We start from the raw sequence: 88793 nt of genomic DNA on the forward strand, positions 1-88793 counted from the left end.
TGCTGGCGTTCGAGAATTTCGGCAAGGTGTGGGCGACCGACGCGGTCGAGCATCTGAAGCTGGAGCCCGAGGTGATCGCCGCGCCGTGGGGCGAATGGCCGGACACCTCGATGGTCGATCCCGCGAAGGATCTCGTGTTTCCGTGGAACGGGACGACGTCGGGCGTATGCGCGCCAAACGCGGACTTCATCGCGGACGACCGGGAGGGGCTGGTGATCTGCGACGCGACCTCGGCGGCCTTCGCAATGCCGTTGCCGTGGGGCAGGCTGGATGTGGTGACGTTCAGCTTCCAGAAGGCGCTGGGCGGAGAGGCGGGCCTGGGCGTCGCCGCCCTGTCGCCGCGCGCAGTCGAGCGGCTGGATCGCTATGCGCCGCCGCGGCCTGTGCCGAAGGTGCTGCGCCTGCGCGACGCCAGGGGCTTCGACCGGATGCTGGCGTCGGGGTCGATGATCAACACCTTTTCGGTCTGGACGATCGAGGACTGGATCGATGGCGTCGAATGGGGGCTGTCGGTCGGGGGGCTGGACGTCCTGATCGCGCGGACGCGGGCCAATGCGGCCGTTCTGGACGAATGGGTCCGGCGGACGGACTGGATCGACTATCTGGCCGGGAACCCGGCGATCCGGTCGACGACGTCGGTGTGTCTGAAGATCGTCGATCCGCGCGTGACGGCCATGGCCGAAGAGGTGCGGCAGGCGCTGGTCACGCGGATGAAGGCGCTGGTCGAAGGCGAGGGCGCGGCGTTTGATATCGAGAGCCACCGGAATGCCCCCGCCGGCCTGCGCATCTGGTGCGGCTGCACCGTCGATATGGCGGATATCGAGGCGCTGACGCCCTGGCTGGACTGGGCTTTCGAGACGGCGCTGGCGGAATAATCGTCCGACGGCGGGACACCCGCCGATTCCCCGGCTATAGGCTGCGCCCGCATTCCGAAATCCCGGACAGCGGAGAACAGTCTTGGCGAACGTCGCGGTGGTCGGCGCCCAATGGGGCGACGAGGGCAAGGGCAAGATCGTCGACTGGCTGTCGAACCGGGCCGATATGGTCGTGCGGTTCCAGGGCGGGCACAACGCCGGCCATACGCTGGTCGTGGACGGCAAGGTCTACAAGCTGGCGCTGCTGCCCTCGGGCGTGGTGCAGGGCAAGCCCTCGATCATCGGCAATGGCGTGGTGGTCGATCCCTGGCATCTGGTCGGCGAGATCGGGAAGATCGAGGCGCAGGGGATCAAGATCAGTCCCGAGGTGCTGATCGTGGCCGACAACGCCTGTCTGATTCTGCCCATCCATCCAGCGCTGGACGTGGCGCGCGAGGTGGCGGCGAGCGCGCCGGGCGCGCGGATCGGCACCACGGGACGCGGCATCGGCCCGGCCTATGAGGACAAGGTGGGGCGGCGCGCGATCCGCGTCTGCGACCTGGCCAATGTCGACGACCTGAAGGTCAAGATCGACCGCCTGCGCTCCCACCATGATCCGCTGCGGGCCGGGCTGGGGCTCGAGCCGATCGATCCGGAGGCGCTGCTGTCGCAGTTGCTGGAGATCGCGCCCAAGATCCTGCCCTATGTGCAGCCGGCCTGGCGGGTGCTGGATCAGGCGCGGCGGGACGGGAAACGGGTGCTGTTCGAGGGCGCGCAAGGGGCCTTCCTGGACGTGGACCACGGCACCTATCCCTATGTGACCAGCTCCAACACCGTAGCCGGACAGGCCGCGGCGGGATCGGGCATCGGCCCGCGCGGAGTCGGATACGTGCTGGGGATCGTGAAGGCCTACACCACGCGGGTCGGCGAAGGCCCGTTTGCCTGTGAGCTGAACGATGAGGTCGGGACCCATCTGGCGACCGTGGGGCGTGAGGTCGGGGTCAATACCGGGCGGGCCCGGCGTTGCGGCTGGTTCGACGCGGTTCTGGTGAGGCAGTCAGTGGCGATCAACGGCATCGACGGGATCGCCCTGACCAAGCTGGACGTGCTGGACGGACTGAAGACGCTGAAGATCTGCACCGGCTACCGGATCGACGGACAGGTGCTGGACTATCTGCCGTCCAGTCTGAAGGCGCAGGCCGCGGCCGAGCCGGTGTTCGAGGAAATGGATGGCTGGAGCGAGAGCACGGCCGGCGCGCGCAGCTTCCGCGACCTTAACGCCAATGCGGTCAAATACGTCCGCCGGATCGAAGAGTTGATCGGGGCGCCGGTGGCCCTGTTATCTACCAGCCCCGAGCGGGACGACACCATCATGATGCACGATCCGTTTCGGGGCTAGGCGACCCTAGGGGCGGAGTTCCGGAAACCCAGCGTTCAACGGGCCTTAACCCGGCTCAGCTAAGCATGAACGTCCGGAGTGGAGGTTCGCGCCTTGTTTGCTGTCGATCGTCGCGTGCTGGCGAAGCTGGAGCCCGTGGTCAAACGGGTGCTGATCGTCGACCCGAATCCTCACGCCGCACGCCTGCTGACCGACATCATGAAGGGGTTGGGCGCGCGCGACATCGTGGTTCAGCCGGACGAGAAGCGGGCGTTGATGGCGGCGGCGGAGCAGGAGCCCGGCATCGTCTTCACCGAGCGCACTGGCGAGGGGCTGGACGGCGAGTCTCTGGCGAAAGCGCTGCGGCGCTCGGACATGAACTGCCGCCGCGCGCCTATCATCATGATCACGGCCGATGCGACCGCGCGCACGATCCTGGGCGCGCGGGATTCCGGCGTGCATGAATTCCTGCGCAAGCCTTTCACCAGCGCTGATCTATTCAAACGTGTCGAGAACGTCGCGCTGAAGCCACGCGACTGGGTTGAGGCTGTGGGTTACGTCGGTCCCGACCGGCGTCGGTTCAACTCAGGCGAATTCTCCGGCGCCAGAAAGCGCAAGGCCGATCGGTCGGCGTCGGGCGCGGCTGGACACGTAGAGGCCAAGGACCAGGCGATGCGCATACTGGGTTCGGCCCTGGACCAGTTCGACAGCGACCCCATGCAGGCGGTGCGGGCCATCCGCGAGCAGGCGGCGACGCTTAAGATGCTGGCCATGAAGGTGTCAGACTCGCGCCTTGCCGTCGCGGTGGGGGCCCTGGAAGTGTCTATGGCGGGGGGGCCGCCGACAAAGGCGACGCTGGCGGCCCCGATCGGAACCCTGCTGGCCATGCACCAACCCGAACCTGCGGCCAAGGCGGGCTGACGTCGTCAGTTCAGCAGGCCCGCAAACGCGTCCGCGACCCGGGGCCAGGCCGCGGAGGTCGGGTCGATGACCTCGAAATGCCCGGCACCCTCCAGCACGATGGATCGGGCGGGATCGCCGCGGGAGGCCGCCGCCGCGGCGTAGTCCTGGCCGAAGCGGGGCGGCACGATCGGATCCAGCGCCCCCGAGATCACCACCTGACGATCACCCAGCGGAAGCAGGGCAGGCGGGGAGGTGTCGTCGAAGACGTCGCGACCGCCGGGCTGCTGGATCCCGACAAGGCCGTCGATGGTCGAGGGACCACCGCAGGCGTCGGGGCCCGTCTGTCTGTAGGCGTCGAGGTCGGCGATTCCTGCGAGAGACACGACGCCCCGGATCAGCAGGGGATCAGCGGTGCGTAGAGGGCTTTCGACGGGCAGGCGATCGCGCGCGGCCGCCCAGAGGGCCAGATGACCGCCAGCGGAATGGCCCGAGACGGCGACGCGGCGCAGGTCGAGGCTGTGTTGCTCGGCCAGGGTCCGCAGATGGTCGAGGCCCATGGCGATGTCCCCGAAGGTACCCGGATAGCCGCCGCCGGGATGGCCGATGCGGCGATATTCCATGTTCCAGACGGCATATCCCCGGTCGCGCAGGTCAGCGGCCATATAGTCCATCAGCTCCAGGCCCGGCAGGTCGGCGCGCCAACAGCCGCCGTGAATCAGGACGATGACGGGATGGCGGCCCCGTCCACGCGGCAACCACAGCTCGCCGAACTGGAGCGCGTCGGGGCCATAGGCAATGCGCTGATCGGCGGCGACGCGGGGCCGGGCAAGAAGTTGGCTGAAGGTGATCGGGGTGCGGGTCTCAACGGGAGCGATGAGCGTCGGCGAAGGGGCGCAGGCGGTCAGCGCCAGCAGGCCTGCCAGGGCGGCGGTCATCAGACGCATCGGGCGGTCCTGTCGAAGTCGCCGTTTCACCGGCGTGGCGGGTCACTGTAAAGAGCAGGAGCCGTCCGGCAACCGGAGCAGAGAATGACCACGCGACAGGACTGTCTCGACCGGGACGCCGCCGATCCCCTGGGCGTGGTGCGGGAACGGTTCAGCCTGCCGGACGGGGTTATCTATCTGGACGGCAATTCGCTCGGAGCCTTGCCAGTCGCAGCGGCGGAAGCCGTGCGAGACGTGGTGGAACGGCAGTGGGGCGGTGATCTGATCGCCAGCTGGAACAAGCACGGCTGGATCGGCCTGCCACAGAAGGTGGGGGGCAAGATCGCCCGCCTGATCGGAGCGGAGGCGGACGAGGTCATCGCGGCGGATTCCGTGTCCGTGAACCTGTTCAAGCTGGCGGCTGCGGCGGTGGGCGCGTGGGGCAGGCGGCGGGTAGTGCTGACCGAAGGCGGTGACTTTCCGACGGACCTGTACATCCTGCAGGGGCTGGCCGGGATGATGCCGGAGGTGGAGCTGAGAGTGGTCGCGCCGGGCGGAATCGAGGCGGCGCTGGACGACCGGGTGGCCGTGGTCCTGATGAGCCACGTCCACTATCGCAGCGGCGCGGTGCGCGAAATGGCGGGATTGAGCACGGCGATCCGCGCTGCGGGGGCTTTGAGCCTGTGGGATCTGAGCCATAGCGCGGGGGTGCTGGACGTCGATCTGAATCGCGACGGGGCCGATCTGGCTGCGGGCTGCGGCTACAAATACCTGAACGGCGGGCCGGGTGCGCCGGCGTATCTGTTCGTGGCGAGGCGGCATCAGGCGGCGCTGCGCAATCCGTTGTCAGGCTGGATGGGTCACGCGCGGCCGTTCGATTTCGTCGACTATTATGCGCCGGCGCCGGGCATCGACCGTTGGCTGTGCGGGACCCCGCCGATCCTTAGCCTGACCGCGCTCAACGCCGCGCTGGACGCTTTCGATGGGGTGGACATGGCGACGGTCCGGGCCAAGGCCGGGGCGCTGGGCGATCTGTTTATCGAACGGGTCGAGGCGCGATGCGCCAGCAAGGGTCTGGTGCTGGCCAGTCCGCGCGAGGCGGCGGTTCGGGGCGGGCAGGTCTCGTTCACTCATCCACAGGGGTGGGCGGTGATGCAGAACCTGATCGCGCGCAGGGTGATCGGCGATTTCCGCGCTCCGGACGTGATCCGGTTCGGGTTCGCGCCTCCGTATGTGCGGCACGTCGATGTTTGGGATGCGGTCGAGGTGCTGGGCGAAATTCTCGACACCGAAAGCTGGCGGGACGCGCGCTATCAGACTGTCGCGGCGGTGACCTGAAGGCGGGCGGCCCGGCCGGGCCGCCCGACGTCGGGATCAGGCGTCGACAAGGTTCCGTTCCTCAGCGGCGGCGCGCATGGCCTTCTGGAGTTTCTCGAAGGCGCGGACCTCGATCTGGCGGACGCGCTCGCGCGACACGCCGTACTGGCCTGCCAGCTCCTCGAGCGTGACGGGGTCGTCCTTGAGGCGGCGTTCCGTGAGGATGTGCTTCTCGCGGTCGGTCAGCTCTTCCATGGCTTCCTGAAGCAGGCCCATGCGAATCGACTTCTCCTCGCTCTCGGCGAGTTGGGTCTCCTGCGAGACCGCCGTGTCGTCGGCCAGCCAGTCCTGCCACTCGCTCTCGCCATCAGCGCGCAGCGGCGCGTTCAGCGAGGCGTCGCCGCCGAGACGGCGGTTCATGTTGGTGACTTCTTCCTCGGACACGCCCAGCTTGGTGGCGATAGCCGAGAGGTGTTCGGGACGCAGATCGCCTTCCTCGAAGGCCGAGATCTGGCTCTTGGCCTTGCGCAGGTTGAAGAATAGCTTTTTCTGCGCGGCGGTGGTGCCCATTTTGACGAGCGACCAGCTGCGCAGGATGTATTCCTGGATCGAGGCGCGAATCCACCACATGGCGTAGGTCGCCAGGCGGAAGCCCTTGTCCGGATCGAATTTCTTGACGGCCTGCATCAGGCCGACGTTACCCTCGGAGATCACCTCGCCGATCGGCAGGCCGTAGCCGCGATAGCCCATTGCGATCTTGGCCACGAGGCGAAGGTGCGAGGTGACGAGGCGGTGGGCGCTCTCGGCGTCCTGGTGCTCGGTCCAGCGTTTGGCGAGCATGAATTCTTCGTCTTTCGCAAGCATGGGGAACTTGCGGATTTCCGTCAGGTATCGCGACAGCCCCTGTTCAGGCGACATAACCGCGAGTGATCTCGCAACAGCCATTTGGTCCCTCCGACCGTGTAAACGAGCAGGTCCTTCGGAAGCGGCCACCCAATGAGCGCCGTCGCCTCACCCCTCAACCGATGAAATAGGGTCGGGTTTCCGCACTTGTCAGTGGCGGATGGTCACACGACAGCGTGACCGTTGCCCCGGCGCCACGACACCGAATGAGCGAGTGTATAACGGAGAGTGCGTCTCTAATCAAGACTGACCTCCGCTCCTACAGGGCGGCGAGGCCCTGTTCAAGCAGGCACATGTCCTCCGGCGGGGCGGTCTCGAAGCGCAGGGCCTCGCCCGTCACCGGATGGACGAAGCCCAGAACCGCCGCGTGGAGCGCCTGGCGGGCCAGGCCGGCGGCGGCGATGGCGGCGCGAACGGCGTTTGTCGGGCTGCCGGAGCCATAGACCGGGTCGCCGAGGATGGGTGCGCCTCTCGAGGCCATGTGTACGCGGATCTGGTGGGTGCGGCCAGTGTGCAGGGTGCAGGCGACGCGGGCGGCCTGTGGCTGGGCGCCGGGCCTGGCCCCCCTGTGGGTCGGCGCGCCATAGACCTGTTCGACGACATAGTCGGTGATGGCCTCGCGGCCGCCGCTGTTCAGCACGGCCATCTTCTTTCGGTCGCCGGTCGAGCGCCCGAGGTTCGAGGTGATACGGCCCCTGACAGGGTGGAGCACGCCGCGGACGAGGGCGATGTAGGTCCGTTCGATGTCGTGGGCGGCAAACAGGGCCGAGAGACCAGCGTGGGCGGCGTCGGACTTGGCCGCGACCATGACGCCCGAGGTGTGTTTGTCGAGCCGGTGGACGATGCCCGGACGGGCGACGCCCCCGATGCCCGACAGAGATGTGGCGCAGTGGTGCAGCAACGCATTGACGAGCGTGCCTGTCTCGCTGCCCGGGGCAGGATGCACCGCCATGCCGGCCGGCTTGTCGATCACGATCAGGTCGGCGTCCTCAAACAGGACGGTCAGGGGGATGTTTTCGGGCTGGGGGATGGCGGAGATGACGGCCGGCAAGGCGACGGCGTAGAGGCCGGGCAGGGCCTTGGCCGAGGCGGTCGACACGGGCTGCCCGTCGCGCGTCACGACGCCTTCGGCCAGCAGGGCCTGGACGCGGGCGCGGGACAAGGTCGGAAAGAGGTCGGACAGGGCCTTGTCGAGGCGGGCGCCGACTGTCGTGAGGCTGGCCTCCAGAACGGGTGGGAGGTCCTCGTCGGCGGCGAAATCTTCGATCAGGGGGTCGTCGGACACGGGGCGCTCCGCCACCCGGGCCGGGCGGCAGTGCGATCTAGCACGTCGGCGAGCGCGCGGGGCAACCGTGACCTTGGCCGTTCGTCAAGTTGAGTCATGGTTAAGCTTGGCCTTGGGGGAGGTAGCGATGAAATGGCTGATTGTCTCCGCCGCGGCAGGCGCCCTTCTGGGACTGGGGAGCTGCGCGACCATGAGTGCGGATCAGTGTCTGGCGGGCGACTGGGCCGGACAGGGCTTTTCCGACGGGGCGTCGGGCCTGTCGATGAGCCGGCTGAACGATCACGCCGAGGCCTGCGCCAAACATGGGGTCACCCCGGACGCGGCGTCCTACGCCGCCGGGCGCGACCGAGGGCTGGTGCGCTACTGTAGGCTGGCCCACGGCTTCCGCGCCGGTAACACGGGTTCCGGCTATGGCGGCGTGTGCCCGGCCTGGCTGGAGGCCGATTTCATGCCGGCCTACCGCGACGGCCAATCCGTGCACGGCGTGGAGCAGGCGCTGACGAACGCCCACAGCCGGGTCGCCAGTCTCGGCGCCGAGCTCGAAGAGCTGGACGACAAGATCCCCGCCAAACAGGCAGAGGCCCGCGCGTTTCCGCAGTCAGTACGGAGACTTGTGATCGTCCATAGTGGCTGGACCGATCAGTCGAGCCGCTCGATGAGGCCGGTGGTCGTCAGGCGGCGGATCAACTCCTCGGCCTGGTCATGAACGAGATCCTCGGGTGCGAACGCCTGGCCCGACAGAGCCCGCTCGATCACCGGACGGGGCGCGCGACTGAAGGTCATCTCCCCGCCGGGGATGATCAGGCGGAGCCCCCCTTCTTCATCGATCAGGCGCCAAGGGGCGGGTCGGGCGCGATACTGCCTGGCCAGTGGGCGCGAGGCGCTCTCGATCGCGCCGAGCACAGCCGGTTCCCTCGATTGGATGAACTGTTCGGTCAGCAGGTCGAGCGCCCCGTCCATCTGCGCCCGGGACGACAGTTCGGAGATGAGGGCGCGAAACCGGTCCCGCGCCGCCGTTCGGTCGAAATCACGATGTGCGAAGCCGGGCGGCAGGCCGCGGCGGAAGGCCGGATCGTTGACGCACACCTCCGACACCGCCTCCAGCACCAGGTCTGCCCAGGTGCGGACCAGCAGGCCGCAGGTGATGTGAAGCGACGCGGCGTCGCCGGACGCCGAGGCGTCGTGCATAAGGCCGCGGGGCACATAGGCGCAATCACCGGCCTTCAGGACAAAGGTGTGGCGGGGCTCGCCGACCGCGTGCCTCCCGGATTCGAACCGTTCGCCGCGATAGGGCGCCTCGACGGGGCGGTCATACAGCCGCCAGGTCTTTTCACCCTCGATCTGCAACACGAAGACATCATGGTTGTCATAGTGGGTCTGGAAACCCTGGGAACCTGGCGGGGTGAGATAGATGTTGGTCTGGACATGACATGAGAACACCCGCTCCACCGACCGGCAGAAATCAGCCAGGGCGATGTCTGACTGGTGCACCTGGTTGAGGATGATCGTGGCGCCGCGGCGATAGAGCCGTGCGACGGCCACCCGGTCGATCGCTCCAGAGTCCGCCACGAAGTCAGAACTGTCCACCGACCGGTTAGCGTCGGCCATGGCCAGCATGCCTTCGCGGAGGTCCTGCTCGGCGACCTTGCGGTCCACCGCTGCGACCGAAAGAAGGCCGCGAAACCGCTCAGGATCATTGTGGTGGGCTATAACAGGTTCGCATTCGTAGGCGTCGCGGAGAAACGACACCGCGGCGGGTCCCAGCAACCAGTTCAGGGGTCTCTCAATATGTCCCTTGCCGTCGACCGTCACGCTTGGCGGGCGATCACTTGGGGCGTCGCCCGCCGCGACCGTTTCCACTGACGTCGGTCGAGTCGGAATCGGTCAGTCCGGTTCTTCCCCGCCCGTTGCCGCTGGCGTCGCTCGAATCCGAATCCGTGAGCCCGGTACGCCCGCCGCGACCATTTCCACTGACGTCGGTCGAGTCGGAATCGGTCAGTCCGGTTCTTCCCCGCCCGTTGCCGCTGGCGTCGCTCGAATCCGAGTCCGTAATCCCGGATCGGCGCCCGCGACCGTTGCCGGAGGTGTCAGTGGAGTCGGAATCGGTCAGTCCAGTTCTTCCGCGTCCATTGCCGGCGGTGTCGCTCGAATCCGAATCCGTCAGCCCCGACTGGCGGCCGCGACCCCGGCCGACACCGTCGGTCGAATCTGAATCGGTGATCCCGGTCTGGCCTCCGCGGCCATTGCCCACGCCATCGGTGGTGTCGGAGTCGGTGATGCCGGTGCCGCGTCGCCCGTAGTTGACGGCGTCGCGGCTGTCGGAGTCCGTCCGGCCCGTATAGGATTGGGCGCTGGCGCTGCCCGTGACGGCGCCCATGGCTCCGCCTGCGACAACGGCCCCGCCGAGGATCCGGGCAAGGAATGAACGACGATCAGGTCGCTTCTGGTCAGCCACGGCCTATCCCCCAAAAACTGCGAAGAATTCGCAATAACAGCAGTTTATGAGTTCATCACGGATTGCCTTTGCTTACAAGGAATGTCGCCCTTGTCAGCCCGTCGCCCGGAGATGCGGCCGCGCGCTGGGCGTAAGTTCGCCACTCGCATAGCGTTTGGCCATTTGCGCGGTCGACAAGGGCCGGATCTTCGAGGCCTGGCCCTCGCAGCCGAACTGCAGATACCGCTCCTGACACAGTTTCCGCATTGCCTCCTTGGCGGGCTTCAGATAGGCGCGCGGGTCAAATTCGCCGGGCTTTTCGGACAGGATTTTCCGGATCGCGCCGGTCATGGCCATGCGGTTGTCGGTGTCGATGTTGATCTTGCGCACGCCGTGCTTGATGCCGCGCTGGATTTCCTCGACCGGCACGCCCCAAGTCTGGGGCATCTCGCCGCCGTAGGCGTTGATAATGTCCTGCAGGTCCTGCGGCACCGAGGACGAGCCGTGCATGACCAGATGGGTGTCGGGCAGGCGACGGTGGATTTCCTCGATCACGTTCATCGCCAGGACTTCGCCGTCCGGCTTGCGGCTGAATTTATAGGCCCCGTGGCTGGTGCCCATGGCGATGGCGAGGGCGTCGACCTGGGTCTCGCGTACGAAGTCCACAGCTTGGTCCGGATCGGTCAGCAGGGCCGAGTGATCCAGCTTGCCCTCGAAGCCGTGGCCATCCTCGGCCTCGCCCATGCCCGTCTCCAGCGAGCCCAGCACGCCCAGCTCGCCCTCGACCGAGACGCCGCAGGAGTGGGCCATCTGGACGACGCGGCGAGTGACGTCGACGTTGTATTCATAGCTGGCGGGGGTCTTGGCGTCTTCTTCCAGCGAGCCGTCCATCATCACTGACGTAAAGCCGTACTGGATGGCGGTGGCGCAGGTCGCGGGGCCGTTGCCGTGATCCTGGTGCATGCAGACCGGGATGTGGGGGTACAGTTCGGCCAGGGCGTCGATCAACTTGGCCAGCACGATGTCGTTGGCGTAGCTGCGCGCGCCGCGGCTGGCCTGGATGATGACCGGGGCGTTGACGGCCTCGGCGGCCTCCATGATGGCCAGGCCCTGTTCCATGTTGTTGATGTTGTAGGCGGGCAGGCCATAGCCGTTTTCGGCCGCGTGATCGAGAAGCTGTCGCAGCGTGATGCGCGCCATGGGGGGTCTCCTGAGCCCGTGAGTTTGGCGGGAGGTTTAGCCTCGGACGGCCCTCAAGTCACGCAATGTTACAGCTGGACGGGCGCGCGCCACGACCCGTGGCGCCCCGGTCACGGGGCCTGCAGCGCCTCGACGCCCGGCAAGGGCTTGCCCTCCATCCACTCGAGGAAGGCGCCGCCGGCGGTGGAGACGAAGGTCATGTCGTCAGCCACGCCCGCATGGTGCAGGGCCGCGACCGTGTCGCCGCCGCCGGCCACGGCGACCAGCGCCCCCGATGTCGTCAGCTGCGCCGCCGCCTGGGCCGCCTTGACCGTCGCCGTGTCGAAGGGGGGAACCTCGAATACGCCGAGGGGGCCATTCCAGATCAGGGTGCGCGACAGGGCCATGCCCTTGACCAGCTTCTCGACCGTGAGGGGCCCGGCGTCGAGAATCTTCTCGTCGTCGCCGATCTCCTCGCGGACGAGGACGGTGCGGGTCTCGACGCCCGGCTTGACCTCCTTCGCCACCACCACATCGATGGGAAGCAGGATTTCGCAGCCTCGCGCCTCGGCCTCGGCAAGGATGGCGCGGGCCGTGTCGGCCATGTCCTTCTCGGCCAGCGAGCCGCCGATATCGATCCCCTGGGCATACAGGAAGGTGTTGGCCATGCCGCCGCCGATGGCGAGCCGGTCCAGCCGACCGACCAGGTTCTTCAGCAGGTCCAGCTTGGTCGAGACCTTGGCCCCGCCGACGATGCCGATGACCGGCTTCTGCGGCGTGCCGAGGGCGGCGTCGAGGGCGTCGAGCTCGCGGCGCATGGACTCGCCGGCATAGGCGGGCAGCAGCCGGGCCAGACCCTCGGTCGAGGCGTGGGCGCGGTGGGCGGCGGAGAAGGCGTCATTGACATAGACGTCGCCGAGCTCGGCCAGCTGTTTCGCGAAGGCGGGGTCATTGGCCTCCTCGCCCGGATGGAAGCGGACGTTTTCCAGCAGGACCACGCCGCCGATATCGACGTCGGCGATCATGGCCTTCGCCTCATCGCCCACGCAGTCGGACGCGAACCGGACCGGGGCGCCGAGCAGGTGCTCGAGGTCGTCGACCACGGGCTGCAGACTCATCGACGGCGTGACCTTGCCCTTGGGCCGGTCGAAATGAGCCAGCAGAACGACCTTCGCCCCGGCGTCGCGCAGCCGGTTGATGGTCGGCAGGGCGACGCGCAACCGGGTGTCCTCGGTGACCCTGCCGTCCTCCATCGGGACGTTGAAGTCGACGCGGACGAGGGCGGTCTTGCCGGCGAGGGCGGGGGCGTCGTCGAGGGTGCGGAAGGTCATAAGCTCCGCCCTATATCAGCTTGCTCATTACCAGCGCCGTGTCGGCCATCCGCGTCGCGAAGCCCCACTCGTTGTCGTACCAGGTCAGGACGCGCGCCAGCTTGCCGTCGACGACCTGCGTCTGGGGCAGGGCGGCGGTGGACGAGGCGGCGATGTGGTTCAGGTCGGTGGAGACCAGCGGCTCGATCGTCGTCGCCAGCACGCCCTTCATCGGGCCGTCGGCGGCGGCCTGGATCGCGGCGTTGATTTCCTCGACGGTGACCTCGCGGCCGGCCACGACCTTGAGGTCCACCACCGAGACGTTCGGCGTCGGCACGCGGATCGAGGAGCCGTCCAGCTTGCCCTTGAGCTCCGGCAGGACGAGGCCGAGGGCCTTGGCGGCGCCGGTCGAGGTCGGGATCATCGACAGGGCGGCGGCGCGGCCCCGGTACAGATCCTTGTGCATCGTATCCAGCGTCGGCTGGTCGCCGGTGTAGGCGTGGATGGTGGTCATATAGCCGCGCTCGATGCCGAACAGATCGTGCAGCACCTTGGCCACCGGAGCCAGGGCGTTGGTGGTGCACGAGCCGTTGGAGACGATGATGTCCTCGGCGGTCAGGACGTCATGATTGACCTTGTAGACGATGGTCTTGTCGGCGCCGTCGCAGGGAGCCGAGACCAGCACGCGCCTGGCGCCGGCGGTCAGATGGGCCGAGGCCTTCTCTTTCGTCGTGAACAGGCCGGTGCATTCGAAGGCGATGTCGACGTTCAGTTCCTTGTGCGGAAGCCTGGACGGATCGCGTTCGGCGGTGACCTTGATCTTGCCGAGGCCGACGTCGATCCAGTCCGCGCCGGTCTCGACCGTGCCAGGGAACCGGCCGTGCACCGAATCGTAGCGCAGCAGATGGGCGTTGGTCTCGACCGGGCCCAGATCGTTGATCGCCACCACCTCGATGTCGCGACGGCCGTGCTCGACGATCGAGCGGAGGACGAGGCGGCCGATGCGGCCGAAACCATTGATGGCGACGCGGACGGTCATAGGGCGGGCTCCTTGGAAGCGATGTTCAGGGTTGGCGCTTCAATGGAACCGGCGGGCGCGAGGATCAACCCCGCGCCCGTAACAAGGCGTGATGAACTGTAACGCTGGCCGTCAGTCGCGGGTCACGAGGGGCAGGGTCAGCCGGGCGACAAGTCCGCCGCCGTCCCGGTTCGCCAGCACCACGTCGCCGCCGTGGGCGCGCGCCGCCTGGCGGGCGACGGTCAGGCCGAGGCCGGCCCCGCCGGTCTCGCGGCTGCGCGAGCGTTCGGCGCGATGGAAGGGCTCGAACACGGCCTCGAGTTCGTCGCCGGGCAGGCCGGGGCCGTCGTCCTCGATCAGGACCACGGCGTGGCCGTCCTCGGCGAAGGCCTTCACGCGGGCCGCGCCGCCGTATTTGACGGCGTTGGCGATCAGATTCCCCAACGCCCGGCGCAGGGCGGCGGGGTCGGCCTCGACCGGCAGTTCGCCGCCGCCGTCGAAAGTCACCGCGCCGCCGGTCTCGGAGAACCCGTCCGCGCAATCGGCGGCCAGGGCATCCAGATCGAAGGCTTCGCGTCGCTCGGGCGTCGCCTCGCCGCGCACATAGGCCATGGCCTGGGCGATCAGGGCGTCCATCTCCTCGATGTCGGCGGCCATGCGGTCGCGCACAACGTCGGGGGCCTGTTCGGCCCGGAAGCGCAGCCGGGTCAGGGGGGTGCGCAGGTCGTGGGCGATGGCGGCGACCGTCTGGGTCCGGCGACGCATATGGTCGCGCAGGGACGCCTGCATGTCGTTGAAGGCGTGGATGGCGGTGCGCACTTCCGAAGGGCCCGATGGCGTCAGCGGCTCGGCGTCCGGGTCAGCGCCCAACCGTTCGGCGGCGTCAGCGAAGACGCGGATCGGTCGGGTCAGCCTGCGCGCCATGATCCAGACCAGAGGCGCGAGCAGCAGCATGGAGATCGCCAGCGCCAGCAGCAGCCGCTGTTGCCATGGCGAAAGCAGGCCTCGGGGCGCCTCGACGGTGGCCCAGTCTCCATCAGGCTGACGCACTGAGGCCGCGAACGGTGCGAAGGTCAGCCGGTCGGTGCGAACGGTGAACTGATGCGTCTCGCGGTCGATGACAAAGGCCCCGCTCTCCATGTCGACCGGCCCCGGGTGTCGCATGCGCAAATGGGCCCGGACCTCGGAGCCGTGACGCATGACCAATGTCTCTTCGGACGACCGGGGCGGCGCCTGAACGACAACACGGGGCGCCGAACCGGGTGTCGCGCGCGAGGCATCCAACGCTGCCTTCTTCGGGGCGGCGTCGGGGCGCACGAGCACGAAATCCACCCGGTCGCCGGCAGGCGCGCCGTCTTCTGGTCGCGGTCCGCGCCGCCGCCGGGGGCCGTGATCAACCGTGACCCGCACCGTCTCCGGTTCCACGCCGAGCCGCTGGGCCAGCCCGGCCCGAATCGCCAGGGCCATGGGGTCCATTTCGATGTCGATCTCCGGCCCTGGCGGCCGATCGACGATACGGCGGCGCAGGGCGCGGCCGTCGGCGGTCTCGGCCGGTTCACCCTTCAGGGCATCGGCCGCAGCCTCGATGCTGAAGCCGGCAGGCCGCGGCTCGGGTGCGAGGACCACGACGCCAAAGGCCACAGCCTGGGACATGACCACCGCCAGCACCGCCAGCGCCGCCACCTGGACCAGTACCGGAAAGGACGAAGGCCGTCTCACGCCGCGCCCCGGATCGAACCGTTTTGCCGCTCCACCCGAACGTCGAACATATAGCCCTCGCCGCGCAGCGTTTGTATCATTTGAAGGCCGGAGCCGTCGTTGAGCTTCTTCCTGAGGCGGCTGATCTGCACGTCCATGGCGCGGTCGAAGACGTCGGCGTCGGCGCCCCGGGCACGCTCCAGCAGCTGGTCGCGCGTCAGGACCCGCCCCGGCCGTTCGGCGAAGGCGCGCAGAAGGGCGAACTCGCCCGCGGACAGGGCGACGAAGCGACCGTCCGGCCGGATCAGTTCGCGGCGCAACAGGTCCAGTCGCCAACCGGCGAAGGTCAGGGCGGGGCCGTTGGCGACCGCATCCTCGCGCGGGCGGCGCAACACCGCGCGGACGCGGGCCAGCAGTTCGCGGGGATTGCACGGCTTGGCCAGATAGTCGTCGGCCCCTAGCTCCAGACCGATGATCCGGTCGGTGTCCTCGCCCACGGCCGACAGCATGACGATTGGCGGCCCCTTGCCGGCCAGGCGGCGGCACACCGACAGCCCGTCCTCGCCCGGCATCATCAGATCCAGCACAATCAGGTCGGGCGGCTGCTGCGCCACGGCGCGATCCATCTCGGCGGCCGAGGCGGCGCCGACGGCGTCATAGCCGTGCAGGACCAGATAGTCGCACAGCACCTCGCGGATGCCGGGATCGTCGTCGACGACGAGAATACGGGGGGCGTCGGCTTGCATGGCGGCCATTGTGGCGAACCCGATGCTCGCCGTCATTTCAGCGATGAAACAATCGACGGGCCTGCTGAAACACTACGGCAAGCGGGCCGTGGTCGAACAGAGGCCGTACAACCACGGGAGCCGACCGCTCATGCTGACCCTGATCGCCCTTTCCGCCGTCCTTATGCAGCAGACGCCGGCGCCGCCTGCACCGCCCGGGGGCCACGCCCGCTTCATGGCCATGGTCGCCGACGGTCCCGGGGCCCTCGACAAGGACGGCGACGGCCAGATCACGCGGGAAGAGTTCTCCGCGCCGATGACCGACCATTTCGCCCGCATGGACGCCAACAGCGACGGACGCCTGTCGACCGAGGAACTGACGGCCGGCCACGCCGCCATGGGCGGCGGCGACCACGACGTCAGGATCATGCGCGGTCCGGGCGGACACGGCGGGCCGGGCGTGCGGCATTTCGAAATGCGCCGCCCGCATCCCGGCGGTGAGGCCGGCGCCCATGCCGAGCATGCCGGGCACGGTGAGGAGCGGACCATGGTCTTCGTCGGCGGCGAGCCCGGCGCGGGCGGTGAACGTCAGATCGTCATCCACGGCGGTCCCGGCGGTCACGCCATGATGGTGGGCGCCCATGCCGAAGGCGGCCCGGGCGAGCGGATCGAGATCCGGCGCGTGGGCGGACCCGGCGGCGAGAACGATCTGGACACCGACGATGACGGCCGGATCAGCGAGGCTGAGTTCAGCGCCCCGCTGCGCGAAGCCTTCGGCCGGATGGACGCCGATCGCTCGGGCTTCATCGAGGCGGGCGAACGCGGCTCCGGCAACAGCGAGGTGTTCGTCCACCGCGTCGAGACGCCTTCCGGGGGCGAAGACTGATCGCGCCTGTGACTTCGTGACTTGAAAGGCGATCGAGGCGCCCTCTAATGGCGTCATGATCTTGCGCCGCCTTCTTCACATCCTGTCCGCATCGGCGGCGATGAGCCTGGCGCTCATCGCCGCTCCTGTGTTTGCGGCTGATCCGGAAGCGGCGACAGCGCCACCAGCCGTGACCGTCGTGCCGGACCCTGAGCGAGCGCGGATGAACCAGAGGGTTTTCGACCGCGTCTGGAGCGAGGTGCGCAGCCAGTATTACGATCCCGACCTGCATGGGGTGGACTGGAACGCCGCGCGCCGGACCTGGCGGCCGGTCGCGCTGACGGCGCCGGACGACCGGACCCTGTACCGCGCGCTCGGCGACATGCTCGATTTGCTCGACGACGATCACGCCGGGGCCGCACCGCCTGCCGTGGCCCGCCGTCAGGACTCGCTTCGTCAGCGTCGGGCCGCCATCGGTGTTTCCCTGCGGCCCGAACCCTCGGGCGACGCCTGGCTGATCGAACAGGTCCGGCCGGGTTCACCCGCCGCCGAGGCCGGCGTGGCCGTGGGCTGGAGGCTGATCACAGGCCAGGGCGCCCGGTGGACCCCGGAGCAGGACATCGCTGAGGGACGGTCCGTCACCCTGTCGCTGATCGACGGCGCCGGGGATGCGCGGCCCTTGACCCTGACCCCCCGCATGATGGAGCCAACGCCGGCCTTCGTCGCCGACCGTTCGCGGCCGGGGGTGCTGGTGTTGACCGTGGACAGCTTCGAGCTTGGGCTGGGCCGCTGGATGGGCGAGCAGCTGGAAAACCTGCCGGTGGAAACCGATGTCGTCATCGATCTGCGCGGCAATCCCGGCGGGCGGCTGGCCGAAGCTGATGCGGTGCTCAGCTGCTTCCTGCCGCGCGACCGGCTGTGGGCGGCCCGCACCGGCCGCTCGGGGCGGCGCGTCGAGCTGCGGACCGGTGGAGGATGCGGTGATCTGGACCAGCCGGTCGGGAATGACGTGGCTGTCCTCGTCGACGCCAACAGCCGCAGCGCCGCCGAACTGACTCCCGCCGCCCTGCAGGAAGCGCGGCGCGCGGTCGTGGTCGGGGCGCCGACGGCGGGCGCGGTGCTGATCTCGCAGGAAACGCGTTTGCCGGACGGCGGACGGTTGAGCCTGAGCCGCGCCGACTTCATCACCTCCGGCGGGGTCCGGCTGGAAAAGCGGGGCGTGACGCCCGACGTGGCCGCCCCCCTGACGCTGGAAGACCGGCGCGCCGGGCACGATCCAGGACTCGACGCCGCCGTGGCGGCGCTGGCCGCGCCGCGCGCGGAGCCGGCGATGGCGCTCCAGGCTGCGCCGGCGCTTTAGCCGGGGACCACGCGAACTCTCGAAGCCGCCTCGCGCGCCCGTTCGCGGGCCTGTTCCACGGTTTCGCCCCGCGCCGTGGCCACCCCCATCCGACGGCTGACATAGCTCTCGGGCTTGCCGAACAGCCGCAGGTCGGCGGTCGGCACGGACAGGGCCTCGGCCACCCCCTCATAGGCGACGCCGACGGCGTCCATGCCGCCATAGATGACCGCGCTGGCGCCGATGTCGCGCTGGCTGACGTCGACGGGCAGGCCGAGGATGGCGCGGGCGTGCAGGGCGAATTCGGATTGTGTCTGGGTGGCCAGGGTCACCAGGCCGGTGTCGTGCGGGCGCGGCGATACTTCCGAGAACCAGACCTGGTCGCCCTTCACGAACAACTCGACGCCAAATACCCCAAGGCCGCCCAGAGCATCCGTCAGCCTGCGGGCGATGTCCTGCGCCGAGGCGAGGGCGGCGGGGGTCATGGCCTGCGGCTGCCAGCTCTCGACATAGTCGCCCTTGACCTGCCGATGACCGATGGGCGCGCAGAAGTCGGTGCGCACTGCGCCGTCACGCAGCGAGCGGACGGTCAGCAGGGTGATCTCGAAATCGAAATTGATCCGGCCCTCGACGATCACCGTCGCCGTCTCCACCCGCCCGCTGGATTGCGCATAGGCCCAGGCGTTGGCGGCGTCCTCAAGCGCCTCGATCATCGACTGGCCCTTGCCCGAGGACGACATCACCGGCTTGATGAAGACTGGCAGGCCGATCTTGTGCGCGGCCTCGGCCAGTTCGGCGGCCGATGTGGCGAAGGCGTAGGCGCTGGTCGGCAGACCCAGCTCCTCGGCCGCCAGCCGGCGGATGCCCTCGCGGTTCATGGTCAGCTGCGTCGCACGCGCGGTCGGGATGACCACGGCGTGCCCGGCGGCCTCGATCTCCGCCAGCACATCGGTGGCGATGGCCTCGATCTCGGGCACGATGATGTGGGGCATTTCCGCAGCGATGACGCCGGCGAGGATATGCGGATCCGTCATCGGAATGACGTGGCTGCGGTGCGCGACCTGCATGGCCGGGGCGTTCGGATAGCGGTCGACCGCTATCACCTCGGCGCCGAGTCGCTGCAGCTCGATGGCCACCTCCTTGCCCAGCTCCCCCGCGCCGAGGAGCATGACGCGCACGGCGCTGTCGGAAAGGGGGGTGCCGAGTTTCATGGGTCAGTCTCTGGTGGAGGCGGGTTCGATCAGGTCCCAGGCGTTGCCGTACAAATCCTCAAACACCGCCACCACGCCATAGGGCTCATGGCGTGGCGTCTCGCGGAACGTGACGCCGGCGACCGACCACGCCGCATAGTCTCGGGCGAGGTCGTCGGTCTCGAGAAACAGCCAGACCCGGCCGCCGGCCTGATCGCCGACGCGGGCGACCTGCGCATCGGTCGTGGCTTTCGCCAGAAGCAGCGAGGTATCCCCGCCTTTCGGCGTCACCCGCACCCAGCGCTTGCCGCCGCCCATGACCGTGTCCTCGCTCAGGTCGAAACCCAGCTTGCCGACATAGAAGGCGATGGCCTCGTCATAGTCCCGGACGAGGAGGGAGACGGCGCCGAGCCGGGCCATGGCCTAGAGGCGCGCCTTCGCCGCCGCGACCACGGCCGCCGTGGTGATCCCGAACTTCTCGTACAGAACCTCGGCCGGGGCAGAAGCTCCAAAGCCGGTCATGCCGACGAAGGCGCCGTCCTCGCCGATGAACCGCTCCCAGCCCTGCTGGATGGCGGCCTCGACGGCGACGCGGACCGTGCTGCGACCAATGACGCTGTCCTGGTATTTCTTCGGCTGCTGGAAGAAGAGCTCGAAACAGGGAACCGACACGACGCGGGTCGGCGTCCCTTCGGCTTCCAGCACGTCGGCGGCGGCCAGCGCCAGCGCCAGCTCCGTGCCCGTGCCGAACAGGGTGACCTTCGCCGCGCCCTTGGCGGCCCGGATCTCATAGGCCCCCTTCGCCGACAGGTTCTCGTCCGAGGCGACCGTACGCACGGCCGGGGTCTTCTGGCGCGACAGGGCCAGGGCCGAGGGCGCGGTCTTGTGTTCCAGGGCCGCCTGCCAGCATTCCATCGCCTCGACCGTGTCGGCGGGGCGGAAGACCAGCAGGTTGGGGATGGCGCGCAGGGCGGCCAGATGTTCGACCGGCTGGTGGGTCGGGCCGTCCTCGCCCAGCCCAATGCTGTCGTGGGTCAGGACGTGGATCGCCCGCACCCCCATCAGGGCGCCCAGCCGGATCGCCGGACGGCTGTAGTCCGAGAACACCATGAAGGTGCCGCCGTAGGGGATGACTCCGCCGTGCAGCGCCATGCCGTTCATGGCCGCGGCCATGCCAAACTCGCGGATGCCCCAGTTGACGTACCGGCCTTCATAGGTCGGCGCGTCGAAGATCGGCGTGCCCTTGACGAAGGTGTTGTTCGAGCCGGTCAGGTCGGCTGAGCCGCCAATCAGCTCGGGGATGACGGCGAACAGTTCGTCCAGCGCCGCGCCCGACGACTGGCGCGTGGCCTGGGCGGGCTGGGTTTCGACCAGTTCCGCGATCTTCGCATTCAGGGCGTCGAAGGCGCCGGCGGGCAGGTCGCCCTTCATCGCGCGGGTGAAGTCCGCCGCCTGCGATGAGGCGTTCAGCCGGGCTTCCCACGCCTTGCGTTCCTTCCCGCCGCGCTTGCCGACCTTCTTCCAGGCCCTGTCGACGATCTCCGGCAGTTCGAACGGCTCGTGCGTCCATGACAGGCCCAGCCGGGTGGCGGCGATCTCGGCGGCCCCGAGGGCTGCGCCGTGGGTCTTGTGGCTGCCTTCCATAGTGGCGGCGCCGCGGCCGATCTTCGTCTTGCAGGCAATCAGGGTCGGTCGGTCCTGACGGGTCGCCCACTGCAGCGCCGACTTGATCGCCTTCATGTCGTGGCCGTCGATCGCCTTGACCGCCCAGCCGGCGGCCTTGAAGCGCGCCTTCTGGTCGGTGGCGTCCGACAGGGACACCGCCCCGTCGATGGTGATGCTGTTGTCGTCCCACAGCACCGTCAGCTTGTTCAGCCGGTAGCGCCCGGCGAGGGCGATCGCCTCCTGCGACACGCCTTCCATCAGGCAGCCGTCGCCCGCGACGACCCAGGTGCGGTGGTCGACGAGGTCTTCTCCGAATCGCGCCGCCAGATGCCGTTCGGCCATGGCGAAGCCGACACTGTTGGCGAGGCCCTGACCTAGCGGGCCGGTGGTCGTCTCGACCCCGGGCATGTGGCCGAACTCGGGGTGACCCGCCGTCTTCGATCCCCATTGGCGGAAGTTGGACAGTTCCCCCTTCGTCGCGGCCTTGTAGCCGGTCAGGTGCAGCAGGCTGTAGATCAGCATTGAGCCGTGGCCCGCTGACAGGATGAAGCGGTCCCGGTCGGCCCAGTCGGGGCGGCTGGCGTCGAACTTCAGGAATTTGGAGAATAGCACCGTCGCCACGTCAGCCATCCCCATCGGCATGCCGGGGTGGCCGCTCTTCGCCTTCTCCACCCCGTCCATCGACAGCACCCGGATGGCGTCGGCCATCTGCTTGGGGGTGGCTTTTTCGGATACGGACTTGCTGTCGGCCACGGGCGGCACTTTCGTCGGGAGGCGGAAAAAGGGAGGCGCGCCGCTTTACCCCGACGCGTCGGCGGGTTCTATACGGATTCTGGAGGAAGTGACCCGAATGGACGCTGCATCGGCCGCCAAGGACCGGGTTGACCGCGCGCTTGCGTTGCTGGAACGCCGCCTGCTGGATCTGAAGAGCCGCGTTGTCGGGACCAGCCGTGTGCCCGACGACGATCTGTTCGCGCCAGAACCCTCGACCGAAACCGACCGCGCGCGAATCCACGAGCTGGAAGCCGCCGGCCGTGACGCCGCCGAGGTCCTTTCCCGCGCGGCCGACGCCATCCGTGACAGCTTGGCCGAACAGGAGGCCCGCTGATGGCGACGGTGACTGTCGAGATCAACGGTCGCCCCTATGCCGTCGGCTGCGCCGACGGCCAGGAAGAGCGCGTCCGTATCCTGGCCAAACAGTTCGACGGCCATGTGCGCCAGGTGGCGGGCGAGGTCGGCCATGTCGGCGACATCCGCCTGTTCCTGATGGCCGGCCTGATGCTGGCCGACGAACTGCATGAGGTCCGGCTCGGCAACCCCGGCGCATCCGCCGTGGCCGCCGCCTCGAGCGACGGCGTGGCCGAGGCGCTCAACGCTGTGGCGGCGAGGCTGGAGAAGATCGCCCAAGGACTGTGACAGCCGGCCATTGTTCCGCCCCGGCTTAGCGACTATCTTCCGCCTTGGCGGGTCCTGCTGCGGCTCTCGTCGAAGGCAACATTTCCTTGCGACCTTAATTCACTCAAAGGGAGCTGTCCCTGATCAGGCCCGTGGGCCTGGGCACACGGCGCCCACCTGGCTACCCAGGTCGAGAGGATTTAAACGCCCTTCACGGTTCTTGCGGCGCCGCCAACCTTTTTTCCTTTTGCGCTATGGCTCGCCCCGCGGGGCCTCGCTGCTTGAGCGCGGTCGGCGCGCGCGTTACGGCTGTGGGGCGTGTTCGACGCGGCCGGGCGGTTCCTTCCATGACCGACAAGCATCAGCTGCGGGCGACCATGCGGGCCACGCGCAAGCGTCTGGCCGGGCTCGATGCGGGCGCAGCCGCGCGGGCAGCCGACCAGGCCGGCGCACTGCCACCGGGGCGGATCGTCGCCGTCTATCGCGCCATTGGCTCTGAACTGGACGTCGACGCCCTGTCGCTGGCGTTGAGCCGGGCGGGCCGGGAACTGTGCCTGCCGGTGGTGGTGGAGCGGCACGCGCCAATGATCTTCCGTCGCTGGTCTCCCGGCGAACCTCTGGAGCTGGACGAGGCGGGCGTGCCGGCGCCGCTTCCGCTCGCCGAGATCGTCGATCCCGACCTGATCCTGACGCCGCTTCTGGCCTTCGACGCCCATGGCGGACGGCTGGGGCAGGGCGGGGGCTACTACGACCGGACGTTTACGGCGCGCCCGGACACCATGCGCATCGGTTTCGCCTATGCGGGCCAGGAGGTCGACGACCTGCCGGTCGAGGCCCACGACGTCCGCCTGCATGGCGTTCTGACCGAGACCGGCTATAGACCCTTCGCATGAGACTGGCTTTTTTCGGTGATGTCGTCGGCAAGTCCGGACGTGACGGCCTGAGCGATCACCTGCCGGGCCTGAAGCGCGACCTCAAACTCGACTTCGTGGTGGTCAACGCCGAGAACGCCGCGGGTGGGTTCGGCATCACCGAGAACACGGCGCGCGAGCTGTTCATGGCCGGGGCCGACTGCCTGACCCTGGGCAATCACAGCTGGGACCAGCGCGAGGCCCTGACCTATATCGTGCGCGAGCCGCGCCTGATCCGCCCCGCCAACTATCCACGCCTGATGGACGCCCCCGGCGCCGGGGCCAATCTGTTCGAGACGCAGAGCGGCAAGACCGTGCTGGTCATGAACGTACTCGGCCGCATCCACATGGACCCGATGGACTGCCCGTTCAGCGCGGTCGAGAAGGAGCTGGCCGCCTGTCCGATGGGTGCTATCGCCGACGCCATCATCGTCGACGTGCATTGCGAGGCCACGTCCGAAAAGATGGCTATGGGCCATTTCTGCGACGGCCGGGCTTCGCTGGTGGTCGGCACCCACACCCATGTTCCGACCGCCGACTGTCAGATCCTGCCCGGCGGCACGGCCTACCAGACCGACGCCGGCGGTTGCTGCGACTACGACAGCGTCATCGGCAACGAGAAGGAAGAGCCGTTGCGGCGCTTCACCACCCGGTTGTCGGGCGGGCGGTATGTTCCCGCGCATGGCCCCGCGACCATCTGCGGCGTCTATGTCGAGACAGATGACAAGACGGGTCTGGCCACGCGGGTCGAACCAATCCGGGTCGGCGGACGGTTGTCACAGGCAATTCCTATTCTGGCTTGACGAAAAAGTTTACGTGCGTAATCTAACAAGATTACAAACGTAGTCTGGAGGTCTCGCCGTGCGTTCACCCTTCTCCCGCCTGGTCGCCGGCCTCATGCTCGCGTCGATCCCGATCGCCGCAGTCGCCGCGCCCCGCATCACCATCGCCTCCGTCTTCACCGACGCCGATGAGACCATGAAGTTCCTCATGATCGCCCTCATTGCGGCTTCGCTCGCCGCGGTCATTGTGACCGGACTGAAGCTGGCGTCCGGACGGCGTCTGAACGGCGGCTCGGCCTTCATCTCCGCGCTTCGGCTGGGCGGTCCCCTGATCGGGCTGGTCGGGGCGGCCTTCATTCTGCTGATGGGGCTCATCAGCATCGCCAATTTCGGCGGACCGGTTCCGATGCCGGTGCTGGCGCCGGGCTTTGCCGAAGCCGCCCTGCTGTTCCTGCTGGGTCTGATCGCCGGCGTCGTCGGGGTGGTTTGCCACTGGATCATCGAGTCCCGCATTGACCGGGCGGTGCTGCAATCCTGAACCCCGCGCGCATATCGGTCACTGAGGCCGAGAGCGCGGTTCTCGCCGCGCTCTGGCGGCGCGGCCCGCTATCCTTCGCCTCGCTGATCGAGGAGGTGAAGGTCGCCAACGCCTGGGGCGACGCGACCATCAAGACCCTTCTGCATCGTCTGATGCAGAAGGGCGCCGTCCGCTCGCAGAAGGAGGACGGTCGCCAGCGCTATCACGCCGTCATCGACCGCCAGACCTGGGTCGAAGGCGAGGTTCAGGACCTGCTCGATCGGCTGTTCGATGGCAAGCCCGACCGCCTCGTCGCCCTGCTGGCCGACCGGCTCGACCTCTAGGCCGGATATTGGGCCGCGCCTTTCCTCTTGATTATATTTCGATGATTAGCTAACTATCGACTCATGAGCAAAGTGTTCAAGGCCCTCTCCGATCCGACCCGCCGCCGCGTGCTGGAGCTTCTGCGCGGGCGGCCGATGACGGCCGGGGAGCTCAGCGAGCATTTCCCCGTGTCGAAGCCGACGATGTCGGCCCACTTCAACGTCCTTCGTGAGGCCGATCTGGTCGACGCCTTCAAACAGGGCACGACCATCACCTACCGCCTCAAGCTGTCGGTGCTGGAGGACGCCCTGCTGGGCTTCGCCCAGACCTTCGGCTTCGGCTCCCTGAGCAACAGCACGCCGACGGACCCCGTCCCCGTCCCCGCGCCTTCGAAAGGACCCAGACCATGATCATCAAACGCTTCGGCTCCGCCATTGCGCTCGCCGTCTCCTTCCTCGCTATCGCCGCGGCCCTGCGATACGCGAGCTCGCAGGGGTTCATCGGCGAGGATGTGGCCACCCGGACGGTTCAGGTCGTGATCGGCCTGGGGCTGGCCGCCTATGCCAATGTCATGCCCAAACAGCTGGGCGGCCCCCGCAGATCAGTCGAGGCCGAGGCGCGGGCCCAGGCGGCCCAGCGCGTCGGTGGCTGGTCGATCACGCTCGCGGGTCTGGCGCACGCTGGGCTCTGGGCCTTCGCACCGCTGTCATTCGCCAACCCCGCCTCAATGGCCGTGGTCGGCGGCGCAGTGATCGTGACCCTCGGTTACGCCATCTGGTGCTTCACCGCCTGCCGCCGCGCCGGCGGGACTCCCGCTGCGCGCTGATCTCAGGCCGCCACCACCCGCGCATCGCCGCTGGCCACGGCGAGTTTCGCCCGTGTGCTCAACGTCCCGCCGCGCTCCGACACCTTGTCCAGCACCTTGAACTCGGTCTTCCAGCGCTCGGGCGTGACGTCGCAGACGACATAGCCGCGTTGGGCGTTGTTGAACTTCAGGAACGGGTTGTCGGCCAGATAACGACGGCCGTCAGCGCGCTGGTCCTGGCCATCGCCGGACGAACTGATCGAGGTGGCGACGAACTCCGAGGCGATCGGCGCGCCCTCGGGGTTGCGGCTGTCGCGGTACAGCTCCCCGGCGTAATTCTGGTGTTCGTCGCCGGTCAGCACGATGGTGTTGCCGATGCGACGCTCGCGCAGCCGGTCCAGCAACCGCTGGCGCGGGATGGAATAGCCGGCCCAGCTGTCGAGGTTGTAGCCGGGCTCGGGCCCTTCCTTGCGGTCCAGGTCCATCACCATGATCTGCTGCGCCAGAACCTTCCAGTGGGCGCGCGACTGGTCGAGGTTTCTGTACAACCAGGCCTCCTGCGCCTCGCCCAGCACCCGGGCGTTCGCGGCCGAGACTCCGGCGCAGGTCGTGGCCCAGGCGTCGTCACAGGGCTGGTCCGAGCGGTGGGACCGGGTGTCGAGGAAGTTGAGATCCAGCAGGTCGCCCCAGGCCGCGTGGCGATACAGCTGCATCTCCGCCCCGCGCGGGAACGCCGAGCGGCGCAGCGGCATATGCTCGTAGAAGGCCTGGGCCGCCGCCTGACGCCGCAGCAGGAAGACTTCGGGCGGCACCCCGTCGTCGATGTCGGAGACCCAGTTGTTGGCGATCTCGTGATCGTCCCAGGTCACGTACCACGCCGTCGCCGCGTGGCTGGCCTGCAGGTCGGTGTCCAGCTTGTACTGGGCATAGCGCCGCCGGTAGTCGTCGAGGCTGTAGGTCTCGCCGCCCAGGTGCTGGCGTGGGTTCTCGATGGTCCCGCCGGAGCCGGTGTAGGTGCGGTTGCCGCGGCCTTCGTAGATGTAGTCGCCGTAGCAGTAGACGAAGTCGAGGTCCTCGGCGGCCGCCCTGCGGTGAGCGGTGTAGAAGCCCTGCTCCCAGGCCTGGCAGCCCAGTACGCCGAACCGGGCCCGGGCCACCGCGGAGCCGGCTGCGGGCGCCGTCTTCGCGCGACCCGAAGGGGTGCGTTCGGAACCGGCGGTGAAGCGGTAGAAATAGTCGCGGCCCGGCTCCAGCCCCGCGACCTCGACATGGACCGCGTGCCCGAGTTCGGGCCGGGCGATCGCCTCGCCCCTCTGCGCCACGTTGGAAAAGCCGCGATCCGTTGCGATTTCCCACCTTACCGGCACCGGGGCCGACGGCATGCCGTGGCCGATCTCAAGCGGGCGGGGGGCGAGTCGGGTCCAGATCACGAAGCCGTCGGGGGCCGGATCGCCGGCGGCGATGCCCAGCTGGAACGGATATTCGGCGAAGACCGGATCGGCCAGCGCCTGACGGCCTGAGCCCAGGGCGACGCCCCCGGCGCCCAGCGCCAGCATCAGTCCACGGCGGGAGACGGAATCAGGCAGGCGCATACGGACCTCCGGGGCTGCGAAGGCCCTGACCTAGCCCGGAAATATGACGTGCGTCACGGGGTGGGTTGGGCGGCAGGCCTCCAGGCCCGCATCCCGGCGATCTCGCGGGTCTGCGTGTCCTTGACCAACCCCGCCATGCGACGGATTTCCGGGTCGCGCGACTGCGCCAGGGCGACGTCGGCCATGGCCACGGCGCCGCGGTGATGTTCGATCATCTTGGCGATATAGGCCTCGTCCACCGTCGCGCCGGACGCCTTGGCCATGCCTGTGTGCATCTCGGCCTCAGAGGCGGCGAAGGCCCGGTCGCCCGGCGTCGCGCCATGGCTCCCGGCGGCGTGAGGGGTCGTCGAAACAGCGCCTACCCGGACCGTCGCGGCGTGGTTTTCAGCCGAGGCGTCGCGCAGGGCCTGTTCGACAGGATCGCCTCCGCCTTCACAGGCCGACAGGGTCAGGGCGAATGCGATCAGGGCGATCGGTGCGAGGCGCATCAGGCTTTTCCTTCAATCCAGGTCGGCATCCAGCCCTCGTGCATCTCGCGCAGGTGGTCCAGCGGCAGGCGGAACAGGTCGCCGCCCGAGCCGCCCGAGGCAAAATCCCGGCCTCTGGCCCGGCCGACCACAGCGGCGCGCACACCGGCGGCCTGGGCTGCGGCGATGATCTCTGTCGCGTCGGGCACAGCGACCAGATAGCGGGCCTGGTCCTCGCCGAAGAGCAGGATGTGCGCGTGGGTGGCTGAGGTGGCGTCCAGCTCGACCCCGCAGTCCGAGGCCAGGGCGATGTCCGCCGCCGCCCCGATCAGGCCGCCGTCCGAGAGGTCATGCACGCAGGTCAGGGCGCCCGCCTCGATCTGCCCGCGCACGAAGTCGCCCGTCTTGCGTTCCAGCGCCAGATCGACGGGCGGCGGGGCGCCGTCCTCACGACCCAGCACCTCGCGCAGATAGATGGACGAGCCCAGCTCGCCGACCGTCTCGCCGATCAGGACCAGCACGTCGCCCTCGACCATGCCGCCGAAGCCGACCACCACGTCATAGTTGGTCAGCAGACCAACGGCCCCAACCGTCGGGGTGGGGGGAATGGCCGCGCCATTGGTCTCGTTGTAGAGGCTGACGTTGCCGCTCACGACGGGGAAGTCCAGCACCCGGCAGGCCTCGGCCATGCCGTCGATGGCGCGGACAATCTGGCCCATGATCTCGGGCCGCTGCGGATTGCCGAAATTGAGGTTGTCGGTGATGGCGATCGGCCGGCTGCCGACAGCGGTCAGATTGCGCCAGGCCTCGGCCACGGCCTGTTTGCCTCCTTCATACGGATCGGCCTGGACATAGCGGGGCGTGCAGTCCGAGGTCATGGCCAGACCCTTGTCGGTGCCATGCACCCGCACCACGCCAGCATCGGCGGCGGTGGCCGAGTCGTGCAGTGTGTCGGCCATGACGTGGCGGTCGTACTGCTCCCAGATCCAGCGCTTGGACGCCATGTCAGGGCAACAGACCACCTTGATCACCGCATCAACCCAGTTCTCGGGGGCCGGCACATCCGCGGGCGCCAGGCGCGTCTGCAGCTCCGGCTGAACCCACGGGCGGTCGTACAGGGGTGCGTCGTCGAACAGCGGGGCCAGCGGCACGTCGCAGACCGTCTCGCCGTGGTGCTTCAGCACCAGATGACCCGTGTCCGTGGTGATGCCGATGACGGCGGCGTCGAGGCCCCATTTCTTGAATATCCGGTGGCCGTCTTCCTCGCGGCCCGGCTTGAGCACGGCCAGCATTCGCTCCTGGCTTTCCGACAGCATCATCTCATAGGCCGTCATACCTTCTTCGCGCTGGGGCACGGCGTCCATGTTCAGCTCGATGCCGACCGCGCCCTTGCCGGCCATCTCGACCGAGGAGGACGTCAGGCCCGCCGCGCCCATGTCCTGAATGGCGGCCACGGCGCCCGAGGCCATCAGCTCCAGCGTCGCCTCGATCAGCAGCTTCTCGGCGAAGGGGTCGCCAACCTGGACGGTGGGGCGTTTCTCATCCGAATCCTCGTCGAATTCGGCCGAGGCCATGGTCGCGCCGTGGATGCCGTCGCGGCCGGTCTTCGATCCGAAATAGACCACCGACAGGCCCGGCGCCGGCGCTGCCGAATAGAAGAGGGCGTCCGCCTTGGCCACGCCCACGCACATGGCGTTGACCAGAATGTTGCCGTTGTAGCCGCGGTGGAAATTGGTTTCGCCCGCCACCGTCGGCACGCCCACGCAGTTCCCGTAGCCGCCGATACCGGAGACCACGCCCTTGACCAGCCGCTTTGTCTTCTCGTGCGAGGGATCGCCGAAGCGCAGGGCGTTCAGCAGGGCCACGGGCCGCGCGCCCATGGTGAAGACGTCGCGCATGATCCCGCCCACACCCGTCGCCGCGCCCTGATAGGGCTCGATGAAGCTGGGGTGGTTGTGGCTCTCCATCTTGAATATGCAGGCGTCGCCGTCATCGATGTCGATGACCCCGGCGTTCTCGCCCGGCCCGCAGATGACGCGCGGCCCCTTGGTCGGGAATTTGCCCAGGTGAATCTTCGACGACTTGTACGAGCAGTGCTCGGACCACATCACCGAGAAGACGCCCAGTTCGACATGGTTGGGTTCGCGGCCCAGCCGGTCGAGGACGACCTGATATTCGTTCGGGGCCAGGCCGTAGGCGGCGGCCAGTTCGGCCATGGTCTTCTGGGGAGGGCTCATGGGCGCGCCTTCTAGCCCCTGAAGGGACTCGTGTCAGCCACCACGGCAGAACATCGTGACGACTGGTCAGGCAGGTTGTCCGTCAGCCTGTCGGCCGCTCGACGCCGGGCCGCAGCCGGAAAGTCAGAACAATGGCTCCTACCAGCACGGCTACGACGGCGGCGAGGGCGACGTAGGCCAGCATGGGATTGCGCGCCTGCTCGGCCACGAAGGCGCCCAACAGGCCCCAGGCTATGGGCAGGCCATAGGCCAGGGTGCGCAGGCGCTGGGTCACGCCGAGGGCGACGGTGGTTACGGCGACGATGGCCAGGATCGCCCAGACGGTCGGCGACAGCACGCCGGGCAGGGCGTCATTGCCTGTCGCCACCGTGATCAGGTTCAGCGGCGCGGCAATGGTCAGCCAGCCGGCGAGCATGCTCAGCGGCCAGACGGTCATCCAGCGGTCGCGGTCGGCGCGGGGCAGGGCTCGGATGGCGTCGGCGTTGGCCAGCAGAGCAACCAGCAGCGCCGCCAGCGCCCCGAAAATCAGGACGATGGTCGCCATCTCCCAGTCGAAGGCCGCCGCCACAACCCACCAGCCGATGCCGAGCAAGGCGGCGACCGATGGCCAGCCCAGTCGATGGATCAGCATGCTTTCGCCCGTCTGCGGCAGCGCCTGTCGCACCGCATAGACGAGCAGCCAGAGGTAAATCACGCCCCAGATTGCGAAAGTGTAGCCCGCCACCCGCAAGGTAGCGTCGCTGTCCGCGGAGAATTCGGCGGGCGACTGGCCCCAGCCGAGCAGCACCTGGGTCTGGCCGACTGCCACGGCGAAGATGGCCGCCGCGAGGACGATCAGGCGGCGGGTCATCTGGGCGGAGGTGGGACGGACGATGGACATGGCGGCTCCCTGCGACGATCGCCTGACTACGCTTGCGCGCGACGAAGGTTCAATCCTGCGGAACCGGTTGGCGCTGGAGGCGGTTGATTCTCCGCAACAGGGAGCTCGCCATGACAGACCCCAATCGCCCGCCCCGGACCGGCTCGCCCGACGGCGGAGTCTCCGGACTTGAAAATCCCGACTCCGCCGCCCCACGCGATCCAACAGCCGGGCGCGACGCGGAGGCGTCCGGGGTCGAGAGTCCCGGCGGAGGTGGCGGCGCAGACCCTGACGGACTCGACCAGTCCGTCGGCCGTGGAGACGCCGGCCAAGGCGATGCACGGACCCGGGACGGAGTAATCTGACGCTTTCGCCTTGACGGACCCGGCTTACCCCTCTCCGATTGTCGAATGCCGACGACGGAACAGGGCCACCGCATAGACCTCGAAGCCGCAGATCGGGGGCTGGCGAACAATCCGCACGACCTGAGGGCGCTGATCGCCAAGGGCGATGCTCTCGCGGGGCTGGGCGACAGCCGGGCCGCCGCGAGCTTCTACAGCTCCGCCCTGCGCACGGCGGGCGACGGCAATGGCCTGGCGCCCGGAGTGATCGCTGACCTGCGCCGCGCCCAGGCCGCCGTTCAGGCCCAGGCCCAGCGGTTCGAGGCCCATCTGACGACCAGCCTCGCCGGCGCCGGTTTCGATGCGGCGACCTCCAGCGACCGGTTCGCCCTGTCTCTGGACCTGATGGCGGGGCGCAAGCGGCTGTACCAGCAGGAGCCGTGCTTCTACCTGTTTCCCGGTCTGCCGCAGATCCAGTTCCAGCCGCGCGAAACCCTGCCCTGGCTGGCGGGAGTCGAGGCGGCAGCGGCTGAGATTCGCTCCGAGCTGGAGGCTCTGCTGGCCGAACCCGAGTTGTTCCGCCCTTATGTCGAACCGCGCGCCGACCGACCCAACCGGGACGCCGTAGGCATGATGTCCAACGCCGACTGGAGCGCCCTGTTTCTGTGGAAGGATGGCGAGGAACAGCCCGAGATCGCCCGGCGCTGCCCTCGTACGCTGGCGGCCTTGGCCGAGGTCCCCCTGTGCCGGGTGCCCGGACGGACGCCGTCGATCCTGTTCTCGAAGCTGAAGGCCGGCGCGCGCATCCCGCCTCATCACGGCCTGATCAACACCCGGCTGATCTGCCATCTGCCCCTGATCGCGCCGCCCGGCAGCCGCTTCCGCGTCGGCAATGACACGCGCGACTGGCGCGAGGGTCAGGCCTGGGCCTTTGACGACACCATCGAGCATGAGGCCGCGAACGACAGCGGTCTGGACCGCACCATTCTGATCTTCGACGTCTGGAAGCCGGAACTGAGCGACGAGGAGCGGGCGCTGGTCTCGGCCTTGTTCCAGGCCGTGGACGGCTATGGCGCCGGCGGTCAGGCCTGGGGGGTCTAGGACTTTACCCGTGCCGGGTTTCCGACGGCGGTCGCCCCTTCGGGTACGTCCCCTGTCACTACCGATCCAGCGCCGATCACCGCGTCGTCGCCGATAGTGACCCCCGGCAGGATGATGGCTCCGCCGCCGATCCAGGCGTTCTTTCCGATGGTGACCGGCCGGCCGAACTCGATGCCTTCGGCCCGCTGGACCGGATCGCGCGGGTGGTCGGCGGTCAGGATCTGCACCCCCGGACCGATCTGCGTCTGGTCGCCGATCTCGACCTCGCAGATGTCCAGCACGACGCAGTTGAAATTCATGAAGACGCCGCGGCCCAGCCGGATGTTGTAGCCATAGTCGCAGTGGAACGGCGGGCGGATGATCGCGCCTTCGCCGACCTCGCCCATCCTCTGGCGAAGGAGATCGCGGCGCTCTGCGGGACTGGCGGCCATGGCGGCGTTGTAGCGCGCCATCCATTGTTTGGCGGCGGTCTGGTCGGCCTGAAGCTCGGGATCGCCGGGATTATACGGCAGGCCCGAGATCATTTTCTGGCGTTCGCTCATGAACATCGGTCGGCCCCCGGACTACGTCCCCGGAGATCGACTGACCCGAGGCGTCAGGTCAAGTCCGCAGACGGCCTCAGGCGGCGGCGAAGACGCTGCGGAACAGGGTCGCACCGTCGGCGGAGCCCAGTTCTTCCTCGAAAGCCCGGTCCGGGTGGGGCATCAGGCCCAGCACATTGCCGCGCGCGTTCTGCAGGCCGGCGATATCGGCGACCGAGCCGTTGGGGTTGTCGACATACCGGAACACCACCTGCCCCTCGCCCTCGATCCGGGCCAGGGTCTCGGCGTCAGCGAAATAGTTTCCGTCGCCATTGCCCTGGGTCATCACCACCTCGCGCTGGCCCTGATAGCCGGCGGTGAAACGGGTCTGGCCGTTGGCGACAGTCAGGGCGATCGGCTTGCAGACGTATTTCAGCCCCACGTTCCGCAGCAGGGCGCCCGGCAGCATTCCGGCCTCGCACAGGATCTGGAAGCCGTTGCAGATGCCGACCACGGCCACGCCGTCGTCGGCGGCCTTCTTCACCGCGTGCATGACGGGCGACTGCGCCGCCATGGCTCCGCAGCGCAGATAGTCCCCGTAGGAGAAGCCGCCCGGCAGGACGATCAGATCGAGGCCCGACGGCAGTTCCGTCTCCTGGTGCCAGACCATTTCGACCTGCTCGCCGGTCGAGCGTTCGATGGCGACCTTGCAATCGCGATCGCAATTGGAACCCGGGAAGACGATGACGGCTGCGCTCATGGCGCGGGCGTTTAGCAGGGTTTGTCGGTCATGTCAGGGTCTGGCGCCCTCGGGCGTCTCACGCCGCACCTCGGCGAGGAAATCGGTCATTACCGCGATGCGCTGCGTGGCCATGTCCCGGGCCGCGGCGGTCTTGAGGCGGGGCGGGATGTCGACGGCGAATCGCTTGATCCGCCCCAGCGCCTGATCGTAGTCCGGCCGGTCGGCGGTCGCCGCCAGCAGGCGCGCGGCGCCGAGGGCGCCAAGGAAATCCAGCGCGTCGGCGTCGTGCAGGACGACCGCTTCGGACCCCTCCGGCTCCTTGTCGTACATGTGTCCCAGAATCGCGGCGCGGACGGCCGGGAATTTCTCCATCGGGAAGCCGGCGTCGGTCAGGAAGGGTTCGGCCAGCTCGACCGAACGCACGGCATGGTCGACCCCGCGACTGGCGAACGGTTCGATACCGCCCCAGTCATGCAGGAAGGCCGCGGCGAACAGGACGTCTGCATCGACGTTCAGCCCCTCGGCCTCCGCGAGGGTCATCCCCAGCACATAGTTGCGCTCGGAGTGACGCACGCCCCAGCTCGGGTGCCGGAGGTGGGTGTTCGCCTGTTCGTACACCGTGCGCCGCCAAGGGCTGTCCAGCGGAATGCCGGCGGGCGTCGCCGCTGGGGCCGCGGTCGTCGCTGGCGCTTCCTGGGCCGCGGCCGAAGCTGTTCCGGCGAGAAGAAACGCGCCTGCCGCGACTGCCTGAATGATGTGTCTCATGTCGCCCCTCCGGTTCCGGCCGTGCTCAGCCGCGGTTCTCGTACACGCCCGCGATGGAGGCCTTCGCCAGGGTGTGGAAATGCAGGTTGAAGCCGAACACGGCTCCCGAGTTGTTCGGCGTCACGTCGAGCCGCTCCGTGTCCACGGCGAAGACGGTGAAGGTGTAGCGGTGTGGTCCATGTCCGGGCGGCGGTGCGGCGCCGCCGAAGCCCGGCTCGCCGAAATCGGTCCGGCCCTCGACAGCCCCCTTGGGCAGGCCGGCGGGCGAGGCCCCCTCGGCCAATTCGGCCACATCGGCGGGGATGTTGGCTACGGTCCAGTGCCAGAAGCCCGAGCCGGTCGGTGCGTCGGGGTCGAAACAGGTGACGGCGAAGCTCTTCGTCTCCTCGGGCGCGCCAGACCAGCTGAGCTGCGGCGAGCGGTTGCCTTTGGCGTGAACCTGGGCGTCGGGCAGGGAGCCGCCGTCGGTGAAACCCGTGGAGGTGACGGTGAAGGCCATGGAGCGCTCCTCGCTGCGGCTGGACTGACCCTAACGCACGATCGCGGTGCGCGTCGCTAGTGGGCCGATACCTTCGCCGCGGGGGTGAAGGCCGAGTCGTCGGTCAGGCCGCCCGCCAGAGCCGCAGCGAAGATCAGCACGCCGACCAGAACGAAGGCCGCGACCGAGAACTGGATCAGCCGCTTCACGCGACCTCGATGCGGTAGCTTTCGATCACGGTGTTAGCCAGCAGGGTCTCGCACATGCGTTTGACCTCGGCCGCCTTGTCTTCGACTCCGTCGCCGAGGTCGAACTCAATCATCTTGCCGACGCGGGCGTTGGACACATCGGCCCAGCCGAGGCCGTGCAGCGCGCCCTCGACAGCCTTGCCCTGAACGTCGAGCACGCCGGGCTTGAGGAAGACGTGAACCTTGACCTTGGCCATCAGTGCAGTCCCCCCTGAATCACGGTCGGCATATCCTTCATGATGCCGAGGCGGCGGGCCACCTCGGTGTAGCTTTCAATGACATTGCCCAGATCGCGGCGGAAGCGGTCCTTGTCCAGCTTCTCGCCCGTATTGGTGTCCCACAGGCGGCAGGAATCCGGACTGATCTCGTCGGCCAGCAACACGCGCGAGAAGTCGTTCTCCCACACCCGGCCGAACTCGATCTTGAAGTCGACCAGGGTGATGCCGACGGCGCCGAACATGCCCGACAGATAGTCGTTGACCCGGACCGTCATCGCCAGGATGTCGTCCAGCTCCTGGGTCGTGGCCCAGTTGAAGGCGGTGATGTGCTCTTCGGTGACCATCGGGTCGTTGAGCTCATCCTTCTTCAGATAGAATTCGATGATCGAGCGGGGCAGGGGCGTGCCCTCGTCGATGCCCAGCCGCTGGCTCATCGAACCGGCGACGATGTTGCGGCACACGACCTCCAGGGGGATGATCTCGACTTCGCGGATCAGCTGCTCGCGCAGGTTCAGCCGCTTGATGAAGTGGTTGGTCACGCCGATGCCGTTCAGGCGCGACATGATGAATTCGCTGATGCGGTTGTTGATGACGCCCTTGCCTTCCAGTTGGGCCTTCTTTTCGCCGTTGAAGGCGGTGGCGTCGTCCTTGAAATACTGGATCAGAGTGCCGGGTTCCGGTCCTTCGTAAAGGATCTTGGCCTTGCCCTCGTAAATCTTCTTGCGCTTGACGTTCATCATGGTTGGTCCGGGCGGGGCACGACGGAAACGGCTATCGCGCGACCAGATGGAGATCTGGGCGGCTCAATCCGGAATCGGGCGGGCGGGAAAAAGTCGCGGGAACCCTTAGCGGATGCGGCGCCGCGACACAAACTGACGGCGTTGCGGCAAGGTCGGTCGCCGTGGTGTGGCAACCCGGTGAGTTCCGGTTGCGTTCGGCCATGGGGCGGCTATAGACCACCTCGACCGCGGTCGTGCTTTCAGGCCGCCCAAACGGAGCCTTGCAACACCCATGACCACCTTCGACGATCGGGAAAAGGGCTTCGAGTCCAAATACGCCCTCGATCAGGAACAGGAGTTCAAGGCGGTCGCCCGGCGCAACAAGCTGCTGGGCCTCTGGGCTGCCGGGAAGATGGGGCTGAACGCCGATCGCGCCGAGGAATACGGCCGCGCCATCGTCAAGGCCGACTTCGAACAGCCCGGCGAGGAAGACGTCTATCGCAAGATCGCCCAGGACCTGGAAGGGGCCGGCCTGACTGTCTCCGAGGGCGAAATCCGCCGCAAGATGGACGAGCTGTCGTCGGTGGCGCGCGAGCAGATCCGCAACGGCGAATAGTCCGCGAACCCACGCTGAATTCAGAAAGGGCCGCCCTCTCGGGCGGCCCTTTCGTTTGCCGGGTCGGGGCCGCCCGGCGGCTCTCGGCGCGGGAGGGCGCGCTTCGAGACATGAGATGGCGCAAACAAATACTCGCCGGGGCGCCGGGCGGATGCATCGCGTCCCGCTCCAGCCCGTCAGCGGTCCTGGAGCAGTGGCTCCAGAGCAGCCCAGGCCGCCGCCTTTTCCGCCAGCGGCCGGGTATAGGCGGGGCTGGATGAGGGCAGGTCGATCAGGCGGAGCCCCGGTCGCGGCGTCAGGCTGCGCCGACCAAGCCGCGCCGCCGTCCCGCCGTTGAAGGCTACGGCCCGCAATAGCGGCAGGCTGTCGACAAGCCGGTTCAGATCGGCGGCCTCGGCGTTGCGAATGGCGGTGTCCAGACTGCCGGGTCGTTCGGCGCTGGCGATCACATCCCACAGACCCACGCCCGTCGCCTTCAGCGCTTCCAGCCGTTCGGGGTAGGGCAGGGCGACGAGATCGCCCCCGATCGCCCCGCCGACCAGCCGCCAGAAGCCGTTCTGCGGGTGGCCGTAGTACTGCCCCGCCTTCAACGAGGCGTCGCCGGGCAGGCTGCCGAGGATCAGCAGGCGCGTGCGCGCGTCGACGACGGGGTCGAAGGCGCGTTTGAGGCTCACGCTGTCCCGAACACCCGCGCGAACACCGTGCCCACGTGCTTGGTGTGATAGCCGAGGTCGAAGAGCGCCTCGAGCTGCTCCGCCGGCAGGGTCACGCGCGCGTCCGCCTTCAGGAAGTCGAGGAAACGGCCCTCGCCGCGCCAGACCTTCATGGCGTTCTCCTGCACCGCGGCATAGGCATCCTCGCGTGAGACGCCCGCCTGGGTCAGGGCGAGCATGACGCGCTGCGAATGCACGAGCCCGCCCAGCAGGTTCAGGTTCTTCTCCATATTGGCCGGATAGACGTTCAGTCGTTCGACCACGCCGGCCAGACGATGCAGGGCGAAATCGAGGTGGATGGTGGCGTCCGGACCGATGCCGCGCTCGACCGAGGAATGGCTGATGTCGCGCTCGTGCCACAGGGCGACGTTCTCCATCGCCGGTACCACCGCCGAGCGAACCAGACGGGCCAGTCCGGTCAGGTTCTCGGTCAGGATCGGGTTGCGCTTGTGCGGCATGGCCGACGAGCCCTTCTGGCCCTTGTCGAAGAACTCCTCGACTTCCAGCACCTCGGTACGCTGCAGGTGGCGAATCTCGATCGCCAGTCGCTCGACCGACGAGGCCACCACGCCCAGGGTGGCGAAGAAAGCCGCGTGGCGGTCGCGCGGGATCACCTGGGTCGAGACGGGCTCGATCGCCAGCCCCATCCTGTCGGCGACATAGGCCTCGACCGCCGGATCGACGTTGGCGAAAGTGCCGACCGCACCTGAGATGGCGCAGGTGGCGATCTCTTCCTTCGCGGTCAGCAAGCGGCGTTTCGCGCGCTGGAATTCGGCGTGATAACCGGCCAGCTTGAGGCCGAAGGTCACCGGCTCGGCGTGGATGCCGTGGCTGCGGCCGACGCAGGGCGTGAGCTTGTGCTCGCGGGCGCGCTTTTCAAGCGCCGCCAGAACGCGATCGACGCCCTCGATCAACAGGTCGGCCGACCGCGCCAGCTGGACCGCGAAACAGGTGTCCAGCACGTCCGAGGACGTCATGCCCTGGTGCAGGAAGCGGGCTTCCTCGCCGACGATCTCGGACACATGGGTCAGGAAGGCGATGACGTCGTGTTTGGTGGTGCGCTCGATCTCGTCGATGCGGTCGGCGTCGAACACCACATCCTTGCCCTTGGCCCAGATGGCGTCGGCGGCTTCGGCCGGGATCACGCCCAGTTCGGCCATCTTCGTGGCGGCATGGGCCTCGATCTCGAACCAGATCCGGTATTTGGTCTCCTGGGACCAGATGGCGACGGCGGCGGGGCGGGAATAGCGGCTGATCATGGGGGCGGGGTGTCAGGCGAGGGCGCCTTCGAGTCAAGCGCCGCTTGTGCCGGACAGCCCCGAACTGATTGGCGGGACGCCCTCAACCGCCCTATGCGTGAACCTCACCTTAGTGGAGCGCGACCATGGAATTGATCATTGGGCCCCGGCTGTATTCGACCTGGTCGTTGCGCCCGTGGCTGGTGCTGAAGCGGTGCAAGGCTGACTTCACCGTGCGCGAGATCGACATCTATTCGCCCAAGGGTCAGGCCGAACTGGAACAGGTTTCGCCGTCCCGGCTGGTGCCTCTGCTCAGGGTAGAGGGCGTGACGGTCTGGGATTCCATGGCCATCTCGGTCTGGTGCGCCGAACGCTATCCGGAGACGAGGTTGTGGCCGGCCGATCCCCATGCCCGCTGGCTGGCCCGCTCTGCGGCTTGCGAGATGCATGGCGGCTTCATGGGGCTGCGCACCGAATGCGGCATGGGTCCCGATCACACCATGGTCGGACCGGATCGTTCACCGTCGCCCACGGGAAAGGCGGTGGACCGCGACATCCGCCGTATCGTCAGCCTGTGGCGGGAGATGCGCGGCCGGTTCGGCGCCGGCGGGCCGTATCTGTTCGGCGAATGGTCCGTGCCCGACGCCTTCTTCACCCCGGTGGCGACACGGTTCCGGCATTTCCAGATCGACCTGGCCGCCTATGGCGACGACGGGACGGCGGCGGCCTATCGCGACGTGCTCCTGGCCCAGCCGGACTTCCTCGAATGGTCGGCGCAGGCGCTGTCGGACCGTTAACCGACCGGCGGAACGCGGTCTTAAGACAACGGCGGTATGTCTGAGCCTTCAGGAGCGCAGAAGCGTTCAGGGGTCCGCCGATGTCCATGCCCGCCGAACAGCCCGGAGCACGCCGTCCCAGCCTGATGGTCTATGGTCTGATGATCGTGATCGCCTGCTGCCTGCCGGCCCTGCTGCTGGTCAATATCTAGTTGGCGCTGGCCGTCGGGGCCGAGGCCACCTCGACCGGCTGCGCAGGCGCGGGCGGCGGGGCGACATAGTCCAGCGACAGCGGAATCCACGTCGCGCCCGAGGCCACGGCGTCCAGGGTGTGCAGCGGACGCCCGTTCATACGCTGGTAGATCCAGTAGGCCGCAACGACCTTTTCCACATATTCGCGGGCCTGGGGCACGTCGATCGTCTCGATCAGCAGCAGCGGATCGGCGTCCTGGCCCAGCTTGCGGACGGCCGTGACCATGGGGCCGGGCCCGGCGTTGTAGGACGCCGCTGCGCGCAGCAGGTCACCATTGATCGCCGGCAGGGCCAGCACCCGGTTCACATAGGCCTGACCCAGGCGGGCGTTGACGTCGGGCTGGAACAGCCGCTCGGGATCGTTGATGAAGGCCCGGTCGCCGGTCAGCTCGGCGGCGGTCGCGGGCATGACCTGCATCAGGCCATAGGCGCCGGCGCCTGAACGGGCGCGGGCGTTGAAGCCGGTTTCCTTGCGGGCGATGGCGTAGACCAGCGACCGCTCCACGGTGAAACCGCCGTCCGGCTCGATCACTGGTTGAGCGTAGTGGGTGGCGTCGATGCGGCGCACATCGTCGCCCGAGCCGGTGACCCTGGGACCCAGCGCGCGGCCGAGGGCGGCCCACAGTTGGCGGCCCCGGTCGGTGACGGCGGCGCGCAGGCCGGTCCGCAGCTCGTCGCGGGCATCGGCGCGGCGACCGATCTCGAAGAAGGCCACGGTGCGACGCGCGCGGGGCTCGGAGCGGATGAATTCGTCCAGCTCGTCGGCGTCGACGCCGATGGGCTCCTCGGCCTGGTAGGAGGCGCGTCGCAGGTTCCCGGCGGCATAGGGCGTCGGCCCCAGGTTCTCGACCGCCGGTTCTTCGCCCAGCTGGCGCAGGGCGATCTGGCCGTAGAAGGTCGCGGGCCAGGTTCCGGCGCGGTGCAGCAGCGGTTGAACGCGGTCCTGCTGGCCTGACCGTCCCGCCGAACGCGCGGCCCAGAAGGCGGCGCCGGAACGGCCCCAGCCGTCCTCGGTCGGATCATCCAGAACGCGTTCGAAAGCGATCTTGGCGGCGGCGAATTCGCCCAGCCGGTACTGGGCCAGGCCGACCGTCCACCAGTCACCGATCTGCTCGCCGATCGTGACAGCGCCGGTCAGGTCGTCGCGGTTCAGAGCGACCCGGGCAGCCTTCATCGGATCGGCCTCGGTGTTTCCGCCGGCGGCTTCGATGCGATTCCAGAAGCGTCCGCCACCCATCCGCGAGGGCTGCCGCGGCTCGGCCGCGCCGTCGGGGCGGCGGCGCATGGCCAGATTCCAGGCGCGTTCGGCGGCGGGGAGGTCCGAATACTCCTCCAGCCAGGCCGCCAGCTCTTCAAACGTGGCGGTATAATCGGCGTGGAACAGACGCTCGAATTCGACCTGCCCCAGCAAAACGCGATCATTGGCCCGCCGCGCCGAGGCGCGGGCGGCTTCCAGGTCGCCACGGCGCAGGGCGTCGAAGGCGGTGGTGTAGTTGAGGCGGTCCGCGGCGCTCAGGGTCGAAGGCGGGCGACGGTCACCCCCCTCGGCGTGCACGGCGCCGGCCAGGGCGCACAACGCCAAAGCCAACGTCGGCGCGAAAATCGCGCGGCGGAAAACAGATCGCACTTTAGGCGGCCCCCCTGAGAGCGGCGAGCGACCCGTCTCAACTCGGGTCAATTCGCGCTGTTCGTTCGGTCGTCAGGCCAGAAAGGCGCCACTGCCTCGGCCCAAGTCAAGATTTCACCCCTTTTTGGGGCAGTTTTGAGTCTGAAGGGTGAACGAGCTTAACCGTCCGCCTCGATCCGCGCCGCCAGCGACAGCAGATCCGCCCAGACCTCGCGCTTGGCGATGGGCTGCCGCAGCAGGAAGGCCGGGTGCAGTGTCGGCAAGGCGGGAGCGGACACCGCACCCTCCGCCAGCCGCCATTCCCGCCACTGTCCGCGCATCCGCATGATGCCCTCGTCGGTCGCCAGAACCGACTTGGCCGACGCCGCGCCGAGCAGCAGCACCGCCTTCGGCTTCAACAGGGCGAAGGCCCGTTCGACGAAGGGGGCACAGACAGCCTGTTCCGCCGCCGTCGGCGTGCGGTTGCCGGGTGGCCGCCAGAAGACGGTGTTGGTGATGAACACCCGCCCCTCAAGTCCCGCCTCGGCCAGCATCCGATCCAGCAGTTTCCCGGCCTTGCCGATGAAGGGCTGGCCGCGTTCATCTTCTTCGGCGCCGGGGCCTTCGCCGATGACCAGCACCTCAGCCTCGGGATTGCCGCGGCAAAAGACCGCCTGTTTCGCGCCCATGCCGCGCAAGGGGCAGCCCTCGAAACCCGCAATGGCGAGGCCGAGGGCATCCAGCGTGTCAGCGCCCGCCGCCAGACGCCGCGCTTCGGACAGGGCGTCGCCGGTCGCGATGATCGGCGTCACCGAGGCCGTGGCCTTGGCCACCGCCTTGACGGCCGGCGGCGGCGCGACATGCGTGCGGTCGATGGGCGCGTCCTCGAAACAGGCGTCGACCCCCGCATCGCGCCAGAAGGCGAGCAGGCTTTCGGCTTTGGCGGTGTCGAGTGAATGAGGGCTCATGGTGCTCGGCACAGGGATAGTCCTTGACCACCCTTGCGTCACCTTCCGATAAGCGGAAAACAGCAAGACCCCACTGACGACGAGGAAATCTGGCCATGGCCGACAATGCCATCGAAGGCGGTGCGACAAACGCCTGGCAGGAGGCCGTGATCGACAAACTGCCGCCCGCCGAGGCCTTGGCGGGCGTCGAGCGCGAGGTGATGGAGTACGACGTCGTCATCGTCGGCGGCGGCCCCGCGGGCCTCGCCGCCGCCATTCGGCTCAAGCAGCGGGCGGAAAAAGACGGCAAGGAAGTCACCGTCGCCGTGCTGGAAAAGAGCGCCGAAATCGGCGGCCACATCCTCTCCGGCGCCGTCATCGATCCGAAGGCGCTGAACGAACTGTTTCCTGACTGGAAGGCCCGCGGCGCGCCGCTGGAGACCCCGGTGACCGAGGACCGGTTCATGATCCTCGGGCCGATGGGTCAAGCCTCCCTGCCCATGCCCCTGCTGCCGCCGATGATGCACAACGACGGCTGCTACATCGCGTCGCTGGGCAATCTCGCCCGCTGGCTGGGCGAGCAGGCCGAGGCCCTCGGCGTCGAAGTCTATCCGGGCATGGCCGCCAGCCATGTGGTCTGGGATGAACCGACGGGCCGGGTGAAGGGCGTTGTCGCCGGCGTTTTCGGCATCGACCGCCACGGCAAGCCCACTGATGACTTCCAGCCGGGCATCGAACTGCACGGCAAATACGTCTTCATCGCCGAGGGCGTGCGCGGCTCCCTGGCCAAGACCATCATGGCTCGTCACAATCTTTGTGACGACGCCCAGCCGCAGAAATTCGGCATCGGCCTGAAAGAGCTCTGGCAGGTCCCGGCCGACAAACACCGCCCCGGCCTGGCGCAGCACACCACCGGCTGGCCGCTGGACGAGTTCACCGGCGGCGGCAGCTTCATGTACCATTTCGGCGACCGCTACGTGGCCATCGGCTACGTCGTGCACCTGAACTACAAAAATCCGCACCTGTCGCCGTTCGACGAGTTCCAGCGCTTCAAACACCATCCGGCGATCAGCGAGCATCTGGAGGGCGGGACCCGTATCTCCTACGGCGCGCGGGCGATCACGGAGGGCGGCTTCCAGTCAGTGCCGAAGCTCAGCTTCCCCGGCGGCGTCCTGATCGGCTGTTCGGCCGGCTTCGTGAACGTGCCGCGGATCAAGGGCAGCCACAACGCCATGAAGACCGGCATGCTGGCCGCCGACGCCGCCTGGGACGCGGTGCAGGCCGGGCGCGCGGGCGATCAGCTGATCGAGTACCAGACCGCCTATGAGAAGAGCTGGGTCTACAAGGAGCTGAAGCAGGTCCGGAACGCCAAACCCTATCTGTCGCGCTTCGGTACCTCGCTGGGCGGGGCGCTGGGTCTGTTCGACATGTGGTTCTCGTCCCTGTTCCGCGTGAACCTGCCGTGGACCCTGAAGCACGGCAAGACCGACGCCGCCTCGACCGAAAAGGCTTCGAAACACAAGCCGATCGCCTATCCCAAGCCGGACGGGAAGCTGTCGTTCGACAAACTGTCCTCCGTCTTCATCTCCAACACAAACCACGCCGAGGAACAGCCGGCCCATCTGAAGCTGCTGGACCCGTCGATCCCGATCCGGGTCAATCTGCCGGAATACGGCGAGCCGGCGCGTCTCTACTGCCCGGCGGGTGTCTACGAGGTTCTGTACGACGAGCAGGGGAACAATCCGCGCTTCCAGATCAACGCCCAGAACTGCGTCCACTGCAAAACCTGCGACATCAAGGACCCGTCCCAGAACATCGTCTGGACCACGCCCGAGGGCGGCGGCGGGCCGAACTATCCGAATATGTGACCCGCGCCGGGCGAGGGGCCTTGTCGCCGCCTCATAAAGCGGGAAGGTTCGCCGTCATGCGTCTTTCCCGACTGTCCCTGCTCCTGACCGCCTGCGCCCTGACCGCGCTGGCCGCCCCCGCCGTGGCGCAGGATGCGCCGATGATCATCATCGATCCGCCGCTGACCCAGCCGCCGGTCACCGTGCCTGTCTTACGTGACGAAGAACCCGGCCAGGCTATCCGACCGCCACTCGTCGGTCACGCGGAACCGGCTGCGGCCGCCCCGGTCGAACCCGAAGCCCCCCCCATTCCCGCGATCTGGGCGCCAGTGCCCGTCGATGCGACGGGACAGTCCGCCTACGGTCTCTACCTGTCCGGTCTGCTCGCCAGCCTTCGCGGCGACTACGCCGAAGGTTCCCATCTGCTGGCCCGGAGCCAGAGTCTGGTGCCGGAGCAGCCGCGCGTGGGTTTCGACGCCTTCCGTGCAAGTCTGATGGCTGGGGACCTCAACGCCATTGTCCAGACGTCTCCCGGCATCCAGCATGAACCGGAGCTTGTCGACGCGGGGCGGCTCGCCGGGGTGGTCGAGGCGGTGCAACGCGGCGATGCGCGGTCTGGACTGGCGATTCTGGAGTCAGGCGACTTTGACGAGGCGTTTGCAATGGCGGCGCGCTTTTTGCGGGCGCCGGTCGCCGCCGCGGCAAACGACTGGGACGCGGCCCTGACGCCGGTGTCGCTGGCGCCCAGCGATCCGGCCACCCTTATATTGCTGCACCAGCACGCCCGGCTGCTGGAAAGTCGCCGCCGCTATGCCGAGGCCGAGGCCGCCTTTCAGACCCTGCTTGAGGTCCCGATCGCCACCCAGCTGTTCGCGCGGGACTACGCCGACTTCCTGAAGCGGCGCGGCCGGGACGCTGACGCCCTTGCCTACTACCAGGAGGTGCTCGACGCAGTCTCGCCGGAGGGATCGAACACGTCGGCCGAAGCCCGGAATCTGGTCCGGATCCGCCCGCCGGCAGCGCCCGCCCCGACCCAACTGGCGGCCCAGGGACTCAGGTTTGCGGCCAGCTTCCTCGGTTCCAACCCCGAGGCCCGGTCGCAGGTCGTCGTCTACCTGAGGATGGCGGAGAATCTGCATCCTGATGATGAGATCGCCCTGCATCTGGGACAGACCCTCGCCGCCGGGACCCAACAGGCGGACGCGCGCGAGGCGTTCTCCCGGGTCGGGCCGGCGAACCCGCTCCGCTACGCCGAGGCCCAGGTCGGCATGGGGTTCAGCTACGCGCGCGAAGATCGCTCGGCCGAGGCGCTGGCCGCTTTCGAACGCGCGCGCGCTGTTTCGCCGGACGATCCCCAAATTCTCACATTGCTGACGGGCCAGCTGAACAGCCTTGGCCGTCATGAGGAAGCCCTCGGCGCAATCGACGATCCGAGCGCGAACGCCGCGCGGGCCCATCCGGATATCCGGGAAATCCGTGGCCTGACGCTGCAGGAACTCGGCCGTATCGAGGAAGCCGAGGCCGAGCTGTGGGCGGCCCTTCAGACCGCGCCGGACAATCCCTCCCTGCTCAATACCCTTGGCTATATGTGGGTCGATACCGGTCGCCGCGTCGATCAGGGGGCAGAGATGCTGGCCCGCGCCCACGCCGCCGAGCCCGCGAACGGCAACATCCAGGACTCGCTGGGCTGGGCCCAATTCCGGCAGGGCCAGTACGACATCGCCGTCGAGACCCTCGAGGGCGCTGTCGGCAAGGAGCCCGCCAACGCCGAGATCAACGACCACCTCGGCGACGCCTACTGGCAGGTCGGCCGGCGGCGTGAGGCCCAGTGGCAGTGGAGCCGGGTGCTGACGCTGGGTCCCGACGCCGAACGCCGCGCCGAGGTGGAGCAGAAGCTGGCCAAGGGCCTGTCGGTCGCGCCGCCGGTGTCCGCAGGCCAATCCTGAGCCATGGCCGCGATCGCCCGGCTCGCGCCCGCCAAGGTCAATCTGTTCCTGCATGTGGGACCGCTTGAGGCGGACGGCTACCACCCCTTGGCCAGCCTGGTCGCCTTCGCCGATGTCGGCGACCGCCTGACGGTCGAGCCGGAGGACCGCCTGTCGCTGGCGGTCACCGGACCCTTCGCCGGCGCGCTCGACGCCGGGGACGACAATCTGGTGCTACGGGCAGCGCGCGCGCTGGGCGCGGCGGCGGGCATCGGCGAGCCGGGACTGCGGATCACCGTCGACAAGCAACTGCCGGTGGCCGCGGGTCTTGGCGGCGGTTCGTCGGACGCCGGGGCCATGCTGAAGCTGGCGCGGGATGCGCTCGGCCTGCCGTTCGACGATGCGGCGCTGGCGGAGATCGCCGCCGGCCTCGGCGCCGACGGACCCATGTGCCTGCACGCCCGCGCCGCCTGGGCCGAGGGGCGGGGCGACGTCCTGACCTTCGAGACTGATCTCCCGCCGCTTCCGGCGCTGCTGGTCAATCCGGGCGTTCCGTCCTCGACCGGAGCCGTCTATAGCGCCTTTGACGCGGGTTCTTCCGGGCAAGCGGATCGGCCCCCGCCGCCATCCGTCCGCGACGCCGCCTCCGTTATGGACTGGCTGACGAACCAGCGGAACGATCTGCAGGCGCCTGCCGTGACCCTCGCCCCGGCGATCGGCAAGGCAATGGCGGCCATTTCGGCCCTGCCCGGCGCACGCCTGACCCGGATGACGGGGTCGGGCGCTACGGTCTTCGCCCTGTTCGATACGGCGGAGGCGGCTGAGGCCGCCGGACGAGCGCTGGCGACCCTTCACCCCGACTGGTGGGTCCGGCCGACCGTCCTGCGGTAGCCCTGATCTGGACCTTAACCGTCGGCAAACCCGTGTCTGGCAGACTGGCGGCATGGAAACGCTCTCGCCCGCACAGATCGCCGCGTTCGAAGCGGTGCTGAACAAGGTCCCGGTCGATGACCGCGCCCTGCTTCACGCCCTCAAGGACGCCGCCGCCGCCGCGGCCGCCGCCTCTGCCCCGCACTGGGATTTCGACCAGCCGGGACACCGCGCGGAAGAGGCCCTGGCCGAGGCCTTCGGCGCCGCCCTGACCGACGACCACCGCCGCGCCCTCGTCGCGCTGTGGGCGCTGGAGATGCCGGCCCGGGTTCCCGCTGCTGACATGCCCGCCGCGGTCCATGAGCTGTATCCGGAATGGATCCAGCGCCTCGCCGACTTCCTGACCGCCGCTGCCGATCCCTATGACCGCGACTTCTGGGCCAAGGACGTCCGCATCTCCCTGGTCCTCAGCGTGCCCGGCGCTCGCACCCAGATGATCGACCTCAGCTCGCCCATGGGGCCCGGACAGGTGCTGCGTCACGCCCGCGAGGGCTGGGGCTGGTCGGTGATCCCGGCCTACGCCGCCGCCCAGGCCTGGAAGCCGTGGCTGGAGGTCCATACCGAGAGCCGCGAACTGGCGGACTTCAACGAGGCCGGCTGGGACCGCGCCTGGGCCACGGCCGCCGAGATCTGCAAGCGCCGCCCGGAGATGGCCGGCATGCTGGGCTCCAGCTGGTTCTATGATCCGCCGTTGGAGCAGATCAGCCCCCGCCTCGCCTATCTGCGGCTCAACCTGCTGAAGCACGGCGCCTTCATGGTTCATCAGGGGCCGGGCGAGATTCACACCCAGCGCGCCGCGACCTCTTCCCCGACCCGCGCCGCCCTGATTGAGGCGGGCGAATACACGGCCCGTTCGTGGATCGTCGCCTTCCCCCGCGCCGCCCTGATCAAATGGGCGGATGCGCGCAAGGCCGCGATGATGAGCGAAGCGGCGTAGCGGTCAGGCGCCGGTCATCCGGCCCCACGCCACCCCCACCGGCGCGATCTCCAGTCCGGCCGCCTTCGCCGCGCGCAGCACCCGGTCGAGGTCGGCGGGCGTGCAGCCATAGTCCGTCGGCCGGTCCGAGACGTCGTGGCCATAGGCGGTCAGCCAGCCCTTCGACGCCGCCGTCTCGGCCATCAGCGCCTTGAGGTCGTAGCCGGGCAGACGGCGGCTCTCGAGGCCGATGCTCTTGATCAGCGCCCGGTCCTCGCGACCCGCATTGACGCCGTCCCGCACGCCCCGCGCCATGGCGAACCGTTCACGGACCACCCGTTTGGCGCTGACCGTCGCGTCGCCGAACGGCCAGGCGAAGGTGGTCATGCGATAGCCGTCCAGCCGTTCCGCCACCCAGGCGGCGTTGGCGGTGAGGCTGAGCCGCAGGGCCTCGGCGTCCATGCGCAGGGCGCTGGTGTGGCCGAAGGTGTGGCAGCCAACCTCATGGCCGGCGGCATGCAGGGCCTGCAGGTGCTCCACCTCGAACTGGTCGCGGTCCATATTGACCCCGCCGGCCAGGCCGCCGCAGACATAGTAGGTGGCCTTGACGCCATGTTCGGCGAGGATCGGCCCGGCCTCGGTCCAGGCGCTGGCGGGGATGTCGTCGAAGCTCAGCGAAAAGACCCCGCACGCCGGCGCGATGGTCACCGCCTCGATGTCGAGATAGCGCGCGGCCCGCCGGCGCATCTGGTCGATCTGCTTCATGGCGGCGGTCATAGCGTGGCGGCGCTTAAGGAAGCGTATGACGGGCCTTCGCCTTGCCCGCAAAGGGCCGCCCGTCTAGGGTCCGCCGCCTTCTTCCCCGGACGAAAAAGCCTGACGTGACCACCGAACCGCCGAAGTCTCCCTTGGCCTTTCAGGACCTGATCCTGACGCTCCACAAATACTGGGGCGATCAGGGCTGCGCCATCCTGCAGCCCTATGACATCGAGGTCGGGGCCGGCACCCTGCATCCGGCGACGGTGCTGCGCGCCCTCGGCCCGCGCCCGTGGAAGGCGGCCTATGTCCAGCCGTCGCGGCGGCCCGGCGACGGTCGCTATGGCGAGAATCCGAACCGGCTCCAGCACTATTACCAGTATCAGGTCATTCTGAAGCCGAACCCTGACGACCTGCAGGCCCTGTATCTGGGTTCGCTGAAGGCCATCGGCATCGATCCGAAACTGCACGACATCCGCTTTGTCGAGGACGACTGGGAGAACCCGACCGTCGGCGCCTGGGGGCTGGGCTGGGAGGTCTGGTGCGACGGGATGGAGGTGACGCAGTTCACCTATTTTCAGGGCGTAGGCGGCATCGAGGTCGACGTGGTCTCGGGCGAGCTGACCTACGGGCTGGAGCGGCTGGCCATGTACGTCCAGGGCGTCGACAACGTCTACGATCTGAAATTCACCAAGGAGGGCCTGACCTATGGCGAGGTCTTCCTCGAGAACGAGCGCCAGCAGTCGGAAGCCAATTTCCACGGCTATGACGTCGACGGGCTGAAGCGCCGGTTCGAGGACATGGTCGGCGAGGTCGGCCGCCTGCTGGCGATGAAGGGGCCGCAGGATCAGGCGCTGGTGCTGCCGGCCTATGATCAGGTGCTGAAGGCCAGCCACCTGTTCAACCTGATGGATGCCCGCGGGGCCATCGCCGTCGCCGAACGCCAGAGCTACATCGGCCGCATCCGCGATCTCTGTAAGGCCTGCGCCACCGAATGGGTGGAACAGGAAAGGGGGCGCGTCTGATGCCCCAACTCCTTCTCGAACTGTTTTCCGAAGAAATCCCGGCCCGCATGCAGGGCGGGGCGGCGCGTGATCTGGAGCGGATGGCGGCGGAGCGGCTGAAGGCGGCCGGGCTGACGTATGAGGCGCTGACCACCTTCGCCGGGCCGCGGCGGCTGACCCTGGTGGTCGAGGGGCTGCCGGCGGCGACGCCGGACCGCGAGGAAGAGGTCAAGGGCCCGCGGGCCAATGCGCCGGAACAGGCGCTGGACGGCTTCCTGAGGAAGACCGGCCTGACGAAGGACCAGCTGGTCGAACGCGAAGGGGTGTTCTTCGCCGTCATCAGCAGCAAGGGGCAGGCGACGGCCGAGCTGATCCCGGACATGGTCGACCAGATCGTGCGCGGTTTCCCGTGGCCCAAGTCGATGCGCTGGGGTTCCGGGACGCTGCGCTGGGTGCGGCCGTTGAAGCGGATCGTCGCCCTGTTCGACGGTCATGTCGTGCCGTTCGAGATCGGCGGCATCCAGAGCGGCGACCTGACCGAGGGCCACCGGTTCCTGGGCTGCGGCCGGCCTTTCGTGGTGAAGGATTTCGCCGACTATCGCGCCAAACTGGAAAGTGATTTCGTCCTGCTGGACGCCGTCGACCGGCGGCTGAAGATTCTCGAGGCGGCGCAGGGCGTCTGCGCGGCCCGGGGGCTGGCGCTGGTCGACGACGACGGCCTGCTTGACGAGGTGGTGGGGCTGGCCGAATGGCCGACGCCGATCCTTGGGGACATGGACCCGGCCTTCCTCAGCCTGCCGCCCGAGGTGGTGCGGCTGTCGATGAAGGTGCACCAGAAATATTTCGCGGTGCGCGATCCGGCGACGCACGGGCTGGCCCCGCATTTTGTGGTCGTGGCCAATGTCGAGGCGAGCGACGGCGGCAAGGCCCTGGCCGCCGGCAACAGCCGGGTGCTGTCAGCGCGTCTGGATGACGCCCGCTTCTTCTGGGACGAGGACCTGAAGACCGGCTTTGACGTCTGGTCGAAGAAGCTGGAGGGGGTGACCTTCCACGCCAAGCTGGGGACGCTGGCCGAACGGGTCGAGCGGATCGCAGCGCTGGCGCGGGAGATCGCGCCGCTGGTCGGGGCCGATCCGGATCAGGCGGAACAGGCCGCGCGTCTGTCGAAAGCCGACCTCGCTTCCGCCATGGTCGGGGAATTCCCCGAGCTTCAGGGCGTCATGGGCGGCTACTACGCCCGCGCCCTCGCTTCCCCCCTTCCCCTCGAGGGGGAAGGGGTCGGGGGATGGGGTGGAAGCACTTCGTCTCAGGACTTGGCGCGAGAGGCTTCGTCGCCCGGCGGCCAACGCCCATCCGCGCCCGCTGACCAGCAGCCTGCCTCCACCCCCTCCCAACCCTCCCCCCTCGAGGGGGAGGGCTATCGTGATGCGATAGCCGACGCCGTGCGGGACCACTACAAGCCGCAGGGGCCGGCGGACTCCGTGCCGACCGCGCCGCTGACGGTGGCCGTGGCATTGGCGGACAAGCTGGATACGCTGGTCGGGTTCTTCGCCATCGATGAGAAGCCGACGGGGTCGAAGGACCCGTTCGCGCTGCGGAGAGCGGCGCTGGGGGTGATCCGGCTGGTGCTGGAGAACGGTGCTCGGATTTCGTGGAGGTCGCTGCTTGATCAAAAGGATGCCGGTGCCCCGCCCCTTTCGATCCTGGAGCATCACATCGGTTCTTCGCTCAAGACGGTGCACGAGCCAGAAGAGACTTCTGAAGCCAAGCGTGGGCGTGTTCGGGAAGAATTGGTCGCCTTCTTCGCCGACCGCCTGAAGGTCCTCCTCCGCGATCAGGGCAAGCGGCACGATCTCGTCGACGCCGTCTTCGCGCTGGGCGACGACGACCTCGTCCGCATCGTGCGGCGGGTGGAGGCGCTGGAGGCGTTCCTCGCCACGGACGACGGGGCCAATCTGTTGGCCGGGTACAAGCGGGCGTCCAACATCCTCAAGGCCGAGGAGAAGAAGGGACCGCTGCCGACCGGCTTGGTCCGGACCGGCCTGCCGGGGCAGCCGGACGAGGAGACGACGCTGGCCTTCGCCGCCGCCGCCGCCGCGACCGCCGTGGACGCGGCGCTGGAGACCGAGGACTTCGCCGCCGCCATGACGGCGTTGGCGCGGCTGCGGGCGCCGGTGGACGCCTTCTTCGATCAGGTGATGGTGAATTCCCACGTGGAAGCGGAACGCGACAACCGGCTGAAGCTGCTGGGCCAGGTCCGCAGCGTCATGGGCCGGGTGGCGGATTTCGGGATGATCGCGGGCTGACTCCCGGCTGATGGGAGCTTGTCATCCCGGACGCCGCGAAGCGGCGATCCGGGACGCTGGTGCGCAATGACTTCTTTCTCCCGGAAGCGGCGTCAGCCGTTATCCGGGAGACAGGTCAGGACACACGGCGTGGCGGCCAACTGTCTCCCGGACAATCGCAAGGCGATTTCCGGGAGGTCCGTCAGTGAGCTCATTCCGTCCCGGCTCTCCCCCCGGCTTTTGCCGGGGTTCGGCCGGGATGACAAGCGTATCGCGTAGTGGCCGCGCTATGCCGGCAGCGAGAGTCCCTGTCGGTGGGAAAAATGCGAAAACCGCTACTCTCGCCCCTCTGAGGACATGCGCATCGGCGCGTTGCGGGTGTGTCGCCGCGCCTGGGGCGGTCGCGGCGGGGGGGCTGGATTGTCAAAGACCGGCGGCGGTCCGGGAACCGACCAAGGGTATTTTACGACGGCTGTAAGGGGCGCCAGGAAGAAATTTCGCCGGGGGGCGGGAAGGGCGGATTTCGGGGGCGAGAAGGGCGGCCTGTCCGGGGCGGGAGTCCCTGTCCGGGTCAGCGCGTAGCGAGCCCCGGCTGGTCCATGAAGGCCGCGTCCAGCCCGTATGCAGCGAACCGAGCCAGCCGGTCCCTCAACCGTCCATGTGCCGCCGGGTCGTCGCCCATCCTGTCAGCCTCGGGCAGGAAGGCGTTCTCGGCGCGGAAGGTCCAGGCGGCGACCTTGAGGCCGGCGGCGTGGGCGTCGGCGATCAAGTTCGTCGGAGCGCCGGGGAGCGGCTCGATCAGGGCCGTGTCGGCGCCGATCCAGTCGGCGTATGCGGCGATGTCGGCAAGGCCATGCGGCGCGGTCATGGCGGCATGGCTGAGGTCCGGCCGGTCGAACGGGCCGCCGGACGCGGCGACCAGTTGCAGCAGGGGCGTGGCGAGGCGCGCGCGCAGGCGTTGCAGGGGTCCGACCTCGAAACACTGGATCAGGACCGGAGCGCCGGCGCGGGTCAGGCTGCGGCGCTCTAGCGTGGCGACGAAGGCGTCCTCCATCGGCAGGCCAAGCGCAGCGAAATACGACGGGTGTTTCAGCTCGGGTGCGACGCCGACGCCCGCTGCGAGAGCGATGTCGAGGACCTTCTCGAAGGTCAGGATCGGTTTCAGTCCGTCGAAGGCGGTGTTGGCGGGACGCAGGTCAGGCAGGCGTTCGCGGGCGCGCAGGGTCTTCAGTTCGGCGAGGGTGAAGTCCTCGGTAAACCAGCCGGTGACGGGCCGGCCGTCGATGGTCTTCAGGGTGCGGCGCCCGGCGAACTCCGGGCGGGTCGCGACGTCGGTGGTCTCGCCGATCTCGTTCTCGTGGCGCACGATCAGGACGCCGTCGCGGCTCATCACCAGATCGGGCTCGATGAAATCCGCGCCCTGTTCGACCGCCAGCTCATAGGCCGCGCGGGTGTGCTCGGGCCGTTCGCCCGAGGCGCCGCGGTGGGCGATGATGAGGGGGCGGCGGGCCAGGGTGGAGCTCCCTCTCTTGCTATCGTCATCCCGGCGAAGGCCGGGACCCAGCGGCGCCGCGACGGCGGCGAAACACTGGCGGTCGAAAGCAAGGCTACTCCGGAACACTGTGCTCCCGACAGCTTCGCGCTCTCGCGCGCCGCTGGGTTCCGGGTCTCCGCTGCGCTTCGCCCGGAATGACGATAGCTTTGAAGTCAGGCCCCCAGAATCCAGCCCTCTTCCTGCTCGACCTTGGCGATCAGGGCCTCGTCGGCGCCCTTGGGCGGGGCGAAGGCGGCGGAGAGGGCGCCGGTCTCGTCCAGCTTGGCGAAATGTTCGGCGGTCACCCGCACCTGGGCCTGATCCTTGAACTCGCCCTCATTGGGTCTGGCGTCGAACATCGAGGGATAGACCTCGACCACCAGGGCCGAGAGCGGCTCGACGTCGGCGGCGTCCAGCGCGCGCCAGCCGGTGCCGAAGGGCCAGACGGCGCCCGAGGGGCCGAGCTTTTCCAGCAGGCGGCGGACGGCCGGGACGCCGACCAGGGTCTGGCCTCCGACCGCGCCGGCGCCGTGCATCTGCCAGACCGACCTGGGCTGGAGCTTGCCCTTGCGGACCGCGTCCTGGGTCACGCGGTACTCGGGAATGTCGGCGGTCGAACCCGCGGGGGGCTTGGTTGTGGTCAGCCAGCGCTGGGCCTGATTGGCCGGGGCGCCCCACATGGGCCAGGCGTTGTCGGTCATCAGCCGGTTGATCTTGGCCGCGACCTGATAGCGGTTGTTGGTGTTGTCGGGCTTGTCGACCACATTGGAGGCGAGGAATTTCCACATCGCCGACCACGCCGTTCCGGTCAGCTTTAGCCGCGCGGCCGTGCCGGCGGGGAAGCCGAAATTGAAGTCGAAACCGACCAGCACCCGATCGCCGCGCTTGCGATGCTCGGCCAGCAGGGAGGCCAGCAGGGCCTCGCCCTCGGCCCGCGTCGCGACGTTGTGGGTCTCGGTATAGAGGCGGAAACGCACGTCGCGTTTGGCCACGCCGAGCCACAGGGACGTATCGCCGAGCTTCCTGCTCTCGGCGGCGGTCCAGTCAGCGATGATGTAGGCGTCGAACAGGCGGGCCACGGGGGCTCCTCGGGTACTCGGGGCAACAGGGATGGGGGGTTCTAGCGGTCCTGCCCGTAGAGCGGCAATGGCTGGACCCAAATCATCCGCTCATCCCGGCGAAAGCCGGGACCCAATGCTTTGGGTGATGAACGGTTCGATGTGTTCCAGGAGTCCACGTCCTGAATCGCCGGCGTCAAGCTGGACAGGACTGGGTCCCGGCTTTCGCCGGGATGAGCGGGTCTTATATCAACCCTTCAGCAAGGCCTCGAGGTGCGAGAGCCAGCGGCGCCCGAGCCGGAGGGCCTCGCCGGGCGAGCTGGTCTGGACCGGCAGGGTGGCGTCCCAGAGCGCCAGTTCGAACTCGGGGTGGCGGGCGTCGGCGAACATCAGCCGCAGCACCACCTGTTCGGCGTCGGGGGCCAGCAGGTCGAGGGCCTTGCGCGCCTCGCCGCGACGGACGCGGGCGACGACGTGACCATCGACGATGATCTCGCCGCCCTCGATCTCCTCGAAGGCGTAGACCAGACCCGAGCCGCCACGGTTCCACAGCACGGCGACCTGGGCGCCGTCGAAGTCGAGGCCGGCGGCGCGGCCTTCGGCGGGCGACAGGGCCTCGGCCTCAGGCGTGGCGCCGAGTGATTTCAGCAGGGCCCGGCGCATACGGCGGACGGGCTCCATCCACCAGGCCAGAACCAGGGCGCCCGTGGTCAGGGCCGCCGCCGCCAGGGCCACCAGCAATATGACCCTGAGCACATCCGCCAAGCTCAGTCCTCCAGCTCGACGACGACGGGGACGTGGTCCGAAGGTTTCTCCATGTCGCGGGCGTCGCGATGGGTTTCGACGCCGACGAAGCGATCGGCGGCCTGCGGCGACAGCAGGTGGAAGTCGATGCGGATGCCGTGGTCGCGCTGCCAGGCTCCGGCCTGGTAGTCCCAGAAGGTGAAGGTCCCCGGCGGCTGTTTGCCCAGCCCCCCGGCCTCGGACAGGCCGAGATTGTTCAGGGCGCGGAAGGCGGCGCGGCTCTCGGGCTGGAACAGGGCGTCCGTCACCCAGGCGGACGGGTTCTTCGCGTCGTCCGGCGTCGGGATGACGTTGTAGTCGCCGCACAGGGTGAAGGCCTCTTCCTGCCGCAGCAGATCCTTCGCATGGGCGTGGAGGCGGTCCATCCAGGCGAGCTTGTAATCGAATTTGGACGTGCCGACAGGATTGCCGTTGGGCAGATAGAGGCAGCCGACGCGGACCGGGCGCGGGCATTCGATGACGGCCTCGATGTAGCGGGCCTGTTCGAACTCGGCCTCGAAGCCCGAAGCGTCGACGCCGGGCAGGCCGCGCCGCACATCGCTGAGCGGATATTTCGAGAGCAGGGCGACGCCGTTGTAGGTCTTTTGGCCATTGGTCTCGACGTTGTAGCCGAGCGACTCAAAGGCCTCGCGAGGGAATTTTTCGTCGAGGCATTTGATCTCCTGGAAGCCGACCACGTCGGGCCGGGCCGCTTCCAGCCACGCCAGCACCGTCGGCAGGCGGGCGTTGACGGAGTTCACGTTCCAGGTGGCGATGCGCATACGCCATGCTTACGGCGCGTCGGGGCGGTCTGTGAAGCCGCGATCGCCCAAACGAAAACGCCCCGGAGCGAACTCCGGGGCGTCATCTCGATGGAATGTCCGTCCGATTACTCGGTCGGGGCCGCGGCCGGGGCGGGGGTCAAGGTGCAGCCGCCGCCGATGCGCTGGGCAGTGGCGCAGGGGTAGATCTGCTGGGTCACGCCTTCGTTGTTGATGCGGGCGATATAGCCTTCGCCTTCGACGGCGCATTTGGCCTCGTAGAAGCGGCCGTTGGCGTTGGAGCCCATCAGGCGGACCTGGGTGACGTCGCAACCGGCGGCGTCGGTGCCGGCCAGTTTGGGCTCGAAGCCGTCAGCCTGTTCCTGACCGGTGGTGAAGCGGCAGGTTCCGCCGGTCGAAGAGACCTGCAGGCAGTCCTTGAGATCCCAGCCGGTTCCGACGCGTTCCAGCCAGTAGCCGTCCGCGCCGGCGCAGCCGACCTCATAGACGATGTTGTCGGCGTCGCTTTTGCCAATGGCGACGGCCTCGTCGACCGTGCAGCTGACGCCCGCGCCGCGGGCCCAGCCGCCGATGACGGCCAGTCCGTTCTGGTTGGCGGGCAGCAGGCACTGCTGGCCGACGTCGGCGGCGGGATCACGCAGACGGGCGCTGTAGGCGGTGCCTGCCAGTTCGAGGCAGTCGAAGCTCTGGGGCGGGGTCGCCTCGATCAGAATATAGCCGGGGCCTTCCGAACAGGCGGCTTCATAAATCTTCTGCTGTTCCGCGTTGATGCCGGGCTGGGCGGCCTCGGTCACCTGGCAGGTGGCGCCGGCGGCGACGACCAGAGCCTGGGCGGCGGCCTTGATTTCCTCGGGTGTGACGACCGCCGGGGGCGGGGCCGCGCGCTGGCGGGTCGCCCGGTTGTCCGGCACGCGGTCGCGACGACCGCCGCCGATGCGGCCGGGCAGGACGCCCTCGCCGCGGATGGCGCCGGAGGCCCGATCGGATTCCGAACGGCCGCCCGGATCGGGGTTGTCAGGGACGTCCTGGGCGAAGGCGGGCTGGGTCGCGACCAGCGCCAGGGCGAGGGCGCCGCCCACGAGAGCGAGCAACTTTCTGTGGAACACGAGAACACTCCGGATAGGAAAACCGTTGGCCCAACCCTTGGCGGGCCGATGTGGCGGGGTCAAGGCATGCGCTCGCGGGCGGCTGGACGCAGACGGCCGCTTGGGCGTATCAAGGTCATGAGTTGCAATTGGAGACGGACTTGGCGGACGGAGTCGCCCCGGCGGAGATTGAACAGGCGGCGCGCGACGGGCGCGGTCTGACCTATCCGCATCCTGTCCCGCCCGGCTTCGGCGAGGCCGTGACGGTCGCGCCGGGCGTCCTGTGGATGCGGCTGTCGATGCCGATCGCCCTGAATCACATCAATGTCTATGCGGTTGAGGACGGCGAAGGCTGGGCCCTGATCGACACCGGGCTGAACATTCCGGATTCGCGCGACCGCTGGGACGCCTTGCTGACGGGTCCGCTGGGCGGGAGGCCGGTGACGCGGGTGATCTGCACCCATATGCATCCCGACCATATCGGTCTGGCCGGCTGGCTGTGCGAGCGGACGGGCGCGCCGCTGGTGATGACGCGGGTGGAGTATGTGACGGCCCGGATGCTGCTGGCTGATACAGGACAACCGGCTCCGGAAGCGGGGGCGCTCCACTATCGCGCGGCCGGCTGGGACCCCGAACAGATTGAAACCTACCGCCGCGAATACGGCCAGTTCGGCCGGGCCGTCTCGGCCATGCCGACCGGCTATGTGCGGATGCGCGAAGGCGATCGGCTGAGCATCGGCGGACAGGATTGGCGCGTGGTGGTCGGCGAGGGGCACAGCCCGGAGCACGCCTGCCTGTGGCGCGAGGCCGACGGGGTAGTGCTGGGCGGGGATCAGATCCTGCCGCGCATTTCCTCGAATGTGTCGGTCTGGCCGACCGAGCCGGACGCAGACCCGCTGGGAGACTGGCTGGACTCGCTGGAGCGGATGAAGGGCGTCCTGCCCCACGACGGCCTGATCTTGCCGTCGCATGGCGAGCCGTTCCATGGCGTGCACACGCGGCTGGACGCGCTGATCCGGGGCCATGAGGTTTCGCTGAAGCGGCTGGAGAAGACGTTGCAGACGCCCAAGCGGGCGGTCGATATCTTCGGCGCCCTGTTCGCCCGGGCAGTCGGGGACGGGGTGCGGGGGATGGCCACGGGCGAGGCCATCGCCCATCTGAACTATCTGCTGCATCGCGGCCGGGTCAGCCGGGTCCGTGATGCGGACGGCGTGGACTGGTGGACGATGATCAAACGGGGAGAGGCGGCGTGACCGACCAAATTCAGACCGAACTGGCGGGCGGGGTCCTGACCGTCACCCTGGCCCGGCCGGAGAAGAAGAACGCCATCACCCAGGCCATGTATGCCGCGTTGTCCGATGCGACCGAGCGCGCGCGGACGGATGACGCAGTGCGGGTGCTGATGTTCCGGGGACAGGGCGACAGCTTTTCGGCGGGCAACGACATCGCTGACTTCATCGCCCTCGGCTCGCAGGGGCAGCAGCCGTTGGACATGTCGGTGTTCCGCTTCCTCAAGGCGCTGGCGGATCTGGACAAGCCGGCGGTCGCCGCCGTGCGGGGGCGGGCGGTCGGCATCGGCCTGACGCTGCTGCTGCATTGCGACATGGTGGTGGTGGCTGAGGACGCCCTGCTGTCGGTCCCCTTCATCAATCTGGCCCTGGCCCCGGAGGCCGCGTCGTCGATGCTGCTGCCGGCGGTGCTGGGCCATCAGCGGGCGTTCGAACTGTTCGCCCTTGGCGAGCCTATTGACGGGCGTACGGCGGTCGCCTGGGGTCTGGCCAACCGGGCGGTGCCGGCGGATCAGGTCGAGGCGGTCGCCGCCGATCTGGCCGGCAAATTGGCGGCGCGGGCGCCCAATTCGATCCGCAAGACCAAGCGGCTGATGCGCGACGCCGAGCGGCTGTGGGCCCTGATGCAGCGCGAGGGCGAGGCCTTCGGCAGCCAGATGTCGAGCCCCGAGGCGATGGAGGCCTTCATGGCCTTCAGCCAGAAGCGCGCGCCAGATTTCTCAAAGGCCGGTTGATTCCCCGGCTTGATTCCATGGCGCGCGAGCCCTAGTTGCGCGCCCTCATGTTCGACGCCCCCGCCAGACCCGCGCCCCTGCGCATCGAAATCGAAGCTCCCGCCGACGCGGCGGCGGTCGAGGCCCTGGTGCTGGCCGCCTTCGGCCCTGGCAGGTTCGCCAAGACGGCGGAGCGGCTGAGGGAACGGGCGCGCGTCGCCGCGGGCTTTGTCGCGCGGGAGGACGGGGAGATCATCGGCTCGGTGCGGCTGTGGGCGATCCGGGTCGGCGGCGAACCGGCGCTGTTTCTGGGCCCGATCGCGGTAGCAGCCGACAGCCGCCGCGCGGGGCTGGGCGCCGATCTGGTGCAGGCCTGCGTCGATCATGCGGGGACAACCGGCATTCTGCTGGTCGGCGATCTTCCCTATTTCGGCCGGTTCGGTTTCCGGCCCGCGCCGGATGTGAGCCTGTCCGGACCTGTCGACCCGCGCCGGGTGCTGTGGCGGGGCGAGGGCGAGGCGGCGGGGCTGGTCCAGCCGGTCTGAGTCGCGGCCGACGCCTTTCCGATCCACGCGACGCGGCCTAAGTCTGGGTTATGGCTCAATCCCCGGACAGCAAGACCGGACTGGCGGGCGTCGTGGCGGCGGCGAAGCAGGCGCCGGGGCGTGGGCTGCCGCCGGTGCATCTGTGGCATCCCGCGCATTGCGGCGAGATCGACATCGTCATCCGCCGTGACGGCCTGTGGATGCACGAGGGCTCGCCGATCGGGCGGGCTGAACTGGTGCGGCTGTTCTCGACCGTGCTGCGCAAGGACGGCGACGGCTATGTGCTGGTCACGCCGGGGGAGAAGCTGTCGATCCGGGTCGAGGACCTGCCATTCCGGGCCGTGGCCGTGGAGCGGCTCGGCGAGGTGCTGGTCTTCACCACCGACGTCGGCGACGAGACCGAGGCGGGTCCGGAACATCCGATTAGCGTCGAGACTGATCCCGAGACCGGCGAACCGTCGCCCTCGGTGCAAGTCCGAGCCGATCTGTGGGCGCGGATCACGCGGGCGGTCTTCTATGAACTGGTCGGGATGGCCAGCGTCGAGGACGGGCGGCTGACGGTGCGTTCGGGCGGCGTCGCCTTCGCGCTCGGTCCGGTCGGGGCGGGCGTGGAATGAGTCTGGCCACTCTGCGCGAGCGCCTGATCGGGCATCTGGAACCGGCGGTCAGCTGGACGCCGGACCGCGTTCCGGCGCGGTCGGATTTCGACCTCAACCCCGGCGCGGATCGCCCCGAGCGGACGTTGCAGCCCGCCGCCGTGCTGATCCCGGTCATCGCGGGGCAGGACGGCGCGACCGTTCTGATGACGCGGCGATCCGACAGCCTGGCCAGCCACACCGGCCAGATCGCCTTTCCCGGTGGGCGGCTGGATCCCGGCGAGACCGCCGTTGAGGCCGCCCTGCGCGAGGCCTTCGAGGAGGTGGCCTTGGACCCGGCGCTGGTCGAGGTGCTGGGGGTGGGCGACGCCTATGAGACCGGCACAGGCTTTCTGGTGACGCCGGTGGTCGGCTGGCTGACCGCGACGCCGGCCACGACGCCGTCGCTGGACGAGGTGGCGGAGGTGTTCGAGGTTCCGTGGGACTATCTGATGGACCCCGCCAACCATCGCCGCGACTCCTATGATCGCGAGGGCCTGCCGCGTCGGTGGTACTGGGCCATTACGCATGAGGAGCGGTACATCTGGGGCGTGACGGCGGGGATCGTGCGGGCGCTGCGAACACGGCTGTATGGCGAAGACGCCGGCCCCGATGTCGTGGCGGAGGATGCGGCATGATGCGGCTCAACGACCAGCCATGGCTGACCGCCCCGGCCACGCGGGCGGTTATGGCGGCGCTGGAGGCGGCGGGCGGTCCCGGCTGCGCCCGTTTCGTCGGCGGTTGCGTACGCAACGCCCTGATCGGGGCGCCGGTGGCCGACATCGACCTCGCCACCACCCTGAAGCCTGAAGAGACCGATCGAGCCATCCGCGCCGCCGGACTGAAGGCCGTGCCGACCGGCATCGCCCACGGCACGGTGACGGCTGTGTCCGAGCGCCAACCGTTCGAGATCACGACCCTGCGCCGCGACGTCTCGACCGACGGCCGCAACGCCACCGTGGCCTTCACCGACGACTGGGCCGAGGACGCCGCGCGCCGCGATTTCCGCCTCAACGCCCTCTACGCCGACGGCGAGGGGCGGGTGTTCGATCCGACCGGCGAAGGCATGGCTGACGCGGCGGCGGGGCGCATCGTCTTCGTCGGCGACCCCGGGACGCGCATCCGCGAGGACTTTCTGCGCATCCTGCGCTTCTTCCGCTTTTTCGCCTCGTACGGCCGGGGCGAGCCCGATGGGGCGGCGCTGGAAGCCTGCCGCGCCCTCGCGCCCGGCATGCAACGCCTGTCCTCCGAACGAGTGTCCAAGGAGCTGATGACGCTTCTGGCCGCGCCCGATCCTCGCGTCGCCATGGCGGCGATGACGGACGCCGGGGTTCTCGCGCAGATACTGCCGGAGGCGTCGAACGGCCCACTGTTCGAGGCGGCGGTCCAGCTGAGTGCCGATCCGGTGATCAGGCTGATGACGTTGTTCCCGACGGACGAGCGTCTGGTGAGAGAGGCGTCGACGCGTCTGCGGTTTCCCAACGCCACCCGCGACCGGCTGGCCGCCGCCGCCGTGGCCGCGCCCGGAGTCAGCCTGGCGATGAGCGACCCCGAGGTCCGCGCCGCCGTCTATCGTCACGGCGGCCGGGCGGTGACTGACGTCTTGCACAGGTGCTGGGCGGAGAACCCCGCCGGGGCAGACGGCGCGCGCCGGCTGCTGGCGCTGGCCGAGAGCTGGAAGCGACCGTCGATGCCGGTCGGGGGCCGCGAACTGGCGCGGCTGGGCGTGGAGCCGGGACCGGAGACGGGACGACTGCTGAAGGCGTTTGAGGACGGCTGGATCGCCGACGACTTCCCGTCAGACGGCCACGCCGAACGGCTGGCGGCTTTGGTCAGTTCGACGCGCGGGTGATTTCGGTCACCACCGGGCGATGGTCGGAGCCGGTCGGGCGACCAAGGCGACGGCTGACGAAGGCGAGGTCCGGCGAGGCGTAGACCTGGTCGATGGTGACCCCGAGGGCTGACGGCAGGCCGCCGGGCCAGGTGCCGGGGAACCCCGGCGCGGGACGCAGGCCGATGTCGCGCTGGACCTGTTTGCCAATGCGGGCGCTGGAGACGCTGTTGAAATCGCCGGCGACCACGACGGGGCCGGTCAGACCCTCGACGACCGTGTTCAGCGCCATGGTCTGGCTGATCTGGCCCCAGGAATGCTGGAACGGCCAGGGCCGGGTCAGGTGCACGCCGACCACATTGACCGGACCCAGCGGCGTCCGCACCGTTGCGGTCACGGCGTGCAGGCCGTCGGGCGGATCGGCTCGCACCGAGAGGGGCCAGCGGGAGGCGATTACGGATCGCGAGGGGCCGCGGGTCTGGTCGAGCCGCATCGAGGCGGCGCGGTGCGGATAGCCTTCGAGTAGTTGGTCGATCTTAAGCGCCGGATCGCTGGCCAGCTCGATCAGGACGACGACGTCCGCGTCCGCGGCCTCGATCGACCGGCGGATCCGGGCCGTGTCGTTGTTCAGGTAGAAGACATTGGCCGAATAGACCCGGATGATGGCCGCGTCGGGATCGGGGGCCGGCGCCTTGGGAAACCACTGCGGCCAGACCGCCAAAGCCAGCACGAGGCTGGCCAGGGCGCCGAGACCCGCCGGAACCTTCGTCCGCAACATACCCGCTACGACGGTCAGCAGGGCGGTCGCGATCAGCACTGGCGCCGTAAACTGGGCCAGCAGGTCCACTGCGCGGTTATCGACGCCGGCGAGCACGAGGGCGGCGATGCCCGCCACCGGGATCAGGCCCAGAACAAGCAACGCCTCCAACCACTGCCGCCGGGTCCTGCCCGGCAAACTGAATCGCGGACCTTGCCTTTCCGGGTGAACGGGGTTCGTCATGGCGCGTTACGGTCTCGCTTCAGGAGGGCAGACATGGCCAGACGGTCCGTCGCGGATATCGAGAAGATCTGGTCCAATGTCGAGGGCGTCAAGAAGCTGTCCGACCGCGTCATTGGCATCGGCCCCTTTGGCGTGGGCCTCGACGGCTTGGTGACGTGGATTCCCGGTCTGGGGATCATCTACAGCGTCGGAGCGGGAGCTTGGCTCCTGTTTCAGGCAGCCCGAGCGAAGGTGATGCCGGGGACCCTGTTGCGGATGGTGGGCTACCTGGGGGTCGACGCCGCGGCCAGTGAGGTGCCCTTGGCTGGCGACGTTGTGGACTTCCTGTTCCCCGGCCACCTGATGGCGGCCAAGGCGCTGCAGAAGGACATCGAGAGCACCCACTGGGTCGAGGCCAACGGGCGGGAGGCGCGAGCCTCGGGCGCTCATGAGAGCCATGTCGCCGACATGCGCCGTAATCCCAAGCTGCGGCGGATTGTCTATCTGCATGACTGAACGGCTTGACGAACTCCCGCCGTCGCCGCCAATTCAAACCTATGCTTTGCCGGACCTCTGAATGAGCGTGATCCTGACCCGAGACGAACTGGCCCAGGCGCTCGGCCGTACGGGCCAAGGAGACCGCGCCGCCTTCCGTCGCGTCTATGAGGCGACCTCGGCGAAGCTATTGGGCGTGACCCTGCGTATCTTGGCCGACCGACAGCTCGCCGAGGATGTTTTGCAGGACACCTATCTGACCGTATGGAGGAAGGCGGGGAGCTTTGATGCGTCCCGTGCGAGCCCCATCACCTGGCTGGTGACCATCGCCCGCAACCGGGCGATCGACAGGCTGAGGTCAGGTGCGGCCATGCGCAAATCGACTCCGATCGACGAAGCCGTCACCGTCATCGCCGATGACGCCCCGTCGCCGGCCCAGGCGCTGGAGACCGGTGACGACGTGCGCCGCCTCAACGATTGTCTCGGCCAGCTGGACGACAAGACCGGGGGCGCCATCCGCACGGCCTTTATCGAGGGCGTGACCTATGACGCCCTGGCGGTGCGCGAGAATGTGCCGCTCGGCACGATGAAGAGCTGGATCCGGCGCGGATTGATGCGGCTGAGAATGTGTCTCGAATCATGACCGGGCCCACTGACATCGGCGGCATGGACGAGGATCTGGCCCTGGCCGGGGAACTGGCGCTGCGCGTCTTGTCACCGGAGGACGAGGCCGCGGCCCGGGCCCGCGAGGCCTCCGACCCCGCCTTCGCCGCCCATGTCGAGGCCTGGAACGAACGTCTGGGCGGACTGGCCGACGGGATCGTGTCGGTTGAGCCCTCGCCCTCGGTCTGGCCGCGCGTCGAGGCGGGCCTGACGCCGTCGGCCGCCGCCAATGACAACAGCGTCGTCTTCTGGCGTCGGTGGGCCGTCGCCTCGACAGGTCTGCTGGCGGCCAGTCTGGCGGCGGTCGTCGTGCTGCTGGCCCAGCCGGCGCCCGCGCCGATCGCGACGCCGGCCCCGCCGCCCGCAGTCATCCGGGTGGCGACCCTGACGCTGGAGAGCGGCGCGGCGGCGATGACGCTGGCCTATGACGCCAACACCGGCGAGCTCTATCTGGCCCCCACAACGGAGATGGCGGGCGATACGCGGGTGCCGCACCTGTGGCTGGTCATGCCCGAGGGCGGGGTCCAGCTGGTCGGCGCCATCGACGGTTCGGCCACCTCGCGCCACAGCCTGGGTCAGGCCCTGTTCGGCCCGGCCGGAGAGGCCAACGCCGTCGCCGTCTCGATGGAGGCGCCCGGCCATACGCCGGCGCCGAACAAGCCGGACGGCCCGGTCGTCGCCCAGGGCGCCTTCCAGCGGCTGTAGCCTGCATCCGCCGTCGATCCATCGTCGTAGCTGTCGTGACGGGTACGGTAGCGGTGTCGCGCAGCGCGCCGCCTGGTCCTGACAGCCTGCGGGCCCGTCTGCGGGGAGGCCGTCCAGCCCTTCCAACTACGGTCTCCCCGCTACCTTTTCGCTGATTGTCAGCATATTACGGCGCGCCAGATCGTTGATTGCGCAGCGTTTCGTGGCGCCTGCAGCGTCATCAGCCCGCCTGAGGAAGCCGCGCCGCCAGACTGATCTCCGACACAATTTTGGAGATTTCCCATGAGCGACGATCACAGCGCCCGGCTGGCCCTGCCGTATCTGGCGGCCGGGCAGATGCAGAAGCACGTCACCCTGAACGAGGCCCTGACCCGGCTGGACGCCCTGGTCCAGACCGTCGTGGTCAGCCGCACGACCACGGCCCAGCCGGGCGCGCCGGCTGACGGCGGCCTGTGGATACTGCCCGCAGGGGCGACGGGCGCGGACTGGAGCACGCGACCAGCGGGCGCGCTGCTGCGGGCGGAGGGCGGCGGCTGGACGGTCGTGCAGGCTGGCGACGGCCTGATCGCCCTGGTGGAGGACGCCGACGAGGTCGTGGTGCGGCACAGCGGTGACTGGGCGCCGCTGGGCGCCCGGTTGGGCGTGGCGCAGGCGCTGACCCGGCTCGGGATCGGGACGACGGCGGACGCAGGCAATCCTTTTGCGGCGCGACTGAACACAGCCCTTTGGACGGCGCTGGAAGCCTGGGCCGGAGGTACGGGCGATCTGCGGTTGACCCTGAACAAGGAGGCGTCCGGCGACGTCCTGTCGCTGCTGTTCCAGAGCGGTTGGGGCGGGCGGGCGGAACTCGGGTTGGTCGGGGATGACGACCTCAGGCTCAAGGTCAGCGCCGACGGTTCGAGTTGGCATGACGCCTTCGCCGTTGATCGCGCCACGGGCCAGACGACCTTTGCGTTGGGCGCGGGTCGCCGGGCTGTGACGGTCTTCACCGCCAACGGAAGCTGTACCGTGCCGGCCTGGGCCCGCAGCGTCGAGGCGGTGATGGTCGGGGGCGGCGGCGGGGGCGGAGCCGGGGGCTTCGGGGCGTCCGGCTCGCGCTTCGGCGGAGGCGGCGGCGGGGCGGGCGGGATCAGCCGGGGCGAATGGCCCGCAGAACTGCTGGGCGGAACGCTGGACGTGGTTGTCGGTACCGGCGGCGCGGGCGGCGGCGCGGCCGCGGGTTCGGACGGAGCCGACACGACAGTCTCCATGGGTGGGACGACCCTGCTCGCCGCGGGCGGTGGCGGCGGCGGCGGGCTGGGGGATAGCACTGGCGGCGCGCCCGGATCGGCGGGTGAGGGGGCTCCCCGCTCCAACGCCGGCGGGGCGTCCAGCATCATGGCTGCGGGCGAGGCCGGCCGAAGCCTTGATCGGCCGGATGGGCCGGGCGGCGGCGGGGCTGGCGGGGGTCTGGATGCGGCGGGCGTCGCGCGGGCGGGTGGAGCCGGCGGCGACGGCGGCTCGCTGGCGGTCAGGGCCCTTGGCGGAGCCGGAGGAACGGGCACGCCGGGTTCGCCGGGGACGGCGGCTCCACAGCCCACGTTGTACTGGGCCGGCGGCGGCGGGGGAGGCGGAGGCGCGGCGACATCAGGGTCAGGCCATGCGGGCGCTTCCGGTGGGTCGGTCGGCGGCGGGGGAGGCGGCGGCGGGGCCGGGATCCTTGCGGGCGGCGTCGGCGGCGCTGGAGCACCGGGCGTCGTCTGGCTGACGGCAGTCGGATGAGCCGCGCCATGACCCCTTCCCATGATCGCGCCGACCCCTGGCTGCTGGACGAGGAGGTCTGGGACAGTCCCGGCCGCCTGACCGATGCTGATCTGTTCGCTCACGCCAGTCCCGGCTGGCGCCGTGGCGACGCCCTTCTCGATGATCCGGAGGATGACCGATGACCGCTCCTTCGACACCCGCCGCGCCGCTGCTGGCCGAGGGCCGGTGGCTCTGGCGCAGGCTGTATGTGTTCGCCACCAGCGGCGGGGCCTGGCTGCTGCTCGACCGTCTGATCGCGGGGACGCCGCCAGAGGCTGCGCCGCGGTTGGCGCAGGGGCTGATGGCCCTGCTGGCGCTCACCATGGTCCTCTATCTGGTGGCGCCCACGGCCCAGCAGTTGATCGCGACGCTGGCGGTGCTGCGGCCCCGGATTGGTGGGGAGGAGCGGCCATGAGCTTTCGTCTGTCCGAGCGATCGCTCAAGCGGCTGGCGGGGGTCCATCCCAGACTGGTCGCCCTGGTGCGCGAGGCCGCGGCCCTCAGCCCGGTGGAATTCATGGTGACCGAGGGCCTGCGCACGCCCGAGCGTCAGGTCGCTCTGGTCCGGGCCGGGGCCAGCCGGACGAAGCGGTCGCGCCACCTGACCGGCCACGCGGTCGATATCGCGGCCCTGGTCGACGGCCAGGTACGGTGGGACTGGCCGCTGTATCCGCGGATCGCGGCGGCGTTTAAGGCGGCGGCCGCGCGTCAGGGGACGGCGATGGTCTGGGGCGGCGACTGGACCAGCCTCCGGGACGGTCCGCATTTCGAGCTGGACCGGAACGTGTTCCCGTGAGGGCGCCGGCGCTGCTGCGGAGCTTGACCCCATGGGGCTGGGCGTTGGTCTTGGCGGGGGCTCTGGGTGCGGCCCTGATCGGTCTGCACGGGTTGGGTTTTCGCTGGGACCCGCTGGGGCTGGTCGAGCGACGGCTGCGGTCGGCTGAGGCCAGGACATCTGTCGCCTCCGCGGACGCCGCCGCGCGCCGGTTCGAGGTCGAGAGCGCCGCGGCCCAGGTCCGCCGTCTCGACGAGCTTCATCAACAGACCGTGGCGGTCGTGCGGACGACCGCGCGAGCCGCGACACAGGCCAGGAGCGCCCATGATGCTGAAACCCCGCTGGACCCGGATCGTGTTGCTCGCCTTGCCGGGCATGACCGCGAGTGTGCCGCCTCGCTCCCGCCGTCTGCGGAGCCGCCGCGACTGACCCTGCCCGAGGCGGCGGCGACGCCTTGCGTGCTGGAGCTGTTGCCCGCAGCGCCGACCCTGGCCGATCTTGAGGTCGCCTATGTCGAACGGGGCGCGCGCCTGGTCGCCTGTGAGAACGCCCGGGCGTCGGCGGTCGAGACCCTGACGGCCGAGCGGGCGCTGCAGGATCGGTGGCGGGGTGAAACCGACGCTCGCCGCAAGCCGGCGATCTGGCCCTGGTAGCAGACCGCGCCCTGCCTTGATGGCCGCGTCCGCAACTTCGTGAAAATCCTGCCCGGCATTTCTCGATCGGCACGACCTGCCGACCACCCGGCAGAACATGCCTGGCCCAGGCGGGTTCTGCCGGGTGGATTCGAACCTGCGGGATAAAATAGTACAGAAAATCAACGATAAAAAGTCTGACTCCCGCCTTCGGTTCGTGGCTCCGACCTTGCTCAACAGGAACCCGAGCAGAAAGCTCCTGATCGCCAAAATGGCGTCGGACATGTCGAAGACAAAGGGACAGCCAAAATGGCTAACAGCATCAACACGAACGTCGGCGCCCTCGTTGCGCTGCAAAACCTGAACGCGACCGGCCGTGAGCTGAATGTCGTGCAAAACCGCGTCAACACCGGGCTGAAGGTTTCTTCCGCCAAGGACAACGGCGCCATCTTCGCGATCGCTTCCGGGTTGCGCGCCGAGCAGGGCGCTCTGGATTCGGTCAAGAACTCCATCCAGCGCGGTCATTCGGTCATCGACGTCGCCCTGGCGGCCGGAGACACGATCCAGAAGGCCCTGGAAGAGCAAAAGGGTCTGGCGGTCGCCATCCAGTCGTCCGTCGCCGGTTCCGCTGCCGAAACGGCCTATCTCGCTGATTTCAACGCCCTGGGCGCCGAGATCACGGCTGCTCTTGCAGGCGCAAGCTTCGACGGCGTCAATCTGTTCTCCGCCGGATCGGCCACGAACAATCTGGTGGTTCAGACAGGCACCACCACGACCTATACGGTGCATGCCGTGGCCGGTACTGCCACGACTGTCGCGACGGCGACCGGCGCCATCGTCCGGGCCGGCGCCACCGCCGCCGCGGTCGAAACCGCCAGTGCGGCGTTTGCGGCCAAGCTCGGTACGCTGGGCGGCAACTCCAAGTCCCTGGAGCGGCAGCTGACCTTCACCAGCAAGATCCAGGACGCCCTTGAAGCCGGCGTGGGCAACCTCGTCGACGCCGATCTGGCCAAGGAAAGCGCCCGACTGACCGCTCTGCAAACCAAGCAACAGCTGGGTGTGCAGGCCCTCGGCATCGCCAACCAGTCGGGGTCCATCCTGCTCGGCCTGTTCCGCTAAACCCTACAGCTTTGGGGTCGCATCAACCCGGGGTCAGCACAGGCCCCGGTGACCTTCCGGAACGAAATTTTGAGCCTTGGCGGACCCGGTCCGCCAAGGCTGATTTCGTTTTCGTGGTGACGGAGGACGTGGCTGCGGCTCTGTCGGTCGCGTTCAGCCACTCTCCTGTCGCCCCGGTCCCTTTGGGGGGCGACCAACGGGCCCCGGCGGCGGTCATTTTCGGATCCGGACCGGGCGCCAGACCGGCGGCCTGCCGCCGGCGCGCGAGACAACCCCCACATCCGGGCGGATGGCGATCCGAGCCAGGGCGCCGCGAGCGCCCTGATCGCGCCCAGGCCGGCGGACGTGCCGGCGACGGATCGCCAGGGCGGCGGCGAGCCCGGCACAGGCTGCCGACCACCCGGCAAATCCTGCCGCAACCCGGCAGATTCTTCCGGGTCGAAAATGTGGTGAACAAGAACTAACGCAATAAAAACAACGACCGTTGAGTTGGCATGGGAGGTCGGTGGGTGGCTCCGTCCTTGCTTCAACCCCGTCGGGCAGAACGCCCCCGACAGCCAAAATGGCGTCGGTCATGTCGAAGACAAAAGGACAGCCAAAATGGCTAACAGCATCAACACGAACGCCGGCGCTCTCGTTGCGCTGCAGAGCCTGAACGCCACCAGCCGTGAGCTGGACACCGTTCAGAACCGCGTCAACACCGGCCTGAGGGTTTCCAGCGCCAAGGACAACGGGGCCATCTTCGCGATCGCTTCCGGTCTGCGCGCTGAGCAGGGCGCCCTGAACTCGGTCAAGAACTCCATCCAACGCGGCCAGTCGATCATCGACGTCGCCCTGGCGGCCGGGGACACGATCACCAAGGCCCTGGAAGAGCAAAAGGGTCTGGCGGTCGCCATCCAGTCGTCCGTTGCGGGTTCCGCCGCTGAAACGGCTTATCTCGCTGACTTCAACGCTCTGGGCACCGAGATCACGGCTGCCCTGGCGGGTGCGAATTTCGACGGGATCAACCTGTTCTCCGCCGGATCGTCTACCAACAACCTGGTGGTTCAGACGGGCACCGGCTCCACCTATTCGGTGCATGCCGTGGCCGGTACTGCCACGACTGTGGCGACGGCCACCGGCTCCGTCGCCCGGGCCGGCGCCACCGCCGCCGCCGTCGAAACCGCCAATACGTCGTTCGCGGCCAAGCTCGGTACGCTTGGCAGCAACTCGAAGTCCCTTGACCGTCAGCTGACCTTCACCAGCAAGATCCAGGACGCCCTGGAAGCCGGCGTGGGCAACCTCGTCGACGCCGATCTGGCCAAGGAAAGCGCCCGACTGACCGCTCTGCAGACCAAGCAACAGCTGGGTGTGCAGGCGCTGTCGATCGCCAACCAGTCGAGTTCGATCCTGCTCGGCCTGTTCCGCTAGGGAATGGGGAACGGAGGCGGAGCCGCGAGCGGCTCCGCCTCTGCTTCCGAGCGTTCGTGACCGGGAGACGTTGGCTTAGTCGCCGACGTTCAGGAGATGAATGCAGAAAAAACAACGCGGGCGGCGCCGGTTCTTGTAGCCGACTCATCGCTGCAGTCCGGAGCTGACCACGAAGCCAACTCCAGAGCCGCCGCAGACGCCGAACGCCTGGCCCGTTACCGGCTGGTGATCGAGCAAGGATCCCGCGCGGGATCCTTTGTCTACAAGACTCTGGACCGGGAGACCGGTGAGGTCGTGCGGCAGCTGCCGAGCGAAGAAGTCCTCAAACTGAGGCAGCGTGACGACTACGGCGTCGGGGCGGTGATCAACACCACCGCCTGAAACGCCGTCCAGACCTGACTGTCCCCGGGCCGCAGCTGCGCGCCCGGACATCTTGCGTTAACCATACGCATACGACTCGCTGCATACGCTGTCCCCGAACCGATCCAGGGCGAGAACCATGTCCAACAGCGTCCACTCCAATGCCTCCGCGCTCGTTGCGCTGCAAAACCTCAATCAGATCAACGACCGGATGGCGGAGACGCAGAACCGTATCAGCACGGGTCTGAAGGTTGCGGGCGCCAAGGACAATTCGGCGATATGGGCGATTGCGCAGAACCAGCGAGCCGATCTGGGGGCCCTCGATGCGGTCAAGACCAGCCTGGATCGGGCCACCTCGCTGGCGGACGTAACCCTGGCTGCGGGTGAGTCGATCTCCGACCTGATCATCCAGATGCGCCAGAAGGCCGTGGCCGCGTCCGACCTCTCCCAGACACCCGAATCCCGGGCCGCCTACAACGACGACTTCCAGAGCCTCGTACGGTCAGTGCAGCAGTTCGCCGACAGCGCCTCGTTTGACGGGGTGAACCTGCTGGACAACTCCCAGGCGGCGCCGCTCGACTTTCTCGCCAATGTCGACGCGGTCGACACCATCTCGATCGACCCGCATAATTTCACCGGGGCCGGTCTGGGCCTCAGTACGCAGGACCTGCTTCTGCCGGCCTCCGCGGCGACCGCGCTCGCCGCTATCGATGCGGCCCTGGTGACGGTGAACTCCGGGCTGTCCGAGCTCGGAGCGCAGGCCAAGCAGATCGAGACGCACAACACATTTGTCTCAAAATTGATGGATTCGCTTGAAGCCGGCATCGGCAAGCTGGTCGACGCGGATTTGGCGAAGGAAAGCGCCCGCCTTCAGGCGCTACAGGTGCAGCAGCAACTCGGTGCGCAGTCGCTGTCGATCGCGAACCAGGCGCCGCAGATCATCCTGTCACTGTTCCGGAACTAGGCCGGCCGGCGCACGCCGGCGGGGCCGATCTGGATGGCGGCGCGACGTCGCCGCGAGCCCAGCCCATACAGCGAAAGCAGTGATTTCAAGGCATTGACGAAGGCGTTCTTCACGGCGTCCTCCTCATCCAGTGCGCCGAAAACGGCCGCATACGAACATTGTTCCCTGAGTCGCGGCCGAAGTCCTCGGTAACCGGACGTTAAGCGATCATTACGGTTGAGCCGCCATAGTCATCGGCGGGAGTTCGTCGTGATCAACAACAGCTATCTACTCGGTCTGTACGGTGTCTCCGCGGGAGACATGAGCACGTTCGGCGTCACTTCCAGCGTAAAGCCGGCGAAGACCCAGCCTACTCCGCCCTGGGACGTCAGCATCAAGGCTTCCAAGCCGGATTCCGTGGTGCGGGCCGCGCTCGCCGCCCGACAGCTGATCAGTGTCGATTCCGGTCGCCTCGATCTTCCCGGGGCGTCTTCCGACTACCGGAAACTGTTCGCGCTCTATCAGGGTCTGACCTCGCTGACCGCCCTTGCTACAAGGGTAGACCAGAGCGGCGTCGGCGAGGGCGAGGCCGCCCGGATCCGCCAGCGCTTTGCATCCGGGATTTCGGAAGTCGGCGACTATCTGCGGACCGCCGGATTCGACGATATCCGTTTGGTCCAGGGCGTGTCGTCCACGACCGCAAAGACGTCGGCAGGCGTGCCGCGCGACGCGACGCGGATCGTGACGCGGCCGGTTCACGATGGCGACCTGGCGTCTTCCGTGCCGAACCTCGAGGGGCCCGTCGTGTTCGATATCACGATCGGAACCGTCGGCGGGGACGTCACGGCGCCGATCGACCTCGCCGGGATGGGCGCCCAGACCCGCACGCTCGACAACGTCATCACCTTCATCAATGACAAACTGACCGATGCCGGGGTCGCCACGCGGCTGGGCCGGGAAAAGGTGAACGGCGCGCCCCGCACTATCCAGCTCGGCGCCAAGACCATCACCCTGCCGGCGCGAGCGGATCAATGGGGGCTGGTGCTGCAGGGCACGAGTGCTGAATCGGTGCGCTTCACCGCGCCGCAGACGTCAGACGCGGTCTATGTGGTCCAGGCCGCCGGCGTCGGGGGCGGCAACGAACTTCTGAAATTCCAGAGCGACGGCGGCGCCGCGCCGGAGCCCTTGCAGCCGTTCGGACAGACGGGCTGGGTGGCAGGCCGGGCCTCACAGACGGCCCTGCCCAAGGGCGTCGAGACGGTTCGGGCCAGCGCCGTCGGCGCCGACGGGTCGCTGTGGATCGTCGCCGATATCGAGGCGGCGCCAGGCTCGCAGCCGCTCAAGGGCGAGCGTGATGTGGCGCTCATGAAGCTCGATCCGGCGGGACGTATCGTGGCCACGCGAATGCTCGGGGCCTCGGACGAGGCGAGCGGCTATGCGATCGCCATCGCCGCTGACGGGCGGGTGGCCGTTGCGGGGTCGGTCACCGGCGACCTCGAGCCGGGTGCGCGGGTCGTTGACGCCAATCTGTCGGACAGTTTCGTCACCGTGTTTGATGGCGCCGGAGAGGAACTCTGGACCCAGCGGCGCGGCGCCCGGGCGGCGGACGAGGCTACGGCTGTGTCGTTCGGGACCGACGGCAGGGTCTATGTCGCGGGGCGTTCCAGGTCAGCGATGCCCGGCGCGTCGGGGCTTGGAGGATGGGACGGATACCTGCAGGGCTTTTCAGCGACCCAGGTTCACAGCCTGGCGCCCTTCACCGCGTCGGCGGTGTCGATCAACCAGTTCGGAACCGTCGGCGACGACAGCGTCAAGGCTATGACGGTCGAAGGTTCGTCGATCTATACGGCCGGGGTCGAGAGCGGCCGGGTCGTCGTGCGTCACTACACCCCGGGCGGCGACGGAACTCCGAGCCTGTCCGCGGTCCGGGATCTGGGAGCCGCCAGCGGTGACGTGACCGGGATCGCCGTGGCCGACGGCCGGGTCATTCTGACCGGAACCACCCGCAATCCCGCCCTGGACATTGCGACGATGAACACGGCCCATTCGGGCAGCTCGGACGCCTATGTCGCGGTGCTGGGGGCCGACCTCTCGCCCGCCGCCGCAGACCGGTTGACCTATGTCGGCGGCGCCGGCGACGACAGCGTCGCGGACGTGAAGGTGCATGGCGGAAAGGTCTGGATCACGGGGATCGCCGATCGTCCGGTCGGGGCTCAGGAGGATGATCCCAGGCAGGGTTATCTCACCCGGCTCGACCCGTTGACCGGGGCGGTCGAATGGACCCGAACCTGGGCCGGCGTGGACCAGCAGGCATCGCCCCTGAGCCTCGCCGTCGCGAGCGGGGGCGCCAGCGTGCTGGACCGTCTGGGGCTGCCGCAGGGGCTGGTTTCGATGGGCGATTCCAAGACCCTGACGGCGGCGACGGCGCTGCGGCCGGGTGACCGCTTCTATGTGTCGCCCGCCGATGGCAGCCGACGCAGGGCGGTCACCATCGACGCCGATGACACCCTGCAGACCCTGGCGCGCAAGATCGAACAGGCCTCCTCCGGCCAGCTCAAGGTTACGGTCGTCACCGATGCGCTCAAGACCGGAGAGCTTGAGGACATGAACAGCGGGCGGATGCAAAGGCTGTCCATCGTGCCCCGGGACGGGCGGGCCGGCGCGATCCTGACCAGCGGCGAGACGGGCCGGGACGCCCTGGCAGCCCTCGGCCTGTCTCCCGGGATCGTCAGTCCCACGCCGAAGGCGGGCGATCTGAAGACCTTTGCAATGGCGCTGCCGCCGACCCTGTCACTGACCGGAGCCGACCAGATCAAATCCACGGTCGAGGCTCTCAGAGCCGCCGTCAGGGTGGTCAGGGACGCCTACAAGGCGCTCGCGCCGGGCGCCTCCAAACCGGCCATCACCGGAGCGGCCCCGGCCTATCTGACGGCGCAGCTCGCCAACTATCAGGCCGCGCTGGCCCGACTGACCGCATAGGGCGCCGGGCGACGAAGATCGTTGACGCCGGAGCCCCGGGCGGGGTTATTGGAGGCTCCATCCGCGCGAGCCATTCATGCCCCAGGACAATCGTCTTCTCATCGCCATCGGCGCCGGCCTGGCGGTCGTTGCGGCCGTGGTGATCGCCCTGATCTTCAGCGGCGGTCGGGACCGGAATCCGGCCCCCCCGCCCGCGGCGCAGGGCGGGCTGACCGTCGATGTCGCCGACGCCCCCGAACTGAACACCACGCGCGAACTGCGCTGTTTTGTCGACGGCCAGTACATCGGCCTGGCGACCCTGTCCGACTGCGCACGCCGGAACGGCGTGGCCACGGACGCGCTCGACGTCGGCATCGACGAGACCGGCGCCCTGGCCGCCGCTCCGACCGCCGCCTTCGCCCCGCCGCCGAGCGCGCCGCCCATCGAACTGACCGAGACAGAACAGCCGCCGCTCACCGATCAACAGGCTGTGGAGCCATCGGTCCAGCCGGCGTCCGGCGCGACCTGCTTGCGTCACACGGGGTCGGACTGGCGTTCGCTGTCGTCCAACATGAGCCTGAACGCCTGCGTCCAGGCCCTGTATTCGGGCACCTGCGTGCGGCCGGGCGAGGCGCTTTACGGCCGTTGGGGCGACCTGACGCTGAGGCTCGTGCCCCGCCGGGTCGAGCAGTCGCCTGACAACAGCCGATTCCGCACGCTGGCCGAACAGGATCGCAGCTGCACATTCCCGGGACTGCGCTGATGAAATACGCTGCAATCACAGCCATCGCCGCCGGCGCCCTGGCGCTCGCAGCTTGCGAAAAGACCGTCGAGGCTCCGTTCGATCGGGGTGTTTGCTACGCCGTCGAGACCGGAGCCGAGGGCGAAGCCCCGCGGTTCAACAAGGTGGCTGAGAACCAGCCGCAGATCGAGTTCTGCGCCGCGCGGCTGGAAGAAGTTCGCCTGCGGTTCCTGCGCATGGGCGGAACGCGGCAGGAGATCACCGGCTCCTACCAGGGCCAGTTCATCTTCATCGACCGCGGCGGCGTATGGCTTTCGAAGTCTCTGGACGGCGGGCGGTTCAACGCCATGGCCCGGACCGGCGACGGTCGTCTGGCCATGCCGGGCGCGATCCAGCGGGCGATCGACGGCACCCCGATCGCCGTATCGTCCAACCGCGAGCCGGATCCGACGGCGCCTCCGGCGCCCTAGACGGAATAGAACAAACGTGGAACAAGCAATCTGTGGATTGCGCCACAAAGCTGACGCGCGACCGTCCAAAGCGCGCTAGGCCCGGACAACAGACAATCGGCTCCGAACAGCGCGAAGCGCGGCGGGCCAGAACGAAGAAGGAGCTCGGCGATGGCGGGCAGCGTCAACAAGGTCATTCTGGTCGGCAATCTGGGCAAGGACCCGGAAATCCGCACCCTCAACTCCGGCGAGCGGGTCGCCAACCTGTCCCTCGCCACCTCGGAGCAGTGGCGCGACAAGGCCACGGGCGAGCGCAAGGAAAAGACCGAGTGGCACCGGGTGGTCATCTTCAACGAGAACATCGTCAAGGTGGCGGAGAACTATCTGAAGAAGGGCTCGACCGTCTACATCGAGGGCTCGCTGCAGACCCGGAAATACGAACAGGCCGGGGTCGAGAAATACACCACCGAGATCGTGCTGCAGAAGTTCCGCGGCGAACTGACCATGCTGGGCGGGCGTAGCGACAGCGCCGGCGGCGGAGCCTCGCGCGGGGGCGACGACGACTATTCCTCGGGCTTCTCGACCGGCGGGGCCAACAAGCCCAGTGGACCGAAGGAAAGCTACGACCTGAACGACGACATTCCGTTCTAGGCCGGCCCGGCTTTCGGCGGCCCGCCACATTCCGAAATGCAATGTGTCGCCGTGCGCGCTCGCGCGCGGCGGCGGCGCGCGTTAAGGCGGGGGCGTGACCACTCCAGACAAGCCGCACAGTCCGCTCTCTCCGGTCGAGATTCTCGCCATCATCGCGGTGGTGGTGATCTGGGGCGTCAACAATGCGGCGGCCAAATTCGGAACCGAGACCTTGCCGCCGCTGCTGATGGCGGCGCTCAGGTTCGCCATCGCGGCGGCCTGTCTGATCCCGTTCGTGCGACCGCCGTTCCCCAACTGGAAAAGCCTGCTGATCATCGTCGGCCTGGGCGGGCCGATCCACTACGGTCTGATCTACCTGGCCTTCTGGCTGGCGAACGACGTCAGTCCGGTGTCGGTCGCGGCGCAGCTGTGGGTGCCGTTCACGGCTCTGTTCGCCTTTCTGCTGCTGGGCGAGCGGCTGTCGCGGTTCGCTCTGGCCGGCATGGGCGTGGCCTTCCTCGGCGTCGCCTGGATGACGCTGGACCCCCACGCCATCGCCGACTGGAAGGGTATTCTGGCAGGCGTCGGCGCGGCCGGGGCCTGGGCCATGACCACGGTCGTGGCGCGGCGAACGACCTCGATCCCGCCGCTGAAGATGCAGGGTCTGCTGTCGCTGGTCGCCCTGCCGTCGCTGGCCTTCGCCTCGGCCCTGTTTGAACGGGGCCAATGGGAAGCCGTGCAACAGGCCAGCGCCCTTGTCTGGGCCTGCGTGATCTGGGCCGGACTGGTGTCGTCGGTGCTGGCCACGACCCTGGTGTTCTGGCTGGTGCAGAAGCGTGAGGCGGGGCGGGTGACGCCCTATCTGCTGGCCACGCCCGTGGTCTCGATCATGATCGGCTGGGGGTTCATGGGCGATGTGCTGACGCCGCAGATTCTGGTCGGCGCGGCCCTGACCATGGGCGGCGTCGCTATTGTCTCTCTGGCCGAGCGCGGTCTCAGGGCGGGCGCCGCCAAGGCCTGATCCTGAAACAAAAAGGCCCGGCTGCTTTCGCGGCCGGGCCCCTTCGTGTGGTGGATTGAACCTAGAGGCCCGGGAGCTTGAAGCCCGTGTCGCGGCGCGGCGTGATGGAGATGCCGGTGCGGCCTCCGGTCAGGGCCTGGAGCCGGGCGTACTCGGTCGCCGCATCGACGTTGACAGCGCCTTCGGAGGTCTGGATGGCCGTGGGCGCCTGGGTTGCGGCGTCGTCACGACGCCAGAACAGGATGCGGTTGGCCCAGCTCTCTTCCTTGTGCGCCAGGTCGCCGAACTCATCGTCCACGACATAACGGGCCAGGGGATCGGCGCGGTCGCCGCCGGCCAGGGCGACCAGTTGTTGCTCGCCTTCCGACCGGGTCACAGCCTGACGCTGACCCAGCAGGACCTGGCGCGCGGCGGATTCGGGAGCGAGCTCCTGCGGACGCGGCTGGCCCGGCGCCGGCGGGCGCAGGCCGTACTCCGGCGGAACGGTCAGGGGGGCGGTCGAGACGGTCAGAAACTCGTCCGGCGTGATCCTGTTCAAGCCGACGCCCGTGCGAAGACCGGAGCAGGCGCCCAGGGCGAAGACCGAGGTGGTGAGGGTCAGAACGGCGACGGTGCGAAGACGCATATTTGATATCTCGGTGCGGGGCGCCGGAGAGGGCGCGCGCGTAAACCCTGTAGGAAGCGGTTGATTACGACTTTTCGGCGGCGAGGCCAACCTTGGCTTCCTGCTCCACCCGAACGCTGTCGAGGATCAGCAGGATGACGCCGACGCAGATGGCGCTGTCGGCGACGTTGAAGATCCATGGGAAGTTGATCTTCATCGACCCGAGGAAGAAGTGCGGGCCGGAGAAATCAAGAAAATCGACGACATAGCCGAACCGGATTCGGTCGATCACATTACCGAGCGCCCCGCCCATGATCAGGCCGATGGCGGTGATCAACAGGCGGCGATCGGCCCGGAGCGCCCACCAGCCGAGGATGCCGGCCACGGCGACCGAAAAGGCGCTGAGCATCCACCGCGCCGAACCGTCGCCGAACAGGCCGAAGCTGACGCCCCGGTTTTCGACCCAGGTCAGGTTGAAAAGGGGAGACCAGACCGGGATGTGGCCCATCTCGCGCAGGTCGAGGCCGCCCATGATCCAGGCCTTGGTCAACTGGTCCAGGATGATGACGATGAGGGCGAAGCCGTAGGCGGCGTAGGCGATGCGGGGGATTTTCATTCGGGTCGCTGAAATGTGAAGGGCGTTCGGTTAGCAGCCCCCGCGCCGCGCGCGAAGGGGCAATCGTGTCGCTGGGTCGCCGGCCGCCCAGGACCAACGAAAAGGCCGCCGCCGTGAATCCGGCGACGACCTGATCTGTCAGGGGATGACAAGCGTCAGAGGACGCCGATCATCGAAGCCACGAGCGGGTGCCGGACGATGTCCTGTTCGGCCAGGCGCACCACGGCGATGTCGGGCACGGGCGCCAGTCGCTCGGCTACGTCCGTCAAGCCGGAGATGCCGGGCAGCAGGTCGGACTGCTGCGGATCACCGGTGACCACCATGGTCGAATGCCAGCCCAGCCGGGTCAGCAGCATCTTGAGCTGCACATAGGTGCAGTTCTGGGCCTCATCGACGACGATGAAGGCGTTGTTCAGTGTGCGACCGCGCATGTAGCCGATGGGCGCGATCTCGATCAGGCCCTCGGCCATCAGCGCCTTGACCCGCTTCATGCTGAGCCGGTCCGAAAGGGCGTCGTAGAGCGGCCGGAGGTAGGGGGCGAGTTTGTCCTCCATGTCGCCGGGCAGGAAGCCGATCGACTCGCCTGCCTCGACGGCGGGGCGGGACAGGACGATGCGGCCGATCTTGCCGGCTTCCAGCGCCTCAACGGCCTTGGCGACCGCGAGATAGGTCTTGCCGGTGCCTGCCGGACCCAGGGCCAGCACGAGGTTGTGGTGGTCGATGGCCGTCATCAGCTCGGCCTGACCCTCTGACTTGGGCTTCAGCGTCTTCACATAGGCCTGGTCGCGGTCATCGTTGGATGGATAGGGCGACCAGCCCGCGTGGGTCGGAAGGCGCCGAACTTTCGAGTCCTCCATGAACTGACGTGAATCGAGCACCCCATGGTCACGGGATGTCTCGCGGGTCTGACGCTTGATGGCCGCACGCTTGGTCATGGACGCCTCCAGGGCATGAAAAAAGGCGATGCCGCAAAAGCATCGCCTCGAACGAACACAGGGAAGAGAGAGACAGGGGACGCGATGCATCCGCCCGGGTCTGAAGAAGGGTCAACTTCCAGCGGAATCATCCGCCGAACCGAGCGCACCACGCACGTTCCCCGAGGTCTGACCGGACCGGGCTTGATCCGGCTTCCAATCCGGGGCCGAAATGGCGGCCTCGAATCGCATCTACACTCTGAGCCTAGCGTGGTTTACGAGAGCTTAAAGCCCTCGATTTGTTGAGAAATGACGGTGTTCGGATGAATGTTTACAGCCTCGGCGACAAGAAACCGCAGCTTCCGCCTAAGGGCGAATACTGGCTGGCACCGAACGCAACGCTGATAGGAGACGTGATTCTCAAACCGGGCGCCAGTGTCTGGTTCGGGGCCGTCCTGCGCGGCGACAACGACCCCATTACAATCGGTCGGGACACCAATATCCAGGACGGCAGCGTACTGCATTCAGATCCCGGCGAACCGTTGACGATCGGCGACGGGGTCACCGTCGGCCATATGGTCATGCTTCACAGCTGCGAGATCGGCGACAACACCCTGATCGGCATCGGCGCGGTGGTGCTGGGTCGAGCGAAGATCGGCAAGAACTGCCTGATCGGGGCCAACACCCTGATCACCGAGGGAAGGGTCATTCCCGACGGGTCGCTGGTCATGGGCCAGCCGGGCAAGGTGGTGCGGGAGCTGGAGCCGGGCCAGATCGAGGCGCTGAAGGCCTCGGCCGCCCACTATGTGCGGAACTGGCGGCGATATGCCCGGGAGCTGAAGGTCTGATCCGGCGGGTTCAGGCGACCCGACGGCCGCCGACGGCGGCGAGCGAAAGAGCGGGGCGGGCGGATTCGCCCACGCCGATGGAAACCCGGGCGGTGAGCAGACGGGCTTCGTCGGTGGCGAAGCTCAGGGTGGCCATCGGCGCGTAGAGACCCAGAATGCGGTCCACGGCGCCGGACGGGCCGCGCAGGGGCACCAGTACGATCTCGATCTGGGCCGACAGGAACCCGGCGAGAGCGGCGATCACGACCGGCCGGGCTTCGCGCACGGTCTGGGTCATGGCCGCGGCCACCAGCGGCCGTGAGGCGGTGCGCCAGACGGACAGAAGGGTGCGGTCCTTCAGCGGTTCGCCGTGAAAACCCTCGATCCAGGTCCCGGCAACGCGAATGACGGCGTCCTCACCGTTGCGCTCGGCGATGAAGGCGCGCGGCAGGCGCAGGCCGAGGGCGTCGGGCTCCAGCGAGGCGCGGTCGGGAATCCCGGCGCGCACGGCTCCCTTGCGGGACAGCCCGGTCCAATGGTCGATCAGGAATTGCGTGTCAGGATGAAACATCGCTCTGGCCTCCGGCCGCAGCGACGCAAGGCCCGCGCCTGTGACGCGTTCGGGCAAAAGGCAACGGAAATGAAATGCTTTTGCGGTTCAGATGGACGCTGAAGCGACCTGCCCCCCACGCAGGTCGCATGGACTTAACTGGAGGTCGGCCCATGCGGGTGCGGATCATGACATGGCTGCCGGCGCTGGCGGGCTTTTTCGCCCTGATGCTGTTCGCCGACAAGGCGGCGGCCCAATGCGGGCCGGCCTGCCCTCCGCCGCCGCCGCCGTGCTGCGAACCCCCGCCGCCACCGCCTCCGCCGCCGCCGCCGCCCCCTCCGTGCTGCGAGAATCCGCCTCCGCCCCCCTGCTGCGGCGGCGGCGGCAATCTGAACGTCAACGTCAATGTGAACGCCAACGCCAACTCGAACGCCAGCGCCGGCGCCCGGGCGGGGATCAGCGCCCGCGCGGGCAGCTTCTCCAGCGGCGGCGGGGGCGGCGGTTCCGCCTATGTGACGGTGGACCAGCCCTATCCGACCACGATCAACGGCCTGATGGTCGAGGGCGCGCGCGTCCGGCAGGTCATCCGCGTGCCCTATGAGGCGCGGCGGCGGTGGGAGAAGCGGGTCGTGATCCGCGCCTTCTGCATTGACGACCGCAATGTGCCCCACCCGGCCTCGCAGGTGCGTCCCGACCGGGACGTGGACGGCGACTATGAGGGCGAGCTTTACCGCTGCCTGGCCGGCACCTGGCTGCAGATCACCTGGGCGGAATATTCGGGCGACGTCGACTTCGGCCACGGCGAGACCATGGACTGCCGCAAGGGCGAGGCCCTGTGGCACGGCCGCGGCGGCCGGATCGAGTGCAAGCCGCAACGGACTGAGCGTGAGTGCAACGAACGCTCGCTGCTGCGCCGCTACGGCGCCGGCGTGAAGATCCTGATCTGGGTCCGCGAGGAGACCTACACTGAATACCGTGAGGAAGTGGTCGAGCAGGCCGGCTACGCCGTGTCGGGCGCCACCATCACCCTCGACGGCGGCGTCGGCGGCCGGGTTTTCTGACAGTGGAGTGAACACCGGCGTTCAGCCGCGCGTCAGTCGCGGCGGCCCAAAGTGCGACCGTCGGCTCCGTCGACGATCCTGAGAAGCAAACTGGCCCCGATCCGCAAGGACCGGGGCCTTTTTTCGCCTATTGGGCGGCCGGGACGTTGGACGAGACCACCACGGCCTTCCAGGCCGTGGCAGACTTCAGATACTGACGCGCCAGGGTCTGGATGTCGGCCGGGGTGAGGGCCTCCAGGTCCGTGATGTGGGTCAGGATCTGCTCGATGTCGCCCGGCTGGTCGACCACCTCGCCGAGTTGGGCCAGCCAGTACTCGTTGCTGGCCTGGCTGCGGCGCAGCGATTCGATGACCGGGAGACGGGCGCGATTCAGCTCGTCTTCGGTGACCGGCGTGTCGCGCAGGGACACGGTGATCGCATCGACCGCGGCGTAGAAGGCGTCCAGCTTGTCGGCCGCCGTCTCGGCCGTGATCGAGATCGAGCCATAGTCCTCATAGATGTCTGAAGCGCTGGCGCGGACCGCCGGCGAATAGGCCAGGGCCTGACGCTCACGGATTTCCTCGAGCACGCGCAGTTTGAGCACTTCGGACAGGATCGAGGCGCGGCGGGCGTCCGTGCGGTCGCCGACGGCGTCGGTGGTCGGCCAGGCGATAAAGGCCAGGGCCTGCTCGGCAGGACCCGTGTGGGTCAGGCGGACAGGTTCGGCCGTCGGGGCCGGGAAGCGCAGCACGGTGGCGCCGGCCGCCGGTTGGGCGTCCGGTCCGCGGGCCGGAAGGGCGCCGAAGGTCGGGCCCACGGCGGCGATGGCGTCCTCGACGGTCAGGTCGCCGACCACGATCACGTCGATTGGGCCGCTGGCCAGGCCGCTGGTGACGCCGGCGCGCAGCTCGTCGATGGTCCAGGTTGCGATCTCCTCGGCCGTCGGCAGGGATTCGCGCTTGTCGCCGCTGGCCAGCAGGCCGGAGCCCTGGATCTGGAAGGCGCCGCCGGGGGTGGCCATCAGCTGGGCGATCTGCTGCGGGAAGATCGACTTGATCAGCAGCATCGGCGCGGGCCGCAGGCCGGGATCGGTCAGATAGGCCGCCAGAACCTGCATCTGCAGCGCCAGGTCCTCGGGACGGGTCGCGCCCTGAAGCTGGTAGCTGTCGCCGCCGACCTGGAAGCCGGCCGAATAGATGCGGCCGTTCAGGGTGCGGCTGAGCTCGTCGAATGTCAGACGACCCAGACCCCCCGGGGGCACGATAGCGGCGGCCAGCAGTTGCGGGTCAGCGCGGTTGGGGCTCATGCCCTGCTCGCCGATGCCGGTGCGGACGCTGATCAGGATCTGTTCGTCGCGGAAGGCCGTCGGCTTGACCGTCATGCGCACGCCGTTGGCGAAGGTGACGACCGTGGCGCCGACCTCGGCGATCTCGCGGCGATCCTGCACGGCGCCAGGCGCGCCGAAGCTAGCGTAAGGCCAGTCCAACTGGGCTTGGGCGGCCGGGGCCGAGACCGGGACCAGACGTGAAGCCTCAAGCGCGGCGGTGACGGCGGCCTCCCCACCCTCGATTTCGACCGGGGTGATGACCAGGGCCAGCGGGCCTTCGCCCGTGAACACCGGCCTGACGACCTCGCTGATCCGGGCGGCGGTCACGCCTTCAACCGCGGCGTTGAACATGTCGAGGTTGGTCTGGGGCGAGGAGAAGACGTCGCGTCCGTTGACGGCGTTGGTCAGTCCGCCCGCCAGTTGGGGCGTGCGGCGGGTGGCGGCGCCGGCGACGGCGTTCTCGAGGCTGGCGCGGATGTCGGTGATCTCACGCTGGAGCTCGGCCTCCGAGACGCCGTACTGCGAAAGGCGGCGCTGCTCCTGTTCGATCGCTTCCAGCGCCCGCTTCCATTCGCCGGGGGCGAACTGGGCCGAGACGGAGGCGATGTCCAGGCTGTCCACGAGGTCGCCTTCGCCGCCGCCCGCACTTGCGAAGGGCGGATTGTCGGTGCGGGCGATCTCGCCAAGGCGACGGTTCAGGACGGCGACGCCGAGGCTTCGGAGCAGGTCCTCGCGGCGCTCGGCGACGGAGTCGGGGTCGCGGTTCGGATTACGGATCCAGTTGAGCTGGATCGAGGACTGGACGCCCGGCTCGACAAGGATGCGGGTTTCCGGCTCCCGGGGCGCGACCGTGCCGAGGTCGGGTTCGGGACCGTCAGCGGCGCGGGGCTCCCAGCTTTCGAACGCGCCGCGGATCTTGGCTTCCATCACGTCGACGTCGAAGTCGCCGACGGCCACGAAGGTCGCGCGCGAGGGGCGGTAATAGGCGTCGTAGAACTCCACGAACCGCTCGCGCGGCGCATTGCGGATGATGTTCAGGTCGCCGATCGGCAGTCGTTGCGAGACGCGCTGGCCGGGGGCGAGCAGGGCCAGCTGGGCCTTGATCGAACGCAGGCCGGGGGTGTTGCGCAGGCGTTCCTCGCCCTCGATGACGCCACGCTCGGCGTCGACGGCGTCAGCGGCCATCAGGGCCTCGGACACCTGTTCGCGCATGATGTGAAGGCTGGCGTCGACGGTCTCGTCGTTCGTTCGAGGCAGCTCCAGCATATAGACGGTCTGGTCGAAGCCGGTGGAGGCGTTGGTGTCAGCGCCGAAGGCCAGACCCAGGCGTTCGAGGATTCGCAGGAGCTCGTTCTCGGGGACGTTGGTCGTCCCGTTGAAGGCCATGTGCTCCATGAAGTGGGCCAGACCCAGCTGGTCTTCGTTCTCCATCAGCGAGCCGGCGTCCAGCCGCAGGCGGAACGAGGCCTGTCCGGGCGGGGTGGCGTTTCGCATGATGGCGTACTGCATGCCGTTGGCCAGGACGCCAAAGCGGACGTTCGTATCCGCCGGAATGTCGCTGGTCGCCTGGGCCCACGGATCGGACGGCTGAACCTGCGCGAGGGCAGGGGCGGCGGCGGTCAGAACGGCGACGGAAGCCGCGGCGAGCAGGAACAGACGGGCGGAACGCATTGTCGGTCTCTTTCCGAAAGGCGCGATGGCTCCCGGATCGGGGCCGCGCCGGAGAACAGGTAAGGACCGCAATACACCTATCGCCGACGCCCCGCGCAACCCTTCGGCGACCGGGCGGCAAGGCTCAAGTTACCGAATGTTAATTTCCGGGCCGCGAGACGTAGAAGCTGGCTGAGTTTCCGACTGCATTTGCGCCGGTGATCACCGTGCGGTTGGAACCCGTGACAGTTGTATTGGCGACCGCCGACACATCGCCCGAGTTGGTCTGGGTGTTGCCGGCTTCCAGATAGCCTTGGCATTCCGAACAGGCATAGCCGGTAACGCTGTTGCCCACGGCGTCGGCTCCGACCGCGACGTCATAGCCATTCGTCCCGGAGAAGGTGGAGATAACGTCCACGCCGCCCGTGTTGAACTGGGTGTTGTCGATCTCGACATAGATGTCGTTGTTGCCGACCGAGAGTTCATTGGCCGCGCCGCGGGCATAGGCTTCGGCGCGACCGTAGTCATAGGCGGTGGTCAGGGCCGAGGCGCGCACGAAGCTTGAGTTCCTCTGGTCCGACGCGTTCACGACTGAGCCGCCTTCGTTATAGAGCACGGCCTGATTGGCGGTGGCGCGGGCGCGGGCGGCGAGATCCCAGGCGTTGCCCGCGTTGGCGCTGGCCTCGGCTTCGATGAAGCTGCCGAACGAGCGCTGCACGATGCTCAGGTCCTGGCCCGAGGTCTGGCCGCTGTTGACCGCGATGGCGTTGACGATGGCCTGACTGGTCACGCTGGCCTCGGCCGGGATGTACTGGCTCTCGATCCGGCCGAAAGAGCGGACGATGGCGGACGAGGACTGATCAATCGTCCCGCTGACAAACGAGGTTTGGCCGTAGACGGCGACCGTATTGGAGATGGCCGACGCGCCGACGGCGGCGCCGGCGTGCAGACGGGCGCTGCTGTCGCCGACCTCTGTGGTGGCGCTGATCAGACCGTCGTCGGTCGTCTGGGTCGCATCGAGCGTCAGGGTCGCGTCATAGGCGCTGACGGCCAGATAGTTGCCGCCCGCCTGGCTCGTGGCGTTGACCGCCCCATAAGTGTCGCCGCCGAGGGTGATGTCGGTCGTCGCCACCGCGTCGCCCTGCATGGTCTGGTCGGACTGAACGGTGATCGAGCCATTATAGACCGCGCCCGAGGCGCTGTTGCCCTGGGCCGACGTCTCGACCGTCACCTGGTCCTGCGAATCGACGACGTTCAGCGTCTGGCCGGCGAAGACGTCGCCCAGTTGCAGCTGTTGGTTCAGGACGATCGTGCCGTCCTGCGCCGCGGCCTCAGTAGCGGCTGCGACGCACAGCGCCGTCGCGGCGATCGTGCCAGCGAGACGGATCCGCGCGGGTTTCGCCATTGTTCGTGTCCGTGTTGGGGTAAGCGGGATAATAGCCGCCGGTCGGGCCGACCGTGCCGCCCAGGGGGTCAGGACCCGCGCTGAGGCAGATCTCCGGTCCCGGGGCGCCGTAGAGATTGGCCATGAACTCGACCGTCGCGCGCTCGATCAGGGCGCGCACGGCCAGCTGGACCGGTTCCAGCCCGCCCTCGCCGGCCGAGATGTCGAAGACATTGCCGTTGAGGAAGTCGAACACCCCGGCCGAGATTTCGCGGCCGATGATCTGCTTCTGGTAGGAAACGACGTCGACGACCTGGAGGGTAGTGGTCTGCACCAGCCGCAGGTCGATGGCGATGTTCATCACATAGGCCTTGGCCGCGAACGCCGTCGACAGGGGCGTCGCGCTGGTCGCCTGGCCCGTGGCCGCATCGAAACCGCCCGAGCGGATATTGTAGTTCACCTCGGTGATGCCGCCGATGATGTAGAAGTCCGTGCCGGGCACCGAGCCGGCCAGGATGCGGCGATACTGGACGTCGTCGGCCCCGCCGGGGCCGTCGTCGCCGATCAGCCGGTTGTTGGCGTAGCGCAGCTCCATCTCGGAGACCGAGGTGTCATACCGCTCGACCATCTGCGCGCCGGACTTGGCCAGGGCGGTCATGGCCATCAGCGAGGCGCCGCCAGTGACCTGACGGCCGCCGTCGGCCGAGACCGTGCCGGTATAGTCCGCGATCCGGCCCACGGCGATGCGCGGCGAGGGCAGGTTATAGCGCCGGGCGTAGTCGGCCATGCAGTAGAGAGCGGCGGAGTAGGGGGTCGGATTGGCCGTGACCGGCGCATTGCCGATGGGCGTGGCGTAGAGGCCTTGCGGACCGGCCGAGGACGAGATGCAGCCGCTCAGCAGCGCCGCCGTCGCACAGGCGACGCCGGCCGTTCTCAGGCGCCGTGAGATGGAGCCAGCGATCATGGAAGCCTCAGCGTGCCGTTCAGGCTGGTTCCGGCGGTGACGGCGCCGTTGTTGACCTGGGTCGAATTGACGATGACCGTATTGTGATTGCCCTGAACCACGACGTTCAGGCTGTTGCCGATGGCGGTGGAGCCGCCGATGGCCGTTCCCCCTCCTGCGCCGCCCGCCCCGGAAAAGCTGGATGACACCCCGCCCGTGGCGCTCGAATAGGTGCTGGCGCCGGCCTGGATGATTCCATCGACGATCAGCCGGTTGCCGTTGGCGTCCCGCGTCGAACCGGACTGCGGGCGGGCGGTGGTGTAGCGCGCCCCGCCGTATCCGGCCGTATAGGCGCCCATGCCTGACGAACCCGCCGACTGCGCCGCGGCCACGGCGGGCAGGGCCAGCAGCGCCACGGCGACGGCAGCGAGGGCTGGCAGGGCCTTGGTCCGGACGATCATGGCGGGCGGCTCCACGCAAACATGGTTTACGGGCCGGCAAGGACCCTGCGTGCCAATCTGGGTCATGGTTATTAAGAACCACTTGCCATGTTGACCTTTAGCGCCGGACAGCGTGACCGCGCCTTCCAACGGAGACCGACCTGACCCAACCGCCCGCCGAACGGATTCTGAACGCGCCGGCGGTGGCCGTCCTGCTCGCCGGGTCAATGCCGGTCCTGTACCTGATCCAGGAACGTCTGCCCGACGCGGGGTTGTCCCTGGCCTTCCGGCCGTCATCCCTGTGGACAGGGCAGTGGTGGCCGGGACTTCTCACCTCGATGTTCGTGCACGGGGGTTGGGCCCATGTGGCGATGAACGCCGTCGCCGCCCTGGCATTCGGTCCGCCGGTGGCTCGTCTGATGGGGGGAGCCAAGGGCGCAGTCAGCTTCCTGCTCTTCTATATTGCGTGCGGGCTGGTCGCGACGGGCGGCTATGGCCTGGTCCACCCGGCCAGTTATGATTCGCTCGTCGGGGCTTCAGGCGCGGTCTTCGGCCTGATGGGCGGCGCTCTGCGGCTGTTGGGTAGGCCGGATCACAGACTACGGTCGCTTCGGGACCCGCGCTTCCTGACGACGGCGGCCGTGATCATGGCGGTGAATGCCGCAGCTGGTCTGGTCGGGCTCGCCCCCGGCATGGACGGCGCCCGTATCGCCTGGGAAGCCCATGCGTTCGGGTTCGTATGCGGGGCCGTGCTGATCGGTC

93 protein-coding genes and 1 other RNA gene (2 of these 94 only partly in view) are annotated in these 88793 nt (G+C 68.4%); 51 read left to right on the plus strand and 43 right to left on the minus strand.

Annotated features, from left to right (window positions below; genetic code table 11):
* The 3 genes from ACTIEW_RS01435 to ACTIEW_RS01445 form a co-directional block, all read left to right on the plus strand.
* Nucleotides 1-875, plus strand: partial view of a phosphoserine transaminase gene (locus ACTIEW_RS01435; protein WP_439476124.1) — the 3' portion only. It extends 277 nt beyond the left edge of the window; the window shows 875 of its 1152 coding nt (coding positions 278-1152); the start codon falls outside the window, past its left edge; the stop codon is at nt 873-875.
* Between the two features lie 82 nt (nt 876-957).
* On the plus strand, nt 958-2253 hold the full coding sequence (locus ACTIEW_RS01440; protein ID WP_439476125.1) for an adenylosuccinate synthase: 1296 nt from the start codon (nt 958-960) through the stop codon (nt 2251-2253).
* Nucleotides 2254-2346: 93 nt separating this feature from the next.
* Nucleotides 2347-3153, plus strand: coding sequence for a response regulator (locus tag ACTIEW_RS01445; RefSeq protein ID WP_439476126.1), 807 nt, complete (start codon nt 2347-2349; stop codon nt 3151-3153).
* A 5-nt stretch (nt 3154-3158) separates the two neighbouring features.
* On the opposite strand, the gene ACTIEW_RS01450 is transcribed toward ACTIEW_RS01445, so the two are convergent.
* Nucleotides 3159-4079, minus strand: a complete 921-nt coding sequence (locus ACTIEW_RS01450; protein ID WP_439476127.1) for an alpha/beta hydrolase family protein — start codon at nt 4077-4079, stop codon at nt 3159-3161.
* Between the two features lie 84 nt (nt 4080-4163).
* On the opposite strand from ACTIEW_RS01450, the gene kynU reads away from it, so the two are divergent.
* Nucleotides 4164-5396 (plus strand): kynureninase, encoded by a 1233-nt coding sequence (gene kynU, locus ACTIEW_RS01455; protein WP_439476128.1) that lies wholly within the window; start codon nt 4164-4166, stop codon nt 5394-5396.
* A gap of 36 nt (nt 5397-5432) precedes the next feature.
* Here the strand turns inward: kynU and rpoH are convergent, their stop codons facing one another.
* Both rpoH and ACTIEW_RS01465 read right to left on the minus strand, forming a co-directional pair.
* Nucleotides 5433-6320 (minus strand): RNA polymerase sigma factor RpoH, encoded by an 888-nt coding sequence (rpoH, locus tag ACTIEW_RS01460; RefSeq protein ID WP_292063057.1) that lies wholly within the window; start codon nt 6318-6320, stop codon nt 5433-5435.
* Nucleotides 6321-6537: 217 nt separating this feature from the next.
* The gene (locus ACTIEW_RS01465; RefSeq protein WP_439476129.1) at nt 6538-7563 is read right to left on the minus strand and encodes an RluA family pseudouridine synthase; all 1026 of its coding nucleotides are present in this window, start codon (nt 7561-7563) and stop codon (nt 6538-6540) included.
* Between the two features lie 127 nt (nt 7564-7690).
* Between ACTIEW_RS01465 and ACTIEW_RS01470 the strand changes: the two genes are divergently transcribed.
* Nucleotides 7691-8269 (plus strand): DUF2799 domain-containing protein, encoded by a 579-nt coding sequence (locus ACTIEW_RS01470; protein WP_439476130.1) that lies wholly within the window; start codon nt 7691-7693, stop codon nt 8267-8269.
* Here ACTIEW_RS01470 and ACTIEW_RS01475 read toward each other — a convergent pair.
* The 7 genes from ACTIEW_RS01475 to ACTIEW_RS01505 form a co-directional block, all read right to left on the minus strand.
* On the minus strand, nt 8203-9312 hold the full coding sequence (locus tag ACTIEW_RS01475; protein WP_439476131.1) for a cupin domain-containing protein: 1110 nt from the start codon (nt 9310-9312) through the stop codon (nt 8203-8205). The genes ACTIEW_RS01470 and ACTIEW_RS01475 overlap by 67 nt on opposite strands.
* Before the next feature lie 76 nt (nt 9313-9388).
* The gene (locus ACTIEW_RS01480; protein ID WP_439476132.1) at nt 9389-10018 is read right to left on the minus strand and encodes a hypothetical protein; all 630 of its coding nucleotides are present in this window, start codon (nt 10016-10018) and stop codon (nt 9389-9391) included.
* 93 nt (nt 10019-10111) lie between these two features.
* Nucleotides 10112-11197: a class II fructose-bisphosphate aldolase gene (gene fba, locus ACTIEW_RS01485; protein ID WP_439476133.1), complete on the minus strand. Its 1086-nt coding sequence runs from the start codon at nt 11195-11197 to the stop codon at nt 10112-10114.
* A 110-nt stretch (nt 11198-11307) separates the two neighbouring features.
* Entirely contained in the window at nt 11308-12507 is a 1200-nt protein-coding gene (locus tag ACTIEW_RS01490) for a phosphoglycerate kinase (RefSeq protein ID WP_439476134.1), read from the minus strand.
* A 10-nt stretch (nt 12508-12517) separates the two neighbouring features.
* Nucleotides 12518-13525, minus strand: coding sequence for a type I glyceraldehyde-3-phosphate dehydrogenase (gene gap / locus ACTIEW_RS01495; protein WP_439476135.1), 1008 nt, complete (start codon nt 13523-13525; stop codon nt 12518-12520).
* A 111-nt stretch (nt 13526-13636) separates the two neighbouring features.
* A complete protein-coding gene (locus tag ACTIEW_RS01500; RefSeq protein ID WP_439476136.1) occupies nt 13637-15223 on the minus strand; it encodes an ATP-binding protein in 1587 nt (528 codons plus the stop codon).
* Nucleotides 15220-15957: a response regulator gene (locus ACTIEW_RS01505; RefSeq protein ID WP_439476137.1), complete on the minus strand. Its 738-nt coding sequence runs from the start codon at nt 15955-15957 to the stop codon at nt 15220-15222. The genes ACTIEW_RS01500 and ACTIEW_RS01505 overlap by 4 nt, the downstream gene beginning before the upstream one ends.
* 13 nt (nt 15958-15970) lie before the next feature.
* Between ACTIEW_RS01505 and ACTIEW_RS01510 the strand changes: the two genes are divergently transcribed.
* A complete protein-coding gene (locus tag ACTIEW_RS01510; protein WP_439476138.1) occupies nt 15971-16813 on the plus strand; it encodes a hypothetical protein in 843 nt (280 codons plus the stop codon).
* Nucleotides 16814-16874: 61 nt separating this feature from the next.
* The gene (locus ACTIEW_RS01515; RefSeq protein ID WP_439476139.1) at nt 16875-18152 is read left to right on the plus strand and encodes a S41 family peptidase; all 1278 of its coding nucleotides are present in this window, start codon (nt 16875-16877) and stop codon (nt 18150-18152) included.
* On the opposite strand, the gene purT is transcribed toward ACTIEW_RS01515, so the two are convergent.
* From purT to tkt, 3 genes are read right to left on the minus strand one after another with little or no spacing between them, the layout of a single operon-like run.
* Nucleotides 18149-19342: a formate-dependent phosphoribosylglycinamide formyltransferase gene (purT, locus tag ACTIEW_RS01520; RefSeq protein WP_439476140.1), complete on the minus strand. Its 1194-nt coding sequence runs from the start codon at nt 19340-19342 to the stop codon at nt 18149-18151. The genes ACTIEW_RS01515 and purT overlap by 4 nt on opposite strands.
* A gap of 3 nt (nt 19343-19345) precedes the next feature.
* Complete coding sequence (locus ACTIEW_RS01525) at nt 19346-19741, minus strand: VOC family protein (protein WP_439476141.1); 396 nt, start codon at nt 19739-19741, stop codon at nt 19346-19348.
* Between the two features lie 3 nt (nt 19742-19744).
* Nucleotides 19745-21694 (minus strand): transketolase, encoded by a 1950-nt coding sequence (tkt, locus tag ACTIEW_RS01530; RefSeq protein ID WP_439476304.1) that lies wholly within the window; start codon nt 21692-21694, stop codon nt 19745-19747.
* 31 nt (nt 21695-21725) lie between these two features.
* Between tkt and ACTIEW_RS01535 the strand changes: the two genes are divergently transcribed.
* From ACTIEW_RS01535 to ACTIEW_RS01575, 9 genes are all read left to right on the plus strand, one after another.
* The gene (locus tag ACTIEW_RS01535) at nt 21726-22094 is read left to right on the plus strand and encodes a hypothetical protein (RefSeq protein WP_439476142.1); all 369 of its coding nucleotides are present in this window, start codon (nt 21726-21728) and stop codon (nt 22092-22094) included.
* The gene (locus ACTIEW_RS01540) at nt 22094-22402 is read left to right on the plus strand and encodes a cell division protein ZapA (RefSeq protein ID WP_439476143.1); all 309 of its coding nucleotides are present in this window, start codon (nt 22094-22096) and stop codon (nt 22400-22402) included. The genes ACTIEW_RS01535 and ACTIEW_RS01540 overlap by 1 nt, the downstream gene beginning before the upstream one ends.
* 51 nt (nt 22403-22453) lie before the next feature.
* Nucleotides 22454-22614: non-coding RNA, 6S RNA (gene ssrS, locus ACTIEW_RS01545), on the plus strand.
* Nucleotides 22615-22728: 114 nt separating this feature from the next.
* The gene (locus ACTIEW_RS01550; RefSeq protein WP_439476144.1) at nt 22729-23274 is read left to right on the plus strand and encodes a 5-formyltetrahydrofolate cyclo-ligase; all 546 of its coding nucleotides are present in this window, start codon (nt 22729-22731) and stop codon (nt 23272-23274) included.
* Nucleotides 23271-24095, plus strand: a complete 825-nt coding sequence (locus tag ACTIEW_RS01555) for a TIGR00282 family metallophosphoesterase (protein WP_439476145.1) — start codon at nt 23271-23273, stop codon at nt 24093-24095. Before ACTIEW_RS01550 ends, ACTIEW_RS01555 begins: the two co-directional genes overlap by 4 nt.
* Nucleotides 24096-24153: 58 nt before the next feature.
* Nucleotides 24154-24612, plus strand: coding sequence for a MotA/TolQ/ExbB proton channel family protein (locus tag ACTIEW_RS01560; protein ID WP_439476146.1), 459 nt, complete (start codon nt 24154-24156; stop codon nt 24610-24612).
* An 11-nt stretch (nt 24613-24623) separates the two neighbouring features.
* The gene (locus tag ACTIEW_RS01565) at nt 24624-24935 is read left to right on the plus strand and encodes a BlaI/MecI/CopY family transcriptional regulator (protein WP_439476305.1); all 312 of its coding nucleotides are present in this window, start codon (nt 24624-24626) and stop codon (nt 24933-24935) included.
* Nucleotides 24936-24998: 63 nt separating this feature from the next.
* Nucleotides 24999-25325, plus strand: coding sequence for an autorepressor SdpR family transcription factor (locus ACTIEW_RS01570; RefSeq protein WP_439476147.1), 327 nt, complete (start codon nt 24999-25001; stop codon nt 25323-25325).
* Nucleotides 25322-25741 carry a hypothetical protein gene (locus ACTIEW_RS01575; RefSeq protein ID WP_439476148.1) on the plus strand — a complete coding sequence of 140 codons (420 nt, stop codon included), beginning with the start codon at nt 25322-25324 and terminating at the stop codon, nt 25739-25741. The genes ACTIEW_RS01570 and ACTIEW_RS01575 overlap by 4 nt, the downstream gene beginning before the upstream one ends.
* Nucleotides 25742-25743: 2 nt before the next feature.
* On the opposite strand, the gene ACTIEW_RS01580 is transcribed toward ACTIEW_RS01575, so the two are convergent.
* The 4 genes from ACTIEW_RS01580 to ACTIEW_RS01595 form a co-directional block, all read right to left on the minus strand.
* Nucleotides 25744-27312, minus strand: coding sequence for an alkaline phosphatase D family protein (locus ACTIEW_RS01580; protein ID WP_439476149.1), 1569 nt, complete (start codon nt 27310-27312; stop codon nt 25744-25746).
* A gap of 53 nt (nt 27313-27365) precedes the next feature.
* Nucleotides 27366-27800, minus strand: a complete 435-nt coding sequence (locus ACTIEW_RS01585; RefSeq protein WP_439476150.1) for a DUF305 domain-containing protein — start codon at nt 27798-27800, stop codon at nt 27366-27368.
* Nucleotides 27800-30016: a phosphoribosylformylglycinamidine synthase subunit PurL gene (purL, locus tag ACTIEW_RS01590; protein ID WP_439476151.1), complete on the minus strand. Its 2217-nt coding sequence runs from the start codon at nt 30014-30016 to the stop codon at nt 27800-27802. Before purL ends, ACTIEW_RS01585 begins: the two co-directional genes overlap by 1 nt.
* A gap of 82 nt (nt 30017-30098) precedes the next feature.
* A complete protein-coding gene (locus ACTIEW_RS01595) occupies nt 30099-30896 on the minus strand; it encodes a hypothetical protein (RefSeq protein WP_439476152.1) in 798 nt (265 codons plus the stop codon).
* A gap of 389 nt (nt 30897-31285) precedes the next feature.
* Between ACTIEW_RS01595 and ACTIEW_RS01600 the strand changes: the two genes are divergently transcribed.
* Nucleotides 31286-32317, plus strand: coding sequence for an aspartyl/asparaginyl beta-hydroxylase domain-containing protein (locus ACTIEW_RS01600; protein ID WP_439476153.1), 1032 nt, complete (start codon nt 31286-31288; stop codon nt 32315-32317).
* On the opposite strand, the gene ACTIEW_RS01605 is transcribed toward ACTIEW_RS01600, so the two are convergent.
* The 7 genes from ACTIEW_RS01605 to purC all read right to left on the minus strand — a co-directional run bounded on the left by ACTIEW_RS01605 (nt 32314) and on the right by purC (nt 36026).
* Complete coding sequence (locus tag ACTIEW_RS01605; RefSeq protein WP_439476154.1) at nt 32314-32859, minus strand: sugar O-acetyltransferase; 546 nt, start codon at nt 32857-32859, stop codon at nt 32314-32316. The genes ACTIEW_RS01600 and ACTIEW_RS01605 overlap by 4 nt on opposite strands.
* Before the next feature lie 76 nt (nt 32860-32935).
* On the minus strand, nt 32936-33598 hold the full coding sequence (gene purQ / locus ACTIEW_RS01610; protein ID WP_439476155.1) for a phosphoribosylformylglycinamidine synthase subunit PurQ: 663 nt from the start codon (nt 33596-33598) through the stop codon (nt 32936-32938).
* A gap of 33 nt (nt 33599-33631) precedes the next feature.
* Complete coding sequence (locus tag ACTIEW_RS01615; RefSeq protein WP_439476156.1) at nt 33632-34345, minus strand: HD domain-containing protein; 714 nt, start codon at nt 34343-34345, stop codon at nt 33632-33634.
* Nucleotides 34346-34370: 25 nt separating this feature from the next.
* Nucleotides 34371-34844, minus strand: coding sequence for a YbhB/YbcL family Raf kinase inhibitor-like protein (locus tag ACTIEW_RS01620; protein WP_439476157.1), 474 nt, complete (start codon nt 34842-34844; stop codon nt 34371-34373).
* Between the two features lie 56 nt (nt 34845-34900).
* Nucleotides 34901-35032 carry a hypothetical protein gene (locus tag ACTIEW_RS01625; RefSeq protein ID WP_439476158.1) on the minus strand — a complete coding sequence of 44 codons (132 nt, stop codon included), beginning with the start codon at nt 35030-35032 and terminating at the stop codon, nt 34901-34903.
* Nucleotides 35029-35268, minus strand: coding sequence for a phosphoribosylformylglycinamidine synthase subunit PurS (purS, locus tag ACTIEW_RS01630; RefSeq protein WP_439476159.1), 240 nt, complete (start codon nt 35266-35268; stop codon nt 35029-35031). Before purS ends, ACTIEW_RS01625 begins: the two co-directional genes overlap by 4 nt.
* Nucleotides 35268-36026, minus strand: a complete 759-nt coding sequence (gene purC / locus ACTIEW_RS01635; protein WP_439476306.1) for a phosphoribosylaminoimidazolesuccinocarboxamide synthase — start codon at nt 36024-36026, stop codon at nt 35268-35270. The genes purS and purC overlap by 1 nt, the downstream gene beginning before the upstream one ends.
* A gap of 274 nt (nt 36027-36300) precedes the next feature.
* On the opposite strand from purC, the gene ACTIEW_RS01640 reads away from it, so the two are divergent.
* Nucleotides 36301-36624 (plus strand): DUF1476 domain-containing protein, encoded by a 324-nt coding sequence (locus ACTIEW_RS01640; RefSeq protein WP_439476160.1) that lies wholly within the window; start codon nt 36301-36303, stop codon nt 36622-36624.
* Between the two features lie 176 nt (nt 36625-36800).
* Here the strand turns inward: ACTIEW_RS01640 and ACTIEW_RS01645 are convergent, their stop codons facing one another.
* Nucleotides 36801-37298: a DNA-deoxyinosine glycosylase gene (locus tag ACTIEW_RS01645; protein WP_439476161.1), complete on the minus strand. Its 498-nt coding sequence runs from the start codon at nt 37296-37298 to the stop codon at nt 36801-36803.
* Nucleotides 37295-38596 carry an adenylosuccinate lyase gene (gene purB, locus ACTIEW_RS01650; RefSeq protein WP_439476162.1) on the minus strand — a complete coding sequence of 434 codons (1302 nt, stop codon included), beginning with the start codon at nt 38594-38596 and terminating at the stop codon, nt 37295-37297. Before purB ends, ACTIEW_RS01645 begins: the two co-directional genes overlap by 4 nt.
* 125 nt (nt 38597-38721) lie before the next feature.
* On the opposite strand from purB, the gene ACTIEW_RS01655 reads away from it, so the two are divergent.
* Nucleotides 38722-39372: a glutathione S-transferase gene (locus tag ACTIEW_RS01655; RefSeq protein WP_439476163.1), complete on the plus strand. Its 651-nt coding sequence runs from the start codon at nt 38722-38724 to the stop codon at nt 39370-39372.
* A 187-nt stretch (nt 39373-39559) separates the two neighbouring features.
* Here ACTIEW_RS01655 and ACTIEW_RS01660 read toward each other — a convergent pair whose 3' ends face one another.
* On the minus strand, nt 39560-41230 hold the full coding sequence (locus tag ACTIEW_RS01660) for a lytic transglycosylase domain-containing protein (RefSeq protein WP_439476164.1): 1671 nt from the start codon (nt 41228-41230) through the stop codon (nt 39560-39562).
* Nucleotides 41231-41388: 158 nt separating this feature from the next.
* Nucleotides 41389-42177 (minus strand): uracil-DNA glycosylase, encoded by a 789-nt coding sequence (locus tag ACTIEW_RS01665; RefSeq protein ID WP_439476165.1) that lies wholly within the window; start codon nt 42175-42177, stop codon nt 41389-41391.
* A 200-nt stretch (nt 42178-42377) separates the two neighbouring features.
* Between ACTIEW_RS01665 and ACTIEW_RS01670 the strand changes: the two genes are divergently transcribed.
* Genes ACTIEW_RS01670 through ACTIEW_RS01685 form a run of 4 tightly spaced genes read left to right on the plus strand, consistent with a single transcriptional unit; the run spans nt 42378 to nt 47795 of the window.
* On the plus strand, nt 42378-44024 hold the full coding sequence (locus ACTIEW_RS01670; RefSeq protein WP_439476307.1) for an electron transfer flavoprotein-ubiquinone oxidoreductase: 1647 nt from the start codon (nt 42378-42380) through the stop codon (nt 44022-44024).
* Nucleotides 44025-44080: 56 nt separating this feature from the next.
* Nucleotides 44081-45949 carry a tetratricopeptide repeat protein gene (locus ACTIEW_RS01675; RefSeq protein WP_439476166.1) on the plus strand — a complete coding sequence of 623 codons (1869 nt, stop codon included), beginning with the start codon at nt 44081-44083 and terminating at the stop codon, nt 45947-45949.
* A gap of 3 nt (nt 45950-45952) precedes the next feature.
* On the plus strand, nt 45953-46819 hold the full coding sequence (locus ACTIEW_RS01680; protein ID WP_439476167.1) for a 4-(cytidine 5'-diphospho)-2-C-methyl-D-erythritol kinase: 867 nt from the start codon (nt 45953-45955) through the stop codon (nt 46817-46819).
* A gap of 52 nt (nt 46820-46871) precedes the next feature.
* Complete coding sequence (locus tag ACTIEW_RS01685) at nt 46872-47795, plus strand: hypothetical protein (RefSeq protein WP_439476168.1); 924 nt, start codon at nt 46872-46874, stop codon at nt 47793-47795.
* A 3-nt stretch (nt 47796-47798) separates the two neighbouring features.
* Here ACTIEW_RS01685 and ACTIEW_RS01690 read toward each other — a convergent pair whose 3' ends face one another.
* On the minus strand, nt 47799-48539 hold the full coding sequence (locus ACTIEW_RS01690) for a polysaccharide deacetylase family protein (protein WP_439476169.1): 741 nt from the start codon (nt 48537-48539) through the stop codon (nt 47799-47801).
* A 116-nt stretch (nt 48540-48655) separates the two neighbouring features.
* Between ACTIEW_RS01690 and ACTIEW_RS01695 the strand changes: the two genes are divergently transcribed.
* Together ACTIEW_RS01695 and glyS are read left to right on the plus strand one after the other, a co-directional pair.
* Nucleotides 48656-49555: a glycine--tRNA ligase subunit alpha gene (locus ACTIEW_RS01695; RefSeq protein WP_439476170.1), complete on the plus strand. Its 900-nt coding sequence runs from the start codon at nt 48656-48658 to the stop codon at nt 49553-49555.
* On the plus strand, nt 49555-51840 hold the full coding sequence (gene glyS, locus ACTIEW_RS01700; protein ID WP_439476171.1) for a glycine--tRNA ligase subunit beta: 2286 nt from the start codon (nt 49555-49557) through the stop codon (nt 51838-51840). Before ACTIEW_RS01695 ends, glyS begins: the two co-directional genes overlap by 1 nt.
* 550 nt (nt 51841-52390) lie before the next feature.
* Here glyS and ACTIEW_RS01705 read toward each other — a convergent pair.
* From ACTIEW_RS01705 to ACTIEW_RS01725, 5 genes are all read right to left on the minus strand, one after another.
* The gene (locus ACTIEW_RS01705) at nt 52391-53440 is read right to left on the minus strand and encodes a glycerophosphodiester phosphodiesterase family protein (protein WP_439476172.1); all 1050 of its coding nucleotides are present in this window, start codon (nt 53438-53440) and stop codon (nt 52391-52393) included.
* Nucleotides 53441-53526: 86 nt separating this feature from the next.
* On the minus strand, nt 53527-54432 hold the full coding sequence (locus ACTIEW_RS01710; protein ID WP_439476173.1) for a cobalamin biosynthesis protein CbiG: 906 nt from the start codon (nt 54430-54432) through the stop codon (nt 53527-53529).
* A 228-nt stretch (nt 54433-54660) separates the two neighbouring features.
* Nucleotides 54661-55167: a hypothetical protein gene (locus tag ACTIEW_RS01715; RefSeq protein ID WP_439476308.1), complete on the minus strand. Its 507-nt coding sequence runs from the start codon at nt 55165-55167 to the stop codon at nt 54661-54663.
* Nucleotides 55168-55178: 11 nt separating this feature from the next.
* Nucleotides 55179-55976, minus strand: a complete 798-nt coding sequence (gene xth / locus ACTIEW_RS01720; RefSeq protein ID WP_439476174.1) for an exodeoxyribonuclease III — start codon at nt 55974-55976, stop codon at nt 55179-55181.
* Nucleotides 55977-56083: 107 nt separating this feature from the next.
* Nucleotides 56084-57082 carry a hypothetical protein gene (locus ACTIEW_RS01725; protein ID WP_439476175.1) on the minus strand — a complete coding sequence of 333 codons (999 nt, stop codon included), beginning with the start codon at nt 57080-57082 and terminating at the stop codon, nt 56084-56086.
* A gap of 140 nt (nt 57083-57222) precedes the next feature.
* Between ACTIEW_RS01725 and ACTIEW_RS01730 the strand changes: the two genes are divergently transcribed.
* From ACTIEW_RS01730 to ACTIEW_RS01755, 6 genes are read left to right on the plus strand one after another with little or no spacing between them, the layout of a single operon-like run.
* Nucleotides 57223-58314, plus strand: coding sequence for an MBL fold metallo-hydrolase (locus ACTIEW_RS01730; protein ID WP_439476176.1), 1092 nt, complete (start codon nt 57223-57225; stop codon nt 58312-58314).
* The gene (locus tag ACTIEW_RS01735; RefSeq protein ID WP_439476177.1) at nt 58311-59084 is read left to right on the plus strand and encodes an enoyl-CoA hydratase; all 774 of its coding nucleotides are present in this window, start codon (nt 58311-58313) and stop codon (nt 59082-59084) included. The genes ACTIEW_RS01730 and ACTIEW_RS01735 overlap by 4 nt, the downstream gene beginning before the upstream one ends.
* 47 nt (nt 59085-59131) lie before the next feature.
* Nucleotides 59132-59608 (plus strand): GNAT family N-acetyltransferase, encoded by a 477-nt coding sequence (locus ACTIEW_RS01740; protein ID WP_439476178.1) that lies wholly within the window; start codon nt 59132-59134, stop codon nt 59606-59608.
* A gap of 50 nt (nt 59609-59658) precedes the next feature.
* Entirely contained in the window at nt 59659-60225 is a 567-nt protein-coding gene (locus tag ACTIEW_RS01745; RefSeq protein WP_439476179.1) for a DUF1285 domain-containing protein, read from the plus strand.
* Nucleotides 60222-60881: a CoA pyrophosphatase gene (locus tag ACTIEW_RS01750; protein WP_439476180.1), complete on the plus strand. Its 660-nt coding sequence runs from the start codon at nt 60222-60224 to the stop codon at nt 60879-60881. Before ACTIEW_RS01745 ends, ACTIEW_RS01750 begins: the two co-directional genes overlap by 4 nt.
* Nucleotides 60878-62095 carry a CCA tRNA nucleotidyltransferase gene (locus ACTIEW_RS01755; protein ID WP_439476181.1) on the plus strand — a complete coding sequence of 406 codons (1218 nt, stop codon included), beginning with the start codon at nt 60878-60880 and terminating at the stop codon, nt 62093-62095. Before ACTIEW_RS01750 ends, ACTIEW_RS01755 begins: the two co-directional genes overlap by 4 nt.
* Here the strand turns inward: ACTIEW_RS01755 and ACTIEW_RS01760 are convergent.
* The gene (locus ACTIEW_RS01760) at nt 62076-62993 is read right to left on the minus strand and encodes an endonuclease/exonuclease/phosphatase family protein (RefSeq protein WP_439476182.1); all 918 of its coding nucleotides are present in this window, start codon (nt 62991-62993) and stop codon (nt 62076-62078) included. The two genes, ACTIEW_RS01755 and ACTIEW_RS01760, sit on opposite strands and share 20 nt — an antisense overlap.
* Nucleotides 62994-63107: 114 nt before the next feature.
* Between ACTIEW_RS01760 and ACTIEW_RS01765 the strand changes: the two genes are divergently transcribed.
* The 17 genes from ACTIEW_RS01765 (at nt 63108) to ACTIEW_RS01845 (ending at nt 77736) form a co-directional block, all read left to right on the plus strand.
* Nucleotides 63108-63569: a DUF4112 domain-containing protein gene (locus ACTIEW_RS01765; protein ID WP_439476183.1), complete on the plus strand. Its 462-nt coding sequence runs from the start codon at nt 63108-63110 to the stop codon at nt 63567-63569.
* A gap of 61 nt (nt 63570-63630) precedes the next feature.
* Complete coding sequence (locus tag ACTIEW_RS01770) at nt 63631-64191, plus strand: sigma-70 family RNA polymerase sigma factor (protein WP_439476184.1); 561 nt, start codon at nt 63631-63633, stop codon at nt 64189-64191.
* A complete protein-coding gene (locus ACTIEW_RS01775; protein ID WP_439476185.1) occupies nt 64188-64916 on the plus strand; it encodes an anti-sigma factor in 729 nt (242 codons plus the stop codon). The genes ACTIEW_RS01770 and ACTIEW_RS01775 overlap by 4 nt, the downstream gene beginning before the upstream one ends.
* A 282-nt stretch (nt 64917-65198) precedes the next feature.
* Nucleotides 65199-66677 carry a DUF2793 domain-containing protein gene (locus ACTIEW_RS01780; protein WP_439476186.1) on the plus strand — a complete coding sequence of 493 codons (1479 nt, stop codon included), beginning with the start codon at nt 65199-65201 and terminating at the stop codon, nt 66675-66677.
* Nucleotides 66678-66685: 8 nt separating this feature from the next.
* A complete protein-coding gene (locus ACTIEW_RS01785) occupies nt 66686-66841 on the plus strand; it encodes a hypothetical protein (protein WP_439476187.1) in 156 nt (51 codons plus the stop codon).
* On the plus strand, nt 66838-67113 hold the full coding sequence (locus ACTIEW_RS01790) for a hypothetical protein (RefSeq protein WP_439476188.1): 276 nt from the start codon (nt 66838-66840) through the stop codon (nt 67111-67113). Before ACTIEW_RS01785 ends, ACTIEW_RS01790 begins: the two co-directional genes overlap by 4 nt.
* Nucleotides 67110-67493, plus strand: a complete 384-nt coding sequence (locus tag ACTIEW_RS01795; RefSeq protein ID WP_439476189.1) for a M15 family metallopeptidase — start codon at nt 67110-67112, stop codon at nt 67491-67493. Before ACTIEW_RS01790 ends, ACTIEW_RS01795 begins: the two co-directional genes overlap by 4 nt.
* A gap of 50 nt (nt 67494-67543) precedes the next feature.
* On the plus strand, nt 67544-68125 hold the full coding sequence (locus ACTIEW_RS01800; RefSeq protein ID WP_439476190.1) for a hypothetical protein: 582 nt from the start codon (nt 67544-67546) through the stop codon (nt 68123-68125).
* Between the two features lie 288 nt (nt 68126-68413).
* On the plus strand, nt 68414-69223 hold the full coding sequence (locus ACTIEW_RS01805; RefSeq protein ID WP_439476191.1) for a flagellin: 810 nt from the start codon (nt 68414-68416) through the stop codon (nt 69221-69223).
* Between the two features lie 600 nt (nt 69224-69823).
* Nucleotides 69824-70633 (plus strand): flagellin, encoded by an 810-nt coding sequence (locus ACTIEW_RS01810; RefSeq protein ID WP_439476192.1) that lies wholly within the window; start codon nt 69824-69826, stop codon nt 70631-70633.
* 96 nt (nt 70634-70729) lie between these two features.
* Entirely contained in the window at nt 70730-71014 is a 285-nt protein-coding gene (locus tag ACTIEW_RS01815; protein ID WP_439476193.1) for a flagellar protein FlaG, read from the plus strand.
* 118 nt (nt 71015-71132) lie between these two features.
* A complete protein-coding gene (locus ACTIEW_RS01820) occupies nt 71133-71957 on the plus strand; it encodes a flagellin (protein ID WP_439476194.1) in 825 nt (274 codons plus the stop codon).
* 249 nt (nt 71958-72206) lie between these two features.
* Nucleotides 72207-74915 carry a transcriptional regulator gene (locus tag ACTIEW_RS01825; RefSeq protein WP_439476195.1) on the plus strand — a complete coding sequence of 903 codons (2709 nt, stop codon included), beginning with the start codon at nt 72207-72209 and terminating at the stop codon, nt 74913-74915.
* 76 nt (nt 74916-74991) lie between these two features.
* On the plus strand, nt 74992-75657 hold the full coding sequence (locus ACTIEW_RS01830; RefSeq protein WP_439476196.1) for a hypothetical protein: 666 nt from the start codon (nt 74992-74994) through the stop codon (nt 75655-75657).
* On the plus strand, nt 75657-76106 hold the full coding sequence (locus tag ACTIEW_RS01835) for a hypothetical protein (RefSeq protein WP_439476197.1): 450 nt from the start codon (nt 75657-75659) through the stop codon (nt 76104-76106). The genes ACTIEW_RS01830 and ACTIEW_RS01835 overlap by 1 nt, the downstream gene beginning before the upstream one ends.
* A gap of 150 nt (nt 76107-76256) precedes the next feature.
* Nucleotides 76257-76736, plus strand: a complete 480-nt coding sequence (gene ssb, locus ACTIEW_RS01840; protein WP_292029194.1) for a single-stranded DNA-binding protein — start codon at nt 76257-76259, stop codon at nt 76734-76736.
* A gap of 94 nt (nt 76737-76830) precedes the next feature.
* A complete protein-coding gene (locus tag ACTIEW_RS01845) occupies nt 76831-77736 on the plus strand; it encodes a DMT family transporter (RefSeq protein ID WP_439476198.1) in 906 nt (301 codons plus the stop codon).
* A 61-nt stretch (nt 77737-77797) separates the two neighbouring features.
* Here the strand turns inward: ACTIEW_RS01845 and ACTIEW_RS01850 are convergent, their stop codons facing one another.
* The 3 genes from ACTIEW_RS01850 to ACTIEW_RS01860 form a co-directional block, all read right to left on the minus strand.
* A complete protein-coding gene (locus tag ACTIEW_RS01850; RefSeq protein WP_439476199.1) occupies nt 77798-78361 on the minus strand; it encodes a DUF3035 domain-containing protein in 564 nt (187 codons plus the stop codon).
* Between the two features lie 64 nt (nt 78362-78425).
* The gene (gene lspA / locus ACTIEW_RS01855) at nt 78426-78956 is read right to left on the minus strand and encodes a signal peptidase II (protein WP_439476200.1); all 531 of its coding nucleotides are present in this window, start codon (nt 78954-78956) and stop codon (nt 78426-78428) included.
* A 155-nt stretch (nt 78957-79111) separates the two neighbouring features.
* Nucleotides 79112-79903, minus strand: coding sequence for a PhoH family protein (locus ACTIEW_RS01860; protein ID WP_439476309.1), 792 nt, complete (start codon nt 79901-79903; stop codon nt 79112-79114).
* Nucleotides 79904-80193: 290 nt separating this feature from the next.
* On the opposite strand from ACTIEW_RS01860, the gene ACTIEW_RS01865 reads away from it, so the two are divergent.
* Nucleotides 80194-80718, plus strand: coding sequence for a gamma carbonic anhydrase family protein (locus ACTIEW_RS01865; RefSeq protein WP_439476201.1), 525 nt, complete (start codon nt 80194-80196; stop codon nt 80716-80718).
* Nucleotides 80719-80728: 10 nt separating this feature from the next.
* On the opposite strand, the gene ACTIEW_RS01870 is transcribed toward ACTIEW_RS01865, so the two are convergent.
* Nucleotides 80729-81268, minus strand: a complete 540-nt coding sequence (locus ACTIEW_RS01870; RefSeq protein WP_439476202.1) for a PAS domain-containing protein — start codon at nt 81266-81268, stop codon at nt 80729-80731.
* A 152-nt stretch (nt 81269-81420) separates the two neighbouring features.
* Between ACTIEW_RS01870 and ACTIEW_RS01875 the strand changes: the two genes are divergently transcribed.
* Nucleotides 81421-82308, plus strand: coding sequence for a hypothetical protein (locus tag ACTIEW_RS01875; protein WP_439476203.1), 888 nt, complete (start codon nt 81421-81423; stop codon nt 82306-82308).
* A gap of 127 nt (nt 82309-82435) precedes the next feature.
* Here ACTIEW_RS01875 and ACTIEW_RS01880 read toward each other — a convergent pair whose 3' ends face one another.
* From ACTIEW_RS01880 to hfaA, 4 genes are all read right to left on the minus strand, one after another.
* Nucleotides 82436-85285 carry a M16 family metallopeptidase gene (locus tag ACTIEW_RS01880; RefSeq protein WP_439476204.1) on the minus strand — a complete coding sequence of 950 codons (2850 nt, stop codon included), beginning with the start codon at nt 85283-85285 and terminating at the stop codon, nt 82436-82438.
* 139 nt (nt 85286-85424) lie between these two features.
* The gene (hfaD, locus tag ACTIEW_RS01885; protein WP_439476205.1) at nt 85425-86669 is read right to left on the minus strand and encodes a holdfast anchor protein HfaD; all 1245 of its coding nucleotides are present in this window, start codon (nt 86667-86669) and stop codon (nt 85425-85427) included.
* Nucleotides 86596-87612: a holdfast anchoring protein HfaB gene (gene hfaB / locus ACTIEW_RS01890; RefSeq protein WP_439476206.1), complete on the minus strand. Its 1017-nt coding sequence runs from the start codon at nt 87610-87612 to the stop codon at nt 86596-86598. Before hfaB ends, hfaD begins: the two co-directional genes overlap by 74 nt.
* A complete protein-coding gene (hfaA, locus tag ACTIEW_RS01895; RefSeq protein WP_439476207.1) occupies nt 87609-88052 on the minus strand; it encodes a holdfast anchoring protein HfaA in 444 nt (147 codons plus the stop codon). The genes hfaB and hfaA overlap by 4 nt, the downstream gene beginning before the upstream one ends.
* A gap of 182 nt (nt 88053-88234) precedes the next feature.
* Here hfaA and ACTIEW_RS01900 point away from each other — a divergent pair, with 182 nt between their 5' ends.
* Nucleotides 88235-88793, plus strand: the 5' portion of a protein-coding gene (locus tag ACTIEW_RS01900; protein WP_439476208.1) for a rhomboid family intramembrane serine protease. It continues 74 nt past the right edge of the window; the window shows 559 of its 633 coding nt (coding positions 1-559); its start codon is at nt 88235-88237; its stop codon lies off the right edge, out of view.

It is taken from the genome of Brevundimonas sp. (assembly GCF_051860745.1).
Taxonomy (GTDB): Bacteria; Pseudomonadota; Alphaproteobacteria; order Caulobacterales; family Caulobacteraceae; genus Brevundimonas.

What these genes read in the sequence shown, in the direction of transcription:
- ACTIEW_RS01510 (WP_439476138.1), top strand. Translation starts at nt 15,971, where the DNA reads ATGCTCGCCGTCATTTCAGCGATGAAACAATCGACGGGCCTGCTGAAA.
- ssb (WP_292029194.1), top strand. Translation starts at nt 76,257, where the DNA reads ATGGCGGGCAGCGTCAACAAGGTCATTCTGGTCGGCAATCTGGGCAAG.
- ACTIEW_RS01750 (WP_439476180.1), top strand. Translation starts at nt 60,222, where the DNA reads ATGAGTCTGGCCACTCTGCGCGAGCGCCTGATCGGGCATCTGGAACCG.
- xth (WP_439476174.1), bottom strand. Translation starts at nt 55,976, where the DNA reads ATGCGCATCGCCACCTGGAACGTGAACTCCGTCAACGCCCGCCTGCCG.
- ACTIEW_RS01540 (WP_439476143.1), top strand. Translation starts at nt 22,094, where the DNA reads ATGGCGACGGTGACTGTCGAGATCAACGGTCGCCCCTATGCCGTCGGC.
- ACTIEW_RS01575 (WP_439476148.1), top strand. Translation starts at nt 25,322, where the DNA reads ATGATCATCAAACGCTTCGGCTCCGCCATTGCGCTCGCCGTCTCCTTC.
- ACTIEW_RS01450 (WP_439476127.1), bottom strand. Translation starts at nt 4,079, where the DNA reads ATGCGTCTGATGACCGCCGCCCTGGCAGGCCTGCTGGCGCTGACCGCC.
- glyS (WP_439476171.1), top strand. Translation starts at nt 49,555, where the DNA reads ATGCCCCAACTCCTTCTCGAACTGTTTTCCGAAGAAATCCCGGCCCGC.
- ACTIEW_RS01880 (WP_439476204.1), bottom strand. Translation starts at nt 85,285, where the DNA reads ATGCGTTCCGCCCGTCTGTTCCTGCTCGCCGCGGCTTCCGTCGCCGTT.
- ACTIEW_RS01470 (WP_439476130.1), top strand. Translation starts at nt 7,691, where the DNA reads ATGAAATGGCTGATTGTCTCCGCCGCGGCAGGCGCCCTTCTGGGACTG.
- ACTIEW_RS01570 (WP_439476147.1), top strand. Translation starts at nt 24,999, where the DNA reads ATGAGCAAAGTGTTCAAGGCCCTCTCCGATCCGACCCGCCGCCGCGTG.
- ACTIEW_RS01605 (WP_439476154.1), bottom strand. Translation starts at nt 32,859, where the DNA reads ATGAGCGAACGCCAGAAAATGATCTCGGGCCTGCCGTATAATCCCGGC.
- ACTIEW_RS01740 (WP_439476178.1), top strand. Translation starts at nt 59,132, where the DNA reads ATGTTCGACGCCCCCGCCAGACCCGCGCCCCTGCGCATCGAAATCGAA.
- ACTIEW_RS01775 (WP_439476185.1), top strand. Translation starts at nt 64,188, where the DNA reads ATGACCGGGCCCACTGACATCGGCGGCATGGACGAGGATCTGGCCCTG.
- ACTIEW_RS01780 (WP_439476186.1), top strand. Translation starts at nt 65,199, where the DNA reads ATGAGCGACGATCACAGCGCCCGGCTGGCCCTGCCGTATCTGGCGGCC.
- hfaB (WP_439476206.1), bottom strand. Translation starts at nt 87,612, where the DNA reads ATGATCGCTGGCTCCATCTCACGGCGCCTGAGAACGGCCGGCGTCGCC.
- ACTIEW_RS01555 (WP_439476145.1), top strand. Translation starts at nt 23,271, where the DNA reads ATGAGACTGGCTTTTTTCGGTGATGTCGTCGGCAAGTCCGGACGTGAC.
- ACTIEW_RS01875 (WP_439476203.1), top strand. Translation starts at nt 81,421, where the DNA reads ATGCGGGTGCGGATCATGACATGGCTGCCGGCGCTGGCGGGCTTTTTC.
- ACTIEW_RS01620 (WP_439476157.1), bottom strand. Translation starts at nt 34,844, where the DNA reads ATGGCCTTCACCGTCACCTCCACGGGTTTCACCGACGGCGGCTCCCTG.
- fba (WP_439476133.1), bottom strand. Translation starts at nt 11,197, where the DNA reads ATGGCGCGCATCACGCTGCGACAGCTTCTCGATCACGCGGCCGAAAAC.
- ACTIEW_RS01755 (WP_439476181.1), top strand. Translation starts at nt 60,878, where the DNA reads ATGATGCGGCTCAACGACCAGCCATGGCTGACCGCCCCGGCCACGCGG.
- ACTIEW_RS01675 (WP_439476166.1), top strand. Translation starts at nt 44,081, where the DNA reads ATGCGTCTTTCCCGACTGTCCCTGCTCCTGACCGCCTGCGCCCTGACC.
- purB (WP_439476162.1), bottom strand. Translation starts at nt 38,596, where the DNA reads ATGATCAGCCGCTATTCCCGCCCCGCCGCCGTCGCCATCTGGTCCCAG.
- ACTIEW_RS01820 (WP_439476194.1), top strand. Translation starts at nt 71,133, where the DNA reads ATGTCCAACAGCGTCCACTCCAATGCCTCCGCGCTCGTTGCGCTGCAA.
- ACTIEW_RS01690 (WP_439476169.1), bottom strand. Translation starts at nt 48,539, where the DNA reads ATGAAGCAGATCGACCAGATGCGCCGGCGGGCCGCGCGCTATCTCGAC.
- ACTIEW_RS01785 (WP_439476187.1), top strand. Translation starts at nt 66,686, where the DNA reads ATGACCCCTTCCCATGATCGCGCCGACCCCTGGCTGCTGGACGAGGAG.
- ACTIEW_RS01490 (WP_439476134.1), bottom strand. Translation starts at nt 12,507, where the DNA reads ATGACCTTCCGCACCCTCGACGACGCCCCCGCCCTCGCCGGCAAGACC.
- purT (WP_439476140.1), bottom strand. Translation starts at nt 19,342, where the DNA reads ATGAAACTCGGCACCCCCCTTTCCGACAGCGCCGTGCGCGTCATGCTC.
- ACTIEW_RS01580 (WP_439476149.1), bottom strand. Translation starts at nt 27,312, where the DNA reads ATGCGCCTGCCTGATTCCGTCTCCCGCCGTGGACTGATGCTGGCGCTG.
- ACTIEW_RS01805 (WP_439476191.1), top strand. Translation starts at nt 68,414, where the DNA reads ATGGCTAACAGCATCAACACGAACGTCGGCGCCCTCGTTGCGCTGCAA.
- ACTIEW_RS01525 (WP_439476141.1), bottom strand. Translation starts at nt 19,741, where the DNA reads ATGGCCCGGCTCGGCGCCGTCTCCCTCCTCGTCCGGGACTATGACGAG.
- ACTIEW_RS01670 (WP_439476307.1), top strand. Translation starts at nt 42,378, where the DNA reads ATGGAGTACGACGTCGTCATCGTCGGCGGCGGCCCCGCGGGCCTCGCC.
- kynU (WP_439476128.1), top strand. Translation starts at nt 4,164, where the DNA reads ATGACCACGCGACAGGACTGTCTCGACCGGGACGCCGCCGATCCCCTG.
- lspA (WP_439476200.1), bottom strand. Translation starts at nt 78,956, where the DNA reads ATGAAAATCCCCCGCATCGCCTACGCCGCCTACGGCTTCGCCCTCATC.
- hfaA (WP_439476207.1), bottom strand. Translation starts at nt 88,052, where the DNA reads ATGATCGTCCGGACCAAGGCCCTGCCAGCCCTCGCTGCCGTCGCCGTG.
- gap (WP_439476135.1), bottom strand. Translation starts at nt 13,525, where the DNA reads ATGACCGTCCGCGTCGCCATCAATGGTTTCGGCCGCATCGGCCGCCTC.
- purQ (WP_439476155.1), bottom strand. Translation starts at nt 33,598, where the DNA reads ATGAGCGCAGCCGTCATCGTCTTCCCGGGTTCCAATTGCGATCGCGAT.
- purC (WP_439476306.1), bottom strand. Translation starts at nt 36,026, where the DNA reads ATGAACGTCAAGCGCAAGAAGATTTACGAGGGCAAGGCCAAGATCCTT.
- purS (WP_439476159.1), bottom strand. Translation starts at nt 35,268, where the DNA reads ATGGCCAAGGTCAAGGTTCACGTCTTCCTCAAGCCCGGCGTGCTCGAC.
- ACTIEW_RS01765 (WP_439476183.1), top strand. Translation starts at nt 63,108, where the DNA reads ATGGCCAGACGGTCCGTCGCGGATATCGAGAAGATCTGGTCCAATGTC.
- ACTIEW_RS01685 (WP_439476168.1), top strand. Translation starts at nt 46,872, where the DNA reads ATGGAAACGCTCTCGCCCGCACAGATCGCCGCGTTCGAAGCGGTGCTG.
- ACTIEW_RS01830 (WP_439476196.1), top strand. Translation starts at nt 74,992, where the DNA reads ATGCCCCAGGACAATCGTCTTCTCATCGCCATCGGCGCCGGCCTGGCG.
- rpoH (WP_292063057.1), bottom strand. Translation starts at nt 6,320, where the DNA reads ATGGCTGTTGCGAGATCACTCGCGGTTATGTCGCCTGAACAGGGGCTG.
- ACTIEW_RS01600 (WP_439476153.1), top strand. Translation starts at nt 31,286, where the DNA reads ATGCCGACGACGGAACAGGGCCACCGCATAGACCTCGAAGCCGCAGAT.
- ACTIEW_RS01550 (WP_439476144.1), top strand. Translation starts at nt 22,729, where the DNA reads ATGACCGACAAGCATCAGCTGCGGGCGACCATGCGGGCCACGCGCAAG.
- ACTIEW_RS01850 (WP_439476199.1), bottom strand. Translation starts at nt 78,361, where the DNA reads ATGCGTCTTCGCACCGTCGCCGTTCTGACCCTCACCACCTCGGTCTTC.
- ACTIEW_RS01870 (WP_439476202.1), bottom strand. Translation starts at nt 81,268, where the DNA reads ATGTTTCATCCTGACACGCAATTCCTGATCGACCATTGGACCGGGCTG.
- purL (WP_439476151.1), bottom strand. Translation starts at nt 30,016, where the DNA reads ATGAGCCCTCCCCAGAAGACCATGGCCGAACTGGCCGCCGCCTACGGC.
- ACTIEW_RS01655 (WP_439476163.1), top strand. Translation starts at nt 38,722, where the DNA reads ATGGAATTGATCATTGGGCCCCGGCTGTATTCGACCTGGTCGTTGCGC.
- ACTIEW_RS01835 (WP_439476197.1), top strand. Translation starts at nt 75,657, where the DNA reads ATGAAATACGCTGCAATCACAGCCATCGCCGCCGGCGCCCTGGCGCTC.
- ACTIEW_RS01770 (WP_439476184.1), top strand. Translation starts at nt 63,631, where the DNA reads ATGAGCGTGATCCTGACCCGAGACGAACTGGCCCAGGCGCTCGGCCGT.
- ACTIEW_RS01585 (WP_439476150.1), bottom strand. Translation starts at nt 27,800, where the DNA reads ATGCGCCTCGCACCGATCGCCCTGATCGCATTCGCCCTGACCCTGTCG.
- ACTIEW_RS01790 (WP_439476188.1), top strand. Translation starts at nt 66,838, where the DNA reads ATGACCGCTCCTTCGACACCCGCCGCGCCGCTGCTGGCCGAGGGCCGG.
- ACTIEW_RS01680 (WP_439476167.1), top strand. Translation starts at nt 45,953, where the DNA reads ATGGCCGCGATCGCCCGGCTCGCGCCCGCCAAGGTCAATCTGTTCCTG.
- hfaD (WP_439476205.1), bottom strand. Translation starts at nt 86,669, where the DNA reads ATGGCGAAACCCGCGCGGATCCGTCTCGCTGGCACGATCGCCGCGACG.
- ACTIEW_RS01815 (WP_439476193.1), top strand. Translation starts at nt 70,730, where the DNA reads ATGAATGCAGAAAAAACAACGCGGGCGGCGCCGGTTCTTGTAGCCGAC.
- ACTIEW_RS01810 (WP_439476192.1), top strand. Translation starts at nt 69,824, where the DNA reads ATGGCTAACAGCATCAACACGAACGCCGGCGCTCTCGTTGCGCTGCAG.
- ACTIEW_RS01640 (WP_439476160.1), top strand. Translation starts at nt 36,301, where the DNA reads ATGACCACCTTCGACGATCGGGAAAAGGGCTTCGAGTCCAAATACGCC.
- ACTIEW_RS01795 (WP_439476189.1), top strand. Translation starts at nt 67,110, where the DNA reads ATGAGCTTTCGTCTGTCCGAGCGATCGCTCAAGCGGCTGGCGGGGGTC.
- ACTIEW_RS01665 (WP_439476165.1), bottom strand. Translation starts at nt 42,177, where the DNA reads ATGAGCCCTCATTCACTCGACACCGCCAAAGCCGAAAGCCTGCTCGCC.
- ACTIEW_RS01615 (WP_439476156.1), bottom strand. Translation starts at nt 34,345, where the DNA reads ATGAGACACATCATTCAGGCAGTCGCGGCAGGCGCGTTTCTTCTCGCC.
- ACTIEW_RS01745 (WP_439476179.1), top strand. Translation starts at nt 59,659, where the DNA reads ATGGCTCAATCCCCGGACAGCAAGACCGGACTGGCGGGCGTCGTGGCG.
- ACTIEW_RS01865 (WP_439476201.1), top strand. Translation starts at nt 80,194, where the DNA reads ATGAATGTTTACAGCCTCGGCGACAAGAAACCGCAGCTTCCGCCTAAG.
- ACTIEW_RS01595 (WP_439476152.1), bottom strand. Translation starts at nt 30,896, where the DNA reads ATGTCCATCGTCCGTCCCACCTCCGCCCAGATGACCCGCCGCCTGATC.
- ACTIEW_RS01505 (WP_439476137.1), bottom strand. Translation starts at nt 15,957, where the DNA reads ATGGCCGCCATGCAAGCCGACGCCCCCCGTATTCTCGTCGTCGACGAC.
- tkt (WP_439476304.1), bottom strand. Translation starts at nt 21,694, where the DNA reads ATGGCCGACGCCATCCGGGTGCTGTCGATGGACGGGGTGGAGAAGGCG.